This window comes from Salmonella sp. SAL00653, assembly GCF_046552515.1.
Lineage (GTDB): Bacteria > Pseudomonadota > Gammaproteobacteria > Enterobacterales > Enterobacteriaceae > Salmonella > Salmonella enterica.
The window spans coordinates 1-115343 of sequence record NZ_JBGDTY010000011.1 but is presented as its reverse complement, the minus strand read 5'-3'; the positions used below and the strand labels follow the sequence as shown (position 1 = coordinate 115343).

The window sequence follows — 115343 nt, the reverse complement described above, 5'->3', positions numbered from 1 at the left end:
TAGCGGAAGCGGTACGTAGCGGTGCGTTTGATTATCTGGTCAAACCTATTGCTTATGAACGTTTGGGACAGACGCTGACCCGCTATCAACAGCGCAGACGTATGCTGGCGAGCTCGGATAGCGCAAGCCAGAAGCAGATAGATGAAATGTTCAACGCCTATGCGCGCGGCGAACCGCAAGGGGATTTGCCGACCGGTATTGATGCCTTAACCCTTAATGCGGTGATGAAGCTGTTTGCCGATCCAACCGTACGCCATACGGCTGAAACGGTCGCGCAGGCCTTAACGATAAGCCGCACCACATCCCGACGCTACCTGGAATATTGCGCGAGTCGGCACCTGATTGTCGCAGAGATTATTCATGGCAAAGTGGGCAGGCCGCAGCGTATTTATCACGGCGGCTAAGCCCGGGTTAAGATGCCGGGGCGATGTTTTCCCTCGCCCCGGCTTACCGGCTATCAGCCGCCGGTAACGGCGGAAGAGGCGCCTGGCACCATAATTTCCGTGGCGATAATGACGATCAACAGACCGACGATGACCGGAACGGACGTGCGCCTCACCACTTCAAACGGTGATATTTTAGCCATCCCGGCGACAGCGACCACGACGCCGGAGACCGGCGAAATCGTGCGCCCCAGGTTTGAGGCTTGCAGCATTGGGATAGATAAATAGGCTGGGTTGATGCCGGAGGAGTGCGCCAGTTTAGGGATCATCTCAACAAAGGCGTAAAAAGGCGCATTGCCTGAACCGGTGGTCATCGCGGCCAGCATGGTTAAAATCACTAAGACCAGCATCAGAATAATGCTGGCGGAGCCAAAAGAAGTGGCAATCGAGATCAGACTTTGGATAAAGCCAATGGTGCTCAGCCCTTGGGCGAAAACGCCCGCCGCGACCAACAGCATCACAACGCCGGCAAACACATCCGCCATGCCGCGATAAGCCACTTCCAGGCCGGAAAACACATTTTGCGTGTTGAAACCGCGCACGAATTCCAGCACGGCGGCCAGCAGCATACAGATCACCAGAATGGTAATAATGTGCAACTGCGGCCCCCATTTACCGTCAAAAATCAGTACGCCGATAATGGGCGTGAACGGCAAAAGGGCATAAAACGCCGGGGCCGTGGTGGTAATCTCCGCCACGTCCAGCATCTCATGTGAAATGTTCTCTTTTTTATCCAGATAGCGTTGCCAGAAAAAGTGCGCAATCGCCATACCGATAATGGCGGCGATGGAAATCGGCAGCGTGGTTTTGAACGCGAAATCGATTAACGGCATCTCCGCCGCTTTTGCGGCTAAAACCACATCGCCAGACGTTGGCGAGAGGATGATGGCGGCCGGAGAGGCGCAAATAGCCGCCGCCGCGCCGCGGCTAATGCCGACGTTGACCATCACCGGGAAGAGAGTAGCCATGAGCAGTACGCCAAGCCCCGTCGCGGAAGAGACGGCCAGCGACATCAGGCAGGCGACAAAATAGGCAGCAATCATTAACAGGTAGGGCGAGTTTATGTACTGTAAAGGTTTCGACGCCAGCTTCACGACCATATCATTCGCGCCGATATGCGTCATATAGGCGGCAAAGCCGCACAGCATCATGATCATCATGCCAAGATCGCCGCCGCGACTCATAAGCAAAATTTTGATGTATTCAACAATATCTGTTGCGGTATAGCCGGTACTGGTTTCGCTGGCAGGTAATACCTTATGCCCCATCAGCGCGCTGATAATAAGCAGAACCAGACCGCCGACAAATAAAACGCCAGTGGCGGAATATCCCTTAATGATGTAGCGCGCTACACCCACAATAACGACGACTCCGATAAGGAGTTCTATAACTGTTAGCATTGTTTCCCCTGTCTTATCGACACCCAGAGTAAAAATAAGAGCCACAAAAGTGGTATAAAAATGTACCGAATAAAGGATGGCGCCTTACTGATTAAAATCACGGCGCGGTTATTTTTTCATGTCATCGCTAAAGATGAAATATGCTTATACGAATTTTCTGTAGCGCTATAAGTATTAATTTATTGTTATTTTATTGTTTTGTTTGTTGTGCTTTGTTTTGTGTTTTTTGTGAAAGTTTATTAAGGAGCGCGACGGTTCTGAGTGCTAAATCAAACGCCGTTAACCCGATACTCTCTCAGATTATTCTCTGTTTATAGTTTGTTAAGATTTTATTCAGGTTAATGTTGTTATTATCACAGTCGAATTTTTGAACGGTATGGCTGTTGTGATGATTATCAGAAAGTATTTTCTTATTATTGCTCTCCTTGTTATGCCATGGCTGGCTATTCCTTCAGTCTCTGCGGCGGATAAAGGGGGGTTTAACACGTTTACCGATAACGTCGCAGAAACGTGGCGACAGCCTGAGCATTATGATTTGTATGTCCCCGCCATTACCTGGCATGCGCGCTTTGCCTACGATAAAGAGAAAACGGATCGCTATAACGAGCGGCCGTAGGGCGTTGGTTTTGGTCAGTCGCGCTGGGACGACAAAGGCAACTGGCATGGCCTCTATATGATGGCCTTTAAAGATTCATTTAACAAATGGGAACCCATAGGCGGTTATGGCTGGGAAAAAACCTGGCGACCGCTGGAAGACGATAATTTTCGTCTGGGACTGGGCTTTACCGCAGGCGTTACCGCGCGCGACAACTGGAATTATATTCCCATCCCTGTGCTGTTGCCTTTAGCGTCGATAGGCTATGGGCCCGCTACCTTTCAGATGACCTACATTCCGGGCTCGTATAACAACGGAAACGTCTATTTCGCCTGGATGCGTTTCCAGTTTTGACGGGGAAGGGCATTGTTCAGTTGTGAATTAAAAAGCCTTAAAAAACAACAAGTAGACAGGGTTAGCTAAAAATTAACGCGATATTTATCACTTTTTCGCAAAGTTCGACTGGACAAAATGCATCACAATTGTTGTACTGGTATCCGACACAGCATTTGTGTCTATTTTTCATGTAAAGGTAATTTTGATGTCTAAGATTAAAGGTAACGTTAAGTGGTTTAATGAATCCAAAGGATTCGGTTTCATTACTCCGGAAGATGGCAGCAAAGACGTGTTCGTACACTTCTCTGCAATCCAGACCAATGGTTTTAAAACTCTGGCTGAAGGTCAGCGCGTAGAGTTCGAAATCACTAACGGTGCCAAAGGCCCTTCCGCTGCAAACGTAACTGCTCTGTAAGCATACGTCCGACAGCAAGATTTCAAAACCCGCCCTTTCGGCGGGTTTTTTTTGCGCTTAACGCGCCGCTGCGGCGGAAAATAGCCAGAATGCCAGCGCCGTCATGGCAAACGAACCTAACAGGTTAATCAGCACATTCAGCAGCGCCCAGCCAAAGCGCCCCTCTTGCAGCAAGAATACCACTTCGGCAGAAAAAGTAGAAAAGGTCGTCAGGCCGCCGCAAAAGCCGGTTGTGATGAGCACTTTCCACATCGGATCGATATGTGTCATGCGGTTAAACCAGGCGAACCCCATGCCGATAATAAACGCGCCAAGCAAATTTGCTGTTAGCGTACCGATGGGAATCGCCTGATGAAGCGGATTAAAACGCATACTTAGCATCCACCGGGCTACGCTCCCCGTTCCACCGCCGATAAAAACTGCTAAAAGAAGCTGTAACACTGCCGAATCCTTTATTTAGTTGCTATACAGGAGGAGTGTAACGCCGAACACGCATAATTGGCGAGTCCTGACAGAGGTGTGGGAGGGGATATGTTCGTTGCAGCCGGGCAGTTTGTGGTGAGTTCTGTATGGGAAAAGAATGCGCAAGTTTGCGTTTCGTTAATGGCTCAGGCGGCGGGCCGCGGCGTATCGCTTCTGGTGCTGCCTGAGGGGATATTAGCGCGAAATGACATCGACCTTGACCTGCCGATTCGCGCCGCGCAGCCGCTGGATGGCGCGTTTATGACGCGGCTTCTGGAAGAAAGCGCTCATAATAATATGACGACGATATTCACTATCCTTGTCCCGTCAACGCCTGGACGGGCGGTTAATATGCTGGTGGCGCTACGGGCGGGTCACATTGTCGCGCGTTACGCGAAGCTGCATCTCTATGATGCGTTTTCGATGCAAGAATCCCAAAGTATTGATGCCGGAACCGTTATCGCGCCTGTGCTGGACGTGGAGGGGGTTAAGGTGGGGCTTATGACCTGTTATGACCTGCGCTTTCCGGATATGGCGTTAGCGCTGGCTTTACAGGGGGCTGACGTATTGGCGCTGCCGACGGGCTGGGTTCGCGGCCCGTTGAAAGAGCAGCAGTGGTCGACGCTGCTGGCGGCGAGAGCGCTGGATACCACCTGCTATATGATTGCGGCCGGGGAGTGTGGTAATCGTAATATTGGTCAAAGTCGTATTATCGATCCGTTGGGGGTAACGATAGCCGCGGCAGCCGATCGTCCGGCGCTGATCGTCGCGGAAATATTCAGAGAACGAATAGACCAGGTGCGGGAGCAACTTCCTCTTTTGCAGCAACGACGATTTGCGCCACCGCAATTATTATGATGTTTTTTTACGCAAAGCTTGATTCACCTTGTTACAGATTGCTATTGTGTGCGCGCGTCGAAAGACCGTTAATATTCTCAGGTTAATCCGGCGCGTTACGCAGCCTGTTTTTAGTGAAGAAGGTATCTATGGGTGAGATTAGTATTACCAAACTGCTGGTGGTTGCCGCACTGGTTGTTCTGCTGTTTGGTACCAAGAAGTTACGTACGCTGGGCGGAGACCTGGGCACGGCGATTAAAGGATTCAAGAAAGCAATGAACGATGAAGACGCGGGCGTTAAGAAAGACGTCGACGGTAGCGTTCAGGCTGAAAAACTCTCGCACAAAGAGTAATAGCGCGATGCGCTTGCTCCGCAGAGTAAAAAAACCGGCAAGTTGCCGGTTTTTTTGCCTGAAATGTAAGCGTCTATTACACGATCATTTCACTTCCATGCCTTTGGCCTGGAGATCAGCATGGTACGAAGAACGTACAAAGGGGCCACAGGCGGCATGGGTAAAGCCCATCGCCAGAGCTTCCGCTTTCATCTCGTCAAACTCTTCCGGGCTGACATAACGCTGTACCGGCAGGTGATGGCGGCTTGGCTGTAGATACTGACCAAGCGTCAGCATGGTAACGCCGTGACGGCGTAAGTCGCGCATAACCTCAATGATTTCCGCATTGGTTTCGCCTAAGCCCACCATCAGACCCGATTTTGTCGGAATTTCCGGGTGCGCTTCTTTGAAGCGTTCCAGTAATTTCAGCGACCAGTTGTAATCGGCGCCCGGACGAACCTGGCGGTAAATACGCGGCACGTTTTCCAGGTTGTGGTTAAACACATCCGGCGGCGTCGCGTTAAGAATATCCAGCGCGCGATCCATACGTCCACGGAAGTCTGGCACCAGCGTCTCTATTTTTATCTCCGGGCTTTTGGCACGGATGGCGGTGATGCAGTCAGCAAAATGCTGGGCGCCGCCGTCACGCAGATCGTCACGGTCGACAGAGGTGATGACCACATAGCGTAGCGCCATGTCGGCGATCGTTTGCGCCAGTTTCTGCGGCTCTTCCGCATCCGGCGCAACGGGGCGGCCATGGGCGACATCACAGAACGGGCAGCGGCGAGTGCAAATGGCGCCAAGGATCATAAACGTAGCGGTACCGTGGTTGAAACATTCAGCCAGGTTTGGGCAAGACGCTTCCTCGCAGACAGAATGCAGGCCATTTTTGCGCATTGCGGCTTTGATGCCCTGGATACGGGTAGAATCCGCCGGAAGTTTTATTTTCATCCATTCCGGTTTACGTAGTAGAGCGTCGCGCTCTGTGACCACATTTTTAACCGGGATAAGAGCCATCTTATCGGCATCGCGGTATTTTACACCGCGTTCCATCACAATGGGTTTACTCATAGCGTGCGTGTTCCAGTTGCGAATAACGAAGGAAAGCGTTTCAATTCAAGGGAAAGTTGTATTTATCAACTATTTTTGAATTTGTGACACGCAGTATATCATTGATAAGGGCCATAAAGCAGCCTGACAGCCCGGCAAAATGTAAAATAGTTGTTGTTTTGTGCTGTTTGCCCATATCTTCCGTGACCTGAATGCAACATTTTTGTCAGAACGCCTCACGGATGATATCAATGACGTTCTCCAGCACCGGATCGCGCAGACTCAGTTTATTGTAATGCAGCGAGAACTCGACCTGTTCACTATTCACCGGCGCGTAGGGAAGGCGTTCAAGCGGCCAGCAACGGCTAAATAAGTCGTAGAAGCGGGTGGGCATCAGTCCCAGCAGATCGCTGCTGGCGATCAGCGAGGCAATGGTAAAAATATTGTAGCTGCTAAAACTGATTTGCTGATCGGGAAATGTCTCCTGCAGTCGCTGGCGCAGCAGGGAAAGATGTTGTCCCTCCAGCATCAGAAAGGTGTGATCCGCGCTGTTCAGTCTCTCTTCAGTAATGGCGTTCGCCAGACACGGGTGATGCTGGCGGCAGACAATCTCAAGCGTATCGCTAAACAGGACGTGATGCTGGATGCTCCGGTTGTTATAGCTATGGGTATTGATAATGAGATCGGTCTGAAACTGACTAAGCTGGCTTTCGGCATCGTCTACCGGAATGTTGCGCAGCAAAAGCTGAGGATAACGCGGCCTGATGGCCTGGTAAACAATCGGCATCACTAGCGCGCCGACCGAAGACGTCGTGCCAATTGTAATGGTACGTTGCTTATCATAGATGCCCGTAAGATCTAGGGCGCCAAGAATAGATTCCAGCCCCTGGCTGATGTATTCGTGCAGATGCGTAGCATACGTCGTGGGCGTTACGCCCTGGCCTTTGCGAATAAACAGCGGATCGGGAAATATAGTCCGTAATTTTTGAATGGACTGGCTGATGGCTGACGGCGTCAGGTTAAGAATTTTCGCTGCATTGACGATCCCTTTATGGACATATACGGCCTCAAAAATCGTCAACAGATTGAGATCAATATTTCTAAGTGTTCTGAAAATTTGCGGTTTGTCTTGTAGGTGTTGATCGGCCGGTTGTCTTTCTGCCTGATTATTATCACTCACGCTCTGGCTCCGAATTCATTCGTATTATGAATAATAGATGAAATAGTATATTTTGCATTTATGAGTTGGTTTTAAAATTACTCTTATGAATGTATTTTTAGTCATTTCAATAAGATAAGTAACAGCAAGGCCGGGATTTTGTTCACGGAAAATTCCTCATCATGAGGACTGAAGAGGCCATGCCGCCTGGCGGCTACAGCAGGGATATAACGAAAATATAGAAAGCGGGGGGAGAAGTAAAGCATTCAAATCATATATGATTAATGACCCATAAATTTCTTGGGCCATTATATTTTACGCATTAAGCAGCAATATATTCATACGGTGGATTATTTAGCAGAGCTAAAATATTCGCCAGCAAGCGGGGCGCAATATTATCCGTGGTAGCGTCTTCCTTCCACTGCGTTATTTTAGCCATTTCCATGCCGGCATAACCACACGGGTTGATACGCAGGAAAGGAGAAAGATCCATGTTAACGTTTAGCGCTAAACCGTGGAATGAGCAGCCGCGACGGATACGTAAACCCAGCGAGCAGATTTTCTTTTCACCCACGTAGACGCCCGGCGCATCGGCGCGCGGATGCGCCTCAATACCAATTTCAGCCAGCGTATTCACCACGGTCTGTTCAAGTAGGGTGACTAAATCACGCACGCCCAGTTTACGTCGTTTCAGGTTAAGTAAAACGTACATTACCTGTTGGCCCGGACCATGATAGGTCACCTGTCCTCCACGATCGCTCTGCACAACGGGAATATCGCCAGGCATCAATATATGTTCCGCTTTACCGGCCTGGCCCTGGGTAAACACCGGGTAATGCTCAACCAACCAGATTTCATCATGGCTGTTTTCATCGCGCATATCGGTAAAGTTATGCATGGCCTGAGAGATAGCTTCATAGGGCTGAAGGCCGAGCTGGCGGACAAGGATTTTATCCTGATACAAAACGGCATCTCCGTAGAGAATGAAAAAAGAGAGGAAAGTATATCACAGCGGGGGAGGCGGGGAGTTACCCGGATAAGACCGGGTAACCATCTGGATGTATTACAATACCATTCGCACGATATCAATATTGCCCAGTTCTTCGTACAGCGTTTCAACCTGTTCAATATGGGTGGCATTAATGGTGATAGAGACCGAGTGGTAGTTGCCTTTGCTGCTCGGTTTTACCGTCGGAGAGTAATCACCAGGCGCATGGCGCTGTACCACTTCAACCACCTGATCAACCAGCTCAGGTAACGCCTGCCCCATTACTTTGTAAGTAAATGGCGTAGGGAATTCAAGCAGTTCGTTAAGTTTGGTTTTCATGTCAGCTCCGGCATTACGTAAAAAAAATAACAACTCCCGCCACAGGGCGGGAGTTTTACTGATGCATAGTATATGGGGACGAAAATCACACTTTCAAGCGTTCAATTTTTATCCAAACCAGTGATGGAACATTAATTTAATGTAATCAATGATTTTACCGAAGAAGTTCCCTTCCGGGATCTCTTGCAGTACGACCAGCGGACGCTGCTCGATGGTTTTACCGTCCAGCTGGAAGTTGATGGTGCCGACTACCTGGTTTTTCTGCAGCGGCGCGTGCAGTTCTGCGGTATTCAGTACATAGCTCGCTTTCAAATCTTTCATGCGACCGCGAGGGATCGTCAGGTAAACGTCTTTATCGACGCCCAGCGAGGCGCGATCGGTATTACCAAACCAGGCGGGTTCAGAGGCGAACTCTTTACCAGCCTTCAGCGGATTAACGGTTTCAAAGAAACGGAAGCCCCACGTCAGCAGTTTTTTGCTTTCTGTTTCACGGCCTTTATAGGTTCGTCCGCCCATTACGGCGGAAATCAACCGCATCTGGCCTTCGGTTGCGGAAGCGACCAGATTATAGCCCGCTTTGCTGGTATGGCCGGTTTTGATGCCGTCCACATTCAGGCTGTTATCCCACAGCAGACCGTTACGGTTTAACTGGCGAATGCCGTTAAAGGTGAACTCTTTTTCTTTATAAACTGCATATTCGTTAGGCACATCGCGAATTAACGCCTGACCAATCAGCGCCATATCGCGAGCTGAACTGTATTGTCCGTCGGCGTCCAGGCCGTGTACGGTCTGGAAGTGGGTATTTTTCAGCCCCAACGCGTTCACATAGCTGTTCATCAGCCCGACGAAAGCATCCTGGCTACCGGCGGCGAAATCAGCCATCGCCACACAGGCGTCATTGCCGGATTGCAGATTGATGCCGCGTATCAACTGAGAGACCGGTACCTGCATTCCCGGCTTGAGGAACATCAGCGAGGAACCTTTAAATACCGGATTGCCGGTGGCCCAGGCGTCATTACCGACGGTAACCAGGTCGGTTTCTTTAAATTTACCCGCTTTCATTGCCTGTCCGATGACGTAACTGGTCATCATCTTTGTCAGACTGGCCGGGTCGCGACGTTCGTCGGCGTTTTGTTCCGCCAGAACTTTGCCGGAGTTGTAGTCGATCAGGATGTAGGATTCCGCATCGATCTGCGGAACGCCCGGGATCATAGTTTTGATATTCAGGTCATCGGCATGTGCGGTTGAGATAAACGCGGCACAAAGCGCCGTGGTGAGCGCCATGCGCTGCATAAAACGAGCGGAAAAAGTGGTCTTCATGGTCTGAACTACGACGTCCGTGATGAAATTAAAAAAAGAGCCCTACTATAGCAAAAGCATAACTGGCAGGCATCTGACTTTCCGCGTGACTTTGTTAATGTCATTTACAGAAATTGACAGTACAGATACCTGCGATCGGTTACTGCGCGCTGGCGATAAAGGACTGTAATTGTGCTTCTGTTTGCAAACGTTGCTGTAACGCGCTGGCTTCGGCTTTACTGGCAAAAGGCCCCAGTTGAATACGCCAGACCGCGCCGTTTTGTATTACGCGTCCTGGTACGCTGAACTGCTGGCTTAAACGCTGTTGGTACTGCTGCGCACGCGTTTGATCGCTGACGGCGCCGACCTGGACGACGAAACGACCGCTCGCCGCGGCGGCTGGCGCACTCACCGGGGCAGATACCGGGGCCGCGGCAGCAGGCGCGCTTACCGGCGTCGCAGTCGCTGGAGCCGTCGCTGGAGCCGCCACCGGCGCGGAAACCGGCGCTGGCTGTGGTGCCGGCGTCGGTTCATTACCCTCCAGCACGCCAGGCGCCAGCGTGGTCGGCGCGCCGAGGAAGCCGCTGCTGCTCACCGGCGCACCGGTGGTATCGTCACTTTTCAACGTGGAATTACTGACCGGAAGAACGTCGCCTTGCGGTTGCGCAGGCGCTGAAGAGGCGCTTCCCATGCCGCCGCTTAAATCAGGGCGCGGGGGCAGAGCGTAGGTCTGTTTCGCCACCGTCGTACAGGCCATCCCCGGGCCGGAGAGCGAACCATCCGGCGCCACGATAATAGGGTCAATCCGTACTTTAGTATTATTCGAGGTATTCAGACGATCCGCCGCCGCGCGGGACAGGGAGATGACCCGATCGGTGCCATAGGGGCCGCGATCGTTAATACGCACGACGATCATGCGACCGTTGGCCAGGTTGGTGATTCGCGCATAGCTGGGGATAGGCAGTGTCGGATGGGCGGCGGTAAGCTGCATCGGATCGAACATCTCCCCGGAGGCGGTTAAATTACTGCCGGGTTCCGCATCATAAATAGCGGCCAGGCCAGCCTGGCTAAAGCGGGACGGGTCCTGAACGATTTTATAACTTTTACCGTCACGCTGATAATCCTGGTTTGCGGTCGGATTCAGAGGTTCATAACGCGGTTCCGCTCCGCTGATTTCCACAGTCGGACCATTACATACCGCAGGTTGCGGCGCGACGGTGGTTTGCTGCTGACCGCCGTCATTAGTACATGCCGCGAGTAGTACTATCCCTGCCGCGACGCAGATTACAGGCAACTGCTTACGCATTGCGCACCCCTTATACGCTTTTCGACAACATTTTTCTGTGGGTGTGGATCGACATCACAATCCCGAACCCGGCCATCAGCACAATCAGTGCGGAGCCCCCGTAGCTGACCAGGGGTAAAGGTACTCCAACCACAGGCAGAATACCGCTCACCATACCAATATTTACGAAGACATAAACGAATAATATTAACATTAATCCGCCAGCCATCACGCGACCAAATGTAGTTTGCGCTCTGGCGGCAATCCACAGACCGCGCATTATTAGCAAAATATAGAGCGCGAGCAGAATCAGGATGCCCACCAGACCGAGCTCTTCCGCCAGTACCGCGAAGATAAAGTCGGTATGGCGTTCGGGTAAAAACTCCAGCTGCGACTGGGTGCCGTGGAGCCAGCCTTTACCGCGCAGGCCGCCTGAGCCAATGGCGATTTTAGACTGAATAATATGATAGCCCGCGCCCAGCGGATCGGTCTCCGGATCAAGGAGCATCATGACGCGCTGGCGTTGGTAATCGTGCATCAGGAAAAACCACAAAATAGGAATAAATGCAGCGATCAATACAATGGCGACCCCAATTAAGCGCCAGCTCAGGCCAGACAAAAATAGGACAAAGAGACCGGAAAGGGCGACCAGAATAGACGTCCCCAGGTCCGGCTGGGCGGCGACCAGCAGGGTAGGCATAAAGATTAATACCAGAGCGATGGCGGTATTTTTCAGCGAGGGCGGGCAGACGTCACGGTTAATAAAGCGGGCGACCATCAGCGGCACGGCGATTTTGGCTATTTCCGAAGGCTGAAAGCGAACGATTCCCAGATCGAGCCAGCGCTGCGCGCCTTTGGATATTGCGCCGAAGGCATCAACGGCGACCAGCAAAATGATACAAATGATATAGAGATAGGGCGCCCAGCCTTCATACACGCGCGGCGGGATCTGCGCCATCACCACCATAACCACCAGCCCCATCGCAATCTGACCGATTTTACGCTCCATCATGCCGATGTCCTGGCCGCTGGCGCTCCAGATGACCAACGCGCTATAAACCAGTAACGCCAGCAGAATGAGTAGCATCGTGGGATCGATATGAATTTTATCCCAGAAGGTTTTTTTGTTCGGATTATCCGTCATGATTATTGGTCCTCCGCCGCTGCAACCACCGGGTTTTCCGCAGGCAAATGGGTGTTGTTGTCGCCCAGCATGATGTGATCAAGGATTTGGCGCATAATCGTGCCTACTGCCGGGCCTGCACCGCCGTTTTCAAGGATGATCGCGACGGCGACCTGGGGATTGTTATACGGCGCAAAGGCGGTCATCAATTTATGGTCGCGCAGGCGCTCGGCGATTTTATGCGCATTGTACGTTTCGTTGGCCTTCAGGCCAAAGACCTGCGCGGTGCCTGACTTCGCCGCGATTTTATAGGGCGCGCTGGCAAAATATTTATGCGCCGTGCCGTTAGGGCGGTTGGCGACGCCATACATGCCATCTTTCGCAATTTCCCAGTAGCCGGAGTGAATATCGCCCACCGGCGGCTCATGCGGCTGTACCCACGGCACCTGTTTACCGTTTTCCGCGGTGCTCATTAACAGGTGCGGGACTTTAACTACGCCGTCGTTAATAAGGATCATCAGCGCCTTACTCATCTGAATCGGCGTTGCCGTCCAGTAGCCCTGGCCGATGCCCACCGGAATCGTATCGCCCTGATACCACGGTTTTTTAAAGCGTTTCTGTTTCCACTCGCGGGTCGGCATATTACCAGAGCGCTCTTCTGCGAGATCAATTCCGGTATAGTGACCATAGCCGAACTTACCCATCCATTCTGACAGGCGATCGATCCCCATGTCATAGGCCACCTGATAGAAGAAGGTATCTGCCGACTCTTCAAGGGATTTGGTGATATTCAGATGCCCGTGGCCCCATTTTTTCCAGTCGCGGTAGCGTTTCTCAGACCCCGGCAACTGCCACCAGCCAGGGTCGAAAAGACTGGTGTTACGGGTGATGACGCCAGCGCTTAACGCCGATACGGCGACGTAAGGCTTAACGGTAGAAGCGGGTGGGTAGACACCCTGAGTCGCGCGGTTCACTAATGGCGTGTTCGGGTCGTTAAGCAGCCCGGAGTAATCTTTGCTGGAGATGCCGTCCACGAAAAGGTTAGGGTCGTAACTTGGCATGGAGACCAGCGACAGCACGCCGCCGGTACGCGGATCGGTGACAATCACCGCCGCGCGACTGCCTGCCAGCAGCGTTTCAATATACTGCTGGAGCTTGAGATCCAGCGTCAGGTAGATATCGTGTCCGGCCTGCGGCGGCACCTCTTTAAGCTGGCGAATAACGCGGCCGCGGTTGTTGACTTCAACCTCTTCATAACCGGTTTGCCCATGCAGAATATCTTCATAGTAGCGCTCAATGCCCAGCTTGCCGATGTCATGGGTGGCGGCGTAGTTCGCCAGTTTGTTTTCTCTGTCGAGACGCTCGACGTCTTTATCATTGATTTTCGATACGTAGCCGATAACGTGGGTCAGCGCCGATCCGTATGGATAATAGCGGCGTTTATAGCCTTTGACTTCGACGCCCGGAAAACGGTACTGGTTGACAGCAAAGCGCGCGACCTGAACTTCCGTCAGGTTTGTTTTCACCGGAATAGAGGTAAAGCGATGGGATCGGGCGCGCTCTTTTTTAAAGGCGGCGATATCGTCGTCGTTTAAATCGACCACACTGCGTAGCGCATCCAGCGTTTGCTGAACGTTATCCACCTTTTCCGGCATCATTTCAATCTGATAGATAGTGCGGTTCAGCGCAAGGGGAATGCCGTTACGGTCGTAGATTATCCCGCGGCTTGGCGCAATTGGCACCAGCTTGATACGGTTTTCGTTCGAGCGGGTCTGGTAATCGGTAAAACGGAGAATTTGCAGATTATACAAATTGGCGATCAGTACGCCGGTCAGCAGCAAAATACCCAAAAAGGCGACCAGCGCCCGACGCACAAACAGTGCGGACTCAGCCGTATAGTCACGAAAAGAATTTTGTCGTTTCATCCGCTGCTTAATCTTCTCAAGACTTCACGATCACTCACGGTGATAAGGGTGGTTGGTTGTGATGCTCCACGCCCGGTACAAACTCTCCGCGACCAGAACCCGAACCAGCGGGTGAGGGAGCGTTAACGCCGAGAGCGACCAGCTTTGTTCCGCTGCCGCTTTGCAGGCGGGAGATAATCCTTCCGGGCCGCCAATCAGCAAACTGACGTCGCGCCCGTCCTGTTTCCAGCGCTCCAGCTCATTGGCTAACTGCGGCGTATCCCACGGCTTGCCTGGAATATCCAGGGTAACAATGCGATTCTTACCGGCGGCGGCCAGCATCTGCTCGCCCTCTTTGTCGAGAATGCGTTTGATATCCGCGTTCTTGCCGCGTTTGCCCGCAGGGATTTCGATCAGCTCAAAGGGCATATCTTTCGGAAAACGACGCAGATATTCCGTAAATCCCGTTTGAACCCAGTCGGGCATCTTCGTGCCGACAGCGACAAGTTGCAGCTTCACGCATTAACTCCAGAGTTTTTCCAGTTCATACAGGCGGCGACTTTCTTCCTGCATGACATGCACAATCACATCGCCCAGATCGACGACAATCCAGTCAGCCGCATTTTCGCCTTCGACGCCTAACGGCAGCATACCGGCCGCGCGCGACGACTGCACCACGTGGTCGGCAATAGACATAACGTGACGGCTGGAGGTGCCGGTACAAATAATCATACAGTCGGTGATACTGGATTTACCCTGAACATCTAAGGCGATGATGTCCTGACCTTTCAGGTCATCAATTTTGTCGATAACAAAATCCTGGAGTGCTTTACCCTGCAAGTTTTCCCCCTGGGTGAATAATTGCGTTATAACGATAGAAAAAAGCCCAACAGGCTGGACCGGTAAGGCGTTGCGAGTTAACGCTAACCTTCCGGCGGGACGCCGTGTAGTATACCTGAATTAGCAGCGATACCGGGACTTATGTCGCCGGATCGGCGTTTAAAACCAGATTATCATCCCATCCCACGTCACAGAAAGCATCGCTATTTTTGTAAAACAATTTCTGCAAAGCTCTGCAAGGTGAAAAAAGTCTGGCTGCGGAGAATAACAGCCTGTCGGGGGCTGTCAATGGGCGAAACCGCTGCGGCGAGAAAAAACGGAAAATTCATCACTCAGGCCGCCAGACGGCACGACTATTTAATACTTTCAGGGTGGCGAACCCTTCGCATATGTCGATTGCGCTCCAGCATCCCTGTTCTACCCGGAAATGCCATAGCGAGGTGGCGGGCATTGCGAGCAGACGGGCAATCAACAGGCTGAGTACGCCCTGATGGCTGACGATCAGCAGGTTCTGGCAATCGCTAAACGCGTCGAGTCGCGAGATAAAGCGCTCTACGCGCCGGGTAAAAGCCTGAAAACCCTCGCCATTGGTCGGAACCGCATTCTGCCAGTCCGTACACCAGGCGGCATAGCTTTCGGCATCTTCATGGGTGAGGTCGCGGTGATGGCGCATTTCCCAGTCGCCAAAGTACATCTCATTAAGCTCAGGTAAGATGTGTTGCGGCGTATCCCGGCCCTCCAGTACGAGCCGGGCGGTATGGCGCGCGCGCTCCAGCTCGCTGCATAACACCAGGTCAAATGGCGCGTGGCGCAATAAAGTATGTAGCGTTTTCGCCTGGCCAATCCCTTTTTCCGTTAACGGCGTGGGAGCATGTCCGCTGTATAACCCGGCGACATTGGCCTCGGTTTCGCCATGACGCACCAGCCACAATCGCATGGTATTCCTCATGAGGTTAAATGCGCAAAACATGATAATACCCCTGATTGCGCAACGTTTTTTTCACTAAAATAGCGTTTTTTGGCCGGAGGCATAATGGCGTTATTCAACAGCGCGCATGGCGGTAATATTCGGGAAGCCGCGACGGTGTTAGGCATCTCGCCTGACCAGTTACTGGATTTTAGCGCAAACATTAATCCGCTGGGTATGCCTGTCAGCGTGAAACGCGCGCTTATCGACAATCTGGACTGCATTGAGCGCTACCCGGACGCTGATTATTTTCATTTGCACCAGGCGCTGGCGCGTCATCATCAGGTGCCGGCATCGTGGATACTGGCGAGAAATGGCGAGATGGAGTCAATCTTTACCGTGGCGAGCGGTCTTAAACCGCGTCGTGCAATGATTGTCACGCCAGGTTTCGCGGAGTATGGCCGGGCGCTGGCGCAAAGTGGCTGTGAAATCCGTCGCTGGTCTCTACGCGAAGCGGATGGCTGGCAGCTTACCGATGCCATTCTTGAGGCGTTGACGCCCGATCTGGACTGCCTGTTTCTGTGTACGCCCAATAATCCTACCGGCCTGCTGCCGGAGCGGCCGTTATTACAGGCCATTGCCGATCGCTGCAAATCGCTGAACATTAACCTGATCCTGGATGAAGCGTTTATCGATTTTATTCCGCATGAGACGGGCTTTATTCCTGCTCTTAAAGATAATCCGCATATCTGGGTGCTGCGTTCGCTGACCAAATTTTATGCCATTCCCGGCCTGCGGTTGGGATATCTCGTCAATAGCGATGACGCGGCGATGGCGCGGATGCGTCGCCAACAAATGCCGTGGTCGGTTAACGCGCTGGCGGCGCTTGCCGGTGAGGTAGCGTTACAGGATAGCGCCTGGCAACAGGCGACCTGGCATTGGTTACGGGAGGAGGGCGCCCGGTTTTATCAGGCGCTTTGTCAGCTCCCCCTGCTGACGGTTTATCCCGGGCGGGCAAACTATCTGTTGTTACGCTGTGAGCGAGAGGATATTGATCTGCAGCGACGGTTGCTGACGCAGCGGATTTTAATCCGTAGCTGCGCTAACTACCCGGGGCTGGATAGCCGCTATTATCGTGTGGCGATACGCAGCGCTGCGCAAAACGAGCGTCTGCTGGCGGCGCTGCGCAATGTGCTTACCGGTATAGCCCCTGCTGATTGATGTAGTTCAGCACGTTTTCCGGCAACAGATCGTCGCAGGATTCGCCTTTTTCCAGCCGTTCGCGGATGAGGGTTGCGGAGATATTAAGCCAGGGCGTTTCCGCCAGGTAAATTTTACCGGCTGGCAACTGGTGCAGATCGTCCGGCGTATGGGTCAGATGCTGTTCCAGCCACTGCTGGTGTTGCGCCTGCGTCATTTCAAGGGGATAGCCCGGACGACGACAAACGATCAGGTGAGTGTTATCAAGGATGGTGTCGTAATCATGCCAGGTGGGGAAGTTAAGTAGCGAGTCCTGGCCGATAATAAACGCCAGCGGCGCTTCGGGCCCCTGTTCTTCGCGCCATGCTTTCAGCGTTTGCGCAGTGTAAGAGGGCGCGTTTCGCTGTAGCTCGCGTTCATCCAGCGTAAAAAGCGGCTTATCGGCGATAGCCAGCTCCAGCATATATTTACGCTGCGCGCTGGAGGCTTCCGGCTGGGGGCGATGCGGCGGCACATTGTTAGGCATAATAATCACCCGCGATAAGCCGATCAGATTCGCCAGCGTTTCAACAGGTTTAAGATGTCCATAATGCACCGGATCAAAGGTGCCGCCGAATAAAGCCTGTAACGATTTCATATCACCCATCAATAAATACGTCTGCCAGCGCCTTATGGCAGAGCAGGAGCGACAGCCCTTCAAGGTCTGCCCATACCGACTGACCATAATCCTGTTTGAGCGTAATTTCTGTACGCGTCAGTAACTGCACGGCCTGGCGAAGCTGTGCAGGATGGAGACGCTGCAACGCGTCGCCGATCATGGGGCGACGGTTTTGCCAGACCCGGTGTTTATCAAACAGCGCGCGTAACGGCGTATGCGCGGACTGACGTTTGAGATTTACCAGTAGCAGCAGCTCTCGCTGGAGGGTGCGCAGCAGAATAACCGGTTCGCTGCCTTCAAGGCGTAGCTGTTGCAGGATATGCAGCGCGCGTTTGCTTTTCCCCATCAGTAACGCATCCACCCAGTGGAAAGGGGTAAAGTGGGCGGCGTCATTGACGGCCTGCTCCACGCGAGGAAGCGTTAACTTACCGTCAGGCCAAAGCAGCGACAGCCGTTCCAGCGACTGCGCCAGCGCCAACAGATTGCCCTCATAGCAATAGCACAGCAGTTGGTTCGCGGCGTCATCCAGTTGCAAATTCTGTGCTTTCGCTCTGGCGGCCACCCAGCGGGGAAGCTGCGCCTGCTCCGGCGTCTGACAACTGACCTGAACGCTACGGTCTGCCAGCGCGGTATACCAGGCGGCGTTTTCCTGCGCTTTGGTGAGCTTGTTTCCGCGTACTATTAATAACAGGTCGTCATGCAGCAGCTCGCTCAGGGTGGCGAGTTGCTCATTCATTGCCGCGTTAGGCCCGTTTTCCGGCAGTTGCAGCACCAGCGTTTGACGGCTGGCGAACAGACTCATCGCTTGGCAGAGTGAGAAAAGCGATCCCCAGTCGGTACTGGGATCGAGAGTAAAAGCGTGGTGCTCTTCGAAGCCTTGCGACGCAGCCGCCAGACGAATAGCGTCCTGACTTTCCTGCAGCAGCAGCGGATCGTTGCCCAATAGCAGATATGCCGCACGCAGCCCTTCATTGAGCTGCGCGCGGAGTTGTTCAGGATACAACCTGATCATTAGTTACTCAGCGTAGTGGAGACGCGTGCTGGCGTAGAGGCGGGCGCCGCCGTCTCATTGTCGGCGGTAGCCTCCTCTTTCGTCGCCTGAATATCCGCCGCGCGGACGCTGGTCAGCTTGCGAATCAGCTGTTCAGCGGCTTTGTCGTACATCTCCTGAACGATCATGGCCTGCTCGTTATCCTTCGCCAACGCCATCTGCGGGTTATCGAAGAACGAACGGTACACTTTCGTGCTGATAGGATAGATGTCATGGCCCGGAATCAATACCGAGGCATTGACGGTCATCACCATCTGATATTCCGCCGTCTGGCCGTCCTGGAACACTGACGCCGTATCCTGCGAAATAGTCACCGTTCCAAGCCGCAGAGACGGAACGTCTTTGCGCGTTGTGTCTTTATCAAGCAGGTTTACGTTATTCAGCCGTAACTGATTACGTACCGCACGACTTAGCGGACCGTTCGGATCGCCGGAATCGAGGATCATCGTTTTCATTGAAGCCGGAACCTGCGTAGTGCTACGCAGATGCCAGCCGCATCCGGCGGTGACCAGCACCGCCAGAGATAACAACAGTGTTACCAGATATCGCACGCTTCCTCCCGCGCTTAGCCAACAACCAGATTGAGGAGTTTACCTGGAACGTAAATCACTTTACGCACGGTAACGCCATCAAGATATTTTGCCACCAGATGTTCCTGGCCTGCACGTTCACGCACCTGTTCTTCGGTGGCATCCACCGCAACGGTGATCTTACCGCGAACTTTACCGTTAACCTGCACGACAACCAGCGTGGTGTTTTCCACCATTGCCTGCTCGTCGGCAACCGGCCACGGCGCGTTGTCGATATCGCCTTCGCCACCCAGTTCCTGCCACAAGGTAAAGCAGACGTGCGGGGTGAACGGATTAAGCATACGCACGACGGCCTGCAGCGCTTCCTGAAGCAGTGCGCGGTCTTGTTCGCCTTCCTGCGGGGCTTTCGCCAGTTTGTTCATCAACTCCATGATCGCCGCAATGGCGGTGTTGAAGGTCTGACGGCGGCCGATATCATCGGTCACTTTGGCAATGGTTTTATGCACATCGCGACGCAGCGCTTTTTGATCTTCGCTCAGCGCATCGACGTTCAGCGCCGCGACAGGACCTTTAGCGGTGTGTTCGTAAACCAGCTTCCAGACGCGTTTAATAAAGCGGTTTGCGCCTTCTACGCCGGACTCCTGCCATTCCAGAGTCATATCCGCCGGAGAAGCGAACATCATAAACAGGCGTACCGTGTCCGCGCCATAACGTTCAACCATTACCTGCGGGTCGATACCGTTATTTTTCGACTTGGACATTTTACTCATGCCAGTGTAGACCAGCTCATGACCCGCTGCGTCTTTTGCTTTGACAATGCGGCCTTTTTCATCGCGCTCGACGATAGCGTCAACTGGCGAAACCCAGTTACGTTCGCCGTTCTCGCCGACATAATAGAACGCATCCGCCAGTACCATGCCCTGGCACAGCAACTGTTTAGCCGGCTCGTCAGAGGTGACCATGCCCGCATCGCGCATCAGCTTATGGAAGAAGCGGAAGTAGAGCAGGTGCATGATGGCATGTTCAATACCGCCGATGTAGATGTCGACCGGCAGCCAGTAGTTTGCCGCTTTCGAATCCAGCATTCCTTCCTGATACTGCGGGCAGGTGTAACGCGCGTAGTACCATGACGATTCCATAAAGGTGTCGAAGGTGTCGGTTTCACGCAGCGCCGGCATACCGTTAACGGTGGTTTTCGCCCACTCAGGATCGGCCTTGATCGGGCTGGTGATGCCGTCCATGACGACGTCTTCCGGCAAAATAACCGGCAGTTGATCTTCCGGCGTCGGCAGCACGGTGCCGTCTTCCAGGGTGACCATCGGGATCGGCGCGCCCCAGTAACGCTGACGGGAAACGCCCCAGTCACGCAGACGATAGTTCACTTTACGTTCGCCGACGCCTTTTTCCGCCAGTTTATCGGCAATGGCGTTAAACGCCGCTTCAAAGGCCAGACCGTCGAACTCGCCGGAGTTAAACAGCACGCCTTTTTCGGTCAGCGCCTGTTCGGAAAGATCCGGCTCGGAACTGTCAGCGGCCAGAATTACCGGCTTGATGGTCAAACCATATTTGGAGGCAAATTCGTAGTCGCGCTGATCGTGACCCGGAACGGCCATCACCGCGCCAGTGCCGTACTCCATCAGGACAAAGTTTGCCGCCCAGACCGGGATCTCTTCGCCAGTTAACGGATGAATCGCTTTATAGCCGGTGTCGACGCCTTTTTTCTCCATGGTCGCCATTTCGGCTTCGGCCACTTTGGTGTTACGGCATTCGTCGATGAACGCCGCCAGCTCGGCGTTGTTCGCCGCCGCTTTTTGCGCCAGCGGATGACCGGCGGCCACCGCCAGGTAAGTGGCGCCCATAAAGGTATCCGGACGGGTGGTATAGACGGTCAGGGTGTTATCGTAACCCTTCACATCGAAGGTGATTTCCACGCCTTCAGAGCGGCCAATCCAGTTGCGCTGCATCGTTTTTACGGTATCAGGCCAGTGGTCCAGCTTATCCAGATCGCGCAACAGCTCGTCTGCGTAAGCGGTGATTTTGATAAACCACTGTGGGATCTCTTTACGCTCAACTTTGGTGTCGCAGCGCCAGCAGCAGCCGTCGATCACCTGTTCGTTGGCGAGAACGGTCTGATCGTTCGGGCACCAGTTAACGGCAGAAGTCTTCTTGTACACCAGGCCTTTTTTATACAGCTCGGTGAAGAACTTCTGTTCCCAACGGTAGTATTCCGGGGTGCAGGTCGCGATTTCACGGCTCCAGTCATAGCCAAAACCCAGCGTTTTGAGCTGGTTTTTCATATACGCGATGTTGTCGTACGTCCACGGTGCCGGCGCGGTGTTGTTCTTCACCGCCGCGCCTTCCGCCGGCAGGCCGAAGGCGTCCCAGCCGATTGGCTGCAGCACGTTTTTGCCCAGCATACGCTGGTAGCGGGCAACCACGTCGCCGATGGTGTAGTTACGTACGTGGCCCATGTGTAGTCGGCCAGAAGGATAGGGAAGCATCGACAGGCAGTAATACTTCTCTTTGCTCTCGTCTTCGGTCACTTCAAATGTGCGCTTCTCATCCCAGTGAAGCTGTACTTTGGATTCTATCTCTTCCGGGCGGTATTGCTCTTGCATGGCAGCCAGTAGTCCTGTTTTCGATACAGCTACAAATGTAGCTTTAGAGGTGGTGTTTAGATCCGCATAGCATAGCCCAAACACGCACGTCAAAACAGGGGGTAGAACATTTGTCGCGCCAGGTGTTCATGAGGAGGTGACGCAAAATGCGACACGACTGAGGCAAATTACCGCAGTTCCTGTCACCGCCAGATTGGCCTGTAAAAATAAAGTCATATAAACCATGTAGTTAAAAAATGGCACGCCTTTTGATTAGGGAAGACAGGACTAAAGCAAAGGAGTTAATCGTGAAAAAAAATGCAGTGGTGATTCACCCTCAGGATTGCGTCGCGACGGCTATTACGGCGCTCAAGGCCGGCGAAACCGCCACAATGTTCATTGGCGAACGCGAGATAAGCGTTGTGTTACATCAGGATGTGCCATTTGGCCACAAATTCGCCATCTGCGATGTGCCTTTTCATGGCGAAGTTTATAAATATGGCGAATCCATTGGCCGCGCCACTCAGGAAATAAAAAGTGGCGACTATGTGCACGTCCACAATGTGGAAAGCGAACGCGGACGTGGTGACTGGAAATAATATAAAACAAGGGAAAATGATTATGAGCAATGAGACTTTTTTGGGTTTCCGCCGCCCTGACGGCCGTTTTGGCATCCGTAATTATGTACTGATTTTACCTACCAGCGTTTGTGCGAATAAAGTCGCCCAGGATATTGCCCGGCAGGTAAAAGGCGCGACATGGGTGAATAACGATTTTGGCTGCTGCCAGGTGGCAGGAGATGCGCGTCTGACGGAAAAGACATTGATTAATGTGGCGAATAATCCCAACGTCGGCGCTATTGTGGTTGTGGGCTTAGGCTGTGAAGGCGCGGAGCCGCTGCGCATCGCAGAAGAGATTACCGCATTTGGCAAACCGTACCATTCAGGAAGAGGGCGGCACGCTTAAATGTCAGGCTCGGGGGATTTCGCTGGCCCGCGATTATGCGCAACAACTCTCCATGCAAAAACCGCAGCAAGCGCCGGTTAGCGAGCTGCTGTTGGCGATGGAGTGCGGCGGGTCAGATACGACATCGGGGCTGGCGTCTAACCCTTCCTGCGGGGTCGCCTCGGATAAGCTGATACGCTGTGGCGGAAGCTCAATTCTTTCTGAAACGACGGAATTTATTGGCGCCGAGCATGTGATGGCGAAACGCGCGGTGACGCCGGAGGTTGGTCAACAGCTTATTGATTTAGTGGTCGGCTGCGAGGCGCGAGCAAAAGCGCTGGGCGAGGATATTCGCGGGGGACAGCCGACGCCGGGCAATATTAAAGGCGGGTTGACTACCATTGAAGAATTGAAGAAAAATCGTTAGGCTGTATGCATAAAGCGGGTCATGCGCCGCTACAGGGCGTACTGGAATATGCCGATAGACCAACGCATCCGGGCCTGTGGATTATGGATACCCCGGGGCAGGATATTGAATCTATTTCCGGCATGGTGGCGGGTGGAGCGCAGATCGTTATTTTTACTACCGGTCGCGGAACGCCTGCCGGTAACCCAATAGCGCCGGTAATAAAAATTACGGGTAATAAAGCAACGTGGGAAATGATGCAGGACAATATTGATATTGATGTGTCCGCCATTATGTCTGGCGAGGCTTCTATTACGCAAATGGGCGAGGAAATTTATCAGGAAATTTTACGCGTCGCGAATGGGAAAACGACTAAATCAGAAGATTTAGGTCATAACGAATTCTCTATTTATAAGATCGCGCCGACGTTCTGATACCAAATCGGGCAGCACAAGCTGTCCGGTTATCTCCTGGGAATAAGCTATGAAAATTAAAAAAACACTGGAACGTTTTCCTGGTGGTATGATGGTTGTACCGCTGATCATCGGCGCATTGTTTAAAACCTTTGCGCCGGAGGCGCTGGAAATAGGCGGTTTTGTCACCTCTATTTCGCATGGCGCAATGGCGATTTTAGGCATGTTTTTAGTCTGTATGGGCGCGGATATCCAGTTTAAAGCCGCGCCGAAAGCGCTGAAAAAAGGCGCTGCGATCACCTTTGCGAAATTTGCCAGCGGCGTGATTATTGGCATTCTGGTCGGAAAATTTTGCGGCCCGGATGGGTTATTAGGTCTGTCGGCTTTAGCGATTATTTCGGCGATGACCAACTCAAACAGTGGGTTATATGCCGCGTTGGTGGGGGAGTACGGCGATGAAACCGACGGCGGCGCGATTGCGGTAATATCGTTGAACGATGGTCCCTTTTTCACCATGCTGGCGTTAGGGTCGGCAGGCATGGTGTCGATACCCTTTATGAATCTGGTGGCGGTTATTATTCCCATTATCATTGGCATGATTTTGGGTAATCTGGATGAGGACATGCGCAAGTTTCTTAAACAGGGCAGCGTGGTAACGATTCCTTTTTTTGCCTTTGGGTTAGGATACGGTATTGATTTCGCAAGACTTATCACGGCAGGTTCTTCAGGCATTTTACTGGGACTCATGACGGTGGCGATTGGCGGATTTTTTAATATTTTCGCCGATCGTCTGACGGGAGGCAGCGGCGTGGCAGGCGCGGCGGTCTCCACCACCTCTGGCAACGCCGTCGCGACGCCAGCGGCAATCGCGCTGCTCGATCCGCATTTTACCGACCTGGCGTCGACGGCGGCGGCGCAGGTGGCGGCCTCGACGATTATTACCGCTCTGTGCGCCCCCTTCCTGACCGTATGGATAAAAAAACGCTACGATCGTAAACTGAACCCAGCCGCCGCAGGCGGTTAGCGTTTCGGCGGAAAATAAATCACGACGGGCGGTCTCGCCCGTTCATAAACCAACAGGATGGTGAGTGATGAATAAGACGAAAGATATAGCCGCATCTCCTCTCTGTTTTGTCTCTCCTTACCCTCAACTGGCAAAGGCTGCCGAGGCGCTGGTCGCGCAGTTGGATTACGCCGTCACTATTCATCAAACGACGCTTAATCGTATCCTGGATGAGCTACCTTTATTAGAGTCCCGTGGGCACCAGGTACTGATTAGTCGTGGCGGCTGTGCGGAAATATTAAAAAAGCACAGTAAATTACCGGTAGTCGAAATTAAAATGTCCGGCTACGACATTCTTGATGCGCTTATCCCTTTTAAAGGACAAAAAGGCACTGTCGGTATTGTCGGCTTTTCCAGTGTGATCAAAGGATGCGCGCGCGTAGCGGAACAGTTAAATATTAACTATAAAATTTTTACCTTACAGGGAAATGATAAAGAAACGATTTCTTGCCTGAAGCAACAATTAGCGTCCACGCCATTAGATTGTATTGTTGGCGATACCGTTTGTCAGGATTATTTTTCACCGCTGGGATCGCAATTCCGTTTACTTGATTCCAGCCCAGCCTCAATAACCGAAGCTCTGGAAGAAGCCCGCTCATTATATCTGGCTTTTCGCAGCCAATTACTCGAGCGTCATCATCTGCAGCTGATTCTCGATCAGTTTGATAAAGCTGTTATCACGCTTGATGATACCGGCGCGTTACTGCACTACAATAAATATGCGAGCCAACTTTTTAAGGTTAACGCCTCCGGTGAAATTTATGACGCGTCTTTTCTGAAACAGGTATTGCTCCAGGAGAGCGGCATACATTACGTGAGGGAAAAACCGTCAGCGCGAAAGTCGTCGATACGCCGCAAGGCGCGATGGTGGTTAATCTGTATCCGGTATTTGCGGCCAGACAGTTAAGCCGGGTAGTGTTGACGATGCAAACCGTCTCCAGTTTACAGGGGGCGGAACATCATGTTCGCCGCCAGGAACTGTCTCGCCGCGGCTTGAGCGCCCGCTATCATTTCGACGATCTGCTTACCGAAAACCCGGAAATGCTGCGTCGTCTGGCGATCATTAAAAATTATGCCGGTACGGACGCGACTATCTTAATTAATGGCGAAAGTGGAACGGGAAAAGAGGTGCTGGCGCAAAGTATTCATAATGCCAGCCAACGCGTCAACGGCCCGTTTGTCGCCATTAACTGCGGCGCGATGGCCCCTCAGATTCTGGAGAGCGAACTCTTTGGCTATGTCGCCGGCGCATTTACCGGCGCGTCGCCGAAAGGCAAAATAGGCCTGTTTGAATTAGCGCACCACGGTACCATTTTTCTGGATGAGATTAGCGAACTGGATAAACCGCTACAGACGCGCTTATTATGGGTATTGCAGGAGCGGCAGATTATGCGGCTGGGCTCAGACCAGATGATACCTGTTGATATTCGCGTGATTGCGGCGACCAATCAGACGTTAACGAAGCTCATTGCGGACGGGACATTTCGCGAAGATCTTTACTATCGGCTTAACGTATTAAAAGTGACCACCATCCCGCTACGCAAACGTCCGGAGGATATCAAAGCCATCGGCCTGTCGCTGCTTACTAGTTTCAGCCAGCATTATAAACGCCCGGCACTAACGTTAACCCCGGCGCTGTGGCAAGAGCTTCAGCGCTTCGCCTGGCCCGGAAACGTCAGGCAGTTAAGCAATATTATCGAACGGCTGGTGCTCTCTATTGATCACTCCCCGGCAACGCTGGATGAGGGACGCCTCTTGCTGGACGATCTGGAAGAGGGGAGCCGACGCGAGCCAAATACCTGCCACGACTGCCAGATGCTGGCTGGCGATTATAAAACGATTCGCCTGCGTATTCTGAGAAAATTATTAGAGGCGGAAAGGGATAATAAATCGTTAGTGGCGAAACGGTTAAATGTCGATCGTACCTCGCTGACGCGCTGGATACGCGAGTCGGCCTGACAAGAATTTACAGACTCTGTGGGCAGCCTTGCAAAGCGTAACGCAAATAACGTCTATTATTATAGGCAGTTAACGATCCAAGAGGTGAAGTGATGAACAAGGTTGCTCAATATTACCGTGAACTGGTGGCCTCATTAAGCGAGCGTTTACGCAATGGCGAGCGCGACATTGATGCGCTGGTGGAGCAGGCGCGCCAGCGCGTGATGCAAACAGGGGAGTTAACGCGAACCGAGGTGGACGAACTGACGCGCGCTGTCAGACGCGATCTGGAAGAGTTCGCCATGAGCTACGAAGAGAGCCAGGACGATAGCGTCTTCTTACGGGTGATTAAAGAGAGTCTCTGGCAGGAACTGGCGGACATTACCGACAAAACCCAGCTGGAATGGCGCGAGGTATTCCAGGATTTGAATCACCACGGCGTGTATCATAGTGGCGAAGTGGTGGGATTGGGGAATCTGGTGTGCGAGAAATGCCACTATCATCTGGCGGTTTACACGCCGGATGTGTTGCCGCTCTGCCCGAAGTGTGGCCACGATCAGTTCCAGCGCAGGCCGTTTGAGCCGTAAGGTTCATTATCGTGAGCGGACGGTTGCCGTCCGCCATGTTAAGCGTGCAGTTGGGCTTCCAGTTTGCGGATCTCTTCATCGACGTTCCATTTGCCCGTGGGCTGTGCTTTTTTGAACCAGTAGAGCGCTTGTTGTAGGTCTTGTGCGGTACCGTGTCCATCTCTGTACATGCATCCGAGGTTGTACCAGCCCGATGAATTGTTACATTCTGCTGATTTGTGGAACCATTCCAGTGCTAGCGAATAATTTTGCTCGACGCCATGACCGCATTTGTACATCCAGCCGATACTGTTATAGGCACCATCGTCACCCTGGTCTGCCGCTTTTCGAAACCAGTATATTGCCTGCTGGTAATCTTGTTTGATACCTTCTCCGATGTAATAACAATAGCCCATCTGATATTGCGAGTAGCTGCTCTCTTGTAGCGCGCTCTTCTTGTACCAAAGAGCGGCAAGGGATAAATTTTTCCGACATCCTTTCCCATTGCCATACATATACGCCAGTCTTTCCTGGCTGGCGCAATGGCCTTGTAATGCTGCCTGTTTAAACCAGTAGAGTGCCTGTGTATCATTTTGCTCTACGCCAGTTCCTGAACGATACATTCTCCCGAGATTATATTGCGCAAGGTTGTGGCTCTGTTCTGCTCCTTTGCGATACCAGGCAACGGCCTGGGCATAATCTGGCGCCATCCCGGTTTCTCCTTCCTGAACCCAGCCTAATGTGTTGAAAGCGTGGCGGTGTCCTTGCTGTGCGGCTTTTTCTGACCAGAATAAAGCCAGCGTATTATCTTTCATGTCGGTAGGCGTGTCTTTGTATCGTAAGCCGAGCCAATATTGTGCCTCGCAGTGTCCTTGTTCAGCTGCCTGCTGCAACCAATAAAAAGAGAGCTTATCCTCTTCGCTGCCATCTATACGTTCGTCATTATATAAACGGCCTAATATATATTGAGCTTCACTATTTCCTGACTGCGCCAGTTCGGTTAATTGTGCTAAAGATACGTTGTCGCAGGGATGACTGGTTATGGAATGATTCATTTTTTAATTTATCCCGCCATTGTTTTTTAGATTAATAATATATTGCGATTTGGCTTTGTTGTACTCTATTTTAGTTTTCAATTGCGTTTTTATTTGTGGTGTGAATATATTTTGGCGATTTATTATGGATAAAGAATCACAATATTTACTCTTTGCACTTTCCTCGCCGATGGAAGTATTGAACGAGGACTGTTTACCTTCACATTCGTCACCGAAAATGTATTTAGGTGTAAAACGTTTCGATCTTGAATCGTCGTGGGGTATTGAAAATCGCGATGAACTGCTTCAGACCATTTCCCGCATGACGGATGACGGTCATGCCACGCAACTGGAATGGCTATATCGCCGCTGGTTTAGGTATGCGCCGCAGGAGTGGCAGGAGTATACCGACGCGCTGGACGAGGGAGATCGCATTTATGCCCGATTCGTCGCCGATACCGCCGTGTGTTGCGGCGAAGGCGGTATTCGCAGCTGGGATTATGTGCGGATGGGATTTCTCTGCCGCATGGGCGTGCTCAATGAATGGCTGACGGAAGAGGAGAGCCTGTGGCTGCAGTCGCGGATACAGCTTCGCGCGCTCAGCTATTATTCCGGCTGGTTGCAATATTTCAGCGCTTATTACACCGGGCGTTTGTACTGGCAGTTACGGAATGGCGATAACCTACCGCTGCTACGCGAGACATTCGCCCGTAAGGAGTTTGACGACGAGGGGCGACGTATGATGAATAAGCTGATCGCCGGGAAAGACAGTTTTTACGCCACGCTGCCGTGGCGCTACCTGCCCCATTACCCTGAATGCCCGGACACGCTTCAGGAGGTGAGCGATCTATGAAAACCTGTTGGCAAGTCCTTGGCATTGAGGCCACCACGGATACCGACGCCATTCGTCAGGCTTATCTGGCGCTGCTGCCGTCATTTCATCCGGAAACCGATCCGCAGGGTTTTAAGCAATTGCGAGAAGCCTATGAGAATGCATTGCAGGGGACAACATCGCCCGCCATTACGGTGGTTGATGAGGATCCCGATACCCCGTGGGTGAATTATCTCAGGGAGATATTCGGTGATTTGCTGGCGGATGGCGAACGGCGCTTTCAGCCGCAGGCATGGCAGGAGTTTATCCAACAGATCAATAAATTATCGATTTCACAGGTCGAAAAATCGCGCTGGTGGCTGTGCGCTATCGCGATGAAGACCTTTCCTATTTCGTACTCGTGTCTGAAACTGCTGTCAGATCGCCTGGCCTGGGAACAGGGGAGTGATAATCGAGATGTCGATGCCGAGGAGGTGGAGGATCTTTTGTTTGAAATCCGCCGTGGCGACCTGTTTGATTATTCGCTATTGCTGCATTTGCCAGTGGCGGTACAAAACCAGACCATTGCTTTTTATGATGCCCTGGACAACACCTTTTTCGAGCATCCTCTCTATTTCGCCCAACTTATGGCGCAGCACGGCGCCTGGATTATCCCGGACAATCTACGCTTTCAACGACGTCTGTTACGCTGGTTCAGCACCTTGCACTGGGGTATTGCGGAGCTGCTGCCTGTCGCCCTGGCATGGCAGGAAGCCGAACCCGATAGCCAGACGCCGGGTTATTACTACTTAGCCCAGCGCGTATTCTGCGGTGAAGGCGATAGCCTGCTGCCAGAACTTTACGCGCAGTGGTGGGCGTATCCTTCTACCCAGTTTGACGATCTGTTGCTGCGCTGGTGTCGCCAGCATCGGCCGGACTTTTTCCCGCTGCTGGTGATGGCGGTTGAGACGTGCGAGCAGGTCGATATCGATGGCGAACCGCTGCTCTATATTCCCGGCTCCAGCGCCCGTACCTGCTTGCTGTGGGCCGAGGCGCTGCACAGCGGCGCATTATCGCCGCTAAGCGAAAGTTTTATTGCGCGGCGTTTGAATTATGGCGCGCCAGCGATGAGTGAGGCGCATAGCCAGCATCCATACTGGCTGTTGTATCAGGTGGCGGATAGCCTGGCGTGCGCCGAGGAGCCGTCAGCGGCATTGTTACAGAGTCTGGTAACGAAGCTTGATGCGCCGGATATCTGCCCGTTGGAAGCGCTGGTTATTCGCGGGTTGCTGGGGCGGGCTGCGGCTGTCGCCACACCGTGTGAAGCTGTAGTCGCAGATGAAGAATCGGTGACGACAGTGACTTCGCAGAGTGTGGAGGAATCTGGCGGCGGCTTTGGCCTCTGGCAGGTGATTAAAATCATTTTATTTATTGGCGTTGTCGGCCATGTATTACGTCAGTTTATGCATTAGGGATATCGAATATGGACAAGGAAGAACAATATTTACTTTTTGCGCTCTCCACACCGATGGAGGTGCTATATATCGGCAATGAGCCTTCGCATACCTCTCCAGCAATGTATACCGGAATTCCTGCTGTCGATCTCTCCGATTCATGGGGGATTGATAACCGTGAAGATCTTATTCAAACCATCTATCGGATGACGGACGATGGTCATGCGGCAGATTTGGCTCCCTTTTATATCCGCTGGTTTACGCTATCTCCTCGTCAATGGCGCGAATTTACCGCGCAGTTTGGCGAGCAGGGCCAAATTTATGCGCGATTTGTTGCCGAAACCGCACTATGCTGCGGGCGCGGAGGCATTAAAGCCTGGGACTATGTGCGTATGGGGTTTTTATGCCGGATGGGGGTGTTGAATCAATGGCTGACGGAAGAGGAAAGCCTGTGGCTGCAATCGCGTATCTATGCGCGGGCGTACTATTTTTACGACGGTTGGACGCAATATTTTGCCGCCTATTCGTTGGGTCGGCTGTACTGGCAGGCTAAAGGGGACACCATACAGGCATATTTCGCTCACCTAAAGTACGACGCTTCAGGCGCGCGGATGTTTAATGAACTGGCCTCTACGACAGAGAGTTATTATGCGCAGCTACCGTGGCGTCCGCTCAACGAACAACCGACATGCCCGGAAACGCTTAAAGGAGTGAGCGATTTATGAATATCTGTTGGGAAATCCTGGGCATTGAACCTACCACCGATCTGGAATGTATCCGTCAGGCTTATCTTGCCCTGTTGCCCTCATTCCACCCTGAGAGCGATCCGCAGGGTTTTAAGCGATTGCGCTAGGCCTATGAAGAAGCGCAGCACTGGGCCGCCTCGCCTGCGGAGGACGCAAAAACGGAAGAGGTGGGCGACGAACATGAAATACTGGTGGCGTTCAGGGAATTGCTGGCATCAGAGCGCGATCGCTTTCAGCCCTCGGCATGGCAGAAATTTATTCAGCAATTGAACCAGTGTTCAATGGATGAGATAGATAAGCTGCGCTGGCAGTTGTGCGACATCGCCATGAAAACGGAAACGATCTCGCTGTCTTGCCTGGCATTGTTGGCGCAGCGTCTGAACTGGCAGCCGCAGGAAGCAGACGATGATGCTGAGGGAGAAGAGCTGGAAGCATTTCTGGAGACCGTAAAGCGGGGCGATGCGTTTGATCTGCTAAGTCTGGCCAAATTGCCTCTTGTTGTTCAAGACCAAACTGACGCCTATTTTTTTAAGCTTGAGCGTATCTGGCGCTTTTATCCCGAACATTTTGCCGACGCTCTGCAGGTTCAGGGAGCCTGGATAATTCCCGATGATAAACAGCTGCATCGTAAACTATTACACTGGTTTAGCGCCGAGCAGTGGGGCATGGCCGAACTGGTCGATATTGCTCGTCGCTGGCAGGCTGCGGAGCCGGATAACGAAGATGCGCACTATTACCTGTGCAAACAGCGTTTGCTCTGCGGTGAAGGGGAAAGCTTGTTGGCCGATCTTTGCGATTTCTGGCAGCGTTACCCCTCCACGCAGGCGGACGACCTGTTGCTGGGCTGGTGCCGCCAGCACCGGCCTGATTTCTTCCCGCTGGCGGTGATGGCGGTCGAAGCGCGCTGTATGGCGGATGCCGAATATGTGCCCGGTGAAAGTGCGCGCACGCGTTTACTGTGGGCCAACATTTTGCACAGCGGTAGGTTATCACCGCTGGGGCGTTCATTTGTTGACTCCCTGTTTTATAAGCGAAAAGCGATGGCGTGGGCAAATTCGCGGCTGAGTACCCAGGGGGAACCCGAAACGCCGCTGTTGGATCTGTACCGGACGGCGGAGCAGGTGGTGCTGGAAGCGTTTCCCAAAGAAAAGCCCTTTTTTCGCCTGCTGATCCGGCTGGAGGAGGGGCAAGCCTGTCCGCTGGAGGCGCTGATAACGCAGGCATTGTCATCTAAAATTGCCATGAAGCCAGGCGATATTCGCAACAAAAAGGAGCTGGCGGAAGAGCTCAGGCTGGCGGCTGAGAAAAAATTGTCTTCTGAAGCGAAAACCGAAGCACCCCGTCAGGCGGAATCTGGCGGGGTGATGAAAATCATGAAGATTGTCGGTTTGATCGCGTTGATTGTCTGCGCGTTAAATCGATTCTTCCATTTTTTCTGAACAGGGGCAGTGAAAGCGCCGTTACGGCGCTTTCGGCTCGTCAATACCCAGATATTCACAGGCGCGACGGCGCACATCATCGACGCGCTGCATATCATTAGACAGCAGCGCCGCGTCGAAATCGGTAATAATCTCCCCCAGCATTTCGCGCTCATCGCCTAACGCGCGTGACCACTGCTCCTCTAACTGTGCTTTAAACGTCCGGTTAATCAGCATATCGCGGGGATAAATTTTCAGCGCCTGCAGGCGCTCGCGGCTGGCGTCGATTTGCTGCGTCGTCAGTGAGGTGGCATTGTGACTGATGATTCTGGATTCACTCTTGCCGTCTTCCAGCAGCACGTCAACTTCCAGCAGGCCATTAATATCGTAGCTAAAACGAATATCAATGGCCTGAATGTGCCCGTTCGGCTTCAGCATGACGTCAAAAGAATCGATCAGGATATTATTTTTCACCTTATGGCTTTCGCCCTGGTATACCCTGACGCAAATAGAGTCCTGCTCAGGGTGCATGGTGGAGTACGTTTCCACTTTTGACACCGGAACGGTGGTATTGCGTTCAATGATGGGCGAGAAAATACCAGGCACTCCCTGTCGGTTGACTTCCACGCCCAGCGAGTAGGGGCAGATATCCGTGAGGATCACCTCTTCAACGTCTTCATGGCGCAGGCGACAGGCGGCCTGAGTTGCGGCGCCAAGCGCCACGATGGTGCTGGGATCGTAACTTTGATAGGGCAATTTACCGAATAAGCGCACCGCGATGCGTTGCACCAGCGGCATCTGTGACGCACCGCCGACCAGCACCAGGCTGTCAATTTGCTCCGGTTTGAGTCGGGAGTCGCGCAGCGCCTGCTCAATGGGCGTGCGCAGCCGGTTGAGCAACGGTAGCCACAGGGCTTCAAGCTCATCGTCATAAAACGTGCTTTCCAGCGCGCGCTCCTGATAAAGCCAGCTCATGCGCAGCGGGGAGCCGCTGGCGCATTTTGCGGCTTCAACACAGGCATACAGCGCAGCCAGATCGCTATCCGTCAGCGCTGATTTATCGAGGTTCCAGCGTTTCAGCACTTCATCAAGCAACAAATGCGTGAAATCTTCGCCGCCGAGGTAGTTATCGCCAGCGGAGGCGTGAACTTCGATAATCGGCGTAGCGTATTCCAGAACGGTCACATCAAAGGTTCCGCCCCCCAGATCGAAAACCAGCGAACGGCTGTTTTGCTGCGTATGCAGGCCATAAGCCATTGCCGCCGCCGTGGGTTCATTGATCAAGCGCACGGCGTTTAACCCCGCAAGCTCAGCGGCAAGGCGTGTATGCTTACGCTGCTCATCGCTGAAATAAGCCGGAACCGAAATCACGACATCCTTGATGGGCTGCTGAAGATAGTCTTCCGCATCTTCTTTCAGCGAGCGTAAAACCAGCGAAGATAATTCTGGCGCATTAAATGACTCTTCACCTAAATGCCAGTGGGTATTACTACCCATTGCGCGTTTAAATAAGGCAGCGGTTTTATCCGGATGCGATGTTTTACGGGCTGCGGCAGGTTTTCCCACCAGAATTTTCTTATTTTCATCCATACTAATTATGGATGGTGTTAAATATTCACCAAATTTATTAGGTATTAATTGTGCGGCCCCGTCTTGCCAGACGGCAATTAAACTATTGGTGGTGCCGAGATCGATACCAATCGCTAACGTTGCATTATCCATTGCGTTTAATTTATCGGGAAAAAGAGTTCATAGAATAAAGAACACTACTCTCGGGCGTGGTGATCTTTATCAATGTCACGCCTGGCGAAAGTATTCATCCATAATTTTCGTCAACTCCGGGCGCTCGCCGTTATCATTGATCGCGAAATCGAGGAAAAAAGCATCGGCCTGTGGCGTGCGTTTCTGGGCCAGTAAACGAAACGCCAGCGGGTAGTGGCAGGCATAACCGGGTGCGCGAGTCAGAAAACGGACAAAATCAATCAACAAGGGAGAATGGGTATAAAACAGCGCGCGTAACAGTACGGCGGGAAATCCCTCTTCGGTGATCCCTTGCGCCATGATTTTGTTGAGGCCGGCCTCGCTCAGATCGCCTGCGGCAATAATATCTGCGCAGGCCGCAAGATCGGGATAATGCGTTGCGCAGTTAGCCAATGCGTTCGGCCAGTTGACGCGGGTATAACTTTCGTCATGGCGAGTAGAGTAATCCTCCCAAAGGGATGGCGGTAGTTTTTCGTACTGTATTTTCAGGGGGATGCGGCGCTGAAACTGGGCTTCTTCCAGGCGCGCGCCGTCATAAAATCGCAGATATTGCTGTCGCGTCTCGTAGCATGACATCGCCACCGGCTGGCTGATGACCCAGGTTTTCACGGGCCGGCCTTCCAGCGCGGCGGCGGTGGCTTTATGGTGACCATCAAGCAGGACGCAAAGCCAGCTGTCATTCATATACCAGGCCAGCGCGTGGCTCTCTGGCTTATCGCGATAATACCCGGCGCGTTGTGGGTTAAATCGCGATGGGGGCTGGCCTGGCAGTAAAAAACAGGGTTCGCCGGACTGGTAGTGATAGTCCACGTCAGCAATCCACTGCCCTGTGGTCGCGGGATTCGGTTGTTTTTCGTTACCCACCGCCCAGAAAAAATGTCCGTTGCCATCTGTGGGATAAAGTTCGCGTTCTTCCAGCCGGTAATAGCCATCGGCAAAGAGTGAAAACAGCGGCGTCAGGGCGGTAAATGCTTCGTTCAACCCGACTCCTGTCTGATTCCACTCGGCAAGTGAGGATAAAAACTGCGCGGCGCCTTCATCATCATTGCTAAAACCGGCATAAACAAATTCTGCGCAGGTTGGGCACCAGGCTTCAGAGAAAAAACGAATCAGCGGCGAGCCATGCCAGGAGAGCGTATGAATACCGGCGTCAGAGTCGGGATCGTGGATAACGCAGGGACGAAGCAATGCTTTTCCGTTACGTACTGAAAACGTAATATGGGCTACGTCGTGCTGTAGCAGGCTGATTTCAGGTCTATTGTTACGCCAAAACATCGCTGTTCATCCCTGGATTCTACTTTGCGCTTTATGCGTAGTATTGCAGCCGCTCCGCCAGCAAATCGACAAATCCCTAGCGGTCTACATCCACCATCACCGTCGCATTCGGCTTATTCCCCGTCAGGAAATAATAATCCACCACCGTCATCCCCTGGGTGTATTTCCCCTTGGTTTCCACGCCGACCCAACGCTCAACGGTGGTGAAAATCTCGGGTTTCAGCAGCCAGGCGATAGTGCAAGGGTCGTGCAGCGGCGCGCCGACAAATCCCCATTTTTCGTCTTTGTGATATTCAAAGAAGAAGTCGAGTAGTTCAGCCACGATCGTCGAAATTGGATTGCCGATGTCGCGGAAACGCTCGATATCGGCGGCGTGAATCTGCGCCTTATGGGTGACGTCCAGCCCGGCCATCACCACCGGAATGCCTGACTGGAAGACAATTTCTGCCGCTTCCGGGTCGACGTAAATATTAAATTCCGCAGCGGGCGTCCAGTTACCCAATCCCATTGCGCCGCCCATGATCACAATGCGGGCGATTTTCGTATGCAGTTCCGGATGGCTATTCAGCAGCAGCGCCACGTTGGTCTGTGGGCCAGTGGAGACGATGGTGACCGGTTGTGCGCTCTCGCGCAGCGTTTTTGCCATCAGCTCAACGGCAGTGCCGCTTTGCGGGGCGAATGACGGCTCGGGCAGCGCCGGGCCGTCGAGGCCGCTTTCGCCGTGAACGTTATCGGCGATAATCAGTTCGCGCATGAGAGGTTTCACCGCGCCGCCCGCCACCGGAATATCCGGGCGTTTGAGCAGTGTCAGCATCCGCAGCACGTTGCGCAGGGTCTTCTCCGGCGTCTGGTTACCGGCGGAAGAGGTGATCGCTTTCACTTCCAGTTCAGGGGAGGCGAGGGCGAGAACGAGGGCGATCGCGTCATCATGACCCGGATCGCAATCAATAATAATGGGCAGTGCCATTGTGGCTCCTTGTAAGCGGTACTTTGTGACAAGGTTAACGCCCGGCTGGATACGTTTCGAGAAGCGAAGAAGTAAAGCGTGAGATAGCGCGCACTCTGACGTGCGCGCCGGGAAGATTAGTGCAGGATTTTCGCAAGGAAGTCTTTTGCGCGATCGGAACTGGGGTTAGCGAAGAACTCCTCTTTTGGCGAATCTTCGACGATTTTACCTTCATCCATAAAGATCACCCGGTTAGCCACTTTACGGGCAAAGCCCATTTCGTGCGTCACCACCATCATAGTCATCCCTTCGTTCGCCAGTTCGACCATCACGTCCAGCACCTCGTTGATCATTTCCGGATCGAGCGCGGAAGTCGGTTCATCGAATAACATGGCAATGGGGTCCATACATAGCGCGCGGGCGATCGCCACGCGCTGCTGCTGGCCGCCGGAAAGCTGCGCCGGGAACTTGTTGGCATGTGCAGACAGGCCAACGCGCTCCAACAGCTTCAGGCCTTTATCGCGGGCGGCGGCCTTATCGCGTTTCAGCACTTTCACCTGCGCCAGCGTCAGGTTTTCGATGATCGACAGGTGGGGAAATAGTTCGAAGTGCTGGAATACCATGCCCACGCGGGAACGCAGTTTCGCCAGATCGGTTTTTTTGTCGTTCACAATAATGCCGTTAACGGTAATTTCGCCTTTTTGCACCGGTTCCAGACCATTGACGGTCTTAATCAGCGTGGATTTACCGGAACCCGATGGCCCGCAGACTACCACCACCTCACCTTTTTTCACTTCTGTTGAACAATCGGTCAGCACCTGAAAGTGACCATACCATTTTGAAACATTTTTCAGGGTAATCATTAAACTGTCCTTTTCTTCAAATAGCTGACCAGCAACGACGCGCTCAGGCTGATAACAAAATAAACGGCGCCGGCGAACAGAATCATTTCGACCTGAGTTCCGTCACGCTCGCCGATAGTCGACGCGGTGCGGAAGAAGTCCGCCAGGCTGAGTACATAAACTAAAGAGGTGTCCTGAAATAGCACGATGCCCTGCGTAAGCAACAGCGGCACCATCGCCCGAAACGCCTGCGGCAGAATAATGAGCTTCATCGACTGCCAGTGGGTCATCCCCAGCGCCAGCGCGGCGCTGGACTGCCCGCGGGAAATACTTTGAATACCGGCGCGAATAATCTCGGAATAGTAGGCCGCTTCAAACATAGAGAATGCCACCATCGCGGAGATCAGGCGGATATCGGTTTTCGGCGATAGTCCCAGCACGTTTTGCAGAAAGCCGGGTACAATCAGATAGAACCACAGCAAGACCATCACCAACGGGATGGAACGGAAAACGTTAACATACGCTTTAGCAAACCAGGCGATAGGGGCAAAGCTTGAGAGGCGCATGACGGCCAGAATGGTTCCCCAGACTATCCCCACGACAACGGCGGTGACGGTGATCTTCAGCGTGATGACCAACCCGGCCAGCAGGTAAGGCAGTGAGGGGATAATCGAACTCCAGTCAAATTCGTACATTATTTGCTCCCCACGTTGCCCGGCAGGCGGACTTTGCGTTCAACCAGGCTCATGACCAGCATGATAACGGCGTTAATCAGCACATAGGCCAGCGTAATGGCGGTGAAGGATTCCCAGGCGTGCGCCGAGTAATCCAACAGTTTGCCTGCCTGCGCCGCCATATCCACCAGGCCGATGGTTGAGGCAATAGCCGAGTTTTTCACCAGGTTCATCATCTCTGACGTCATTGGCGGCACGATAACGCGATAGGCATTCGGCAGCAGGACATAGCGATAAGCCTGCGGCAGCGTTAGCCCCATCGCCAACGCCGCGTTCTTCTGCCCGCGAGGCAGAGACTGAATCGCGGCGCGCACCTGTTCGCAAACGCGGGCGGCGGTAAACAGTCCCAGACAGATCATTGAGGAGAGGAAAAACTGAATATTGGGATCGAGTTCTGCCTTAAACCACATGCCAAGATCTTCCGGCAACAGTTCAGGCACCACCAGGTACCAGGTGAAGAATTGCACGATCAGCGGCACATTACGGAACAGTTCTACGTACAACGTGCCCAGTCCGGAGAGGAAACGGTTGGGAACGGTACGTAAAATGCCGAAAATAGATCCTACTAGGAAAGCGATAATCCAGGCGGTAATCGAAAGGGCTACGGTGACCTGAAAACCACTCCATAGCCAGCCGAGATAGGTGGTGTTGCCGAAGGGGGCTTCCTGTAAAAAAATACCCCAGTTCCAGTCTATTGACATACATCTACTCCGAAAAAAAAGGTAGCAGCGCTACCCTCGAAGATTGTTGCCCGGCGATTTGCGGCTTCAGGCCCGATGGGGAACGACCATCAGGCTTATAGTCTGTCCGTGCTGAGCGACAATCGAGAGGACAGGAGTCCCGTCCCATTTAGTTTTAGTTAGTTAAGCGCTTTATCATTCGGTGCTTTGAACAGGGCTTTCATCTCGTCAGACAACTCGAAATTCATGTTCAGGTTTTTCGGTGGGATCGGATTTTTAAACCACTTATCAAACCACTTTTCCGCTTCGCCGGAGGTTTGCGCCTGGGCGATGGTATCGTCCATCAGCTTTTTAAACTCAGGGTCGTTTTTACGCAGCATACAGCCGTAGGCTTCCTGGGACTGCGGTTTACCGACAATCTCCCAGTTATCCGGTTTCTTGGCTTTGGCGCGCTCGCCGGCCAGCAGCGCGTCATCCATCATAAAGGCGACGGCGCGACCGCTTTCCAGGGTGCGGAACGAGTCACCGTGGTCTTTCGCGCTAATAATACGCATCCCCATCTTTTGCTCTTCGTTAAGCTTATGCAGCAGAATTTCAGAGGTCGTCCCGGAGGTGACGACGACCGCTTTGCCTCTCAGATCCGGGAAATCTTTAATATCGCCGCCTTTTTTAGTCAGCAGTCGCGTCCCGACGACGAAAATCGTATCGGAGAAGGCGGCCTGTTTCTGGCGCTCAAGGTTGTTAGTCGTTGAACCACATTCAAAATCGAAGGTTCCGTTTTGCAACAGCGGAATACGGTTTTGCGAGGTGATCGGGATCAGCTTCACCTGCAGATCGGGCTTGTTAAGTTTCTTTTTTACCGCTTCCACAATGGCGTTGGAGTAGTCCTGGGAATAGCCGACCACTTTCTGCTGGTTGTCGTAATAAGAAAAGGGCACAGAAGATTCGCGATGCCCGACGACGATCACGCCATTTTTAGCGATCTTGTCCAGGGTGCTACCAGCGGCAGGCGCGCCATCTTCTGCGTGCGCAAGGCCCGCAGACAGTCCCATGACCAGCATTGCTGTGGTTAGCTTACGTAATTGCATATCCAACTCCTTTATCATCTGCGCCGTCGACGCATTGATAGCTATTGTGATGTTGTTATTGCCTGCAACTTGCGCGTGCAGTGTTATGTGTGTTTGTTAACATTTAGTGTGGCTTGTTGTAAATATTTTGCTGCGATATTGTTTATTTTTGCGAAGTGCGCCGCACCGTTCAGAGGCAAAAATCCTACATTGCACCGTTCAGGTGCTACCGATGATCGATTTTGGTGCGACCAGGTTGCACAAGCAGCCAGAACAGGTTTGCCATGTTTAACAAAGCAATAGACGTGCCAGAATGAGGGAAAAAGGAGGATTTTCAGGCCGGATAAATGAAGTGCTATCCGGCTTGGGGAGAGATTATTTCCGTCGTTGTCGCAGACTCATCACTACCGCGCCAAAAGCAAACAGCGCGGTCAGTACCCATAGCGGCCAGTTGCCGGTACGGGCATAGGGAGTTAACCCCGTGGTTGGCGTGACGTGGGTGGTCAGTACCTGGCGTGTGAACTGCGGGATCATCGCCTGGATTTCGCCCTGCGGGCCAATCACCGCCGTAATACCGTTATTGGTACTGCGCAGCAACGGACGCGCCAGCTCCAGCGAACGCATCCGCGCCATCTGGAAATGTTGCCACGGGCCAATGGACTTACCAAACCAGGCGTCGTTAGAAATCGTCAGCAGATAGTCGGTGTCCGGGCGGAAGTTATCCCGCACCTGTTCGCCAAGAATAATTTCATAACAGATTGCCGCCGTCAGCTTATAGTCGTGCGCATGTAACTGCGGCTGGATATAAGGGCCGCGGCTAAAGGAGGACATGGGCAGATCGAAGAACGGCGCCAGCGGACGCAAGATAGACTCCAGCGGAACGAACTCGCCAAAGGGTACAAGGTGATTTTTATTGTAGCGATTGGGCGAGTCATAACTGTATGGATTATCCTTGCCCAACGTAATAATCGTATTGTAGGTGTCGTATCGATTCTGTTTATTGAGACGCGCATCGACAATACCGGTGATCAGCGTGCTATTTTTTTCGCGTAACATCTCGTCCAGCGAACGAAGGAAAGGCTGCTGATTGATTTCGAGATCCGGAATCGCCGACTCAGGCCAGATAATAATCTGTGATTTGCCTAACTCTGGGCGAGTTTCGTTGAGATAAATTTTTAGCGTATTCAGTAGCTGGTTTTCGTCCCACTTCAGCGACTGCGGAATATCGCCCTGCACCAGCGATACCTGGGTCGCTTTGGCCGGTTCCAGCGTAAACCACTGGATATAACGTAGCGGAAAGGGCAAAGCAAACAGAATCACGGCGACAGCCAGCGGACGCCAGTTCCGCGTCGCCAGTGCCAGCGCTAACAGGCCGCTGACCATCATCAGCAGGAAGTTGATCGCTTCGACGCCCATTACCGGCGCCAGGCCTTTTAGCGGGCCGTCGACCTGACTATAGCCAAATTGCAGCCAGGGGAAGCCGGTCAGCACCCAGCCGCGTAAAAATTCGGTGATTTGCCATATTGCAGGCGCGGCGATAGCGACGCGCAGCCAGTTGGTTTTTGGCCACAGGCGCGACAAAATCCCGGCAAACAGTCCGGTATACAGCGAGAGATAAGCTGCAAGCAGCACCACCAGAAAAACGTTAACCGGGCCCGGCATGCCGCCAAACTGCGCGATACTGACATAAACCCAGTTAATCCCGCTACCGAAAAGTCCGAGTCCCCAGCAATAGCCGATGGCGGCAGACTGGAGCGGGCGGCGATTAAACGTTAAGGCCTGCAGCCCGATAAGCGACATTATCGCTGCGGGCCAGACGTCATACGGAGAGAAAGCCAGTGTTCCGCAGGCGCCGAATAATAACGCCAGCAGCAGGCGAATACGCTGGCGTTCAATTAACGAGGCAAATGCCATTTTTAGTCCACTATTGCTGTTATTCGTCCAGTTTTGGCTGGGGCGAGTCATCCGGGATCCTGACATGCACCTGAATAATACGACGACTATCGGCCATCGCCACTTTGAACTGGTAACCATCAATGTCAATGGTTTCGCCGCGGGCCGGTAAATGGCCGAACGCCTGCATCACCAGCCCGCCGATGGTATCGACTTCTTCATCGCTGAAGTGGGTGCCGAAAGCGTCATTGAAGTCTTCAATCGACGCCAGCGCGCGAATCGTCCAGGTATGGCGGCTAAGCTGACGGAAGTCGATATCGTCTTCTTCGTCATACTCATCTTCAATTTCACCGACAATCAGTTCGAGGATGTCTTCGATAGTCACAAGGCCGGAAACGCCGCCAAACTCATCGATAACGATGGCCATATGGTAGCGCTGGGAGCGGAATTCCTTGAGCATACGGTCAACCCGTTTGCTTTCCGGTACGACAACCGCGGTGCGTAACACTTTGTCCATGCTGAAGGCTTCGGCATCGCTGCGCATAAACGGCAGCAAATCTTTGGCCATCAGAATCCCTTCAATGTGATCTTTATCTTCGCTGATCACCGGAAAACGCGAGTGGGCGGACTCGATGATAACATCGAGACATTCGTCCAGCGTCTGGTTGCGTTTCAGGGTAATCATCTGGGAGCGCGGGATCATAATATCGCGAACGCGCTGGTCGGCGATGTCCATTACGCCTTCGAGCATATCGCGCGTATCTTCATCGATAAGCTCGTTCTGCCCGGAATCACGGATCAGCGCCAGCAACTCATCACGGTTTTTAGGTTCACCGTGGAAAAGCTGGCTGAGTAGCAGGGAAAAAAATCCCTTTTTACTGTTTACTGTGTCACTACTGTGTGAATTGTCGTCGCTCATGGCGTCGTATGGGTTCTCATGTTAGTTAATACAAAGCTCGTCATGCGTATACTCAGCTGTGACGGCATGTTTTGCCTGATGACGCTACGCTTATCAGGCCTACAAAAGGCATGAATGTAGGCCGGATAAGGCGCAAGCGCCGCCATCCGGCAAGCTACTATTCTGCAATCTTCTCGGCAATGTACGGATCCTCATAGCCCATAGCAAGCATAATCTCCGTTTCGAGAGACTCCATCTCTTCCGCTTCGTCATCGTCGATATGATCGTAACCCAGCAAATGCAGGCTACCGTGTACGACCATGTGCGCCCAGTGCGCCTCCAGTGGCTTGCTCTGTTCTTGCGCTTCCTGCTCCACGACCTGACGGCAAATAATCAGATCGCCCAGTAGCGGCATTTCAATGCCGGGGGGCGCTTCAAACGGGAAGGAGAGAACATTAGTGGGTTTATCTTTCCCGCGGTACGTCAAATTAAGGTCGTGGCTTTCGGCCTCATCCACCAGACGGATTGTGACTTCCGCCTCTTCCTGAAACTGCGGAATAACGCCGTCCAGCCAGCGTTGAAACTGAGCTTCATCCGGCAGGCCCGCGTGGTTTTCACAGGCCAACTGTAAATCGAGGATCACCTGGCTCATTTCTGTTCCTGCTCCTGGGCTTCACGTTTACGCTCTGCCGCCAACGCCGCTTTGCGTTTTTGTTCGGCCTCTTCCCAGGCTTCATAGGCGTTAACAATGCGGGCAACGACCGGATGGCGCACCACGTCTTCGCTGTGGAAGAAGTTGAAACTGATTTCATCGACTTCCGCCAGCACTTCAATGGCATGACGCAAGCCGGATTTGGTGTTGCGTGGCAGGTCAATCTGCGTCACGTCGCCGGTGATCACCGCTTTCGAGTTAAAGCCGATACGCGTCAGGAACATCTTCATCTGTTCGATAGTGGTGTTCTGGCTTTCATCCAGAATGATAAAGGCGTCGTTTAATGTGCGTCCGCGCATATAGGCCAGCGGCGCGACTTCAATCACATTGCGTTCAATCAGCTTCTCGACTTTTTCAAAGCCGAGCATTTCGAACAGCGCGTCATACAGCGGACGCAGGTACGGGTCCACCTTCTGACTTAAATCGCCTGGCAGAAAGCCGAGTTTTTCGCCCGCTTCCACCGCCGGACGGGTCAGTAGAATACGGCGAATCTCCTGGCGCTCCAGGGCGTCTACCGCAGCGGCGACCGCAAGATACGTTTTACCGGTACCCGCCGGGCCGACGCCAAAGGTAATATCATGATCGAGAATATTGGCGATGTACTGCGCCTGGTTCGGGGTACGCGGTTTAATCACGCCGCGCTTGGTTTTGATATTAATAGCTTTGCCATAGTCAGGCACGCTTTCCGCGCTCTGTTCCAGCACCCGCGCTTCTTTGATCGCCAGATGAATTTGTTCCGGTTCGATATCCTGAGTCTGGCCGCGCATCGGTGCGGTATCGACATACAGACTTCGCAAAATATCTGTCGCCGCGGTCACGCAAATCGGACGACCGGTCAGTTTAAAGTGATTGTCACGGCGGTTGATTTCAATACCGAGACGACGTTCGAGCTGTTTAATATTGTCATCAAACGGCCCGCAAAGGCTCAACAGACGGGCGTTGTCTGCGGGCTCAAGGGTAATTTCGCGAGTGTCTATATTCAAACTGTTCCTCTTGTGTCTGTATCGCCGGACGCTGAACATTTACCGGCATCTAAGGAAATTATTCACGCCATAGGGAAAAGGCGCAAGCATTGCAATGAAGATGGGGATGAAGAGAGAAAATTGCAAGGCCCGTCGGGCGACAGGCCATGACCAGGAAGCCCGACAGGCGTAGCGCCATCGGGCATTATTGCCTTTTCAGCAGGGTTAAGGCTGGTAGAATCCTACGCCCAGCTCATTTTCTTTACGGGTACGGGCAATGACGGACTCCGGCGTTTCGGCGACGCGCAGCCCCATTTCATCTTCGGTACGCACCACTTTTCCGCGCAGGGAGTTCGGATAGACGTCAGTAATTTCCACATCGACAAACTTACCAATCATCTCCGGCGTGCCTTCAAAGTTCACCACCCGATTGTTTTCGGTACGGCCAGACAGTTCCATAATGTTTTTACGTGACGTGCCTTCCACCAGAATGCGCTGTGTCGTGCCGAGCATACGGCGGCTCCATGCCATCGCCTGCTGATTGATACGCTCTTGCAGAATATACAGACGCTGCTTCTTCTCTTCTTCCGGTACGTCATCAACCATATCGGCAGCCGGCGTTCCCGGACGCGCAGAGAAGATAAAGCTGTAGCTCATATCAAAGTTGACGTCAGCGATAAGCTTCATGGTTTTTTCGAAATCATCGGTAGTTTCGCCAGGGAATCCGACGATAAAGTCAGAGCTTATCTGAATGTCCGGCCGCGCCGCGCGCAGTTTACGGATGATTGCTTTATATTCCAGCGCAGTGTGGGTGCGCCCCATCAGATTCAACACGCGATCGGAACCGCTCTGTACCGGCAGATGCAGGAAACTGACCAGCTCCGGCGTATCGCGGTACACCTCGATAATATCGTCGGTGAACTCAATCGGATGGCTGGTGGTAAAGCGAATACGGTCAATGCCGTCGATGGCGGCAACCAGACGCAGCAGATCGGCAAAGGTACCGGTGGTGCCGTCGTAGTTTTCTCCGCGCCAGGCGTTAACGTTCTGGCCCAGCAGGTTGACCTCACGCACGCCCTGCGCCGCTAACTGGGCGATTTCGAACAGGATATCGTCTGAGGGACGGCTGACTTCTTCACCGCGGGTATACGGTACCACACAGTAAGTACAATATTTATTGCAGCCTTCCATGATAGAAACGAAAGCGGTCGGGCCTTCTGCGCGCGGTTCCGGCAAACGGTCGAACTTCTCGATTTCCGGGAAGCTGATATCGACCACCGGGCTGCGGTCGCCACGCACGGAGTTAATCATCTCCGGCAGGCGGTGTAAGGTTTGCGGGCCAAAAATAATGTCCACGTAATGGGCGCGTTGACGAATGTGCTCGCCTTCCTGGGAAGCCACGCAGCCGCCGACGCCGATAATCAGATCGGGATTTTTCTCTTTTAACAGTCTCCAGCGACCTAATTGATGGAAGACTTTTTCCTGAGCCTTCTCGCGGATTGAGCAGGTATTCAACAGCAGCACATCCGCCTCTTCCGCCACGTCGGTCAGTTGATAGCCGTGGGTGGCGTCCAGCAGATCGGCCATCTTCGATGAATCGTACTCGTTCATCTGACAGCCCCAGGTTTTAATATGGAGTTTTTTAGTCATCGACTTGCTCTTGCGAAATAGTGGCTGAAAAGCAGGGCGCATAGTGTAATGCTTTGGCGCGGTTGTGACCAGTATGACTGACGTCAGCCCTAATGGGTAAAAAATCCTGTAAACTTGTCTAAAACGTAACAGGATGAATGACCATGACAAATCAACCAACGGAAATTGCCATTGTCGGCGGGGGAATGGTCGGCGGCGCGCTGGCGCTGGGTCTGGCGCAGCAAGGGTTTACGGTGATGGTAATAGAACATGCCGCGCCTGCGCCGTTTGTGGCTGACAGCCAGCCTGACGTGCGGATTTCGGCCATTAGCTCGGCATCCGTGGCGCTGCTCAAGGGGCTGGGTGTTTGGGAGGCGGTGCAGGGGATGCGTAGCCATCCTTATCGGCGACTGGAGACCTGGGAGTGGGAAAACGCCCATGTGGTGTTCGACGCCGCTGAACTCAAGCTGCCGCTGTTAGGCTATATGGTAGAGAACAACGTCCTGCAACAGGCGCTGTGGCAGGCGCTGGAAACGCACCCCGGCGTGACGCTGCGCGTTCCGGCTTCACTGGCGGCATTGCACCGCCGCCACGATGGTTATGCGCTGGAACTGGCCGACGGCGAATGGGTAACGCCGAAGTTAGTGATTGGCGCCGACGGCGCGAATTCGCAGGTTCGGCAAATGGCGGGAATTGGCATTCATGCCTGGCAATATGCGCAGTCGTGTATGCTTATCACCGTCAAGTGTGAAAATTCGCCAGGCGACAGCACCTGGCAGCAGTTTACGCCAACGGGGCCGCGCGCCTTTTTGCCGCTGTTCGATGATTGGGCGTCGCTGGTGTGGTATGACGCTCCGGCACGTATTCGCCAGTTGCAGGGTTTATCGATGACGCAATTGCAGGTGGAAATTAACCAGCACTTTCCGGCGCGTCTGGGGGCGGTGATGCCTGTCGCGGCGGGCGCGTTTCCGCTAACCCGTCGTCACGCGTTGCAGTATGCGCAACCGGGGCTGGCGCTGGTAGGCGACGCGGCGCATACCATTCATCCGCTGGCCGGGCAGGGCGTCAACCTGGGGTATCGGGATGTTGATGCGTTGATTGATGTGCTGGCGAGTGCCCGTAGCTATGGCGAGTCCTGGGCCAGCCATTCGGTGTTGAAACGCTATCAGACGCGGCGCATGGCAGATAATTTTATGATGCAAAGTGGAATGGATCTGTTCTATGCCGGGTTCAGCAATGAACTGCCGCCGCTGCGTATTTTACGCAATATGGGGCTGATGGCGGCGCAGCGCGCAGGCGTGCTAAAACGTCAGGCGCTGAAGTATGCGTTGGGGTTGTAGTTTGTGTTATGCCGGGTGGCGGATACCTTACCCGGCCTGTATTCGCCCGTAGGCCTGATAAGCGTAGCGCCATCAGGCTGTCCGAATTGCCAGAAAAGCAAAAAGCTCGCCGAAGCGAGCTTTTTAAAGGTGGCTGGGGTACGAGGATTCGAACCTCGGAATGCCGGAATCAGAATCCGGTGCCTTACCGCTTGGCGATACCCCAATTGTCGTACTTCTTGCGCTCGTCAGCAGAGCGTCTTTAAAACTGGCTGGGGTACGAGGATTCGAACCTCGGAATGCCGGAATCAGAATCCGGTGCCTTACCGCTTGGCGATACCCCAACAAATTATTTTCGAACCGGTCGAATACCTCGACGCGTTCTGAATATGGTGGCTACGACGGGATTCGAACCTGTGACCCCATCATTATGAGTGATGTGCTCTAACCAACTGAGCTACGTAGCCAGATGATTTCTTCGATGGCTGGGGTACCTGGATTCGAACCAGGGAATGCCGGTATCAAAAACCGGTGCCTTACCGCTTGGCGATACCCCAATACCGTCGCGGTGAACCGCAAACTCGAAGAAATATGGCTGGGGTACCTGGATTCGAACCAGGGAATGCCGGTATTAAAAACCGGTGCCTTACCGCTTGGCGATACCCCATCCGTACAACGCTTATCGGTGAATGGTGCGGGAGGCGAGACTTGAACTCGCACACCTTGCGGCGCCAGAACCTAAATCTGGTGCGTCTACCAATTTCGCCACTCCCGCAAAAAAGATGGTGGCTACGACGGGATTCGAACCTGTGACCCCATCATTATGAGTGATGTGCTCTAACCAACTGAGCTACGTAGCCATCTTTTTTCGCGTTACCTTATCGGCGTTGCGGGGCGCATTATGCGTATTGAGCCTTGAAGCGTCAACCTCTTTTTCATCGAAAAACGTCGGAAAGTGTCTGTTTGGTTAGGTTGCGAACAGCGTGGCGCAATATTCGGCAATTATTGGTTATTAATCGTTTTTCCGAAAGTGGTTTGCTATAAAAAAAGAGCCACTAAGGGCTCTTTCGTCATCGTTAATTTACTGGTACGCCGACTGATGCACGCCGACCGCGCGGCCTGACGGGTCATCCATCGTTTTGAATGCTTCATCCCACTCAATGGCTTTGGCGGAAGAACAGGCCACGGACGGGCCGCCGGGTACGCATTCCGCCGCGCTCGGCACCGGGAACAATTCTTCAAAAATTTCCCGGTACAAGTACGCCTCTTTAGACGACGGCGTGTTGTATGGAAAGCGGAAGCGGGCGGTTTCCAGTTGTTGATCGGAAATCTGTTTCGCCGCCACTTCTTTCAGCGTATCGATCCAGCTGTAGCCTACGCCGTCAGAGAACTGCTCTTTCTGACGCCACGCGACGCTTGCTGGCAGATAAGACTCGAAGCACTCGCGCAGCACGTGTTTTTCCATCTTGCCGTTGCCGCACATTTTATCCTGTGGGTTGATACGCATCGCCACGTCGAGGAATTTTTTATCCAGGAACGGTACGCGCGCTTCCACGCCCCAGGCGGACATCGCTTTGTTGGCGCGGGCGCAGTCATACATATGCAGCGCCTGTAGCTTACGGACCGTCTCTTCATGTAACTCTTTGGCGTTCGGCGCTTTATGGAAGTACAGGTAGCCGCCAAACACCTCATCGGAACCTTCGCCGGAGAGCACCATTTTGATGCCCATCGCTTTGATCTTACGCGACATCAGATACATCGGCGTTGAGGCGCGGATAGTGGTCACGTCATAGGTTTCAATGTGGTAGATAACATCACGAATGGCATCAAGGCCTTCCTGCACGGTGAAGTGAATTTCATGGTGCACGGTGCCGAGGTGGTTAGCCACTTCCTGGGCCGCCTTCAGGTCAGGCGAACCTTCCAGACCGACCGCAAAAGAGTGCAACTGTGGCCACCAGGCTTCGGAGCGCTCCTGATCTTCGACGCGACGGGCGGCGAATTTTTTGGTGATTGCCGAAATAACCGACGAGTCCAGACCGCCGGAGAGCAGCACGCCATAAGGGACGTCGGACATCAGGTGGCTTTTCACGGATTCTTCCAGCGCCTGGCGCAGCGCGTTTTTGTCGGTAACGTTGTCTTTTACCGCATCGAACTCAAACCAGTCGCGCTGATAGTACTGACGAATTTCGCCGTCTTTGCTCCACAGGTAGCTGCCCGCCGGGAACTCTTTAATGGTGCGGCAGACCGGGGTCAGCGCTTTCATTTCTGACGCTACGTAGAAGTTGCCGAATTCGTCATAGCCCATATAGAGCGGAATAATACCGATATGGTCACGACCAATCAGATAAGCGTCTTTTTCGCTGTCATACAGGGCGAAGGCGAACATCCCCTGTAAATCGTCAAGGAAATCCGGCCCTTTTTCCTGATACAGCGCGAGAATAACTTCGCAGTCGGAGCCTGTCTGGAACGCGTAACGATCGCCATACTCCGCGCGTAACGTCTGATGGTTATAAATTTCACCGTTCACCGCCAGTACGTGGGTTTTTCTGGCGTTATACAGGGGCTGGGCGCCAGCGTTAACATCAACAATCGACAAGCGTTCATGTGCGAGAATCGCGTTATCGCAAGCGTAGATGCCGGACCAGTCCGGGCCGCGATGGCGCATCAGGCGTGACAGTTCAAGGGCTTTTTTACGCAGTTCCGCTGCATCTGTTTTGATATCGAATACGCCGAAAATAGAACACATAGCCTTCTCCGTTAATCTGTTGCGTCGTACTTTTTGTATTTGCTTGACTAAAAAATGCCGCAAAGGCGTGGAAGGCGCAAGGGGATTACGGTCTGAAAAATGAAAAATGCAATCGTCATTGTTGATTAGTGAAAAATGATTACGTATTGCGCGGATTTATTGATGGATCTTCAGTTTTATCGTGGTTTAATTGAATTATGTTTTTCCTGATGGCGTTTCGCTTATCAGGCCTACAACGTTGTTCGAACCGTAGGCCTGAAAGCGGCGCGTCATCGGGCAGGGGACAGGTTTAGATAACGTCTATCTCCGCGACGGAAGGGTAAATCCAGCTTGGGCGGAATGGCATACTGTCAATATCATTGATCGTTGATACGCCTGAAAGCATCAGAATGGTCTCCAGACCGGCCTGGAACCCCGCCAGAATGTCGGTGCGCAGGTTGTCGCCGACGATAACGGTCTCTTCCGAGTGCGCCTGCATTTTGTTTAACGCCGCGCGGATGATCCACGGGCTGGGTTTGCCGACATAAAACGGCTTCCGGCCGGAAATTTTTTCAATGCCTGCGCACAGCGCGCCGCAGGCCGGATAAAAGCCGCGACCGTGGGTATCCGGGTTGGTGGCGATAAAGCGCGCGCCATTGGCGACGAAAAATGCCGCTTTATGCATCATGTCCCAGTTGTAGGAGCGGGTCTCTCCAACGATGACAAAATCAGGGTTCACATCGGTAATGGTAAAACCCGCTTTATAGAGCTCGTGAATAAGCGCGCCTTCGCCCACGACATACGCTTTCTTACCTTCCTGACGGCGCAGAAAATCGGCTGTCGCCATTGCTGACGTATAAAACACGCTGTCCGGCACGTTAACGCCAGCGGTAGCAAAACGGTTCGCCAGATCCTGGCCGGTTTGCGACGGGTAATTGGTCAGCAGCACCAGCGGCAGACCTTTTTCCAGAATCCCCGTCAGAAATTCCGCCGCACCGGGTACGGCTACGTTGTCGTGCATCAGCACGCCGTCGATATCGCAGATTACATTCTTGATGGTCATGAACTACCCAGGGAATTTGTGAATAATCCGATACTATAAGAGCGCATCAACTTTCCAGCAAACGTTGCAGCAATGTTCCGTTGAGCATGGCGCGTTTAACTAAGGCAAATGCGCCGATAGCAGAACGGTGATCCAGCGTGGAGCGTACCACCGGCAAATTTTTGCGAAATGCCTTTAACGCCTGAGTATTGATACAGCTTTCGATAGCGGGCAACAGGACTTTATCGGCTTCAATGATCTCGCCGGCAATGACGATTTTTTGCGGATTAAACAGGTTGATAGCAATGGCGATCGTTTTGCCCAAATGGCGACCAACATGCTCAATGACTTCCGAGGCCAGGCTGTCGCCCCGGTTTGCCGCCTTACAGATGGTTTTAATCGTGCAGTCGTCAAGCGGAACACGGCTTTGATACCCTTGTTTAAGCAAATTCAGCACCCGTTGTTCAATCGCCGCATTGGCGGCAATGGTTTCCAGACAGCCGAAATTACCGCAGTGGCAGCGCTCGCCCAACGGCTCCACCTGAATATGCCCAATTTCGCCGACGTTGCCGTTACGGCCAATGAAGATGCGTCCGTTGGAGATAATCCCGGCGCCTGTACCACGATGAACACGCACCAGAATCGAGTCCTCGCAATCCTGACTGGCGCCGAAGTAGTGTTCCGCCAGCGCCAGGCTACGGATATCGTGTCCCACGAAACAGGTAACGTGAAACCGTTTTTCCAGCGCTTCGACCAGTCCCCAGTTTTCAACCTGAATGTGCGGCATGTAACGAATCACGCCGCTTTCCGGATCGACAAGCCCTGGCAGGATCACCGAGATAGCGATCAATTCACGAATTTTACGCTGACAGCTATCAATAAAGACGGCGATGGTGTTGAGCAGCGCGTGTTCCAGCGTCTCTTGGGTGCGCTCCGGAAGCGGATAATGCTCCTCAGCGACCACTTTACTGCTCAGATCGTAGAGCGTTAAAGTGGTGTCATGACGCCCCAGGCGAACGCCAATGGCGTGGAAGTTACGGGTTTCCGTGACGATAGAGATAGCGCGGCGGCCTCCGGTAGAGGCCTGCTGATCGACTTCTTTGATCAGCCCGCGTTCAATGAGTTGACGCGTAATTTTCGTTACGCTGGCGGGGGCAAGCTGGCTTTGCTCGGCAATTTGTATGCGCGAGATAGGACCATGCTGGTCAATCAGGCGGTAAACGGCCGCGCTGTTAAGCTGTTTTACGAGATCAACGTTACCTATCTGAGCTTGTCCGCCTGGTGTCATATTCTCACTTACTCAAGTCAACGACCTCGTCACCATTAACGATGGTCTTGATAATTTTAAAATCGTGGGTGAACGCGGTCAGGTTGGCGACTTTACCCGGTGCAATGCTACCGAGATGTTTATCAACGCCGATAGCGCGTGCCGGATAGAGCGTTGCCATGCGCAGCACTTCATCCAGCGCGATGCCGCAATGCGCGACCAGGTTGCGTACGCCTTCAATCATGGTTAAGGACGAACCGCTCAACGTACCGTTTTCATCCACACACAGTCCATTGCGGTAGTATATTGTTTTACCTGCGAAAATGAACTGCTCAATATTGGCCCCCGCCGGTGCGGTGGCGTCTGTCACCAGACAAAGTTTGTCGCCTTTAAGGCGTTTGGCATTGCGAATGTTGGCGTAGTCGACATGCAGACCATCGGCGATAACGCCGCAATAAATATCCGCTTCGTCCAGAACAGCGCCAGCAAGGCCCGGCTCACGCCCTGTAATGTACGGCATCGCGTTAAACAGGTGAGTCGCAAAAGTAATCCCGGCGCGGAAGCCCGCTTTCGCCTCTTTTAACGTCGCGTTGGAGTGACCTGCGGAAACCACAATGCCCGCATTCGCCAGTTTAGCGATTACGTCAGCAGGCACCATTTCCGGCGCGAGAGTGACTTTGGTGATGACGTCGGCATTATCGCATAAGAAATCGACCAGCGCAGCGTCTGGTTTACGCACGAAATCAGGATTATGGGTGCCTTTTTTTACCAGATTAAGCCAGGGGCCTTCCAGGTGGAGACCCAGCGCCTGGTGCGGATGTTTTTCCAGGTATTCGCGCATGACGCGAATGCCCTGTTTCATCAATTCATCGCTGGTAGTGATAAGCGTTGGCAGAAAGTTAGTACAGCCCGATTTTTCATTGGCTTTCTGCATAATTTCCAGCGTTTCAACGCTGACGGCTTCTGCGGTATCGTTAAACTGCACGCCGCCGCAGCCGTTTAACTGCACATCAATAAAACCGGGGGAGAGAATGACCCCATTCAATGAGCGTTGTTCTATTCCCGGTGGCAGTTCGGCCATCGGACAAACGCGGTCAATCAGGCCATTAGCGACAACAAGCGCATGGTCATCAAGAATTTCGTGACCGGTAAAGATCCGGCCCTGGGTTAAAGCATACATTCTGACCCCCGATATCAAAAATTTACCGCCCCGCATTGACTGGCGGGGCGGAGACAACATTACAGACCTTTAATATTTTCTGCTTCTAATTCATTGAAATATTTCAATGTTTTAACTTTAAGTTCCATTGTGGACGGCTCATCGCATACCACAACCGCTTTCGGATGGAGTTGCAGGCAGCTAATGGTCCACATGTGGTTGACGTTGCCTTCAACCGCCGCCTGCAGCGCCTGGGCTTTCTGATGGCCCAGCACCAGAATCATCACTTCTTCCGCATCCAGCAGCGTGCCTACGCCTACCGTCAGCGCGTATTTCGGCACCTGGTTTACGTCACCGTCAAAGAAGCGGGAGTTCGCTACGCGAGTATCATGGGTTAACGTTTTGATACGGGTACGGGAAGCCAGGGAAGACGCCGGTTCGTTAAAGGCGATGTGACCGTCGTTGCCGACGCCGCCCATAAACAGATGGATTTTACCGTAAGAACGAATTTTTTCTTCATATTGACGGCATTCCGCATCGATATCCGGTGCGTTACCGTTGAGAAGATTGATGTTTTCTGCTGGAATATCAACGTGATCGAAAAAGTTACGATGCATAAAGCTGTGGTAGCTTTCCGGGTGCTCTTTCGGCAGGCCAACATATTCGTCCATATTAAAGGTGACCACATGCTTAAAGCTGACCTCGCCCGCTTTGTGCATCTCAACCAGCGCTTTGTACGCCGTTAGCGGCGTGCCGCCGGTAGGCAGCCCAAGGACAAACGGACGATCGGCGGTCGGTTTGAACGCATTAATACGGTTAACGATATGGCGAGCGGCCCATTTGCCAACCTGTTCTGCGGTACTCAGGGGGATCAGTCTCATTCTTCACCTCAATAATCAATGTCAAAATTTGGTGGATCGTATTAAGCGTAACCTGGATATCCAGGGTTCGTGTTCAATCCGTCCTGATTTTTTGAATCATAAAATAAGTTTTCCGTGTTAGCCAGTGGATGGTGGGGGTAATTACGATATTTAGTGATTATAATCACAAAAAACACCCATTTAATTTGCGAGGCGAATTAATTTTCCACACACTCTGCAGAAGATGATCTCACCGTTCGATTACAGAACATCACGTTTTTAACGTTTGCAGCACAATAAAAAACGGCTTCAAAGAAGCCATATCGGCGTCTCGTAGGGGGAATAAGATGAATATTTTAGGTTTTTTCCAGCGGCTGGGTAGGGCGTTGCAGCTCCCTATCGCCGTGTTGCCGGTGGCAGCGTTGTTGCTGCGATTCGGCCAACCAGATTTGCTGAATATGCCGTTTATCGCGCAAGCGGGCGGGTCTATTTTCGATAACCTGGCGTTGGTTTTCGCTATCGGCGTGGCCTCCAGTTGGTCTAAAGATAGCGCAGGCGCGGCAGCGCTGGCGGGAGCCGTGGGTTACTTCGTCATGACCAAAGCGATGGTGACGATTAACCCGGAAATCAACATGGGCGTGCTGGCGGGGATTATTACCGGTCTGGTCGGCGGCGCGGTTTATAATCGCTGGTCTGGTATCAAACTGCCTGATTTTCTCAGTTTCTTCGGTGGAAAACGTTTTGTACCGATCGCAACGGGCTTTTTCTGTCTGGTGCTGGCCGCTATTTTCGGTTACGTCTGGCCGCCGGTACAGCATGGCATCCATGCGGGCGGTGAATGGATCGTTTCCGCAGGCGCGTTGGGTTCCGGTATCTTTGGCTTCATCAACCGTCTGCTGATCCCCACCGGTCTGCATCAGGTACTGAACACCATCGCCTGGTTCCAGATTGGCGAATTCACCAATGCCGCAGGCACTGTATTCCACGGCGATATCAACCGCTTCTATGCTGGCGACGGCACGGCGGGGATGTTTATGTCCGGCTTCTTCCCGATCATGATGTTTGGTCTGCCGGGCGCCGCTCTGGCGATGTATTTCGCCGCGCCGAAAGAACGTCGTCCGATGGTGGGCGGTATGCTGCTGTCTGTCGCGATCACCGCGTTTCTGACCGGCGTAACCGAGCCGCTGGAATTCCTGTTTATGTTCCTGGCGCCGCTGCTGTACCTCCTGCACGCCATTTTGACCGGTATCAGCCTGTTCGTCGCGACGTTGCTGGGTATCCATGCGGGCTTCTCTTTCTCGGCAGGCGCGATCGACTATGTTCTGATGTATAACCTGCCAGCGGCCAGCAATAACGTCTGGATGTTGCTGGTGATGGGCGTTGTATTCTTTATCATCTACTTCCTGCTGTTCAGCGCGGTTATTCGTATGTTTAACCTGAAAACGCCGGGCCGCGAAGATAAAGTTGATGAGATGGTAACGGAAGAAGCCAACAGCAACACCGAAGAAGGGTTAACGCAACTGGCGACCAGCTATATTGCTGCGGTTGGCGGTACGGACAACCTGAAAGCGATCGATGCGTGTATTACCCGTCTGCGCCTGACCGTGAATGACTCTGCTCGCGTTAACGATGCGGCCTGCAAACGCCTCGGCGCTTCCGGCGTGGTGAAACTGAACAAACAGACCATTCAGGTTATTGTCGGCGCGAAAGCGGAATCGATTGGCGATGAAATGAAGAAAGTGGTGGCGCGGGGACCGGTCGCGGCAGCGTCTGCTGATGCGGCTCACGTTGCAACACCTGCTCCGGCGGCCAAACCCCAGGCGGTGCCGAATGCGGTAACTATCGCTGAACTGGTCTCTCCGATTACCGGTGAGGTAGTGGCGCTGGATCAGGTACCGGATGAAGCTTTCGCCAGCAAAGCGGTCGGCGATGGCGTGGCGGTGAAACCCACCGATAAAACCGTGGTTTCTCCGGCGGCGGGTACTATCGTGAAAATCTTCAACACTAACCACGCGTTCTGTCTGGAAACCGAAAAAGGCGCGGAGATCGTTGTCCATATGGGTATCGATACCGTCGCGCTGAACGGTCAGGGCTTTAAGCGTCTGGTAGAAGAGGGTGCGGAAGTCACGGCGGGTCAGCCGGTGCTGGAACTGGATCTGGACTTCCTGAATGCCAATGCGCGTTCCATGATAAGCCCGGTTGTTTGCAGCAACAGCGATGACTTCAGCGCTCTGGTCATCAAAGCGGATGGTCACGTGGTAGCGGGTAAAACGCCGCTGTACGAGATCAAGAGCAAATAATCGCTTCCTGGCCGGATAAGGCGTAAGACGCCATCCGGCGATATCACAGAAAACATAAGCGGCAGAGGGAAACCTTCGCCGCTTTTTTTTACCGCAATTAGCCCCAATATTTTCTGCAAAGCCACTTTTTAAGTAACTAAAGGTTGTCAGTCTGTCCGGCTTATAAGATCATATGCCGTTATACGTTGTTTACGCTTTGAGGAATCCACGATGAGTGAGGCTGAAGCCCGCCCGACTAACTTTATTCGTCAGATTATTGATGAAGATCTGGCGAGTGGTAAACATACCACTGTCCATACCCGTTTTCCGCCGGAGCCGAATGGCTATCTGCATATCGGCCACGCGAAATCTATCTGCCTGAACTTTGGCATCGCGCAAGATTATCAGGGCCAGTGCAACCTGCGTTTCGATGACACCAACCCGGTAAAAGAAGATATCGAGTACGTTGATTCGATCAAAAACGACGTCGAGTGGTTAGGCTTTCACTGGTCTGGCGATATTCGCTACTCCTCCGATTACTTTGACCAACTGCACGCCTATGCGGTCGAGCTAATCAATAAAGGCCTGGCCTACGTTGATGAGCTGACGCCGGAGCAGATCCGTGAATACCGCGGTACGCTGACCGCGCCGGGTAAAAACAGCCCGTTCCGCGATCGCAGCGTGGAAGAGAACCTCGCGCTATTTGAAAAAATGCGTACCGGCGGTTTTGAAGAGGGTAAAGCCTGTCTGCGCGCTAAAATCGACATGGCGTCGCCGTTTATCGTGATGCGCGATCCGGTGCTGTATCGCATTAAATTCGCCGAGCATCATCAGACTGGCAACAAGTGGTGCATCTATCCGATGTACGACTTTACTCATTGCATCAGCGATGCGCTGGAAGGCATTACTCATTCTCTGTGTACGCTGGAGTTCCAGGATAACCGTCGTCTGTACGACTGGGTGCTGGACAACATCACCATTCCGGTTCACCCGCGCCAGTACGAATTCTCGCGCCTGAATCTGGAATACACCGTGATGTCCAAGCGTAAGCTGAATCTGCTGGTGACCGACAAACACGTCGAAGGCTGGGACGATCCGCGTATGCCGACTATTTCCGGTCTGCGCCGTCGCGGCTATACCGCGGCCTCCATTCGGGAGTTCTGCAAACGCATCGGCGTCACCAAGCAGGACAACACCATTGAGATGGCGTCGCTGGAATCCTGCATTCGCGAAGATCTGAACGAAAACGCGCCGCGCGCAATGGCGGTAATCGATCCGGTAAAACTGGTTATCGAAAACTACCCGCAGGGTGAGAGCGAAATGGTTACCATGCCTAACCATCCGAATAAACCGGAGATGGGCAGCCGTGAAGTGCCGTTTAGCGGTGAGATCTGGATCGATCGCGCAGATTTCCGCGAAGAAGCGAACAAGCAGTACAAGCGTCTGGTGATGGGCAAAGAAGTGCGTCTGCGTAATGCCTACGTCATTAAAGCGGAGCGCGTAGAGAAGGATGCCGAAGGGAATATCACCACCATCTTCTGTACCTATGATGCCGATACGCTGAGTAAAGATCCGGCTGACGGGCGTAAAGTGAAAGGCGTAATCCATTGGGTTAGCGCAGCACATGCGCTGCCGATTGAAATTCGTCTCTACGACCGTCTGTTCAGCGTGCCGAATCCGGGCACCGCGGAGGACTTCCTGTCTGTTATCAACCCCGAATCATTAGTGATTAAGCAGGGGTATGGCGAGCCGTCGCTGAAAGCGGCGGTAGCAGGAAAAGCTTTCCAGTTTGAACGTGAAGGCTACTTCTGCCTCGACAGCTGCTATGCAACGGCCGATAAGCTGGTCTTTAACCGCACCGTGGGCCTGCGTGATACCTGGGCGAAAGCGGGCGAGTAAGCACTGCGCCTACAGGCGAATGCTGTAAAAATACCTTATCAACGCCGCGTTCTGCGGCGTTTTTTCTCTGCATTTCTAAGTCGATTCTCTTTTTTGCGAGGCGAATTAATTATTTTCTGAAAATTATTGATCTGATAAATGATTATTAATCTAAATGTTATAAGCGTCAGGTCAACAGGAGACAATTATTTTCATGCCTATGGAAAACAAGTCAATTTTCTTTCTGGTGGTCTGCTTCCCCCACCAGCAGTCGAATGTAACAGAAAGCAATTAAATATGTGCGGTTGCTCATATTATTACATACTGGTTACAGAAAGAGATTGATAATTCGCATCGCGAAAAATAGTCTATTTAACGTAGTAAATGAGGTTTCTCAGCGCTACTTTTTATTTTTATTTTTTCGCTGTTCGCTTTTGTCGGCAGCAATTTATACGTCAAAGAGGATTAACTTATGCGTACGTTTAGTGGCAAACGTAGTACGCTGGCTCTGGCTATCGCCGGTATCACAGCAATGTCGGGGTGGATCGTTGTTCCGCAGGCGCAAGCCTCCGGCTTTTTCGACGACTCCACGTTAACGGGCGGCATCTATTATTGGCAGCGTGAACGCGATCGCAAAGATGTGACCGACGGCGACAAATATAAAACTAACCTTTCTCATGCGACCTGGAACGCTAACCTGGATTTTCAGTCTGGTTACGCTGCGGATATGTTCGGTCTGGATATCGCGGCGTTTACCGCGATTGAAATGGCAGAAAACGGCGACAGCGGTCATCCAAACGAAATTGCCTTCTCGAAAAAGAATAAAGGCTACGACGAAGACTATTCCGGCGATAAGAGCGGTATCAGTCTTTATAAAGCCGCAGCGAAATTTAAATATGGCCCGGTCTGGGCACGCGCCGGTTATATTCAGCCTACCGGTCAGACGCTGTTAGCGCCGCACTGGAGTTTTATGCCGGGTACTTATCAGGGTGCGGAAGCCGGCGCCAGTTTTGACTATGGCGATGCGGGCGCGTTAAGTTTTTCCTACATGTGGACTAACGAATATAAAGCGCCGTGGCATACCGAAATGGATAAGTTTTATCAGGCGGATAAAAAAACCAATGTGGACTACCTCCACTCCATCGGCGCGAAGTACGACTTCAAAAATGATCTGGTGCTGGAAGCGGCGTTTGGTCAGTCCGAAGGCTATGTCGATCAATATTTCGCGAAGGCCAGCTATAAATTTGATTTAGGCGGCAATCCGTTCACCACCAGTTACCAGTTCTACGGCGCGCGCGACAAAGTAGACGATCGCAGCGTGAATGATATTTACGACGGTACGGCCTGGCTGCAGGCGTTGACCTTCGGCTACAAAGTCGCGGAAGTGGTTGACCTGCGTCTGGAAGGCACCTGGGTGAAAGCGGACGGTCAGCAGGGCTATTTTCTGCAACGTATGACGCCAACCTACGCCTCTTCAAACGGTCGTCTGGATATCTGGTGGGATAACCGCTCCGACTTTAACGCTAACGGTGAAAAGGCGGTTTTCTTCGGCGCGATGTATGACCTGAAAAACTGGAATCTGCCGGGCTGGGCTGTGGGCGCGTCTTACGTTTACGCCTGGGATGCTAAACCGGCAACCTGGCAAAGTAACCCAGATGCTTACTACGACAAAAACCGCACTATCGAAGAGTCCTCATACAGTCTGGATGCGGTCTATACCCTGCAGGAGGGGCGTGCCAAAGGCACCATGTTCAAACTGCACTTTACCGAATATGACAACCACTCCAATATTCCAAGCTGGGGCGGTGGTTACGGCAACATCTTCCAGTATGAGCGTGACGTGAAATTTATCGTTATTGCGCCATTCACTATTTTCTGATGTCAGATGCGGCAGGCTGCCGGCCTGCCGCGCTGTTGAGGAACGACCTATGAAAAAAATTTTACTCATCGCCAGCATGACCGCCGGTTTGACGGCCTGCGCGTCATCACCCGCGCCGGAAGAAGATAGCCGGCTGAAAGAGGCGTACAGCGCCTGTATCAATACCGCACAGGGCTCGCCTGAGAAGATAGAGGCCTGCCAAAGCGTACTGAATGTCCTTAAAAAAGAGCGCAAACATCAGCAATTTGCTAACGAAGAAAGCGTGCGGGTACTGGACTATCAGCAGTGCATTCAGGCGACGCGCACGGGTAACGATCAGGCGGTCAAGGCTGACTGCGACAAGGTCTGGCAGGAAATTCGCAGTCATAATAACGTGCAATAAAAACCTGCCTTGCCACCCACGGGCGAATGTTTTCCGCCCGTGGTTTTTTCAGGCTTTATTTTCTGCCGCGATATAGCCGCGACTCAGACGTACAAACAGCATCGCCGTCGCGGCAAGTCCACATAATGCCGCGCACATCAGCCACCAGCCGGGCGAGCTTTTGTCGCCGGTTAACTTTACCAGCGCGGTAGAGATGGCCGGCGTCAGGCCGCCAAAAATCGCCGTCGCTAGGCTAAAGGCCAGCGAGAAACCAACGGTACGCACATAGACTGGCATCACTTCGGTTAACGCCGCGACCATTGCGCCGTTATACATGCCAAAAAAGAAAGAGAACCACAGCAGTACCAGCGTCATGCGGGTAAAGTCGGGCGCGGCGGTCAGCCATTGCATGACGGGCCAGGTGGTGATCAGCGCCAGCAACGTAATGCCCATTAATACGGCGCGACGGCCAATCCGGTCGGAAATCGCGCCGCCAATGGGTAACCAGATAAAATTGGACACCCCCACCAACATGGTGACGATCAAACTGTCCCGCGCGCTGAGATTAAGCACGGTTCTGCCATAGGTCGGCGTATAAACGGTGATAAAATAAAACGTTGTGGTGGTCATCGCCACCAGCAGCGTTCCGGCCGTAATAATGCGCCAGTTTTTGGCGATAGTTGCAAAAATTTCCCTGGTGTCGGGGCGATGCTTGCGTTGTAAAAACGCCTCTGTTTCTTGTAATGAACGACGTAAAACAAAAATCAGCGGAATGATCATACAGCCGATAAAGAACGGAATTCGCCAGCCCCACTCCGATATCGCGTCGTGTCCCAGCGTGATATTCAGGCTATAACCAATCAACGCGGCAACAACGATCGCGACCTGCTGACTGGCGGATTGCCAGCTGGTATAAAACCCTTTATTGCCTGGCGTTGCGATTTCGGACAGATAGACCGAGACGCCGCCTAACTCAACGCCCGCAGAAAATCCTTGTAATAACCGGCCCAACAGCACCAACGCAGGCGCTGCCAGGCCGATCGTTTGGTAGCCGGGGACGAGGGCGATGAGCAACGTACCGCAGCCCATAATCGCCAGTGTCACCATCAGCCCTTTACGGCGTCCGATTCTGTCAATATAGGCGCCAAGCACAATCGCGCCGACGGGGCGCATTAAAAAACCGGAGCCAAAGACGGCAAAGGTCAACATTAATGAGGCAAATTCGCTTTCCGCCGGAAAAAACGTTCTGGCGATATAGGTGGCGTAAAATCCGAACAAGAAAAAATCAAACTGTTCAAGAAAATTGCCGCTTGTCACGCGCAGTATTGCGCCGAACGTGCCGGCGCGCGATGTTGCAGGTGTGTGTTGTGCCATAGGGTTTGCTCTCCACTGTCTTTATTGTTTTATGGGTAAGATGTTGCGGGTCAGTTGCCTGTATCCCCCGCATGTTTTCCGCGTCGCTTCTCAACTGCCCATTTGAGTAAGGCCGCGCAGCGGAAAAATCCGTGGGCGAATTTTCCGTAGGGAAGGGTGAGAAAGAGCGCCATCACCACGCCTAAATGGAGCGCCAGCAGTATGCCCATTCCGCTGGTGTCTCTGCCTGCCAGCAGCGCCAGCCCGGTCAGACTGGTTAAGAACAGCAGCAGAATAAAGCCGCGATCCATGGGTTTCTGGCGCGCATCGCCATGTAACGGCGACCGCCGCAGATTGAGCCACAGTAGCCCGGCCGGGCCGATAAGCAGACCGATACCGCCCAGCGTGCCGAGCATGACCGGCAGGCTAAAAAACGGGTAGGGCGCTTCCCAACCGGCGACGTAGTGATAGCCCGTCGCCACGACCGTGGCGGCAAAACAGAGCATAAAACCGTAAAAGGTAAAGTGATGAAAGCGACGGCGCAGCAGCGTGAACGCATCGTCCGCTTCGTTACAGCCTTTGCCGTGACCGCCGTCGAGATATTTCAGCGTTAACGCATTGTGCGACGCTTCCGCAATCTCTGCCGAACGCGGTACGCCCGGCGAGATCTCACGCCAGAAGCGGATTACGCCCGCCATAAGCAAACCGATTGCCAGCACAAAAACTGAGCCGAACATCCATGCCAGCAGGCTATGCGGAAAAATTTGATAGAAGTCACCGGCCAGCGGCGGATGAATCAGCTACCCTTTCAGCGCCATCGCCAGTAATAAAAAGAGCGTCAGACCGACTATCAGCGCCAGCGCGACGGTGATCCCCGCCCGACGGTATAACGCGCCAAAAGCGGCGGGCTGGGCATACTGTTGATACGTCTCCAGGCGGGCTTGCGCCATCGCTTTCGGCACGTTAATGGCAAATTCATGGGGCGGCGCGTACTGGCACGCGTGCAGGCAGGCGCCGCAGTTATGACATAAATTCGCCAGATAATGAATATCGGCTTTACCGAATTCGAGCCGCTGGGTCATCGCCGGAAATACCGCGCAAAAACCTTCGCAGTAGCGACACGCGTTACACACTTGCATAACGCGTTCGACCTCGGCTTCCGGTTCGGTAAGCACGGTGGCCTCAATGATTAATTTTTCAAGCTGTTTCATGCTGCGCCTCCTTGTGCGCCGCGCGGGCGGCTTCTATTCCCGCAATGCGGCCAAAGGTTGTGCCGATAGACATGCCTACGCCTGCGGTATACCCCTTGCCCAGAACATTTCCTGCCATCATCTCGCCGGCAACAAACAGGTTGCGGCTTGGATGACCGGCAAAATGCACCGCGGCACGTTCATTGACTTTCAGACCCAGGTAGGTAAACGTGATGCCGGGTCGCAGCGCATAACCGTAGTAGGGCGGCGCATCAAGCGGGCGCGCCCAGTGGGTTTTCGCCGGCGTCAGGTTTTTAGTAGCACAGTCATCAAGCAAGGTATGATCAAAATGACCGGGTTGGCAGGCCTGGTTATACTGCGTGACGGTATGGGTAAATTTTTCCGCGTCCAGCCCCAACTGGCAGGCCAGCTCAGCCAGCGTATTGGCCTGCGCGCCAGGAAAAACCGGCGGCATAAAGTGGCCGATAGCTTTGCTGTCAATAATCGAATAGCCAATTTGTCCTGGCTGTTGAGCCACCAGCCGCCCCCAAATGGCGTAACGTTTCGGCCAGAAATCTTCGCCTTCATCATAAAAACGTTCGGCGTCGCGATTCACGACAATACCCAGCGATACGCAATCCACGCGAGTACAAATACCGCCGTCGTACAGCGGCGCCCTGGCATCAATCGCTACGCAGTGCGACTGGGACGGATCGCCAATGATATCCGCGCCGGCATCCATCATAAATTTGAGTAATACGCCCTGGTTAAAACGCGTGCCGCGAATCAGGAAATTATCCGCGGGCCATTCGCCGCGGGCGTTTTCTCCCCAGGCCTCCCGCAGCCATTCACGGTTTGATTCGAAACCGCCAGCCGCTAATACGCAGGCTTTGGCGGTAATCCGTTCGCTACCCGCCAGCGCCGCCACGAATTCGCCGTCATGAAGTTCAAGCGCGTGAACCGGCGTGTTATAGCGAACCTGTACGCCCAGCCGTTCGGCGCTACGGTAATAGGCATTGACGAGCGCTTTCCCGCCGCCCATAAAAAACGCATTGGTGCGCGCAACGTGGAGCGCCCCAGATAGCGGCGGTTGAAAGTTAACGCCATGTTTGCGCATCCAGTCGCGGCATTGCGAAGAGGTGCGAATGACCAGCCGCGCCAGCGCCTCGTTGGTGTTGCCGTCGGTGACTCGCCACAGATCCTGCCAGAATTCCTCTTCAGGATAGCTTTCCACCAGCACATCCTGCGGCGCATCATGCATACAGCGCAGGTTTCGTGTGTGCTGAGAATTTCCGCCGCGCCATTCTCGCGGGGCAGCCTCCAGCAGCAGAACCGATGCGCCCGCTTCCCGTGCGGTCAGGGCGGCGCATAATGCGGCATTGCCTCCGCCTATCACCAGTACATCAACCATCTTATACTCCCGTACCATTTAACTATTTGTTAAATTTGTAATTGAAATGTATACGGATAAATAAGCGGCGCGCTATCAGGTAGCGCTAAACAGGGGTTTAGTAAGCGTAAAGAGTTGCGCCTGGCCATTCGCCGGCGTCGACTAACTGACGCATAACTTTGGTAAGGACTACTCTGGCGGCAAGGCCGGCGGGCGTCAGTTCATCATCCGACAGGCTGACTAAAAAATTGGGGCGGCTGAGTACCGGATTATGGACGCCGATCACGCGTAGCGCGTCGTTATCCAGATGAGAAATCGCCGCGCCGGGCTGCAACGTGGCGCCAAGACCGTCGCGCACGGCGCGCATCAACAACGCCAGGCCGTCAATTTCCGCGACGATTTCAACGTTAAGCGCATGTTCCTGGCAGACAGCGTCCAGCCTGCCGCGCAGCCCGTGTCCCTGGCTTGGCATAATGAGCGGAATGCCTGCCAGTTGTTTAGGTGTGATCGGGTTATCAGGAAGCGCCGTCAGCAGGGCATGGGAGCCAATCAGAAAAAGCTGTTCTTCAAGGATCGGTCTGGCGCTCCAGCGCAGGATTTTATCTTTTTGAAAGACAACGGCTAAATCAATCTGGCGGGTATTGATCATTCTTTCCAGATTACCGGACAAGCTTTCCACCACATGCAGTCGGACATCGGCATAGTTTTCCTGCATGGCATGGATAAACGGTATACCCAGTATGGAGGCGGTACTGGGGGCCATTCCTACGCTCACATGACCGGAAAGGCGCGCTTCTCTAGCGGCGAGAATCGCGTCGTCGGCATGACGCAGGGCGAGTTGCGCCTGTGAATAAAAGGCCAGCCCGGCGTTGGTTGGCGTTACGCCGCGCGAGGTGCTCTGCAGTAGACGGATGGCGAGCTCGTTTTCCAGACGGGACATCTGTTGACTTAAGGCTGAAACGCCAATATCAAGATCCTGTGCGGCGCTGCCCATACTGCCGGTTTCAATAATACGCACGAAATAGCGTAACTGGCGAAGCTCCATTCCTGCTCTCCTGAGATGCGATAGTGTTTTTTACATTAAATCAACATCAAGCGACAGGAAAGAGGAGGATATAAAAAAGCCAACCGGGCGGTTGGCTCTTCGAAAGATTTACACTTATTTAGTCGCGTCATCGTGCGCGTGCTCGTCTTCGCGGCAGTCGCCTTCAGCGCAGTGGCCGTAAAGATAGAGGCTGTGATTAGTTAAACGAATACCGTGTTTCGCCGCAATTTCACGCTGGCGCGCTTCAATAGAGTCATCACTAAATTCAATCACTTTTCCGCAGTCAAGGCAGATAAGATGGTCGTGATGATGCTGTTGCGTCAGTTCAAAAACGGATTTACCGCCTTCAAAATTATGGCGGGTCACGATACCGGCATCGTCAAACTGGTTCAGCACACGGTATACGGTTGCCAGACCGATTTCTTCACCCATGTCGATCAGGCGTTTGTATAAATCTTCCGCACTGACGTGATGGTTATCTGGTTCCTGAAGAACTTCCAGAATTTTTAAACGAGGAAGCGTTACTTTCAGGCCAGCCTTCTTTAATGCGGTATTGTTGTCAGTCATGCGGAATCTGTCCTGTTGCTAAACGATTCACTTCATTAGAGAAGTGACAGAAATTGCACTCAAGATAATGCGTATCATTATAGGACTGCCATGCCGAAATGAAAACCGCAAGTCTCTCGCAGATGTTAATAAAACTGTGGTTTTGCCTGCAAATTTTGGCGCCACCTGATTACACCCGGACATTGTACAGGGATGGGTGCGAAAGTTACAAATTTGTAGCAATTATTTTGATTGGTCTTGTCTATTGATGCGGCGCAGATATAACGCTGCGCCGCATAAGATTAGGCGTTGAGGATGTCGTCGAGGTGCAATTCAGCCGAAACTTGCTTAACCCATTTTTCAACACGCTCGGCGGTCAGTTCAGGCTGACGGTCTTCGTCAATCGCCAGACCGACAAAATGATCGTCGTCAGCCAGACCTTTAGAGGCTTCAAAATGATAGCCTGCAGTTGGCCAGTGACCCACAATCGTGGCGCCGCGCGGCTCAATAATGTCGCGAATCGTGCCCAGCGCATCACAGAAGTATTCCGCGTAGTCTTCCTGATCGCCACAGCCAAACAGCGCCACCAGCTTACCGTTAAAGTCAATCTCTTCGAGAGTCGGGAAGAAGTCATCCCAGTCACATTGCGCTTCGCCATAGTACCAGGTTGGGATGCCCAGCAGCAGAATGTCGTACCCTTCCAGGTCTTCTTTACTGCTTTTTGCAATGTCATGCACATCGGCAACGTCTTTACCAAGCTGTTTTTGAATCATTTTTGCGATATTTTCGGTATTACCGGTGTCGCTGCCGAAAAAGATGCCAGTGATTGCCATGAGTAAAATAACCTCTTGAAACTTATTGAAATGGTGGTGGCGAATTGCCCACGGATAAGGGCAATCATAGCAGAACAGGCAGATATGCGGAAACAGCAATCACGCGGGACTGCACGCTCTGCTACACGAAATATGAAACAAAACTTATTTTCAGACTAAACCCTGGCCGCGCAGCGCCATAAGCTGCTTCATTAATATTTCTTCAATGAGCTCGCTGCGGCTAATGTTGCGCGCTTCGGCCAGCTCATTCAGCGCGTCAACCACTTGTGCGTTGAGTTTTAATTCGACACGCTTGAGGCCACGAACTTTGTCGCGTTTTAACTGGTTGCGCTTGTTGATGCGTAACTGTTCATCGCGCGAAAGCGGATTCGTTTTAGGTCGTCCCGGGCGACGCTCGTGCGCGAACAGATCTAATGTCGTACGGTCCGTTTGTTCTTTGGCCATGATTTTGGTGACTTCGGGGGAAACAATCAGCCAGGCTTATGCCCGGATGGATAGCGCGCCATCATACATCAGCGAGGAAGCGACGCCAACGCCCGCGCGCGTAATCGCGCACAGGCGATGAGTTTTTAATCAGTTAGCGTTTATCGTGCAGATAACGGCGGATGGCGCGCAGAACCGCCTCTGGTTTTTCGGCATGTACCCAGTGGCCCGCGCCGGCGATCACATGCGCGCGCGCCAAAGGGAATTGTGCCAGTAGCGTGTCGCGGTACGCTTCGGTCACGTACGGCGAGTTACCGCCTGGAATAAACAGCGCCGGATGTTCCCAGGGAGGAATGGTTTCCCAGCCGACGATATGCGGATACTGCTCCCATAATACCGGAACATTAAAACGCCATTCGCCTTCAGCCCAGGATTTTAACAGAAACTGGATCACGCCTTCTTCGTTGAGGTGTTGGCGCATAATCCCTGCCGCCTGTTGGCGGGATGTCGCGTCGGATTCGCTGACGGCATTAATGGCCGCGAAAATGCGATCGTGGCGGCGAACGTGATAATCCACGGGGGCGATATCAATCGCGACCAGACGATCGATGCGATCGGGCGCCAGCGCCGTCAGCGCCATTACCGCTTTTCCGCCCATGGAATGACCAATAAACGTCGCTTTTTCAATCTGCTGCGCGTCAAGCGTATCCAGAAGATCCTGGGCCATTGCCGGATAATCCATGACCGGATCGCGCGGCGATAAACCATGATTGCGCATATCGACCTGAATAATGTCGTGATCGGTCACCAGATCGCGCGCCAGTACGCCGAGGTTGTCCAGGCTGCCAAACAGACCATGAACGAGAACGATGGGGGAATTATTGTGCAGGTTTTGTGCAGATTGCGCTCGGATGTTTAATTTCATGGCAAAGTTCTTTTTTTCGCTCTGTCGGGTTAGGGTATTATGTTGACCATTCTGCCACTGGGCTGCAACCTCTAAGGTTTACTCCGAGTTTTTTTGTCAGCCGGGCTTAACGCTATCCGCTGTTGGGATTTGTTCCTATAATCCCAATGACTTGTATTCAGCAAAGACATCGCACTGGATTAAGATGAAAACGATTGAAGTTGATGATGAACTCTATAGCTATATTGCCAGCCACACCAAGCATATCGGCGAGAGCGCATCCGACATTTTACGGCGTATGTTGAAGTTTTCCGCCACGACACAGCCAACGGCTTCAGCGGTGAAGGGGACGCCTGCGGCGCAACCCGTTGCCGAAGCGAAACCGGTTAACCCGGTAAAAGACAAAGTTCGCGCGATGCGTGAGCTGTTGTTGTCTGACGAATATGCCGAGCAGAAAAAAGCGGTCAACCGCTTTATGCTGATTCTGACTACACTCTATTCACTGGATCACCACGCGTTTGCGGAGGCGACGGAGTCGTTGCATGGCCGCACGCGCGTCTATTTTGCGGCGGATGAACAAACGCTGCTGAAAAATGGGAATCAAACTAAACCTAAGCACGTTCCCGGCACGCCGTACTGGGTGATCACCAACACCAACACCGGCCGTAAATGCAGCATGATCGAACACATCATGCAGTCAATGCAATTCCCGGCGGAATTGATTGAAAAGGTTTGCGGAACAATTTAATCCTTGCATTAGAAGGACCAGGCAATGGCAATCCACAACCGCGCAGGACAACCCGCGCAACAGAGTGATTTGATTAACGTCGCCCAACTGACGGCGCAGTATTATGTACTGAAACCGGAGGCAGGGAATGCAGAACATGCCGTGAAATTTGGCACTTCCGGCCATCGCGGTAGCGCAGGTCGTCACAGTTTCAACGAACCGCATATTCTGGCGATCGCCCAGGCGATTGCTGAAGAGCGGGCGAAAAATGGCATTACCGGCCCCTGCTATGTGGGGAAAGACACCCATGCGCTCTCGGAGCCGGCCTTCATTTCCGTACTGGAAGTGCTGGCGGCAAACGGCGTAGACGTTATCGTGCAGGAAAATAATGGCTTTACGCCAACGCCTGCCGTGTCAAATGCTATCCTGGTCCATAACAAAAAAGGCGGCCCGCTGGCTGATGGTATTGTCATTACGCCGTCGCACAACCCGCCGGAAGATGGCGGTATTAAATATAATCCGCCCAATGGCGGCCCGGCGGATACCAACGTCACTAAAGTGGTAGAAGATCGCGCCAATGCGCTGCTGGCGGGCGGCCTGCAAGGCGTTAAGCGCATCTCTCTGGATGCGGCAATGGCCTCGGGCCACGTTAAAGCGGTAGATCTGGTGCAGCCATTTGTCGAAGGGCTGGCGGATATCGTTGATATGGCGGCGATTCAGAAAGCGGGTCTGACGCTGGGTGTCGATCCGCTGGGCGGCTCCGGTATTGAATACTGGAAACGTATCGCTGAGCATTACAAGCTTAACCTGACGTTAGTTAACGATCAGGTTGATCAAACCTTCCGCTTTATGCACCTTGATAAAGACGGCGCGATCCGTATGGATTGCTCCTCCGAATGTGCGATGGCGGGTTTGCTGGCGCTGCGTGACAAGTTTGACCTGGCCTTCGCCAACGACCCGGACTACGACCGTCATGGCATCGTGACGCCTGCAGGGCTGATGAACCCGAACCATTATCTGGCGGTCGCCATTAACTATCTGTTCCAGCATCGTCCGCTGTGGGGCAAAGACGTGGCTGTCGGTAAAACGCTGGTCTCTTCCGCGATGATTGACCGCGTGGTGAATGATTTGGGACGCAAGCTGGTAGAAGTGCCGGTTGGCTTCAAATGGTTTGTTGACGGTTTGTTCGACGGCAGCTTTGGTTTCGGCGGGGAAGAGAGCGCGGGCGCTTCGTTCCTGCGTTTCGACGGTACGCCGTGGTCTACCGATAAAGACGGTATCATCATGTGCCTGCTGGCGGCGGAAATCACCGCCGTTACCGGGAAAAACCCGCAAGAGCATTACAATGAACTGGCAGCGCGTTTTGGCGCGCCGAGCTATAACCGTCTGCAGGCGAGCGCGACCTCCGCGCAGAAAGCGGCATTGTCTAAACTGTCTCCGGAAATGGTCAGCGCCAGCACGCTGGCAGGCGACCCGATCACCGCGCGTCTTACCGCAGCGCCGGGTAATGGCGCATCGATTGGCGGCCTGAAGGTAATGACCGATAACGGCTGGTTCTCCGCGCGTCCATCCGGTACGGAAGACGCTTACAAGATCTATTGCGAAAGCTTCCTGGGGGAAGAACATCGCAAGCAGATTGAGAAAGAAGCCGTTGAAATCGTTAGCGAAGTATTGAAAAACGCCTGATGGGCGATATGGAAGAAAAAGGAGCCTTACGGCTCCTTTTTTGTATTAACGGCGCTGCGCTTATTAGGCCTGTAAATCGCCTCCAGGCCGGATAAGGCGCTTGTGATATCTGACTTATTCGCTCTGAGTCGCCAGATGTCGGCGGCAGGTGAGGGCGTCGCATTCAATACGCACCACGCAAACCGCTTTCATCATATCTTCCCGATAACTGAAGGTTTTTCCCGGATCGGTCTGACGCATAATGACGTCTAGGCCGTAGCGCATCTCCTCGCGTGTTTGCAATATCGATGCCAGTCCGGTGGCGAAAACGCTGGTGTAGGCGTAGCTATAATCACAGGGGTCATCGGCACGTAGTAATGCATGGTCGCCGTCCATTTCAATGCATACTGCCGGGTTCTTACGTAACAGACGCATCTTTTTCCCAGTGCGTGCGCCGTGAAAATAAAATATCCAGCGTCCGTTCTGATACTCGTAGCCAAAATTTACGGGGACAACATACGGACAGAGATTGTCGTTAAACCCTATCCGACACACTTCGTGTTTACTGAGAATAGCCAGTATTTCTGCTATATCAGTGACTTCCCGTTCTGGATTACTCATTTCTATTATCTTATTCAAAGTGTGAAAATGCCCGGACTACCGTTACCGCAGCCCGGGCGCGCCATCAGCCGTGTTTATTTTTCAATTCAAAACGCGGTGAGACCAGGCCGTATAACGTCCAGCCGAGGAAGGTCACAATTGAGCCGTACAGCATGGCTTCTTCACCGGAGGAATAGAGCGCGTAGAAGCTATACATGGCGCCAACGAAGGCCACGAAGTTAGCGACTTTCGCTTTTGATGACGGCACATTCGCCATTTTCTGAATGATAACCAACGCGGCCATCGACAGAATATACGGAATAATGTTCGTCACCACCGCCAGGTTAACCAGGACGTTAAACTGACTATTCAGCGACGGGCTAATGGTCATCAGCGACAGGCCAGTCTGAATAATCACAATAATCAGCATCCCCTGTACCGGCGCGTCGACTTTCGTTACACGAGAGAAGACTTTCGGGAAATAGCCTTCGTCAGCGGAGGATTTAAAGACCTGAGCGATAGTGAACTGCCAGCCCAGCAGCGAGCCGCAGCAGGACATTACCATCAGCGCCATGATCACTTTACCTACCGCAGGCGTGAACATCTGTGCAAACGCCAGACCAAACGGCGCCGTGGAGTTCGCCAGATCCATGTTCGGCACAATCCCGGCAATCACGTTAGTCGAAACGATATAGATGACCGCCGCGCCCAGCGTACCGCCCAGTACCGCGATGGGGACGTTCTTTTCCGGATTCTCGACCACGTCTGCGTTGGCGCAGGCGGATTCCAGTCCAAGAAATGCCCATAACGTCATGGCGATGGAAGAACCGACCGCGCTAAAGAACGGAACATGGTGCGGGTTCCATGACGCTACGTACATGCTGGGGCTAAACCAGAACCAGCCAATGATGCACAGGCCGACAACCGGAATGATGACGCCCCAAACGGTAACGCTACTGATCTGTCCGGTAATACGCGCGCCGCCAAAGTTTGCGATGGTACAAACCCACAATACGGCGATAGTCGCCAGACCGATCTGGAGCGGCGTCAGCGCGGCGCCGAACAGTTCGGTACCATAGCCGACAGCGGAGATGGCGATAGCCACGTTGGCGATCAGCAGCGAGACGCCGTAGGTATAGTTCGCCATAAAGTTGCCGGATTTACCGAAGGCATATTCGGCGTAACCGCCCATGCCGCCGGATTTACGGCTAAACATACCGCATTTCGCAAACGCCCAGGCCAGTGCCATCGAGCCGACGGCGGTGACCAGCCAGGAGATAATGGATATCGTGCCGACTTCAGACAGTTTGGTCGGTAGCATGATGATCCCGGAGCCCATCATGTTGACCATAGTCAGAATTGTGAGCTGCACGACACCCATTTTATTGGATTTAGGTTTACTCATAATTTTTCCTCCTTCAGCAGGGAGCGCTGCGCGTCACGAGGTTTAATGACGTAGCACCAGACCTGCTTACGGCCGTCGTGTTCTTCGATATAAACGCCCTGCAGTTCAGGCGCAAAGCCCGGCAGCAGGTTGATCCCTTCTTCCAGGGCGCTGAAGTAACGCAGGACAGAACCGCCCCAGATTTCACCCGGAACTACACACAGCACTCCCGGCGGGTAAGGCAGAGCGCCTTCAGCCGCGATACGACCTTCCGCTTCCGGCAGGCGAACCAGTTCGACCTCACCGCGCAGATAGGCATAGTTGGCCTCTTGCGGATTCATACTGACTTTCGGGAAATGCGATTTACGGAACATCTCTTTTTGCAGCTGTTTCACGTTGTGCCGCGCATAGAGATCGTGCATCTCCTGGCAAAGCTGACGCAGGGTATAGTCGGCATAACGCGCTTCATGCTGTTTGTAGATGGACGGTAATACTTCCGCTAACGGCGCATCAGCCTCCAGCAGTTTTTCGAAACGAGCCAGCAGGGCGACAAGCTGTTGTAACTTCGCCATGTCTTCTGCCGGCGTCAGCAGGAACAGAATGGAGTTGAGGTCGCATTTTTCCGGCACAACGCCGTTCTCGCGCAGGAAGTTGGCGAGGATCGTGGCAGGAACGCCAAAGTCTTCATATTCGCCGCTTGCTGCATTAATGCCCGGTGTGGTGAGCAGCAGTTTGCAAGGGTCGACAAAGTACTGATGTTCGGCATAGCCTTCAAACGCATGCCAGTGTTCTCCCGGAACGAAGTGGAAGAAGCGTAGATCGCTGGCGATCTCTGACGTCGGGTATGACTGCCACGGCTTACCATCAATCAGTTCCGGTACGAACGGACGGATGTGATGACAGTTTTCGAGGATCAATTTACGGGCATCGATGCCGTTAACCACGCAATCCATCCACATATTGCGACCGCTGACGCCTTCGTGCATTTTGGCGTTAACGTCCAGCGCGGCGAACAGCGGATAGAACGGGCTGGTGGAGGCGTGCATCATAAAGGCGTTGTTCATGCGCTTATGCGGAACGTAGCGCGATTGCCCTTTGATATGGCTATCTTTTTTATGGATCTGTGAGGTCTGGGAGAAACCGGCTTGTTGTTTATGAACGGACTGCGTCACCAGAATACCCGGATCGTTTTCGTTCAGTTCCAGCAGCAGCGGCGAACAATCGGCCATCATCGGAATAAATTGTTCATAGCCGACCCAGGCGGAGTCAAACAGGATGTAGTCGCACAGATGACCAATTTTATCGACGACCTGACGGGCGTTATAAATGGTACCGTCGTAGGTGCCTAACTGGATGACGGCCAGACGGAATGGACGTGCTTCGCGGGCACGCTGCGGCGCGACTTCGCTAATCAGCTCGCGCAGGTAATCTTCTTCGAAGCAGTGAGCGTCGATCCCGCCGATAAAACCATACGGGTTACGCGCGGTTTCCAGATAAACTGGCGTTGCGCCCGCCTGCAATAATGCGCCGTGGTGGTTAGATTTGTGGTTGTTACGGTCAAACAGTACCAGATCGCCCGGCGTTAACAGCGCGTTGAGTACGACTTTGTTAGAGGAGGAGGTCCCGTTCAGCACAAAGTAGGTCTTATCGGCGTTAAAGACTTTCGCCGCATGTTGCTGCGCAATGCAAGGCGCGCCTTCGTGAATCAGCAGATCGCCCATCGCCACGTCCGCGTTGCATAGGTCGGAGCGGAAGAGCGTTTCGCCAAAGTATTCCACGAACTGATTACCGGCAGGATGACGGCGGAAGAATTCGCCGCCCTGATGCCCCGGGCAGTCAAATGCGCTGTTGCCCTGGTTGACATAATCCACCAGCGCGCGGAAAAACGGCGGACGTAACTGCGTTTCGTAGTGGCTTGCTGCGGTTTCCAACTGGCGACCATAGAAGGCAGTACGGGATTCATTATATTCGAATACACCAGAGATACGCGGCAAATACTCAGGCGGTACGCGCCCTTCGTCATGAGTCGCGACAAACACGGGAATACCGTAACCCGTTGCGTCGATTTCATCGAGTTTTCCGTGTTCAATGTCGTCGATGGATAACACGATGGCAGCCACGTCGATGAAACGACTCTCATCAACATTTACAATATTACGGTGTGTAGAAAAACAATCCGGGCAATGACGGCTAACGGCAATTTTTAATTCTGACATTTTTCATCTCTTTATTTCAGGTAATAGCAGGCCCTCAATTTCTCGCATGAGAAACTGATTCTTCCGGAAAAAATCAAAGCCATCCCGCTGATAAAAAAATCAGTAAATTAGCTTTATTTTAGATGTAATAAATCCCAACCCGTCCGGTTGCAGGAAATTCAGGATTTAAGGAGTTGAGTACTACGATATACAGGCAGAAACCGTGATAACTAAAATTGCGCTGAGTCAGAATTTCTTCTGTCAAACCACATAGTTAGCTGGCTGGACGTAAAGGAATTACCGTACTGTCGCTTTTAACAATTCGAGTTATTTAGGCAATAGACCTGAATGACATAAGGGTCGGAAAGACCTGTATGCTGAAGTACCCGTAGCAGAAAAACTACCGGGCATTAAAGAAATGAAAGTCGAAACTATTACGGTGGGCAAACATCATAATATGCGTTGTCCGCCTTATATGGGGCATAAAACGATTATTATTTTCCATTTTGAGGTCCTTTCATTGATTTATTGAAAGCATGGATATTTTATCCAGGAAGCGCCAGCAATCTGTGAACCAGATCAACAAAAAACGATCATTTGAAAAATAATTAGTCGGCGATTATGCATATCGTGCTGTGAAATAACGGATTGTTTCTTAAATGTTAATTATATGTTTTTTATATCCTCTATAAAATATAATATCGCCGTGAAAATAATTATTCGCGACGCCGAAAATAAATGACATAAAAATTAGAAGTTATTTAAAAATAATGAATAGCTATTCACGGCATAAAGCGATAGCCAATTCCGGTTTCGGTAATAAAATGGCGTGGGCGGGTGGGATCTTGTTCCAGTTTCTGGCGTAAATGTCCCATATAGATGCGCAAATAGTGGCTATGCTCCACGGCGTTAGGCCCCCAGACCTGGTTTAATAACTGCCGTTGGGTTAATACCTTGCCGGCATTATTGAGTAATACCGCCAGCAGGCGGAACTCAATCGGCGTCAGATGGATTTCTTCGTCGCCACGGTGGATCAACCGTGCGGCGAGATCGACCGTCACGCCGGAAAAGCGGACGATCGGATCGGCGCAAGGGCTGGCGGCGTGCCGTCGCAGCGCGACGCGCAAACGCGCCTGCAGCTCGCCAATGCCGAATGGCTTGCTCAGGTAATCATCAGCTCCGGCGTCAAGCGCGGCAATCTTATCGCTTTCTTCGCTGCGGGCGGAAAGGACAATCACCGGTATTGCGCTCCACTGACGCAGGTCGCGAATAAAATCGATTCCGTCGCCATCCGGCAGGCCGAGATCGAGAATAATCAGATCGGGCTTTCGCGTGGCGGCTTCCAGTAAACCACGTTGTAATGTTTCAGCTTCATACACGCGCAGGCCGTCGCCTTCCAGCGCGGCGCGCAGAAAGCGGCGGATGGCCTGTTCATCTTCAACAATCAGAACGTTTGTCACATATCCTCATGAAAATAGTCAAGTTCAGGTGGTTTTCCTTGCGGCAGCGTCACACGGAAACAGGCGCCGCCCTGCGGTCGATTATAGGCGGTAAGCGTGCCGCCGTGTACCTCTACGATAGCATGGCAAATCGCCAGCCCCAGCCCCACGCCGGGGACGGCGGACTCTTTGTTGCCGCGAGCGAATTTATCGAAAATCTTCTGTTCTTGCCCCGCAGGAATACCCGGCCCGTTATCCCAGACATCCAGTTGTAAACGATCGTCCTTAACCGCAGCATCAATGCCGATACTGGCCTGCGGCCCGGCGTACTTAACGGCGTTTTCCAGCAAGTTGATCAGGACGCGCTCAAATAAGGGGCCATCGACATGGATAAGCGTTAACTGTTGCGGCAGCGACAATGTAATCGGATGCAATAAACCCGGCTCTAACATCTGTAACGCGCTACCGACGACCTCTTCCAGCGTCAGCCACTCTTTTTTAAGATTAAACCCGCCGGACTGAATACGCGCCATATCCAGCAAATTATTCACCAGCCGGGTGGTGTTGAGAATATGCTGGCGGATTTCACTGGCCTGACGCGCGTGGGGCGATCCTGCGCTGGCTAAATCCAGCGTCAAAATTTCCGCCTGGCCGAACAATACCGTCAGCGGCGTGCGTAAATCATGCGATAGCGCCGCCAGCAGAGCGTTGCGAATACTTTCGCGCTCGCTGGCGAGACGCGCCTGTTCTTCGCTGGCGGTCAGCGTCAGTCGTTCCAGAGCGTTGGCGACAAGCAGAGTGAATGTTTCCAGCAGGCGTTGCTGCTCCGGCACCATTAACTGACGCAAATTACCCGGTTCGACGATAGCCAGACCGTACGTTTTATCGGCGCTTTTCAGCGGCAGGATTTGATAAGGCACGCCAGGGAGGGTATCGGTGCCTGCGCCGGCAGGCTGGCCTTTATCAAAACTCCAGCGCGCAATTGCGTCGTCCCACGGCGTCATGCCTTGCTGGTGGGTGAGAGGCAGCAACTTACCGTTAGTATCAGGTAATAAAATTTGGCTGCGCGCCTGAAACGTCGAGGCGATAAACCGCTCGCTGGTCGCGGCGATATCATGTTCGCTACGCCCGACGGCCAGCGCTTTAGACATTTCATATAAATGGCGGGTACGCTGTTCCCGATAACGGGCGACGCGCGCCTGATAGCGCACCCCGGCAGTAAGATTGCCAATCACCAGACCAACCGTCAGCATCACGGCAAAGGTCAGCAAATACTGCACGTCCGAAACGGCGAGCGTACCGCGTGGCGCGATAAAAAAGAGATCGAAACTCGCCACGTTAATCACCGTCGCCACCACCGACGGCCAGCGTCCGTAAAGCAGCGCAATCACCACTACGCCCAGCAAATAGAGCATCACCAGATTGGCGGCGTCGAAGGTGACAAGCCACTGCATAGCGATAAGCGTGGTGATGGCGCAAAGCGCCACGGCGACCAGACAGCCCTGAATCTGCCCACGCCATTTCTCTTTAAAAGGTCGGTTATCAGGCGTTTGCGCCAATGCGCGGGCTGGCGGCTCTTCCAGCGCGACGATCACCTGATCGAGATCCGGCGCGCGCCTGGCAAGACGGTCGGCGAAAGCGTCACGTCGCCACCAGCGTCGCGACGCCGGGCGGCCCATGACGATTTTCCCCAGATTATGCTCGCGGGCATAGCGCACGACCGCTTTCTCTTCGGCGGGATCGGACAGGGTGGCGGTTTCCGCGCCAAGCTCCTGCGCCAGGCGCAGCGCGCTTAAAATAGCCCGCCGTTGTTTTTCCGGTAAGCGGTGTAACGTTGGCGTTTCGACATAGACGGCGTGCCAGACGCTGCCGAGCCGGGAGGCCAGACGCGCCGCGGTACGCACCAGTTTTTCGCTGCCGGTGTTATGCCCGATACACAGTAAAATCGCATCGCGGGTGTGCCATACTTTTTCTTCGCCCGGATGCGCGCGCCAGGCGCGCATCTGATCGTCCACGCGATCGGCTGTCCGGCGTAGCGCCAGCTCGCGGAGGGCGATCAGATTGCCTTTGCGGAAAAAATGTTCAATAGCGCGTTCCGCTTGGCCGGCGATATACACTTTACCTTCGTTGAGCCGTTGGCGCAGATCGTCGGGCGGCAGATCGACCAGTACGACTTCATCGGCGGCATCAAAAAAGGGATCGGGGACGGTTTCGCGCACCTGAATCCCCGTGACGCCGCTCACCACATCGTTCAGACTTTCCAGATGTTGTACGTTCACGGTGGTGAAAACGTCGATTCCCGCTTCCAGCAGCTCTTCAATATCCTGCCAGCGCTTAGGATGGCGTGAGCCAGGCGCGTTACTGTGCGCCAGCTCATCCATTAAAATCAGCGCCGGACGCCGGGCGAGGGCGGCATCCAGGTCAAATTCGCGAATTTGCCGCCCCCGGTGCGAGTGACGTTTTGGCGGCAGAATGGTCAGCCCGTCAAGTAGTGCGGCGGTCTCTTCACGGCCGTGCGTCTCTACAACGCCGATCACCACATCCAGCCCCTGCGCTCGCAGCCGCTGCGCTTGCGCCAGCATCGCCCAGGTTTTTCCGACGCCTGCGCAGGCGCCGAAGAAAATTTTCAACTTCCCCCGGTGGGGCGGGGGCGTTTGTTCCAACAAGCGATCCGGATCAGGACGCAAGGGTTCGTCGTTCATTTCGCTCTGTGTCCCTGTAGCGCATCCAGCGCCAGATTAAGCTCAACAATATTCACCACTGGTTGCCCAAGAAAGCGCGCCAGCGGCCTGTGCGTATATTCTGCAACCAGTTGCGCGACCTGTTCAACGGGAAGCTGGCGAGCCGCCGCCACGCGGGGGATTTGCCATGCCGCGGCGCCGGGCGTCAGATTATTATCCAGTCCGCTTGCCGACGCCGTCGTCAGCTCAACCGGAACCGCGGAACTCGCCTGGGGGTTAGCGGCGCGTAGCGCGGCGACGCGGGCCTGAATTTGCGCATCCAGTTCGGGATTGCTGGCGGCCAGGTTGCTTCCGCCCGACGCCAGTGGATTATAAGGCGTATCGGCGGTGGCGGAGGGCCGGCCATGAAAATAGCCCGCGGCGGTAAACGATTGTCCGATAAGCGCTGAGCCGCGTATCACATTGTCTTTATGAATCAGCGAGCCATTAGCCTGCCAGGGAAACCACCACTGCCCCAGCGCCGTGGTCAGAAGCGGATACACGCCACCGGTCAATAACAGCAGAAATAACATTGTCGAAAAAGCAGGACGTAAACCGATCATCATACACCTCACGTCAGACCCAGCAGGGTCAGCAGCACATCAATCACTTTGATGCCAATAAACGGCACCACCAGACCACCCAGACCATAGATCCATAAATTACGGCGCAGCATGGCCGATGCGGAAAGCGGCTTATAACTCACGCCTTTTAATGCCAGCGGGATCAGAAAAATAATAATCAGGGCGTTAAAGATCACCGCGCTCAGAATGGCGGAGTTCGGCGAATGCAGCCCCATCACGTTGAGCGCGTTTAGCTGCGGATAGGTAGCGGCAAACGCGGCGGGAATAATGGCGAAATATTTCGCTACATCATTCGCGATACTGAAGGTGGTGAGCGAGCCGCGCGTCATCAGCATCTGCTTACCGATATGCACCACTTCAATCAACTTGGTCGGGTTAGAGTCCAGATCCACCATATTACCGGCTTCTTTTGCCGCCTGGGTGCCGGAGTTCATCGCCACCGCGACGTCAGCCTGCGCCAGCGCCGGGGCATCGTTAGTGCCGTCGCCGGTCATGGCGACCAGCCGTCCTTCCGCCTGATATTGACGGATCAGCGCCAGCTTGGCTTCCGGCGTGGCTTCGGCAAGAAAATCGTCCACACCGGCTTCGGCGGCAATCGCTGCCGCCGTCAGGCGGTTATCGCCAGTGATCATCACCGTTTTAATGCCCATCTTTCGTAGCTGGGCGAAACGTTCTTTAATGCCGCCTTTAACGATATCCTTGAGGGCGATAACACCCAGTACGCGCGCGCCTTCCACGACTACCAGCGGCGTCGCGCCCAGACGCGCCACGTTCTCGACGTTTTGCTCGACATCGGCGGGAAAATGGCCGCCATTGCTCTCGACATGACGCCGAATCGCGTCCACCGAGCCTTTACGGATCATCCGGTTATCGATATTAATCCCGCTCATGCGGCTTTGCGCGGTAAACGGAACAAAGGTGGCATGAAGCGACTGCACATCGCGTTCACGCAGGTTAAAGCGCTGTTTGGCGAGGATCACAATGCTGCGGCCCTCCGGCGTTTCGTCGGCCAGCGAAGCGAGCTGCGCGGCGTCAGCCAACGTGCGTTCGTCCACCCCTCGGGCGGGAATAAAATCGGACGCCTGGCGGTTGCCGAGCGTGATAGTGCCGGTTTTATCCAGCAGCAGCACGTCGACATCGCCCGCGGCTTCTACGGCGCGGCCGCTGGTGGCGATGACGTTCGCGCCCAACATTCGGCTCATTCCGGCTACGCCAATGGCGGAGAGTAGCCCGCCGATGGTGGTGGGGATCAGGCACACCAGCAACGCCACCAACACGGTGACGCTGACCGCATTACCGCCCCAGGCGGAGAAGGGCCACAGGGTGGCGGTCGCCAGTAAAAAGACAATGGTCAGGGCGATGAGCAAAATCGTCAGGGCAATCTCGTTAGGCGTTTTCCGCCGCTGCGCGCCTTCCACCATCGCGATCATCCGGTCAAGAAAGGTTTCGCCAGGATTGACGCTACAGGCAATCACCAGCCAGTCGGAAAGAATTCGCGTGCCGCCGGTGACAGAGGCGAAATCACCGCCGGACTCGCGGATCACGGGCGCGGATTCGCCGGTAATCGCACTTTCATCCACCGAGGCGCCGCCTTCGATGACCTCGCCGTCGCAGGGAATAATATCGCCCGCTTTGACCAGGACAATGTCGCCTTTCCGCAGTTCAGCGGCGGGCACGTTATCGGCCTGCGCATCATGGCGCGGGGCGCGCAGGCGGCGAGCGAACGCGGTCTTTTTCACCCCTTTCAGACTGTTTGCCTGGGCTTTGCTGCGGCCTTCCGCCAGCGCTTCGGCAAAATTGGCGAACAGTACGGTGAACCATAACCACAGGCTGATCACCCCTGTAAACAAGGCGCTTCCCGCTATTTGTCCTGTTACCATAGCGAGCGTTAACAGAGTGGTTAGCACGCTGCTGGCCCAGACCACAAACATCACCGGGTTACGCCACTGGGCGCGTGGGCTTAATTTTTTTACGGCATCCGTTAGCGCCTGTACGAGTAAAACAGGTTCAAACAGCGCCAGTTGCTTGCGACTCATATCAATGTACTCCGCATCGCTCAAGGTAAAGAGAAATGTTCCGCTACCGGGCCAAGCGCCAGGGCAGGAATAAACGTCAGCGCGCCGACCAGCAGTACCGTGCCGATGAGCAGCCCAATAAATAGCGCGCCGTGGGTCGCCAGCGTTCCCTGACTGGCCGGCTGTACTTTTTTACTGACCAGCGATCCGGCGATGGCCATGACAGGAATAATCACGCCGAAACGTCCGACGAACATGCAGAACGCCAGCAAACAGTTCCAGAAAGGCGAGTTAGCGCTCAGACCCGCAAAGGCGCTACCGTTGTTGTTGGCGGCAGAGGAGACGGCATATAGCACTTCGCTAAAACCGTGCGGGCCAGGGTTCAGCATTGCGCTGCGTCCGGCATCCGTCATCATCGCCAGCGCCGAACCCAACAAGACCAACATCGGCGTGACCAGAATCGCCAGCGCGGTCATTTTCATTTCGCGCACGTCGATTTTTTTCCCCAGATATTCCGGCGTGCGACCGATCATCAGCCCCGCGATAAACACCGCCAGCAGGACAAACAGCAACATGCCATACAGGCCTGAACCGACGCCGCCAAAGACCACTTCGCCAATTTGCATCAGCCACATCGGCACCATACCGCCCAGAGCGGTAAACGAGTCGTGCATGGCATTTACCGCCCCGCAGGACGCCGCGGTCGTGACGACGGCAAACAGGCTGCTGGCCAGCACGCCAAAGCGTGTTTCTTTACCCTCCATGTTGACGCTACTGTCCGCGCCCGCCGCCAACAGATGTGGATTTCCCTGAACTTCCGCCCACATCACTACCGCTACGCAGACCACAAAAATGAATGACATTGCCCACAGTAGCGCGCGTCCCTGACGGCGATCGCCCGCCGCTTCGCCAAAGGCGAAACAGAGCGCGGCTGGAATCAAAAATATCGCCAGCATCTGCGCCAGATTAGTGAGCGCGGTGGGGTTTTCGAACGGATGCGAAGAGTTGGCGTTAAAGAAACCGCCGCCGTTGGTGCCAAGCATTTTGATCGCCTCCTGCGAAGCAACCGGCCCCATCGGCAAGAGTTGTTTAGCGCCTTCAAGGGTGGTGATGGGCTGATAAGCCGACAGGTTTTGCGGTACGCCTTGTTGGATAAAAAACAGCGCGATAATTAACGCGACAGGAAATAATATCCATAGCGTAATGCGTACCAGATCCTGCCAGGCATTACCCAGCGTGTGCACATTCTGGCGCGTAAAGGCGCGGATAAGCGCAAAAACCACCGCAATCCCGGTCGCCGCCGACAGGAAATTTTGCACCGTCAGCCCGGCCATCTGGCTAAAGTGGCTCAGCGTGCTTTCGCCGCTGTAGGCTTGCCAGTTGGTATTGGTGACAAAGCTGACGGCGGTATTCAGCGCCAGATCCCAGGACAGCCCCGGTAGCCGCTGCGGATTTAAGGGCAGCCACTCCTGCCAGAATAGCAGGCAAAACAGGATGCCCAGTCCCAGCAGATTGAGCGTCAGTAGCGCCAGTAAATACTGACGCCAGTTCATTTCGTGGTCGGTAATGCCAAGAGTCCGCCAGAGGATACGCTCAACGCCAGCCACGCCCGGCAACGGAACGGCGGCGATGAGCCTTGCCAGGCCCGAACCCAACGGTTTCGCCAGTACCAATAAAATCAGTAAAAAACTGGCGATCAGTAAAAATCCTTGCGCGGCCATCAGAACGCCTCCGCATTAATCAGGGCATAGACCAGATAACCTAAAAGTAAGAAAACCAGCACGATGCCGGTTATCACGCCTGCACTCACAGAGCACCTCCAGTGGCATTGTTTTACTCCTGAGAAAGGTAATTTTTTGGCTGCAAAGATTTCGCAAAAATTGGCGGGCGGAGTGTAAAAAAAGTATAAAAATGGCAAAGACCATTATTTAACTAATGATTAGTATTAATTTAACCTTTTTGTAACTAATTTACGCTTTGAATGTAAATCTGCTGGAAAAGCGTGAAAATAAGTGGTCGGATGAGTAGTAAAATTACACCGAAAGCGGTACTATTTTAATCAGGTAACGAGGTTCAATTTTTCGGTGCTATTCACCGATTCAATCTATACCGGGGCGGATAGCGTCGGTATAAAGGGGGGAAACGTATGGAACACTATAAAGACTATCCAGCGCATGTCATTTTTGCACGTCGTGCTTTCGCGGTGACCGCAGGCGTGCTGGCGTTGCCGGTAATGCTCTTCTGGAAAGACCGCGCGCGTTTTTATAGTTATCTGCACCGTGTCTGGTCGAAAACCAGTGATAAACCGGTATGGATGGCGCAGGCTGAAAAAGCCACCTGCGACTTTTATTAATCGCGACCAGCCTGAAAAACCGTCAGCCGCCACGCTGGCGGTTTTTTTATGCGCCAGGGTCTACACTGTTTAACGCTATTCGCCGTGACGTTTCATCTTTCAGGAGTTGTATGCCCACCCATTTAGTCTGGTTCAGGCGCGATCTGCGTTTACAGGATAACCTTGCGCTGGCCGCCGCCTGCCGCGATGCATCCGCGCGGGTGCTGGCGCTTTATATTTCCACCCCCGCGCAGTGGCAGGCCCATGATATGGCGCCGCGGCAGGCGGCATTCATCAGCGCGCAGCTCAATGCGCTACAGGCGGCCCTTGCAGAGAAAGGCATTCCGCTGCTGTTTCATGAAGTGGCGGATTTTAACGCCAGTATTGAAACGGTCAAAAACTTTTGCCGACAGCATGACGTCAGCCATCTGTTTTATAACTATCAGTATCAGTTTAACGAGCGTCAGCGTGATGCGGCGGTGGAAAAAACGCTGCCCTCTGTCATCTGCGAAGGCTTTGACGATAGCGTGATTCTGGCGCCCGGCGCGGTGATGACCGGCAATCATGAAATGTATAAAGTTTTTACGCCGTTTAAAAACGCCTGGTTGAAACGGCTAAAAGAGGATATTCCGCCATGCGTTCCGGCCCCGAAGATCCGGGTGAGCGGCGCGCTTTCTACACCCTTAACGCCAGTCTCGCTTAACTACCCGCAACAGGCGTTTGACGCCGCGCTTTTCCCGGTGGAAGAAAACGCGGTCATCGCGCAGCTACGTCAGTTTTGCGCGCAGGGCGCAGACGAGTATGCGTTACGGCGCGATTTCCCTGCGGTTGACGGCACCAGTCGGCTTTCCGCCAGCCTGGCGACGGGCGGCCTGTCGCCGCGACAGTGCCTGCACCGATTACTGGCGGAGCAGCCGCAGGCGCTGGACGGCGGGCCGGGAAGCGTCTGGTTGAATGAGCTCATCTGGCGGGAATTTTACCGTCATTTAATGACCTGGTATCCGGCATTATGCAAACACCAGCCGTTTATCCGCTGGACAAAACGCGTCGCGTGGCAGGAGAACTCACACTATTTTCAGGCATGGCAGAAAGGCGAAACCGGTTATCCCATTGTCGATGCGGCGATGCGCCAGCTTAACGCGACGGGCTGGATGCATAACCGTTTACGCATGATTACCGCTAGCTTTCTGGTAAAAGATCTGCTGATTGACTGGCGGTTGGGGGAGCGCTATTTCATGTCGCAGCTTATTGACGGCGATCTTGCCGCCAATAATGGCGGCTGGCAGTGGGCCGCCTCAACCGGTACTGACGCCGCGCCTTATTTTCGTATTTTTAATCCCACGACTCAGGGAGAGAGGTTCGATCGCGACGGCGAATTTATCCGCCAGTGGCTACCGGCATTACGCGATATCCCTGGAAAAGCGATTCACGAGCCGTGGCGGTGGGCGGAAAAAGCGGGAGTCGTGCTTGATTATCCTCGGCCTATTGTGGAGCACAAACAGGCGAGAATCGCAACGCTTTCCGCCTATGAGGCGGCGAGAAAAGGGGCGTGATACAGGCCCGGTAGCGCAAACTACCGGGCATTCTGCTATCAGGATTCGACGGCCAGCGCGCGGCTTTTGAATTTGAAGGACTGATACAGCCAAATCAGCAGGACAACCCCTACGCAGGCTAACGCGCCCCAGGTGATCTGTTCAAAAACATCCACATAGGCGTTGATGGCGTAATTAACCGCGCCGCTGGCGTCGAAGGCGCTTTGCGAGGTCTGGTCAGCGATGACGCCTGCCAGATAGTTAGCTATCGCGCCGGACAGCAGCATATAAATTCCGGTTAATACGCCGGTGACGCCGGGGATATCAATGCGCGTAATTTGCGACATGGCGACCGGGTCGATAAACAGCTCGGCAAAGCCCATCACCGCCAGTCCCAGCACCATTAGCGGCATTGAAGAGTGTCCGTAAGCGGCGGACCAGCGTGCGCTCAGGGTCAGAATACAGAATCCGGCGCTCATCAGACCGAGACCCAGCGCGAATTTGCCCCAGATACGCACGGTGCGATTACCGCTTACGCTCTCTTTAACCAGCCAGGCCAGGACGACCCCACACAGCATCACGGCAAAGGCGTTCACCGACTGGAACATGGCGGTAGGAACGGAATAGCCCAGAATATCGCGGTTCACAAAGCGGTCGATATACAGGCTGATAGAACTGCCGCCCTGCTGGGCAAACGCCCAGAACAGCATACTGAACAGGGTCAGGGTGACAATCAGCCCCAGTTCTTTGCGCTGTTTGGCCGTTTGCGCCTGACGATAAATTTTTGCCAGCACGACCAGGCTGATCGCGGTCGCCACGATTAAGGCATAGACAGACCATTCTTTCCAGAACAGAACGGTAATCAGCAACGGCGCCGCTACCAGCAAAATTAACAGCCAGCCCCAGTTCGGCAGCAGGTAGCTTCTGGCGCACAACACGGCTTTATTCACGCCGGTGGTGTGGGTGAAATGACGATTTCCACACAGGAAGATCACTAACCCCGCCAGCATACCAATGGCGGCGAGCGCAAAGCCCATCGCCCAACTGTACTCCTCTTGCACATAGCCGCAGGCGATAGGCGCCACGATCGAACCAATATTGCCCGCTGCGTAAAGCAGCGAGAACCCGCCGTCGCGGCGCGGATCTTCCGGCTGGTACAGTTCGCCCAGCAGGCAGCTAATATTCGATTTAAACAGGCCGTAGCCGCAGACAATGATCGCCAGCGACAGATAAAGGAATGTCGGCGCGATCTCACTGGCGCCCAGCACTAAATGACCTATAGCCATTAAAAATGCGCCCAGCATGACTGCCATTCGGTTGCCAAGCACCTTATCCGCCAGATAGCCGCCAAGAATCGGCGTTACGTAGACCAGCGAACAATAAGCGCTGAATAACTCATAGGCGTGGTTATCGTCGTATTTTAGCTGATTGGTGAGATAAAGAATCAGTAGGGCGCGCATACCATAAAAGCTGAAGTACTCCCAAATTTGCAGGGCGACAACGTAGTAAATAGCGCGGGGTTGAGATGCTTGTTTATTCATCGTATTTCCGGGATAGAGACGCTGCGGCAAGAAAGCGGCATTCTCAGATAATGCCTTTCTTTGTGGGCTTATTAAGCCTGCCGTATCGCCGTGTTTCCTTAAAGTTACCAACATGATACAGAACTGATTTTTTCTGCAATACGCGCTCTGATTGCATAAATATACATGAAACCGATCGTGTTTTGCTAAGTAATTTGCGCCAAACCCGGGGGTGATTGTTTCTTGATGTGTCAAACAAATGTTTATCGACGAACGGCTAACGGGAGGCTATGTTAACGGAGGCTGAACCCGTAACGGGAAAGTAGAACGTGGGTTAAAGGGAGCGATGATGAAAAACACCGAGCTGGAACAACTGATTAACGACAAGCTGAACAGTGCGGCAATAAGCGATTATGCGCCGAATGGTTTACAGGTCGAAGGAAAAGAGACGGTACAGAAAATCGTTACCGGCGTGACCGCAAGTCAGGCGCTGCTCGATGAGGCGGTGCGTTTGCAGGCCGATGCGGTCATTGTTCATCATGGTTACTTCTGGAAAGGCGAGTCTCCGGTTATTCGCGGCATGAAACGCCGTCGCTTAAAAACGTTACTGGCAAATGATATTAACCTTTACGGTTGGCATCTGCCGCTGGATGCGCACCCTGAGCTGGGCAACAATGCGCAGTTGGCGGCGCTATTGGGCATTACCGTGAAAGGAGAAATTGAGCCGCTGGTGCCGTGGGGAGAGCTCTCAATGCCGGTGCCGGGGCTGGAACTGGCCTCATGGATTGAAGCGCGTCTGGGGCGTAAACCGCTATGGTGCGGCGATACCGGGCCAGAGAATGTTCAGCGTGTCGCCTGGTGTACCGGCGGCGGGCAAAGTTTTATTGATAGCGCCGCCCGCTTCGGCGTGGATGCTTTTATTACCGGCGAGGTTTCCGAACAGACCATTCATTCCGCGCGCGAACAGGGGCTGCATTTTTATGCCGCCGGGCACCATGCCACTGAACGCGGCGGTATTCGCGCCCTGAGCGAATGGTTGAACGAAAACACGGCGTTGGATGTGACGTTTATTGATATCCCTAACCCGGCATAACTGAGAGGTAATAAAGTGCAGCGAGCGCGTTGTTATCTGTTAGGCGAAACGGCGGTCGTCCTGGAACTTGAACCGCCGATTACGCTGGCGAGCCAGAAACGCATCTGGCGTCTGACGCAGCGTCTGGTCGATATGCCGAACGTGGTGGAAGCCATTCCCGGGATGAACAATATCACCGTGATCTTGCGGGAACCGCAAACCCTGGCGCTGGATGCGATTGAGCGTCTGCAGCGCTGGTGGGAAGAGAGCGAGGCGCTGGAGCCGGACTCGCGTTCGGTTGAGATCCCGGTGATCTATGGCGGCGCAGGCGGGCCGGATCTGGCGGCGGTGGCACGGCACAGCGGTTTGAGTGAAAAGCAGGTCGTGGAGCTACATGCCTCCGTTGAGTATGTCGTCTGGTTTTTAGGCTTTCAGCCTGGCTTTCCCTATCTTGGGAATTTACCAGAATCGCTCCATATGCCCAGACGCGCGGAGCCGCGCCTGCAGGTTCCGGCCGGTTCTGTCGGCATCGGTGGCGCGCAGACGGGTATTTATCCATTATCCACGCCGGGCGGCTGGCAGCTGATCGGCCTCACGCCGTTGAAGTTATTCGATCCGATGCGGGAGCCCCCGGTTCTGCTACGCCCTGGCGACAGCGTACGCTTTGTGCCGCAAAAGGAGGGAATATGCTGAATATTATTCGCGCGGGGATTTACACCTCCGTGCAGGATAGCGGGCGTCACGGCTTTCGTCAGTCGGGGCTGAGTCACTGTGGCGCGCTGGATAAACCCGCCTTTCAGACCGCTAATCTCCTGGTCGGGAACGATGCGAATGCCCCGGCGCTGGAAATCACTCTCGGCCAACTGGTTGTCGAATTTGAAAATGAGACCTGGTTCGCTCTTACCGGCGCAGGCTGCGAGGCGCAGTTGGATGATCAACCGGTCTGGACCGGCTGGCGATTGCCGGTAAAAGCGGGTCAGCGTCTTACGCTGCATCGACCGCTTCACGGGATGCGTAGCTATCTGGCGGTGGCGGGCGGTATTGCTGTGCCGGAGGTGATGGGATCGTGTAGTACCGATCTGAAGTCCGGCATCGGTGGGCTGGAAGGACGGCTGCTAAAAGATGGCGATCGGCTGGCAACGGGTAAACCATCGCGACAGTTTAGCGGGCCGCAGGGCGTGAAGCAGTTACTGTGGGGGAATCGCATCCGTGCGCTACCGGGGCCGGAATACCGTGAGTTCGATCGCGCCTCGCAAGAAGCGTTCTGGCGTTCGCCATGGCAGCTCAGTCCGCAAAGTAATCGCATGGGCTATCGTTTGCAGGGACAATCGTTAACGCGGACAACGGATCGCGAACTGCTGTCGCACGGTTTGCTGCCCGGTGTCGTGCAGGTGCCTTACAACGGCCAACCTATTGTGCTAATGAATGATGCCCAGACAACTGGCGGCTATCCGCGCATTGCCTGCATCATCGAGGCAGATATGTACCATCTGGCGCAGATCCCGCTAGGACAACCGATCCATTTTGTGCAATGTTCGCTGGAAGAGGCGCTCAACGCGCGCCATGAGCGCCAGCGTTATCTGGAACAGCTTACCTGGCGGCTTCAGCATGAACATTGATTTAAATGCGGATGTGGGCGAAGGTTGCGCCAGCGACAGCGAATTATTAACGCTGGTCTCCTCCGCCAATATCGCCTGTGGTTTTCACGCCGGTGATGCGCAAACCATGCTGACCTGTGTGCGCGAGGCGCTGAAAAACGGCGTGGCGATCGGCGCGCATCCCAGCTTTCCGGATCGGGATAATTTTGGGCGGACGGCGATGGTTTTGCCGCCGGAAACGGTATACGCCCAGACGCTGTACCAAATCGGCGCGCTGGGGGCGATTGTCCAGGCGCAAGGCGGCGTGATGCGCCATGTCAAACCGCACGGTATGCTCTATAACCAGGCGGCGAAAGATCCTCATCTGGCACAGGCGATTGCGAAAGCGGTACACGACTATGATCCGTCACTGATACTGGTTGGACTGGCGGGAAGTGAGCTGATCCGGGCCGGTGAGCGCCATCGCCTGGTGACGCGGCAGGAGGTGTTTGCCGATCGCGGCTATCAGGCCGACGGTAGCCTGGTGCCGCGTATGCAACCTGGCGCGCTGATTCACGACGAAGAGCAGGCGCTGGCGCAAACGCTGGATATGGTACAAGCCGGGAGAGTGAAAAGCGTTACTGGCGTGTGGACGACTGTCACGGCGCAAACGGTGTGCATTCATGGCGACGGCGAGTATGCGCTTGCATTCGCTCGCAGGTTACGCGCCGCGTTCAATGCGCGTAATATACACGTTATTGCCTGAGAGCCAGACGATTGAAGCTATTATATTACGGCTGTGGATGTTCATTATGGCGTTCGATGTGCATTCCAGATAGTCAGAGGCGGTGTAGTCCATTAATCAACTGTTAACAAAGGATATTATCATGCCTGAAGGCCCGGAAATTCGTCGTGCGGCGGATAATCTGGAGGCGGCAATCAAAGGCAAACCCTTAACCGATGTCTGGTTTGCCTTTGCACAGTTAAAACCGTATGAATCGCAGCTTACCGGTCAACTTGTTACCCGGATAGAGACGCGGGGAAAAGCGTTATTGACCCACTTTTCAAATGGCCTGACGCTCTACAGCCACAACCAACTCTATGGCGTATGGCGGGTGATCGATACTGGTGAAATACCGCAGACCACGCGTATATTGCGCGTCAGGCTACAAACGGCGGATAAAACTATTCTGCTTTATAGCGCGTCTGATATCGAAATGCTGACAGCAGAGCAGCTCACGACGCACCCCTTTTTACAGCGAGTCGGTCCGGATGTGCTGAACGCGCGTCTCACTCCGGAAGAGGTTAAAGCTCGATTGCTGTCGCCGCGTTTTCGCAACCGACAATTTTCCGGACTGTTGCTGGATCAGGCCTTTCTGGCGGGATTGGGGAATTATCTGCGCGTTGAAATCCTCTGGCAGGTAGGGTTAACCGGACAGCATAAAGCGAAAGATCTCAACGAGGCGCAACTGAATGCGCTTTCTCACGTGCTGTTGGATATTCCGCGCCTGTCCTACACGACTCGCGGTCAGGCGGATGAAAACAAGCATCATGGCGCACTGTTTCGCTTTAAGGTTTTCCAGCGTGACGGCGAAGCGTGCGAGCGGTGCGGCGGCATTATTGAAAAGACAACACTGTCCTCACGCCCGTTTTACTGGTGCCCGCATTGCCAGAAATAGCCGGAACCGCCATCGGCGAGCGGCTATTGCCTGATGGCGCGACGCTTATCAGCCCTACAAAGGTTGTCTGGGCGCATAGGTTGATATAAAACGGGCCACTGCTGGCCCAGTTAACAGAATGCTGAACAGCCGTAGGGTTTGCATTGCCATGATGAGCGCCATATCGGCACTGCTTCCTGCCGCGATCGCGGCAACCGTATCCAGACCACCGGGACTGGTGGCGAGATAAGCCGTCATAAAATCAATCTGCATGTAGTAAGCCATTCCCCACGCCATCGCGGCGCAAATCGCCATCAGCGCGAAAATTGACAATAAGATTTGCGGCAATGGCCGCAGCGCCATAAAAAACACCTGTCTGTCAAAACCCAGCCCAATACGCCAGCCTATCGCCATATACGCCACGGCCAGCAGCCATTCGGGTAATTCAATCTCAATGATGCCTTGCGAATGGAGAAGCGCGCCTGCCAACATGGGGAGCAGCATCGTGCCGGAAGGGATACGCATCAGGCGACCGGCAATGCCCGCCACGATCGCTAATAGCAGCGTCGTCAATAAATTACCGCTAAGCGGTGGAAACCAGATCACCTGTTGGCTGACCGCTGCCGCGCTGTCGCCGAGTATCAGGCGTGTCACCAGCACCGCCGCGCCAGCCACAAACAGTACCCGTAGATACTGCATAAACGCCACCAGGCGGATATCCGCCCCGTAATCTTGCGCCATCGCTACCATTGCCGCCGCGCCGCCCGGCGAAGACCCCCATGCGCCGGTGTTGCCGGGCAGCGAGCTGTAGCGTACCAGCAGCCAGCCGACTATCGCGCTGGAAAGCAGCGTCACCAGCAACACTAAAAGCACGACCGGCCAGTAGAGGGCGAGGGTGGTCAATATCGAACCGGTTAGATTTTGGGCGATCATACAGCCGAGAATCGCCTGCGCGGCGAGAAAAATACCGTGCGGAAGTTGTAGCGTACTACCTCGCAAACTCAACACGATACCCGCAATCATTGGACCGAGCAGCATCGCCGCCGGAAGGTGCAGATAGAGAAAAATAAGGGAAATGAGCAGCGATAACAGGAACAACAAAAACCACTGCAGAATCGGCATTCCATGCTCCCTGAATGATATTTAGCGAAACCTTAATTAATCATAGAGAGTAACGGGGTAAGAATAAAATAATGAGGATAAGAAAAAAGGGAAAATGTACCGGATGGCGAGGGTTGTGTCGCCATCCGGTTGTCAATTAACGCTTCAGCGCCGATTTAAAATCGCGTTTATCGTAACCGGTATACAGCTGACGAGGACGGGCGATTTTCATGCCGTCAGTGTGCATTTCATTCCAGTGTGCAATCCAGCCAACGGTACGCGCCATGGCGAAGATCACGGTGAACATGGAGGACGGAATGCCCATCGCTTTCAGAATGATGCCGGAGTAGAAGTCTACGTTCGGGTACAGTTTCTTCTCGATGAAGTACGGGTCGTTCAGCGCAATGTGCTCAAGCTCCATCGCCACTTCCAGCAGATCGTCTTTGGTGCCCAGCTCTTTCAGCACTTCGTGGCAGGTTTCACGCATCACGGTGGCGCGCGGATCGTAGTTTTTGTAAACACGGTGACCGAAGCCCATCAGGCGGAAAGAATCATTCTTGTCTTTCGCACGACGAACAAATTCCGGAATGTGTTTAACAGAGCTGATTTCTTCCAGCATTTTCAGCGCGGCTTCGTTTGCGCCGCCGTGCGCGGGTCCCCACAGGGAGGCGATCCCGGCGGCAATGCAGGCGAACGGGTTGGCGCCGCTTGAACCTGCGGTACGTACCGTTGACGTAGAGGCGTTCTGCTCATGGTCAGCGTGCAGGATCAGAATACGATCCATCGCGCGCTCCAGTACCGGATTCACTTCATAGGTTTCACACGGCGTGGAGAACATCATGTTCAGGAAGTTACCGGCGTAGGAAAGGTCGTTGCGCGGATAAACAAACGGCTGACCGATTGAGTATTTGTAACACATCGCCGCCATGGTCGGCATTTTGGACAGCAGGCGGAACGCCGCGATTTCACGGTGGCGCGGATTGTTCACATCCAGCGAGTCGTGGTAGAACGCTGCCAGCGCGCCAGTGATCCCGCACATTACCGCCATCGGATGTGAGTCGCGACGGAAAGCATGGAACAGGCGAGTGATTTGCTCATGGATCATCGTATGGCGGGTGACTGTCGTTCTGAACTCGTCATACTCTTCCTGCGTCGGTTTTTCGCCGTACAGCAGGATGTAACAGACTTCCAGATAGTTGGAATCGGTAGCAAGCTGGTCAATCGGGAAACCGCGATGCAACAAAATGCCTTCGTCGCCGTCGATGAAGGTGATTTTAGATTCGCAGGATGCGGTAGAGGTGAAACCAGGGTCAAAAGTAAAAACTCCTTTTGAACCGAGACTACGAATATCAATAACATCTTGACCGAGTGTACCTTTTAGCACATCCAGTTCAATAGCAGTGTCACCAGTAAGGGTGATTTTTGCCTTTGTATCAGCCATTTACGGTCTCCTTAGCGCCTTATTGCTTAAGACTGCCGGAACTCAGACTTGCCTTCTCCACGTCATCTTCCTTGTCGTTAGTGCAGGGAAGATTCTGTGTATGCATCAATCAACCGTTACCAGTTTGTTATTTGGCTCGCCGCTCTGTGAAAGAGGGGATGACCTGGGTACAGAGCAATGGGCGCTTGCAGGTAACGGCTTGATTAATTTCGAATTAGTAGCAAATCAGGAACGTAGCAATCCGAGTAATGTAACCTGTCTATCACTAATAACTGTCCTGAAAGAATGGGTCAATATCATTGTACTGTTGCATAACTTATTAACAGGTGAAAGAGTGACCCCATAACTTTTACGCATTATATGCTTTTTCTGGTGTCGTTTGTAACAATTTTGTTTAATGTTTGTCAAATAAGATGATTGAAAATTAAAAAATGTTGTTATCGTGACCTGTGTCACTGTTCAGGATAAAACCTGACAAACTATATGTAGGTTAATTGTAATGATTTTGTGAACGTCCTATACTGCCGCCAGGTCTCCGGAATACCCTGCAATCCCGAGCCACCCAGCGTTGTAACGTGTCGTTTTAGCTACTGGAAGCAGTGTTTTACATGACGCGCAGTTATAGAAAGGACGCTGTCTGACCCGCACGCAGACCGGAGGAAGGAAATCCCGTCGTCTTTCTGGCTACAGGTAGATTCACCTCTGTAACCGAAGTCTTAAGGGAATAATAAGAACAGCATGTGGGCGTTATTCATGATAAGAAATGTGAAAAAACAAAGACCTGTCAATCTGGATCTACAAACGATTCGGTTCCCCATCACAGCGATAGCGTCCATTCTCCATCGCGTATCCGGTGTGATTACTTTCATCGCCGTCGGCATACTACTGTGGCTACTGGGCACCAGCCTCTCTTCTCCGGAAGGATTCCAGCAGGCCGCCGATATCATGGACGGCTTCATCGTTAAATTTATCATGTGGGGCATCCTTACCGCGCTGGCGTATCACGTCATCGTGGGAATTCGTCACATGTTAATGGATTTTGGCTATCTGGAAGAAACATTCGAAGCGGGTCAACGCTCTGCCAAAATCTCTTTTGTTATCACTGTCGTGCTTTCACTTCTCGCAGGAGTCCTCGTATGGTAAGCAACGCCTCCGCATTAGGACGCAATGGCGTACATGACTTCATCCTGGTCCGTGCTACCGCTATCGTTCTGACGTTATACATCATCTACATGGTGGGTTTTTTCGCCACGAGCGGCGAACTGACCTTTGAAGCCTGGACCGGTTTCTTCTCATCGGCCTTCACCAAAGTCTTCACCCTGCTGGCGCTTTTTTCCATCTTGATTCATGCCTGGATCGGCATGTGGCAGGTGTTAACCGACTACGTTAAACCACTGGCAGTGCGTCTGATACTGCAACTCGTTATTGTTGTTGCGCTGGTGGTTTACGTCATCTATGGATTTGTTGTGGTGTGGGGTGTGTAATGAAACTGCCAGTCAGAGAATTTGATGCTGTTGTGATTGGTGCCGGTGGCGCAGGTATGCGCGCGGCGCTGCAAATTTCCCAGAGCGGCCAAACCTGTGCGCTGCTCTCGAAAGTCTTCCCGACCCGTTCCCATACCGTTTCCGCGCAGGGCGGTATCACCGTGGCGCTCGGCAATACCCATGAAGATAACTGGGAATGGCACATGTACGATACCGTAAAAGGGTCGGACTACATTGGTGACCAGGATGCCATCGAATATATGTGTAAGACCGGACCGGAAGCGATTCTGGAGCTGGAGCACATGGGGCTACCGTTCTCCCGTCTTGATGATGGACGTATCTATCAGCGCCCGTTCGGCGGCCAGTCGAAAAACTTTGGCGGCGAGCAGGCGGCACGTACCGCGGCGGCGGCTGACCGTACCGGTCACGCCTTGCTACACACGCTGTATCAACAGAATTTGAAAAACCACACCACGATTTTCTCCGAATGGTATGCGTTGGATCTGGTGAAAAACCAGGATGGCGCGGTGGTGGGGTGTACCGCACTGTGCATCGAAACCGGTGAAGTGGTGTACTTCAAAGCCCGCGCGACGGTGCTGGCGACCGGCGGCGCAGGCCGTATCTACCAGTCCACCACCAACGCTCACATCAACACCGGTGACGGTGTCGGTATGGCGCTGCGTGCCGGTGTCCCGGTGCAGGACATGGAAATGTGGCAGTTCCACCCGACCGGCATCGCCGGGGCGGGCGTGCTGGTGACAGAAGGCTGCCGCGGCGAAGGCGGTTACCTGCTGAACAAACACGGCGAGCGCTTTATGGAGCGTTATGCGCCGAACGCCAAAGACCTGGCGGGTCGTGACGTGGTGGCGCGTTCCATCATGATCGAAATCCGTGAAGGCCGCGGCTGTGATGGTCCGTGGGGGCCGCACGCTAAACTGAAACTGGATCACCTGGGTAAAGAGGTGCTGGAATCTCGCCTGCCGGGTATCCTGGAGCTGTCCCGTACTTTCGCCCACGTTGACCCGGTGAAAGAGCCGATTCCGGTTATCCCGACCTGCCACTACATGATGGGCGGTATTCCGACTAAAGTGACCGGTCAGGCGCTGACCGTGAACGAGCAGGGCGAAGACGTGGTCATTCCGGGGCTGTTTGCGGTAGGCGAAATCGCCTGTGTATCGGTTCACGGCGCCAACCGTCTGGGCGGTAACTCACTGCTGGATCTGGTGGTCTTTGGCCGCGCGGCGGGGCTGCATTTACAGGAATCCATCGCCGAGCAGGGCGTGCTGCGCGACGCCAGCGAGTCTGACGTTGAAGGTTCTCTGGATCGCCTGAATCGCTGGAACAATAACCGCAATGGCGAAGATCCGGTGGCTATCCGCAAAGCGTTGCAGGAGTGTATGCAGCATAACTTCTCCGTATTCCGTGAAGGCGACGCGATGGCGAAAGGGCTTGAGCAGTTGAAAGTGATCCGCGAGCGTCTGAAAAACGCCCGTCTGGATGACACGTCCAGCGAGTTTAATACCCAGCGTGTTGAGTGTCTGGAGCTGGATAACCTGATGGAAACTGCCTACGCCACTGCCGTATCAGCCAACTTCCGGACGGAAAGCCGCGGCGCGCATAGCCGCTTCGATTTCCCGGAGCGTGATGATGCCAACTGGTTGTGTCATACCCTGTATCAGCCGCAAACGGAATCCATGACGCGCCGAAGCGTCAATATGGAACCGAAACTGCGTCCGGCGTTCCCGCCGAAGATTCGTACTTATTAATTGCGGAGACAGGATGATGAAACTCGAATTTTCGATTTATCGTTATAACCCGGATGTCGATAACGCTCCGCGTATGCAGGATTACACCCTGGAAGGCGAAGAAGGGCGCGACATGATGCTGCTGGATGCGTTAATCCAGCTTAAAGAAAAAGATCCCAGCCTTTCTTTCCGCCGTTCCTGCCGCGAAGGTGTGTGCGGTTCTGATGGTTTGAATATGAACGGTAAGAATGGTCTGGCCTGTATTACCCCTATTTCGGCGCTGACTCAGCCGGGTAAGAAGATTGTGATTCGCCCGCTGCCCGGTTTGCCGGTGATCCGCGATTTGGTGGTAGACATGGGGCAATTCTACGCACAATATGAGAAGATTAAGCCTTACTTATTGAATAATGGGCAAAATCCACCGGCTCGTGAGCATTTACAGATGCCGGAGCAGCGTGAAAAACTCGATGGGCTGTATGAATGTATTCTTTGCGCCTGTTGCTCAACATCCTGCCCGTCATTCTGGTGGAACCCGGATAAGTTTATCGGTCCGGCGGGGCTGCTCGCGGCGTATCGATTCCTGATCGATAGTCGTGATACCGAGACTGACAGTCGTCTGGAAGGGATGAGCGATGCATTCAGCGTATTCCGCTGTCACAGCATTATGAACTGCGTCAGTGTATGTCCTAAGGGACTGAACCCGACGCGCGCTATCGGCCATATTAAGTCGATGCTGTTGCAGCGTAGCGCGTAAGTAGTTGTAGTGGTTGCCGGATGGCGACGTACCGTCTTATCCGGCCTACGGGTTACGTATTCTGTAGGCCTGATAAGCCAGGCGCCATCGGGCAATAGAAGTGCAGGAAACCTCTAAAAACTGCCATATGATTAGTAATAATCGAGATGTTCAGAGCGAGACAAGGCGCGGTCTGAACGAATCTTCGGGAGCATAGTTAACTATGTGACCGGAGTAAGCGAAGGTCGCAACGCAGTCGTAGCCTGAACAGCGAAGATTATTAGACAGTTTTTAAAGGTTCCTTAGCGGACGCAGATGACACGACAGTCCGCAACAAGTGAACCCCGGCACGCATACAGCGTATGCGTGGTTAGTATCCACGGCGAAATACTCGTCATAGTTCACGTTGCATGTGCGTTGGCTGCACTTGCTCACCCCGGTCACTTACTGGATGTAAGCTCCCTGGGATTCGCAAGCTTGCCGCCTTCCTGAAACGTGACCTATTTAGAGTATTAAATAAGCAGAAAAGATGCTTAAGGGATCACGATGCAGAACAGCGCTTTGAAAGCCTGGTTGGACTCTTCTTACCTCTCTGGTTCGAATCAGAGCTGGATAGAACAGCTCTATGAAGACTTCTTAACCGATCCTGACTCGGTAGACGCTAACTGGCGTTTGACGTTCCAGCAGTTACCTGGTACCGGAGTCAAACCGGATCAACTCCATTCAAAAACACGTGAATATTTCCGGCGGCAGGCGTTGGCTGGCTCACGTCACTCTTCTACGATTTCCGACCCTGACACCAATGTGAAGCAGGTTAAAGTCCTGCAGCTTATCAACGCTTATCGTTTCCGTGGCCATCAGCATGCAAACCTCGATCCGCTGGGACTGTGGAAACAAGAACGCGTGGCGGATCTGGATCCTTCTTTCCATGATTTGACCGAGGCCGATTTCCAGGAAACCTTCAATGTCGGCTCCTTTGCCAGCGGCAAAGAGACGATGAAGCTGGGCGAGCTGCTCGACGCGCTCAAACAGACCTACTGTGGCCCGATTGGCGCTGAGTATATGCACATCACCAGCACCGAAGAGAAACGCTGGATCCAACAGCGCATCGAATCCGGTCGTGCGGCCTTTAGCGCTGACGAGAAAAAACGCTTCCTGAACGAACTGACCGCCGCTGAAGGGCTGGAACGTTATCTGGGTGCCAAATTCCCGGGTGCGAAACGTTTCTCGCTCGAGGGGGGAGATGCGCTGATACCCATGCTGAAAGAGATGGTTCGCCATGCGGGTAACAGCGGCACTCGCGAAGTGGTGCTGGGGATGGCGCACCGCGGTCGCCTGAACGTGCTGATCAACGTACTGGGTAAAAAACCGCAGGATCTGTTCGACGAATTTGCCGGTAAGCATAAAGAACATCTGGGTACCGGCGACGTGAAGTATCACATGGGCTTCTCGTCAGATATCGAAACCGAAGGCGGTCTGGTTCACTTGGCGCTGGCGTTTAACCCATCGCATCTGGAAATTGTGAGCCCGGTGGTGATGGGCTCCGTGCGCGCCCGTCTGGACAGACTGGACGAACCGAGCAGCAACAAAGTGTTGCCGATCACTATTCACGGCGACGCCGCGGTGACCGGCCAGGGCGTGGTTCAGGAAACCCTGAACATGTCGAAAGCGCGCGGTTACGAAGTGGGCGGTACGGTACGTATCGTTATCAACAACCAGGTGGGCTTCACCACCTCTAACCCACTGGATGCGCGTTCAACGCCTTACTGCACCGATATCGGTAAAATGGTCCAGGCGCCGATTTTCCACGTCAATGCGGATGATCCGGAAGCCGTCGCTTTTGTGACCCGTCTGGCGCTGGACTTCCGTAACACCTTTAAACGCGATGTGTTCATCGATCTGGTGTGCTACCGCCGTCACGGCCACAACGAAGCCGACGAGCCAAGCGCAACCCAGCCGCTGATGTACCAGAAAATCAAAAAGCATCCGACGCCGCGTAAAATCTACGCCGACAAACTGGAAGCTGATAAGGTCGCAACTCTGGAAGATGCCACCGAAATGGTCAACCTCTATCGCGATGCGCTGGATGCTGGCGAGTGCGTAGTGAAAGAGTGGCGTCCGATGAACATGCACTCCTTCACCTGGTCGCCATATCTCAACCACGAATGGGACGAAAGCTACCCGAACAAAGTTGAGATGAAGCGTCTGCAGGAGCTGGCAAAACGTATCAGCACCGTGCCGGAAGCCATTGAAATGCAGTCTCGCGTGGCGAAAATTTATGGCGACCGTCAGGCAATGGCGGCAGGCGAGAAATTGTTTGACTGGGGCGGTGCGGAAAATCTGGCTTACGCCACGCTGGTCGATGAAGGCATTCCGGTGCGCCTGTCCGGGGAAGACTCCGGTCGCGGCACCTTCTTCCATCGTCATGCGGTGATCCACAACCAGACGAACGGCTCAACGTATACGCCGTTGCAGCATATTCACAGCGGTCAGGGACAGTTTAAAGTCTGGGACTCCGTGCTGTCTGAAGAAGCGGTACTGGCTTTTGAATACGGTTATGCCACGGCGGAACCACGTACCCTGACTATCTGGGAAGCGCAGTTTGGCGATTTTGCCAACGGCGCGCAGGTAGTGATTGACCAGTTCATCTCCTCCGGCGAGCAGAAATGGGGCCGGATGTGCGGTCTGGTGATGCTGTTGCCGCATGGCTATGAAGGGCAGGGCCCGGAGCACTCTTCCGCGCGTCTGGAACGTTATCTGCAACTTTGCGCCGAGCAGAATATGCAGGTTTGCGTGCCGTCCACCCCGGCGCAGGTCTACCATATGCTGCGCCGTCAGGCGCTGCGCGGGATGCGTCGTCCGCTGGTGGTGATGTCGCCGAAATCGCTGCTGCGTCACCCGCTGGCGGTTTCCACGCTTGATGAACTGGCGAACGGTTCCTTCCAGCCGGCCATTGGCGAAATTGACGAGCTGGACCCTAAAGCCGTAAAACGCGTGGTAATGTGTTCTGGTAAGGTTTATTACGACCTGCTGGAACAACGTCGCAAAAACGACCAGAAAGATGTCGCTATCGTGCGCATCGAACAGCTCTATCCGTTCCCGCATAAAGCGGTGCAGGAAGCGCTGCAACCATACGCTCACGTCCATGATTTTGTCTGGTGCCAGGAAGAGCCGCTCAACCAGGGCGCATGGTACTGCAGCCAGCATCATTTCCGTGAAGTGATTCCGTTTGGGGCCGCTCTGCGTTATGCAGGTCGCCCGGCCTCCGCCTCTCCGGCGGTAGGGTATATGTCCGTTCACCAGAAACAGCAACAAGATCTGGTTAATGACGCGCTGAACGTCGATTAAATAAAGGATAAATAATGAGTAGCGTAGATATTCTTGTTCCCGACCTGCCTGAGTCCGTAGCGGACGCGACCGTCGCCACCTGGCATAAAAAACCGGGCGATGCGGTTGTTCGTGACGAAGTGCTGGTAGAAATCGAAACTGACAAAGTGGTACTGGAAGTACCGGCATCAGCGGACGGCATTCTGGATGCGGTTCTGGAAGAGGAGGGGACGACTGTCACCTCTCGCCAGATCCTGGGTCGCCTGCGTGAAGGAAACAGCGCGGGTAAAGAGACCAGCGCGAAATCTGAAGAGAAAGCGTCTACGCCGGCACAGCGCCAGCAGGCGTCGCTGGAAGAACAAAACAACGATGCGCTCAGCCCGGCGATCCGTCGCCTGCTGGCTGAACACAATCTGGAAGCCAGCGCCATTAAAGGCACTGGTGTGGGTGGGCGTCTGACCCGTGAAGATGTGGAAAAACATCTGGCGAAAGGCGAGTCTAAAGCACCCGCTGTTGAACCTGCAGCACAACCCGCTCTGGGCGCGCGCGGCGAAAAACGCGTGCCAATGACCCGCCTGCGCAAGCGCGTGGCCGAGCGTCTACTGGAAGCGAAAAATTCCACCGCCATGCTGACGACCTTCAATGAAGTCAACATGAAGCCGATTATGGATTTGCGTAAGCAGTATGGCGAAGTGTTTGAAAAACGTCATGGTATCCGCCTGGGCTTTATGTCCTTCTACGTGAAAGCGGTAGTGGAAGCGCTGAAGCGTTATCCGGAAGTGAACGCCTCTATCGACGGCGATGACGTGGTGTATCACAACTACTTTGATGTGAGCATGGCGGTGTCTACGCCGCGCGGCCTGGTCACGCCGGTCCTGCGTGACGTGGATACGCTGGGCATGGCTGACATCGAGAAAAAAATTAAAGAACTGGCTGTCAAAGGCCGCGACGGCAAGCTGACCGTAGAAGACCTGACCGGTGGTAACTTTACCATTACCAACGGCGGCGTATTCGGTTCGCTGATGTCTACCCCGATCATCAACCCGCCGCAGAGCGCGATTCTGGGAATGCATGCTATTAAAGACAGGCCGATGGCGGTGGATGGCAAGGTGGAAATCCTGCCGATGATGTACCTGGCGCTCTCTTACGATCATCGCCTGATCGATGGTCGCGAATCCGTGGGCTTCCTGGTCACCATCAAAGAGTTGCTGGAAGATCCGACCCGTCTGCTGTTGGACGTGTAGTCAGCAAGAGCATCACCTGCTACCTGTAGGCCGGATAAGGCGTTCACGCCGCCATCCGGCGATGGTGTAATGCCTGATGGCGCGCAGCTTTCAGGCCTACAGGTCTAAAGATAACGATTACCTGAAGGATGGACAGAACACATGAACTTACATGAATATCAGGCAAAACAACTTTTTGCCCGCTATGGCTTACCGGCGCCGGTGGGTTATGCCTGTACTACTCCGCGTGAAGCCGAAGAAGCCGCGTCTAAAATCGGTGCCGGCCCGTGGGTAGTGAAATGTCAGGTTCACGCTGGCGGCCGCGGCAAAGCGGGCGGTGTGAAGGTAGTAAAAAGCAAGGAAGAGATTCGCGCCTTTGCGGAAAACTGGCTGGGCAAACGTCTGGTGACCTATCAAACAGACGCTAATGGCCAACCGGTAAACCAGATTCTGGTTGAAGCGGCGACCGACATCGGCAAAGAACTGTACCTCGGCGCGGTAGTTGACCGTAGTTCTCGTCGCGTGGTCTTTATGGCGTCTACCGAAGGTGGCGTAGAGATCGAAAAAGTCGCGGAGGAAACCCCGCATCTGATCCATAAAGTCGCGCTCGATCCGCTGACCGGCCCGATGCCGTATCAGGGACGGGAACTGGCGTTCAAATTGGGTCTGGAAGGTAAACTGGTGCAGCAGTTCACCAAAATCTTTATGGGCCTGGCAACCATTTTCCTTGAGCGCGACCTGGCGCTAATCGAAATTAATCCGCTGGTGATTACTAAGCAGGGCGATCTGATTTGCCTCGACGGCAAGCTGGGCGCTGACGGCAACGCGCTGTTCCGCCAGCCGGATCTGCGTGAAATGCGTGACCAGTCTCAGGAAGACCCGCGTGAAGCGCAGGCAGCGCAGTGGGAACTGAACTACGTCGCGCTGGACGGCAACATCGGTTGCATGGTGAACGGCGCGGGTCTGGCGATGGGCACCATGGACATCGTTAAGCTGCATGGCGGCGAACCGGCTAACTTCCTTGACGTGGGCGGCGGCGCAACCAAAGAGCGCGTCACCGAAGCGTTTAAAATTATCCTCTCGGATGACAACGTGAAAGCGGTTCTGGTTAACATCTTCGGCGGTATCGTCCGTTGTGACCTGATTGCCGACGGTATCATCGGCGCGGTGGAAGAAGTGGGCGTGAACGTTCCGGTGGTGGTGCGTCTGGAAGGCAACAACGCCGAACTCGGCGCGAAGAAACTGGCTGACAGTGGCCTGAATATTATTGCAGCGAAAAGTCTGACGGATGCAGCTCAGCAGGTTGTTGCCGCAGTGGAGGGGAAATAATGTCCGTTTTAATTAATAAAGATACCAAGGTTATCTGCCAGGGCTTCACCGGTAGCCAGGGGACTTTCCACTCCGAACAGGCGATTGCTTACGGTACGCAGATGGTGGGCGGCGTAACGCCGGGCAAAGGCGGCACCACGCATCTGGGGCTGCCGGTGTTCAACACCGTGCGCGAAGCGGTAGAAGCTACCGGTGCGACCGCATCCGTTATCTACGTCCCGGCGCCGTTCTGCAAAGACTCCATTCTGGAAGCGATCGACGCAGGCATCAAACTGATTATCACCATCACCGAAGGTATTCCGACGCTGGATATGCTGACCGTGAAAGTGAAGCTGGACGAAGCAGGCGTGCGCATGATCGGCCCGAACTGCCCAGGTGTGATCACCCCGGGCGAATGCAAAATCGGCATCATGCCGGGTCACATTCATAAGCCGGGTAAAGTGGGTATCGTTTCCCGTTCCGGCACGCTGACCTACGAAGCGGTTAAGCAGACCACCGACTACGGTTTCGGCCAGTCCACCTGCGTGGGTATCGGCGGCGACCCGATTCCGGGCTCTAACTTTATCGATATCCTGAAACTGTTCCAGGAAGATCCGCAGACTGAAGCGATTGTGATGATCGGTGAGATCGGCGGTAGTGCAGAAGAAGAAGCGGCGGCTTACATTAAAGACCACGTGACCAAGCCGGTTGTTGGCTATATCGCGGGTGTGACCGCGCCGAAAGGCAAGCGTATGGGCCACGCTGGCGCCATCATTGCCGGTGGTAAAGGCACCGCGGATGAAAAATTCGCCGCGCTGGAAGCTGCTGGCGTGAAGACGGTTCGCAGTCTGGCCGATATCGGCGAAGCGCTGAAAGCAATTATAAAATAAAACTCGCTGTTCCTGCGGGAACAGATAAATGTCCGTTTTCGACATGGTTGGCCACCTTTACGGTGGCCTTTTTTATGGCTTTATTGTTTGTGGCAAAGTACGGGTGAAGCATCCGGGATATAAAATTATTGGCTTTGTAAATATTGAACTATAGGAAAATAATGCCTCATTAAAAAAACATGGTGGAGTCTAAAAATAATTGATAATAACCGTCTGGCTGCGGCAGTAAATTTACTCAGTTTGCTGGTTAACTCTTTTGCAGCAAATACAGATGCTGTCTTAGTGAAAGACCTGCCGACCTCACTGGAGACGGATTATGCGCTTTCCGCCATGAAAAAAACGCATTGCAGCATTACACTATGTTGACGCTAACCTCTATAGTAAATTGACGCTTGACTCTGTGGCCGCGCATGTTTGCCTGAGCGCGAACTACACGTCTCCTCAGATGTATCGCGCTTACACAGACTGCTTGTTTAATGGCAGAATAAAACAGCTATTTTAATCATAAGAGTACCAGCATTATTTCCCTGAAGTATTAAAGATATCGTTTAATAAATCATATGAACTTTTTCTGGTTAAAAGAGGTTAACTTTAAAAATTATTAAGAACTTATTGACACTATTCGTTCGTGATTAATCATGTCTAAAGGGTATTTATGGCTGCGAATAAACAGAATTATCACTATGAGTGACGTAGAAATTGAGGGTAAATCTGTGAAGGTGATAACAGAATCTTCACTATAATAATTATAGAGAGGCAAATACGGTGTTATTGAAATAAAGAAAAAGTAGCGAATAAAATGTTTGTTTCTGGCTATCTGGAAAGCTTATTAGCGATAATTAAGACGATAACCTGGCAAGATGATCCTGGCCATTAGTCGTCGGGAAAGGGAAGTTGGGACAGGGTAATCCCGGTGGGATGATGGCGCGTGTGCAATGAGATAGTTTCTTTGCGGTGTTAATTATAAGTAAAATAAAAATAGACTAAATGTATAAAATAATAAGTGTTGATAACCTGCAGAAAAAATCTGTGAGCTATTTAGCAATAATTGAACATCAATGTGGAATGTTTTTTACTGGATGCGGGGCAGTAAAAAACGCACAAAATGTTTAGCCTTATCGAATAAGCCTCTTTTTACAGGGAGTTTGAAATTACTCTTTGCAAAAACAAAAAGTTAACAAAAAATTCACCATGCATTCAATGAATAAACATTATTAACATTAACTTCAAAAATTGATTTTAATCAATATTTAAATGTTGGAAAAGAGCATCAAAACTGGTTAAATTGTCCGTGATCAAATTCCCTGAAAAGCGATAGATTAGCCATAAATTGATCGCTGTCGAAAAAAGCAAATCTGACCCACTAAAAACCTGTTTATTGTAAGGGTTTTACGGCGTAATATATTTGCGGGATCAATTTGGGTTTTTTATTAACATGTTTGTAACTTTTCATCATTACTGTTTCCTTCCCGAGGGGATAGTACGATGGAAGGCCGCAAATAAATTTGTATTGGGGCATGCGTGTGACCCTTTCTAACGGGGTTCACTCTCGGAGTCTTCATGCGATGAGCAAGGAGTCATGATGTTAGATATAGTCGAACTGTCGCGCTTACAGTTTGCCTTGACCGCGATGTACCACTTCCTGTTTGTGCCGCTAACGCTCGGTATGGCGTTCCTGCTGGCCATTATGGAAACGGTATACGTCCTTTCCGGCAAACAGATTTATAAAGATATGACCAAGTTCTGGGGCAAGTTGTTTGGTATCAACTTTGCTCTGGGTGTGGCTACCGGTTTGACCATGGAGTTCCAGTTCGGGACAAACTGGTCGTACTACTCCCACTATGTTGGGGACATCTTCGGTGCGCCGCTGGCCATCGAAGGTTTGATGGCCTTCTTCCTCGAATCCACCTTTGTAGGTCTGTTCTTCTTCGGCTGGGATCGTCTGAGTAAAGTTCAGCATATGTGCGTCACCTGGCTGGTGGCTCTGGGGTCCAACCTCTCCGCGTTGTGGATTCTGGTAGCGAACGGCTGGATGCAAAACCCAATCGCTGCGGATTTCAATTTCGAAACCATGCGTATGGAAATGGTGAGCTTCTCTGAACTGGTGCTGAACCCGGTAGCACAGGTGAAATTTGTTCACACTGTGGCGTCCGGTTATGTCACCGGCGCGATGTTCATCCTCGGTATCAGCGCTTACTACATGCTGAAAGGTCGTGACTTCGCCTTTGCTAAACGCTCCTTTGCTATTGCTGCCAGCTTCGGTATGGCTGCCGTACTGTCCGTTATCGTACTCGGTGACGAATCCGGTTACGAAATGGGCGACGTGCAGAAAACCAAGCTCGCTGCGATTGAAGCAGAATGGGAAACGCAACCTGCTCCGGCCTCCTTTACCCTGTTCGGCATTCCTGACCAGGACAAACAGGAAAACCATCTGGCGATTCAGATTCCTTATGCGCTCGGCATTATCGCTACGCGTTCCGTGGACACGCCGGTTATTGGCCTGAAAGATCTCATGGTTCAGCATGAAGAGCGTATCCGTAACGGGATGAAAGCTTATGAACTGCTGGAGCAGCTGCGCGCCGGTTCTACCGACCAGGCCGTTCGCGACCAGTTTAACAGCATGAAGAAAGATCTCGGTTACGGCCTGCTGCTGAAACGCTATACGCCTAATGTGACTGACGCGACCGAAGCGCAGATCCAGCAAGCGACGAAAGATTCTATTCCTCGCGTTGCGCCGCTGTACTTCGCTTTCCGTATCATGGTGGCGTGCGGCTTCCTGCTGCTGGCGATCATCGCACTTTCCTTCTGGAGCGTGATTAGTAACCGCATCGGTGAGAAAAAATGGCTGTTGCGCGCGGCGCTGTACGGTATTCCACTGCCGTGGATTGCGGTTGAAGCAGGTTGGTTCGTCGCCGAGTATGGTCGTCAGCCGTGGGCGATCGGCGAAGTGTTGCCGACAGCCGTGGCGAACTCATCGCTGACCGTGGGCGATCTGCTGTTCTCCATGTTCCTGATTTGCGGCCTGTATACCCTGTTCCTGGTGGCAGAATTGTTCCTGATGTTCAAATTTGCACGCCTTGGCCCAAGCAGCCTGAAAACCGATCGCTATCACTTTGAGCAGTCCACCGTGACTTCTCAGCCGGCACGCTAAGACAGGAGTCGTCAAATGATCGATTATGAAGTACTACGTTTTATCTGGTGGCTGCTGGTTGGCATTTTGCTAATTGGTTTCGCTGTCACCGATGGGTTCGATATGGGGGTGGGGATGCTCACCCGTTTCCTCGGTCGTAACGACACCGAACGTCGAATTATGATTAACTCTATCGCCCCGCACTGGGACGGTAACCAGGTGTGGTTGATCACCGCGGGCGGTGCGTTGTTTGCTGCCTGGCCGATGGTTTACGCCGCGGCGTTCTCCGGTTTCTATGTGGCGATGATCCTGGTGCTGGCGTCTTTGTTCTTCCGTCCGGTCGGTTTTGATTACCGTTCCAAGATTGAAGACCCGCGCTGGCGCAACATGTGGGACTGGGGCGTGTTCATCGGTAGCTTTGTGCCGCCGCTGGTGATTGGCGTGGCCTTTGGCAACCTGTTGCAGGGCGTACCGTTCCACGTGGATGAGTATCTGCGTCTGTACTACACCGGTAACTTCTTCCAGTTGCTGAACCCGTTTGGTCTGCTGGCGGGTATCGTAAGCGTAGGGATGATCATCACGCAGGGGGCGACTTACCTGCAAATGCGCACCGTTGGCGAACTGCACCTGCGCGCGCGCGCCACCTCGCAGATTGCGGCGCTGGTGACATTAGTGTGCTTTGCGCTGGCGGGCGTTTGGGTAATGTATGGTATTGATGGTTATGTCGTGACATCCGCGATTGACCATCATGCCGCCTCTAACCCGCTGACTAAAGAAGTGGCGCGTGAAGCTGGCGCCTGGCTGGTGAACTTTAATAATGCTCCGATCCTGTGGTTGGTTCCGGCTCTGGGCGTGGTTCTGCCGCTGCTGACTATCCTGACTTCCCGTATGGAGAAAGGCGCGTGGGCATTCCTGTTCTCTTCGCTGACCCTGGCCTGCATTATTCTGACGGCGGGTATCGCTATATTCCCGTTTGTGATGCCGTCCAGCACGATGATGAATGCCAGCCTGACCATGTGGGATGCGACATCCAGCCAGATGACGCTGAACCTGATGACCTGGGTTGCGGCGGTGTTCGTACCGATCATTCTGATCTACACCAGCTGGTGTTACTGGAAAATGTTCGGTCGTATCACTAAAGAACATATTGAAAGCAACACCCACTCTCTGTACTAAGTAAGGAGCTTAAAATGTGGTATTTCGCATGGATTCTGGGAACGCTTCTTGCCTGTGCATTCGGGATCATTACCGCCCTGGTGCTTGAGCACGTTGAAGCGGGTAGAACCGGTCAAGAAGAAAGCTAATGACCCATATTATCGCAAAACTGTATGCGGTAATGGACAAGCGCCCGTTAAGGGCGCTTTCCTTCGTGATGGCGATAGTGCTGGCAGGATGTATGTTCTGGGACCCGTCACGGTTTGCCGCCAGGACCAGCACGCTTGAAATCTGGCACGGATTATTGCTGATGTGGGCGGTTTGCGCAGGCATAATCCACGGCGTGGGTTTTCGCCCTGAATCCGTACACTGGCAAGGGATTTTCTGTCCGCTCCTTGCGGATATCGTCCTTATCGTCGGCCTGATTTTCTTCTTCTTGTGAATAAGAAACCTCCTTAAAAATATAGGGGCTTGCATAAGCCCATATATTTTTACTCTCCCTTAACTTCCCCCCATTCCCAAGCCTCATTCCCACGCGTATAGTAGCAACGTTTAAAAGCTCTACTTTTGTTGCATTACCGGGATGTAAAGTGAATACAAGGCGATATACAACGGCATTCTTGAGGCATTACGGCGGCAAGCGGATGACGCCAACAAAGAGGCTGCAGGGATGAATAAGTATATGTTTCGATGGCCAATTCGAGTTTATTACGAAGACACGGACGCCGGCGGTGTGGTTTATCACGCCAGCTATGTCGCTTTTTATGAAAGAGCGCGCACGGAGATGCTGCGTCACCATCACTTCAGCCAACAGGTGCTGCTGGCGGAGCGGGTCGCCTTTGTAGTGCGCAAGATGACGCTGGAATACTATGCGCCTGCGCGGCTCGACGATATGCTTGAAGTTCAAACAGAAATTACGTCAATGCGTGGCACCGCTTTGGTTTTCACGCAACGCATTGTCAACGCAGAGAACACGCTGCTAAATGAAGCAGAGGTTCTGATTGTTTGCGTTGATCCACTCAAAATGAAGCCTCGTGCGCTTCCTAAGTCTATTGTCGCGGAGTTTAAGCAGTGACTGACATGAATATCCTTGATTTGTTCCTGAAGGCAAGCCTTCTGGTTAAACTTATCATGTTGATTTTGATTGGTTTTTCAATAGCATCCTGGGCCATCATTATCCAGCGAACGCGTATTCTGAACGCCGCTGCGCGTGAGGCGGAAGCGTTTGAAGATAAATTCTGGTCCGGAATCGAACTATCGCGTCTGTACCAGGAAAGCCAGGGGAGGCGCGATAGTCTGTCGGGCTCGGAACAAATCTTTTATAGCGGGTTCAAAGAGTTTGTCCGGCTCCATCGCGCCAACAGCCATGCGCCGGAGGCAGTGGTAGAGGGGGCGTCGCGTGCGATGCGCATCTCCATGAACCGAGAGCTGGAAACGCTGGAAACGCATATCCCGTTTCTTGGCACGGTAGGCTCAATCAGTCCTTATATCGGTCTGTTTGGCACCGTATGGGGGATTATGCATGCGTTTATCGCCCTGGGCGCGGTGAAACAGGCGACTCTGCAAATGGTTGCGCCGGGTATTGCCGAAGCATTGATTGCCACGGCGATTGGTCTGTTTGCCGCCATCCCTGCGGTTATGGCTTACAACCGACTGAATCAGCGCGTGAACAAGCTGGAACTGAATTACGACAACTTTATGGAAGAGTTCACCGCGATTCTGCACCGCCAGGCGTTTACCGTAAGCGAAAGCAACAAGGGGTAAGCCATGGCCAGAACGCGTGGACGAGGTCGTCGCGAACTTAAGTCCGAAATCAATATTGTACCGCTGCTCGACGTACTGTTGGTGCTGCTGCTGATCTTTATGGCAACCGCGCCGATCATTACCCAGAGCGTGGAAGTTGACTTGCCCGAGGCGAATCAGTCGCAGGCGGTCAGTAGTAACGACGATCCACCGGTCATTATTGAGGTTTCCGGAGTAGGGCAATACAGCGTAGTGGTTGATAAAGATCGAATGGATCAACTGCCGTCTGAACAGGTGATCGCAGAAGTAAAGCGTCATCTGCAGGCTAATCCGAAAACAGTCTTTTTAATCGGCGGCGCGAAAGAGGTGCCGTACGATGAAATAATTAAAGCGCTGAACTTGTTACACAGCGCGGGCGTAAAATCGGTTGGCTTAATGACGCAGCCAATCTGAAGTCTGCGTCCCGTTGGCTTGAAAGACGGCGAGTAACAGGCGAACAGTTTTTTGGGAACCGAGAGTGTCAAAGGCAACCGAACAAAACGACAAGCTCAAACGGGCGATAATTATTTCAGCCGTGCTGCATATCATCTTATTTGCAGTGCTGATCTGGAGTTCGTTTGATGAGCATATAGAGGCTTCTGCCGGCGGCGGCGGTGGTTCCGCTATCGACGCGGTGATGGTCGATCCTGGCGCCGTTGTGCAGCAGTACAACCGTCAGCAGGATCAACAGGCCAGCGCCAGACGCGCGGAAGAAGAGCGTAAAAAGCTGCAACAGCAGCAAGCAGAGGAGCTGCAGCAGAAGCAGGCTGCTGAACAGGAGCGGTTGAAACAACTTGAGAAAGAACGTTTAGCGGCTCAGGAGCAGCAAAAGCAGGCTGAAGAAGCGGCAAAACTGGCGCAACAGCAGCAACAGGCCGAAGAAGCGGCGAAAGCGGCGGCGGACGCGAAGAAGAAAGCGGAAGCCGAAGCGGTAAAAGCGGCAGCGGACGCGAAGAAGAAAGCGGAAGCCGAAGCGGCGAAAGCGGCGGCGGACGCGAAGAAGAAAGCAGAGGCCGAAGCGGCGAAAGCGGCGGCGGAGGCGAAGAAGAAAGCGGAAGCCGAAGCGGCGAAAGCGGCGGCGGAGGCGAAGAAGAAAGCGGATGCCGAGGCGGCGAAAGCGGCGGCGGAGGCGAAGAAGAAAGCGGATGCCGCGGCGGCGAAAGCAGCGGCGGACGCTAAGAAAAAAGCGGCCGCCGCAGAAGGCGTCGACGATCTGCTTGGCGATCTCAGCTCGGGTAAGAATGCGCCGAAAACCGGCGGCGGCGCGAAAGGGAATGGTCAGCCATCGAAAGATAGCGGTACATCGGGCGCTAACGGTGGGGCGACAGGCGCTGATATCAGCGCCTACGCGAAACAGATTCAGGTCGCCATTCAGAGCCGTCTGTATGATGCGAGCCTGTATCAGGGCAAACAATGTGTCTTGCATATTAGCCTGGCGCCGGATGGCTCATTAAAAAGCATTACGTCTGAGGGCGGCGATCCGGCGCTTTGTCAGGCGGCGTTAATGGCGGCAAAAACCGCGAAAATTCCTAAACCGCCAAGCCAGGCTGTTTATGAGAAAATAAAGGATGCCAAACTAGACTTTAAACTGTAGATACTTTTCTTTATGGAAGTTGGAGCGGTTGAGTTGTTACTGGTCCTGGTGGTTTTGTGTATTTGAGTTTGTTAACATTCTGCTAAATTATCGTGGGTCGCAGGCCCAGGTATGGGAGATATGATGAAGCAGGCATTACGAGTAGCATTTGGTTTTCTGATGCTGTGGGCGGCGGTGCTGCACGCAGAAGTCCGTATCGAGATCACCCAGGGGGTGGACTCGGCGCGACCGATTGGCGTTGTGCCTTTTAAATGGGCCGGGCCGGGCGCTGCGCCTGAAGATATCGGCGGCATCGTGGCGGCAGATTTACGCAATAGCGGTAAATTTAATCCGTTAGACCGGTCACGACTGCCGCAGCAGCCAGCCACCGCTCAGGAAGTTCAGCCTACCGCATGGTCTGCGCTGGGTATTGATGCTGTCGTTGTTGGACAGGTCACGCCGAATCCGGACGGTTCCTACAATATTGCTTATCAGCTGGTTGACACTGGCGGCGCGCCGGGGACTGTACTGGCGCAAAACTCTTATAAAGTGAACAAGCAGTGGCTGCGTTATGCAGGCCACACTGCCAGTGACGAAGTCTTTGAAAAACTGACGGGCATTAAGGGCGCGTTCCGTACTCGTATCGCCTATGTGGTACAGACTAATGGCGGTCAGTTCCCGTATGAACTGCGTGTGTCGGATTACGATGGTTACAATCAGTTTGTGGTGCACCGTTCTCCGCAGCCGTTGATGTCTCCGGCGTGGTCTCCGGACGGCTCAAAACTGGCTTACGTGACATTTGAAAGCGGTCGCTCCGCGCTGGTTATCCAGACGCTGGCAAACGGCTCAGTGCGTCAGGTTGCGTCCTTCCCGCGTCACAACGGCGCGCCGGCCTTCTCGCCGGATGGGACGAAACTGGCGTTCGCGTTATCGAAAACAGGAAGTCTGAACCTGTACGTCATGGATCTCGCCTCCGGCCAGATTCGTCAGATAACGGACGGGCGTAGCAACAATACGGAGCCGACCTGGTTCCCGGACAGCCAGACTCTGGCCTTTACTTCTGACCAGGCTGGACGTCCGCAAGTGTATAAAATGAACATTAACGGCGGTGCGGCGCAGCGTATTACCTGGGAAGGTTCGCAAAACCAGGATGCGGATGTCAGCAGCGACGGTAAATTTATGGTAATGGTAAGCTCAAATAACGGGCAGCAGCACATTGCCAAACAAGATCTGGTGACGGGTGGCGTACAGGTTCTGTCGTCAACGTTCCTGGATGAAACGCCAAGTCTGGCACCTAACGGCACGATGGTAATCTACAGCTCTTCTCAGGGGATGGGATCTGTGCTGAATTTGGTTTCTACAGATGGGCGTTTCAAAGCGCGTCTTCCGGCAACTGATGGTCAGGTGAAATCGCCTGCCTGGTCGCCGTATCTGTGATAATAATTAATTGATTACTAAAGGAATTAAAGAAATGCAACTGAACAAAGTGCTGAAGGGCCTGATGATTGCCCTGCCTGTTATGGCAATCGCGGCATGTTCTTCCAACAAGAACGCCAGCAATGACGGTAGCGAAGGCGGTATGCTGAACGGCGCCGGCACTGGTATGGACGCTAACGGCAACGGCAACATGTCATCTGAAGAGCAAGCGCGTCTGCAGATGCAGCAGCTGCAGCAGAACAACATCGTTTACTTCGATCTCGACAAGTACGATATCCGTTCTGACTTCGCGGCAATGCTGGATGCGCACGCTAACTTCCTGCGTAGCAACCCGTCTTACAAAGTCACCGTAGAAGGTCACGCGGACGAACGCGGTACTCCGGAGTACAACATCTCCCTGGGTGAGCGTCGTGCTAACGCCGTTAAAATGTACCTGCAGGGTAAAGGCGTTTCCGCTGACCAGATCTCCATCGTTTCTTACGGTAAAGAAAAACCTGCCGTACTGGGCCACGACGAAGCGGCTTACGCTAAGAACCGTCGCGCTGTACTGGTTTACTAAGAGAATTGCATGAGCAGTAACTTCAGACGTCACCTGTTGAGTCTGTCGTTACTGGTTGGCATAGCGGCCCCTTGGGCCGCTTTTGCTCAGGCGCCAATCAGTAGTGTCGGCTCAGGCTCGGTCGAAGACCGCGTCACTCAACTTGAGCGTATCTCTAACGCTCACAGCCAGCTTTTAACCCAACTTCAGCAGCAGCTCTCCGATAATCAGTCCGATATCGATTCTTTGCGCGGCCAAATCCAGGAAAATCAGTATCAACTGAATCAGGTGATGGAGCGCCAGAAGCAAATTATGCTGCAGCTGGGGAGCTTAAATAATGGCGGCGCAGCGCAGCCAGCAGCTGGTGACCAGAGCGGGGCGGCAACCACTGCGACCCCCGCCCCGGATGCCGGTACGGCAACCTCAGGGGCGCCGGTACAAAGTGGCGATGCGAATACCGATTACAATGCGGCAATTGCGCTGGTGCAGGATAAGTCTCGCCAGGATGATGCGATTGTGGCGTTTCAGAACTTCATCAAGAAATACCCTGATTCTACTTATCAGCCGAACGCCAATTATTGGCTGGGCCAGTTGAATTACAACAAGGGTAAAAAAGATGACGCCGCCTATTATTTCGCCTCGGTAGTAAAAAACTATCCTAAGTCGCCGAAGGCTGCGGACGCGATGTACAAAGTTGGCGTTATCATGCAGGACAAAGGTGATACGGCAAAAGCGAAAGCGGTTTATCAGCAGGTGATTAACAAATATCCTGGCACTGATGGCGCGAAACAGGCGCAAAAGCGTCTTAACGCGATGTAATGCGTACCATGCGACCAGAAAACGCCTTTTTTCTGGTCGCGTCGTGCGATTCCTAAGCAGTTGAGCCCTCTGCGTCGAAATTTTTGTTGCGCTCAAATCTGAAATCAGTAATATATGCCGCCGTTGCCACGGGATATTAAACAACTCGAAAGCAACGTAAAAGTGGGTCGTTAGCTCAGTTGGTAGAGCAGTTGACTTTTAATCAATTGGTCGCAGGTTCGAATCCTGCACGACCCACCAA

100 protein-coding genes, 7 tRNA genes and 6 pseudogenes (1 of these 113 running past the window's edge) are annotated in these 115343 nt (G+C 53.3%); 50 read left to right on the top strand and 63 right to left on the bottom strand.

Translation table 11 applies throughout. From position 1 onward, the window contains the following. Positions 1-404, top strand: the 3' portion of a protein-coding gene (gene dpiA / locus ACLJRU_RS14210; protein WP_001539431.1) for a two-component response regulator DpiA. Its footprint begins 277 nt before the window's first position; only the last 404 of its 681 coding nucleotides appear in the window; its start codon lies beyond the left edge, outside the window; the stop codon is at positions 402-404. Positions 405-457: 53 nt separating this feature from the next. Here the strand turns inward: dpiA and dcuC are convergent, their stop codons facing one another. Further along, the gene (gene dcuC / locus ACLJRU_RS14205) at positions 458-1843 is read right to left on the bottom strand and encodes an anaerobic C4-dicarboxylate transporter DcuC (protein WP_023234727.1); all 1386 of its coding nucleotides are present in this window, start codon (positions 1841-1843) and stop codon (positions 458-460) included. Positions 1844-2219: 376 nt separating this feature from the next. Here dcuC and pagP point away from each other — a divergent pair. Continuing rightward, positions 2220-2792: pseudogene (gene pagP / locus ACLJRU_RS14200) on the top strand (lipid IV(A) palmitoyltransferase PagP). A 187-nt stretch (positions 2793-2979) separates the two neighbouring features. Then, positions 2980-3189, top strand: a complete 210-nt coding sequence (gene cspE, locus ACLJRU_RS14195; protein WP_000034826.1) for a transcription antiterminator/RNA stability regulator CspE — start codon at positions 2980-2982, stop codon at positions 3187-3189. A 57-nt stretch (positions 3190-3246) separates the two neighbouring features. Here cspE and crcB read toward each other — a convergent pair whose 3' ends face one another. Continuing rightward, entirely contained in the window at positions 3247-3630 is a 384-nt protein-coding gene (gene crcB, locus ACLJRU_RS14190; RefSeq protein WP_000939753.1) for a fluoride efflux transporter CrcB, read from the bottom strand. Positions 3631-3720: 90 nt separating this feature from the next. Between crcB and ACLJRU_RS14185 the strand changes: the two genes are divergently transcribed. Next, entirely contained in the window at positions 3721-4509 is a 789-nt protein-coding gene (locus ACLJRU_RS14185) for a deaminated glutathione amidase (protein WP_001539435.1), read from the top strand. A 128-nt stretch (positions 4510-4637) separates the two neighbouring features. Next, positions 4638-4841, top strand: a complete 204-nt coding sequence (gene tatE / locus ACLJRU_RS14180; RefSeq protein WP_000503938.1) for a twin-arginine translocase subunit TatE — start codon at positions 4638-4640, stop codon at positions 4839-4841. An 84-nt stretch (positions 4842-4925) separates the two neighbouring features. On the opposite strand, the gene lipA is transcribed toward tatE, so the two are convergent. From lipA to ACLJRU_RS14125, 11 genes are all read right to left on the bottom strand, one after another. After that, complete coding sequence (gene lipA / locus ACLJRU_RS14175; protein ID WP_000042640.1) at positions 4926-5891, bottom strand: lipoyl synthase; 966 nt, start codon at positions 5889-5891, stop codon at positions 4926-4928. A gap of 205 nt (positions 5892-6096) precedes the next feature. After that, positions 6097-7050 (bottom strand): YbeF family transcriptional regulator, encoded by a 954-nt coding sequence (locus ACLJRU_RS14170; RefSeq protein WP_001539437.1) that lies wholly within the window; start codon positions 7048-7050, stop codon positions 6097-6099. Positions 7051-7351: 301 nt separating this feature from the next. Then, positions 7352-7993: a lipoyl(octanoyl) transferase LipB gene (lipB, locus tag ACLJRU_RS14165; RefSeq protein ID WP_000284009.1), complete on the bottom strand. Its 642-nt coding sequence runs from the start codon at positions 7991-7993 to the stop codon at positions 7352-7354. A gap of 99 nt (positions 7994-8092) precedes the next feature. After that, positions 8093-8356 carry a DUF493 family protein YbeD gene (gene ybeD / locus ACLJRU_RS14160; protein ID WP_000850547.1) on the bottom strand — a complete coding sequence of 88 codons (264 nt, stop codon included), beginning with the start codon at positions 8354-8356 and terminating at the stop codon, positions 8093-8095. Positions 8357-8464: 108 nt separating this feature from the next. Beyond that, a complete protein-coding gene (gene dacA / locus ACLJRU_RS14155; RefSeq protein ID WP_000858711.1) occupies positions 8465-9676 on the bottom strand; it encodes a D-alanyl-D-alanine carboxypeptidase DacA in 1212 nt (403 codons plus the stop codon). 139 nt (positions 9677-9815) lie between these two features. Beyond that, a complete protein-coding gene (gene rlpA, locus ACLJRU_RS14150; protein ID WP_001231295.1) occupies positions 9816-10961 on the bottom strand; it encodes an endolytic peptidoglycan transglycosylase RlpA in 1146 nt (381 codons plus the stop codon). A 10-nt stretch (positions 10962-10971) separates the two neighbouring features. Then, positions 10972-12084: a peptidoglycan glycosyltransferase MrdB gene (gene mrdB, locus ACLJRU_RS14145; protein WP_000131713.1), complete on the bottom strand. Its 1113-nt coding sequence runs from the start codon at positions 12082-12084 to the stop codon at positions 10972-10974. Between the two features lie 2 nt (positions 12085-12086). Continuing rightward, a complete protein-coding gene (gene mrdA / locus ACLJRU_RS14140) occupies positions 12087-13988 on the bottom strand; it encodes a peptidoglycan DD-transpeptidase MrdA (RefSeq protein ID WP_000828700.1) in 1902 nt (633 codons plus the stop codon). A gap of 30 nt (positions 13989-14018) precedes the next feature. Beyond that, entirely contained in the window at positions 14019-14486 is a 468-nt protein-coding gene (gene rlmH / locus ACLJRU_RS14135) for a 23S rRNA (pseudouridine(1915)-N(3))-methyltransferase RlmH (RefSeq protein WP_000776107.1), read from the bottom strand. 3 nt (positions 14487-14489) lie between these two features. Next, positions 14490-14807, bottom strand: a complete 318-nt coding sequence (rsfS, locus tag ACLJRU_RS14130) for a ribosome silencing factor (protein WP_001161670.1) — start codon at positions 14805-14807, stop codon at positions 14490-14492. Between the two features lie 328 nt (positions 14808-15135). Beyond that, entirely contained in the window at positions 15136-15744 is a 609-nt protein-coding gene (locus ACLJRU_RS14125; protein ID WP_001241912.1) for an adenosylcobalamin/alpha-ribazole phosphatase, read from the bottom strand. A 96-nt stretch (positions 15745-15840) separates the two neighbouring features. On the opposite strand from ACLJRU_RS14125, the gene cobD reads away from it, so the two are divergent. After that, on the top strand, positions 15841-16935 hold the full coding sequence (gene cobD / locus ACLJRU_RS14120) for a threonine-phosphate decarboxylase CobD (RefSeq protein WP_023234729.1): 1095 nt from the start codon (positions 15841-15843) through the stop codon (positions 16933-16935). On the opposite strand, the gene nadD is transcribed toward cobD, so the two are convergent. The 4 genes from nadD to leuS are packed head-to-tail and all read right to left on the bottom strand — an operon-like array spanning position 16910 to position 21771. Further along, complete coding sequence (nadD, locus tag ACLJRU_RS14115) at positions 16910-17551, bottom strand: nicotinate-nucleotide adenylyltransferase (RefSeq protein WP_001518902.1); 642 nt, start codon at positions 17549-17551, stop codon at positions 16910-16912. The two genes, cobD and nadD, sit on opposite strands and share 26 nt — an antisense overlap. Before the next feature lies 1 nt (position 17552). After that, a complete protein-coding gene (gene holA, locus ACLJRU_RS14110) occupies positions 17553-18584 on the bottom strand; it encodes a DNA polymerase III subunit delta (protein WP_001539443.1) in 1032 nt (343 codons plus the stop codon). Continuing rightward, on the bottom strand, positions 18584-19174 hold the full coding sequence (lptE, locus tag ACLJRU_RS14105) for an LPS assembly lipoprotein LptE (RefSeq protein ID WP_001269950.1): 591 nt from the start codon (positions 19172-19174) through the stop codon (positions 18584-18586). The genes holA and lptE overlap by 1 nt, the downstream gene beginning before the upstream one ends. Before the next feature lie 14 nt (positions 19175-19188). Continuing rightward, positions 19189-21771 (bottom strand): leucine--tRNA ligase, encoded by a 2583-nt coding sequence (gene leuS / locus ACLJRU_RS14100; RefSeq protein ID WP_023234730.1) that lies wholly within the window; start codon positions 21769-21771, stop codon positions 19189-19191. A 236-nt stretch (positions 21772-22007) separates the two neighbouring features. Between leuS and ACLJRU_RS14095 the strand changes: the two genes are divergently transcribed. The 5 genes and pseudogenes from ACLJRU_RS14095 to ACLJRU_RS14075 all read left to right on the top strand — a co-directional run bounded on the left by ACLJRU_RS14095 (position 22008) and on the right by ACLJRU_RS14075 (position 27102). Next, positions 22008-22349: a UxaA family hydrolase gene (locus ACLJRU_RS14095; RefSeq protein WP_001574029.1), complete on the top strand. Its 342-nt coding sequence runs from the start codon at positions 22008-22010 to the stop codon at positions 22347-22349. A gap of 16 nt (positions 22350-22365) precedes the next feature. Further along, positions 22366-23535, top strand: a pseudogene (locus ACLJRU_RS14090) (UxaA family hydrolase). Positions 23536-23584: 49 nt separating this feature from the next. Continuing rightward, positions 23585-24538, top strand: coding sequence for a 2-keto-3-deoxygluconate permease (locus ACLJRU_RS14085; protein WP_000694477.1), 954 nt, complete (start codon positions 23585-23587; stop codon positions 24536-24538). Between the two features lie 67 nt (positions 24539-24605). Continuing rightward, positions 24606-26536 (top strand): annotated as a pseudogene (locus ACLJRU_RS14080) (sigma 54-interacting transcriptional regulator). A 92-nt stretch (positions 26537-26628) separates the two neighbouring features. Continuing rightward, the gene (locus ACLJRU_RS14075) at positions 26629-27102 is read left to right on the top strand and encodes a zinc ribbon-containing protein (protein WP_001044884.1); all 474 of its coding nucleotides are present in this window, start codon (positions 26629-26631) and stop codon (positions 27100-27102) included. A 38-nt stretch (positions 27103-27140) separates the two neighbouring features. Here ACLJRU_RS14075 and ACLJRU_RS14070 read toward each other — a convergent pair whose 3' ends face one another. Next, positions 27141-28136: a tetratricopeptide repeat protein gene (locus ACLJRU_RS14070; protein ID WP_001016630.1), complete on the bottom strand. Its 996-nt coding sequence runs from the start codon at positions 28134-28136 to the stop codon at positions 27141-27143. A gap of 124 nt (positions 28137-28260) precedes the next feature. Here ACLJRU_RS14070 and ACLJRU_RS14065 point away from each other — a divergent pair, with 124 nt between their 5' ends. From ACLJRU_RS14065 to ACLJRU_RS14050, 4 genes and pseudogenes are all read left to right on the top strand, one after another. Next, positions 28261-28968 (top strand): DUF1266 domain-containing protein, encoded by a 708-nt coding sequence (locus ACLJRU_RS14065; RefSeq protein ID WP_001539450.1) that lies wholly within the window; start codon positions 28261-28263, stop codon positions 28966-28968. Further along, complete coding sequence (locus ACLJRU_RS14060; RefSeq protein WP_023234731.1) at positions 28965-30398, top strand: J domain-containing protein; 1434 nt, start codon at positions 28965-28967, stop codon at positions 30396-30398. The genes ACLJRU_RS14065 and ACLJRU_RS14060 overlap by 4 nt, the downstream gene beginning before the upstream one ends. Before the next feature lie 11 nt (positions 30399-30409). Then, positions 30410-31105 (top strand): DUF1266 domain-containing protein, encoded by a 696-nt coding sequence (locus ACLJRU_RS14055; RefSeq protein WP_000356624.1) that lies wholly within the window; start codon positions 30410-30412, stop codon positions 31103-31105. Beyond that, positions 31102-32565: pseudogene (locus ACLJRU_RS14050) on the top strand (J domain-containing protein). Before ACLJRU_RS14055 ends, ACLJRU_RS14050 begins: the two are co-directional and overlap by 4 nt. Before the next feature lie 21 nt (positions 32566-32586). Here ACLJRU_RS14050 and hscC read toward each other — a convergent pair. From hscC to miaB, 12 genes are all read right to left on the bottom strand, one after another. Beyond that, positions 32587-34266 (bottom strand): molecular chaperone HscC, encoded by a 1680-nt coding sequence (hscC, locus tag ACLJRU_RS14045; RefSeq protein ID WP_023234732.1) that lies wholly within the window; start codon positions 34264-34266, stop codon positions 32587-32589. 75 nt (positions 34267-34341) lie between these two features. Then, complete coding sequence (locus tag ACLJRU_RS14040) at positions 34342-35580, bottom strand: hypothetical protein (RefSeq protein ID WP_001539455.1); 1239 nt, start codon at positions 35578-35580, stop codon at positions 34342-34344. Between the two features lie 76 nt (positions 35581-35656). Further along, the gene (gene rihA, locus ACLJRU_RS14035) at positions 35657-36547 is read right to left on the bottom strand and encodes a pyrimidine-specific ribonucleoside hydrolase RihA (protein WP_023234733.1); all 891 of its coding nucleotides are present in this window, start codon (positions 36545-36547) and stop codon (positions 35657-35659) included. A gap of 116 nt (positions 36548-36663) precedes the next feature. Continuing rightward, on the bottom strand, positions 36664-37389 hold the full coding sequence (gltL, locus tag ACLJRU_RS14030; protein ID WP_000631369.1) for a glutamate/aspartate ABC transporter ATP-binding protein GltL: 726 nt from the start codon (positions 37387-37389) through the stop codon (positions 36664-36666). Further along, positions 37389-38063 carry a glutamate/aspartate ABC transporter permease GltK gene (gene gltK / locus ACLJRU_RS14025; protein WP_000272799.1) on the bottom strand — a complete coding sequence of 225 codons (675 nt, stop codon included), beginning with the start codon at positions 38061-38063 and terminating at the stop codon, positions 37389-37391. Before gltK ends, gltL begins: the two co-directional genes overlap by 1 nt. Further along, a complete protein-coding gene (gene gltJ / locus ACLJRU_RS14020) occupies positions 38063-38803 on the bottom strand; it encodes a glutamate/aspartate ABC transporter permease GltJ (protein WP_000020930.1) in 741 nt (246 codons plus the stop codon). The genes gltK and gltJ overlap by 1 nt, the downstream gene beginning before the upstream one ends. A 158-nt stretch (positions 38804-38961) precedes the next feature. After that, positions 38962-39870: an amino acid ABC transporter substrate-binding protein gene (locus tag ACLJRU_RS14015; RefSeq protein WP_023234734.1), complete on the bottom strand. Its 909-nt coding sequence runs from the start codon at positions 39868-39870 to the stop codon at positions 38962-38964. 354 nt (positions 39871-40224) lie between these two features. Further along, complete coding sequence (gene lnt / locus ACLJRU_RS14010) at positions 40225-41763, bottom strand: apolipoprotein N-acyltransferase (RefSeq protein WP_023236316.1); 1539 nt, start codon at positions 41761-41763, stop codon at positions 40225-40227. Between the two features lie 19 nt (positions 41764-41782). Next, positions 41783-42661 carry a CNNM family magnesium/cobalt transport protein CorC gene (corC, locus tag ACLJRU_RS14005; RefSeq protein WP_001278615.1) on the bottom strand — a complete coding sequence of 293 codons (879 nt, stop codon included), beginning with the start codon at positions 42659-42661 and terminating at the stop codon, positions 41783-41785. Between the two features lie 157 nt (positions 42662-42818). Then, a complete protein-coding gene (ybeY, locus tag ACLJRU_RS14000) occupies positions 42819-43292 on the bottom strand; it encodes an rRNA maturation RNase YbeY (protein ID WP_000084477.1) in 474 nt (157 codons plus the stop codon). After that, complete coding sequence (locus ACLJRU_RS13995; protein ID WP_001018045.1) at positions 43289-44335, bottom strand: PhoH family protein; 1047 nt, start codon at positions 44333-44335, stop codon at positions 43289-43291. The genes ybeY and ACLJRU_RS13995 overlap by 4 nt, the downstream gene beginning before the upstream one ends. A gap of 204 nt (positions 44336-44539) precedes the next feature. Next, positions 44540-45964 carry a tRNA (N6-isopentenyl adenosine(37)-C2)-methylthiotransferase MiaB gene (gene miaB, locus ACLJRU_RS13990; RefSeq protein WP_001519200.1) on the bottom strand — a complete coding sequence of 475 codons (1425 nt, stop codon included), beginning with the start codon at positions 45962-45964 and terminating at the stop codon, positions 44540-44542. A 143-nt stretch (positions 45965-46107) separates the two neighbouring features. On the opposite strand from miaB, the gene ubiF reads away from it, so the two are divergent. Then, positions 46108-47283 (top strand): 3-demethoxyubiquinol 3-hydroxylase, encoded by a 1176-nt coding sequence (ubiF, locus tag ACLJRU_RS13985; RefSeq protein WP_001539461.1) that lies wholly within the window; start codon positions 46108-46110, stop codon positions 47281-47283. Positions 47284-47413: 130 nt separating this feature from the next. On the opposite strand, the gene ACLJRU_RS13980 is transcribed toward ubiF, so the two are convergent. The 11 genes from ACLJRU_RS13980 to nagB all read right to left on the bottom strand — a co-directional run bounded on the left by ACLJRU_RS13980 (position 47414) and on the right by nagB (position 54336). After that, a tRNA-Gln gene (locus tag ACLJRU_RS13980) sits at positions 47414-47488 on the bottom strand. Between the two features lie 43 nt (positions 47489-47531). Continuing rightward, positions 47532-47606, bottom strand: a tRNA-Gln gene (locus ACLJRU_RS13975). Between the two features lie 46 nt (positions 47607-47652). After that, a tRNA-Met gene (locus ACLJRU_RS13970) sits at positions 47653-47729 on the bottom strand. A gap of 15 nt (positions 47730-47744) precedes the next feature. Next, positions 47745-47819 (bottom strand) — tRNA-Gln (locus tag ACLJRU_RS13965). 133 nt (positions 47820-47952) lie between these two features. Continuing rightward, positions 47953-48037: transfer RNA gene (locus ACLJRU_RS13960), tRNA-Leu, on the bottom strand. An 8-nt stretch (positions 48038-48045) separates the two neighbouring features. Beyond that, positions 48046-48122: transfer RNA gene (locus tag ACLJRU_RS13955), tRNA-Met, on the bottom strand. A gap of 221 nt (positions 48123-48343) precedes the next feature. Further along, positions 48344-50008: an asparagine synthase B gene (asnB, locus tag ACLJRU_RS13950; RefSeq protein ID WP_000337041.1), complete on the bottom strand. Its 1665-nt coding sequence runs from the start codon at positions 50006-50008 to the stop codon at positions 48344-48346. A 289-nt stretch (positions 50009-50297) separates the two neighbouring features. Further along, positions 50298-51050 carry a ribonucleotide monophosphatase NagD gene (gene nagD, locus ACLJRU_RS13945; protein ID WP_023234735.1) on the bottom strand — a complete coding sequence of 251 codons (753 nt, stop codon included), beginning with the start codon at positions 51048-51050 and terminating at the stop codon, positions 50298-50300. Between the two features lie 46 nt (positions 51051-51096). Then, positions 51097-52317 (bottom strand): DNA-binding transcriptional regulator NagC, encoded by a 1221-nt coding sequence (nagC, locus tag ACLJRU_RS13940; protein WP_000187578.1) that lies wholly within the window; start codon positions 52315-52317, stop codon positions 51097-51099. 4 nt (positions 52318-52321) lie between these two features. After that, positions 52322-53476 carry an N-acetylglucosamine-6-phosphate deacetylase gene (gene nagA, locus ACLJRU_RS13935; protein WP_001539466.1) on the bottom strand — a complete coding sequence of 385 codons (1155 nt, stop codon included), beginning with the start codon at positions 53474-53476 and terminating at the stop codon, positions 52322-52324. Positions 53477-53535: 59 nt separating this feature from the next. Further along, the gene (gene nagB, locus ACLJRU_RS13930; protein WP_001237059.1) at positions 53536-54336 is read right to left on the bottom strand and encodes a glucosamine-6-phosphate deaminase; all 801 of its coding nucleotides are present in this window, start codon (positions 54334-54336) and stop codon (positions 53536-53538) included. Between the two features lie 326 nt (positions 54337-54662). Between nagB and nagE the strand changes: the two genes are divergently transcribed. From nagE to chiQ, 4 genes are all read left to right on the top strand, one after another. Further along, a complete protein-coding gene (gene nagE / locus ACLJRU_RS13925; RefSeq protein WP_001023068.1) occupies positions 54663-56615 on the top strand; it encodes a PTS N-acetyl glucosamine transporter subunit IIABC in 1953 nt (650 codons plus the stop codon). A gap of 210 nt (positions 56616-56825) precedes the next feature. Beyond that, complete coding sequence (glnS, locus tag ACLJRU_RS13920; protein WP_001539468.1) at positions 56826-58493, top strand: glutamine--tRNA ligase; 1668 nt, start codon at positions 56826-56828, stop codon at positions 58491-58493. Between the two features lie 451 nt (positions 58494-58944). Beyond that, positions 58945-60351: a chitoporin ChiP gene (gene chiP, locus ACLJRU_RS13915; protein WP_001539469.1), complete on the top strand. Its 1407-nt coding sequence runs from the start codon at positions 58945-58947 to the stop codon at positions 60349-60351. Positions 60352-60400: 49 nt separating this feature from the next. Beyond that, complete coding sequence (gene chiQ, locus ACLJRU_RS13910) at positions 60401-60733, top strand: ChiQ/YbfN family lipoprotein (protein ID WP_000722260.1); 333 nt, start codon at positions 60401-60403, stop codon at positions 60731-60733. 48 nt (positions 60734-60781) lie between these two features. On the opposite strand, the gene tcuC is transcribed toward chiQ, so the two are convergent. The 9 genes and pseudogenes from tcuC to ybfF all read right to left on the bottom strand — a co-directional run bounded on the left by tcuC (position 60782) and on the right by ybfF (position 68417). Continuing rightward, the gene (tcuC, locus tag ACLJRU_RS13905; protein WP_000057014.1) at positions 60782-62086 is read right to left on the bottom strand and encodes a tricarballylate/proton symporter TcuC; all 1305 of its coding nucleotides are present in this window, start codon (positions 62084-62086) and stop codon (positions 60782-60784) included. A 50-nt stretch (positions 62087-62136) separates the two neighbouring features. Next, a pseudogene (gene tcuB, locus ACLJRU_RS13900) lies at positions 62137-63276 on the bottom strand (tricarballylate utilization protein TcuB). Beyond that, a complete protein-coding gene (tcuA, locus tag ACLJRU_RS13895; RefSeq protein WP_000228709.1) occupies positions 63263-64666 on the bottom strand; it encodes an FAD-dependent tricarballylate dehydrogenase TcuA in 1404 nt (467 codons plus the stop codon). The pseudogene tcuB and the gene tcuA overlap by 14 nt, the downstream one beginning before the upstream one ends. Before the next feature lie 97 nt (positions 64667-64763). Then, positions 64764-65690 (bottom strand): tricarballylate utilization LysR family transcriptional regulator TcuR, encoded by a 927-nt coding sequence (gene tcuR, locus ACLJRU_RS13890; RefSeq protein WP_001539472.1) that lies wholly within the window; start codon positions 65688-65690, stop codon positions 64764-64766. Positions 65691-65804: 114 nt separating this feature from the next. Then, on the bottom strand, positions 65805-66257 hold the full coding sequence (gene fur / locus ACLJRU_RS13885; RefSeq protein ID WP_000131699.1) for a ferric iron uptake transcriptional regulator: 453 nt from the start codon (positions 66255-66257) through the stop codon (positions 65805-65807). Then, positions 66250-66335, bottom strand: a pseudogene (locus tag ACLJRU_RS13880) (ryhB-regulated fur leader peptide). Before ACLJRU_RS13880 ends, fur begins: the two are co-directional and overlap by 8 nt. Positions 66336-66538: 203 nt before the next feature. Further along, positions 66539-67069: a flavodoxin FldA gene (gene fldA / locus ACLJRU_RS13875; protein ID WP_001018621.1), complete on the bottom strand. Its 531-nt coding sequence runs from the start codon at positions 67067-67069 to the stop codon at positions 66539-66541. A 150-nt stretch (positions 67070-67219) separates the two neighbouring features. Continuing rightward, entirely contained in the window at positions 67220-67513 is a 294-nt protein-coding gene (ybfE, locus tag ACLJRU_RS13870) for a LexA regulated protein (RefSeq protein ID WP_001539473.1), read from the bottom strand. A 133-nt stretch (positions 67514-67646) separates the two neighbouring features. Next, a complete protein-coding gene (gene ybfF / locus ACLJRU_RS13865; protein ID WP_000773246.1) occupies positions 67647-68417 on the bottom strand; it encodes an esterase in 771 nt (256 codons plus the stop codon). 184 nt (positions 68418-68601) lie between these two features. Here ybfF and seqA point away from each other — a divergent pair, with 184 nt between their 5' ends. Continuing rightward, positions 68602-69144, top strand: coding sequence for a replication initiation negative regulator SeqA (gene seqA / locus ACLJRU_RS13860; RefSeq protein WP_000848395.1), 543 nt, complete (start codon positions 68602-68604; stop codon positions 69142-69144). Between the two features lie 24 nt (positions 69145-69168). Continuing rightward, positions 69169-70809, top strand: a complete 1641-nt coding sequence (gene pgm / locus ACLJRU_RS13855; RefSeq protein ID WP_000974388.1) for a phosphoglucomutase (alpha-D-glucose-1,6-bisphosphate-dependent) — start codon at positions 69169-69171, stop codon at positions 70807-70809. A gap of 114 nt (positions 70810-70923) precedes the next feature. Here the strand turns inward: pgm and ACLJRU_RS13850 are convergent, their stop codons facing one another. The 10 genes from ACLJRU_RS13850 to kdpF form a co-directional block, all read right to left on the bottom strand. Next, positions 70924-71409, bottom strand: coding sequence for a pyridoxamine 5'-phosphate oxidase family protein (locus ACLJRU_RS13850; RefSeq protein WP_000070056.1), 486 nt, complete (start codon positions 71407-71409; stop codon positions 70924-70926). Between the two features lie 64 nt (positions 71410-71473). After that, positions 71474-72793 (bottom strand): putrescine-ornithine antiporter, encoded by a 1320-nt coding sequence (potE, locus tag ACLJRU_RS13845; protein ID WP_000042658.1) that lies wholly within the window; start codon positions 72791-72793, stop codon positions 71474-71476. After that, on the bottom strand, positions 72790-74988 hold the full coding sequence (speF, locus tag ACLJRU_RS13840; protein WP_001539477.1) for an ornithine decarboxylase SpeF: 2199 nt from the start codon (positions 74986-74988) through the stop codon (positions 72790-72792). Before speF ends, potE begins: the two co-directional genes overlap by 4 nt. Positions 74989-75367: 379 nt before the next feature. After that, positions 75368-75472 carry a leader peptide SpeFL gene (gene speFL / locus ACLJRU_RS13835; protein ID WP_015632840.1) on the bottom strand — a complete coding sequence of 35 codons (105 nt, stop codon included), beginning with the start codon at positions 75470-75472 and terminating at the stop codon, positions 75368-75370. A 277-nt stretch (positions 75473-75749) separates the two neighbouring features. Next, on the bottom strand, positions 75750-76427 hold the full coding sequence (kdpE, locus tag ACLJRU_RS13830; RefSeq protein ID WP_000186053.1) for a two-component system response regulator KdpE: 678 nt from the start codon (positions 76425-76427) through the stop codon (positions 75750-75752). Next, positions 76424-79108 (bottom strand): two-component system sensor histidine kinase KdpD, encoded by a 2685-nt coding sequence (gene kdpD, locus ACLJRU_RS13825; protein WP_011264223.1) that lies wholly within the window; start codon positions 79106-79108, stop codon positions 76424-76426. The genes kdpE and kdpD overlap by 4 nt, the downstream gene beginning before the upstream one ends. After that, the gene (gene kdpC / locus ACLJRU_RS13820; RefSeq protein ID WP_001539480.1) at positions 79105-79689 is read right to left on the bottom strand and encodes a potassium-transporting ATPase subunit KdpC; all 585 of its coding nucleotides are present in this window, start codon (positions 79687-79689) and stop codon (positions 79105-79107) included. The genes kdpD and kdpC overlap by 4 nt, the downstream gene beginning before the upstream one ends. Before the next feature lie 8 nt (positions 79690-79697). Next, positions 79698-81746: a potassium-transporting ATPase subunit KdpB gene (gene kdpB / locus ACLJRU_RS13815; RefSeq protein ID WP_023234739.1), complete on the bottom strand. Its 2049-nt coding sequence runs from the start codon at positions 81744-81746 to the stop codon at positions 79698-79700. Positions 81747-81766: 20 nt separating this feature from the next. Next, positions 81767-83446, bottom strand: a complete 1680-nt coding sequence (gene kdpA, locus ACLJRU_RS13810) for a potassium-transporting ATPase subunit KdpA (RefSeq protein WP_001539481.1) — start codon at positions 83444-83446, stop codon at positions 81767-81769. Beyond that, positions 83446-83535 carry a K(+)-transporting ATPase subunit F gene (gene kdpF / locus ACLJRU_RS13805; RefSeq protein WP_001670793.1) on the bottom strand — a complete coding sequence of 30 codons (90 nt, stop codon included), beginning with the start codon at positions 83533-83535 and terminating at the stop codon, positions 83446-83448. The genes kdpA and kdpF overlap by 1 nt, the downstream gene beginning before the upstream one ends. A 336-nt stretch (positions 83536-83871) precedes the next feature. On the opposite strand from kdpF, the gene ACLJRU_RS13800 reads away from it, so the two are divergent. Then, positions 83872-84078, top strand: coding sequence for a YbfA family protein (locus ACLJRU_RS13800; RefSeq protein ID WP_000401435.1), 207 nt, complete (start codon positions 83872-83874; stop codon positions 84076-84078). A gap of 110 nt (positions 84079-84188) precedes the next feature. Further along, positions 84189-85610, top strand: a complete 1422-nt coding sequence (gene phrB / locus ACLJRU_RS13795; protein ID WP_001142005.1) for a deoxyribodipyrimidine photo-lyase — start codon at positions 84189-84191, stop codon at positions 85608-85610. Between the two features lie 38 nt (positions 85611-85648). Here the strand turns inward: phrB and ACLJRU_RS13790 are convergent, their stop codons facing one another. Then, the gene (locus ACLJRU_RS13790) at positions 85649-87130 is read right to left on the bottom strand and encodes an MFS transporter (protein ID WP_023234741.1); all 1482 of its coding nucleotides are present in this window, start codon (positions 87128-87130) and stop codon (positions 85649-85651) included. A gap of 328 nt (positions 87131-87458) precedes the next feature. Between ACLJRU_RS13790 and ybgI the strand changes: the two genes are divergently transcribed. The 5 genes from ybgI to nei all read left to right on the top strand — a co-directional run bounded on the left by ybgI (position 87459) and on the right by nei (position 91437). Then, entirely contained in the window at positions 87459-88202 is a 744-nt protein-coding gene (gene ybgI / locus ACLJRU_RS13785; RefSeq protein ID WP_000798844.1) for a radiation resistance protein YbgI, read from the top strand. Positions 88203-88217: 15 nt separating this feature from the next. Beyond that, positions 88218-88874, top strand: coding sequence for a 5-oxoprolinase subunit PxpB (pxpB, locus tag ACLJRU_RS13780; protein ID WP_001188376.1), 657 nt, complete (start codon positions 88218-88220; stop codon positions 88872-88874). Then, on the top strand, positions 88868-89800 hold the full coding sequence (pxpC, locus tag ACLJRU_RS13775; protein WP_000932043.1) for a 5-oxoprolinase subunit PxpC: 933 nt from the start codon (positions 88868-88870) through the stop codon (positions 89798-89800). Before pxpB ends, pxpC begins: the two co-directional genes overlap by 7 nt. After that, positions 89790-90524, top strand: a complete 735-nt coding sequence (gene pxpA, locus ACLJRU_RS13770; protein WP_001017922.1) for a 5-oxoprolinase subunit PxpA — start codon at positions 89790-89792, stop codon at positions 90522-90524. The genes pxpC and pxpA overlap by 11 nt, the downstream gene beginning before the upstream one ends. A 121-nt stretch (positions 90525-90645) precedes the next feature. Further along, complete coding sequence (gene nei, locus ACLJRU_RS13765; protein WP_023234742.1) at positions 90646-91437, top strand: endonuclease VIII; 792 nt, start codon at positions 90646-90648, stop codon at positions 91435-91437. Positions 91438-91491: 54 nt separating this feature from the next. Here the strand turns inward: nei and ACLJRU_RS13760 are convergent, their stop codons facing one another. After that, positions 91492-92538, bottom strand: a complete 1047-nt coding sequence (locus ACLJRU_RS13760) for an AbrB family transcriptional regulator (protein WP_001539486.1) — start codon at positions 92536-92538, stop codon at positions 91492-91494. Positions 92539-92674: 136 nt separating this feature from the next. Further along, positions 92675-93958 (bottom strand): citrate synthase, encoded by a 1284-nt coding sequence (locus ACLJRU_RS13755; RefSeq protein ID WP_000785811.1) that lies wholly within the window; start codon positions 93956-93958, stop codon positions 92675-92677. A gap of 100 nt (positions 93959-94058) precedes the next feature. Between ACLJRU_RS13755 and ACLJRU_RS13750 the strand changes: the two genes are divergently transcribed. From ACLJRU_RS13750 to ACLJRU_RS13650, 21 genes are all read left to right on the top strand, one after another. Beyond that, positions 94059-94304, top strand: coding sequence for a hypothetical protein (locus ACLJRU_RS13750; protein WP_153810773.1), 246 nt, complete (start codon positions 94059-94061; stop codon positions 94302-94304). A gap of 392 nt (positions 94305-94696) precedes the next feature. After that, the gene (sdhC, locus tag ACLJRU_RS13745; RefSeq protein WP_000263340.1) at positions 94697-95101 is read left to right on the top strand and encodes a succinate dehydrogenase cytochrome b556 subunit; all 405 of its coding nucleotides are present in this window, start codon (positions 94697-94699) and stop codon (positions 95099-95101) included. Beyond that, positions 95095-95442, top strand: a complete 348-nt coding sequence (sdhD, locus tag ACLJRU_RS13740) for a succinate dehydrogenase membrane anchor subunit (RefSeq protein ID WP_000254356.1) — start codon at positions 95095-95097, stop codon at positions 95440-95442. Before sdhC ends, sdhD begins: the two co-directional genes overlap by 7 nt. Beyond that, positions 95442-97208: a succinate dehydrogenase flavoprotein subunit gene (gene sdhA, locus ACLJRU_RS13735; protein ID WP_000775559.1), complete on the top strand. Its 1767-nt coding sequence runs from the start codon at positions 95442-95444 to the stop codon at positions 97206-97208. The genes sdhD and sdhA overlap by 1 nt, the downstream gene beginning before the upstream one ends. 16 nt (positions 97209-97224) lie before the next feature. Further along, positions 97225-97941, top strand: coding sequence for a succinate dehydrogenase iron-sulfur subunit SdhB (gene sdhB / locus ACLJRU_RS13730; RefSeq protein ID WP_001537859.1), 717 nt, complete (start codon positions 97225-97227; stop codon positions 97939-97941). Positions 97942-98466: 525 nt separating this feature from the next. Then, entirely contained in the window at positions 98467-101268 is a 2802-nt protein-coding gene (sucA, locus tag ACLJRU_RS13725) for a 2-oxoglutarate dehydrogenase E1 component (RefSeq protein WP_001181504.1), read from the top strand. A gap of 14 nt (positions 101269-101282) precedes the next feature. After that, positions 101283-102491 (top strand): 2-oxoglutarate dehydrogenase complex dihydrolipoyllysine-residue succinyltransferase, encoded by a 1209-nt coding sequence (gene odhB, locus ACLJRU_RS13720; RefSeq protein ID WP_000099858.1) that lies wholly within the window; start codon positions 101283-101285, stop codon positions 102489-102491. Between the two features lie 141 nt (positions 102492-102632). After that, positions 102633-103799 (top strand): ADP-forming succinate--CoA ligase subunit beta, encoded by a 1167-nt coding sequence (gene sucC, locus ACLJRU_RS13715; protein ID WP_001048590.1) that lies wholly within the window; start codon positions 102633-102635, stop codon positions 103797-103799. Beyond that, a complete protein-coding gene (gene sucD / locus ACLJRU_RS13710; RefSeq protein WP_000114631.1) occupies positions 103799-104668 on the top strand; it encodes a succinate--CoA ligase subunit alpha in 870 nt (289 codons plus the stop codon). The genes sucC and sucD overlap by 1 nt, the downstream gene beginning before the upstream one ends. 1582 nt (positions 104669-106250) lie before the next feature. Next, the gene (gene cydA / locus ACLJRU_RS13705) at positions 106251-107819 is read left to right on the top strand and encodes a cytochrome ubiquinol oxidase subunit I (protein ID WP_000884374.1); all 1569 of its coding nucleotides are present in this window, start codon (positions 106251-106253) and stop codon (positions 107817-107819) included. 15 nt (positions 107820-107834) lie between these two features. Beyond that, entirely contained in the window at positions 107835-108974 is a 1140-nt protein-coding gene (cydB, locus tag ACLJRU_RS13700) for a cytochrome d ubiquinol oxidase subunit II (protein WP_001539496.1), read from the top strand. 14 nt (positions 108975-108988) lie between these two features. Further along, on the top strand, positions 108989-109102 hold the full coding sequence (cydX, locus tag ACLJRU_RS13695) for a cytochrome bd-I oxidase subunit CydX (protein WP_001539498.1): 114 nt from the start codon (positions 108989-108991) through the stop codon (positions 109100-109102). Beyond that, positions 109102-109395 (top strand): cyd operon protein YbgE, encoded by a 294-nt coding sequence (gene ybgE, locus ACLJRU_RS13690; RefSeq protein ID WP_000148790.1) that lies wholly within the window; start codon positions 109102-109104, stop codon positions 109393-109395. The genes cydX and ybgE overlap by 1 nt, the downstream gene beginning before the upstream one ends. Before the next feature lie 228 nt (positions 109396-109623). Beyond that, a complete protein-coding gene (gene ybgC, locus ACLJRU_RS13685; protein ID WP_001046240.1) occupies positions 109624-110028 on the top strand; it encodes a tol-pal system-associated acyl-CoA thioesterase in 405 nt (134 codons plus the stop codon). Further along, a complete protein-coding gene (gene tolQ / locus ACLJRU_RS13680) occupies positions 110025-110717 on the top strand; it encodes a Tol-Pal system protein TolQ (protein ID WP_000131318.1) in 693 nt (230 codons plus the stop codon). The genes ybgC and tolQ overlap by 4 nt, the downstream gene beginning before the upstream one ends. Positions 110718-110720: 3 nt before the next feature. Then, entirely contained in the window at positions 110721-111149 is a 429-nt protein-coding gene (tolR, locus tag ACLJRU_RS13675; protein ID WP_000124676.1) for a colicin uptake protein TolR, read from the top strand. Between the two features lie 64 nt (positions 111150-111213). Then, complete coding sequence (tolA, locus tag ACLJRU_RS13670; RefSeq protein WP_079961189.1) at positions 111214-112329, top strand: cell envelope integrity protein TolA; 1116 nt, start codon at positions 111214-111216, stop codon at positions 112327-112329. Positions 112330-112452: 123 nt separating this feature from the next. Further along, positions 112453-113745: a Tol-Pal system beta propeller repeat protein TolB gene (gene tolB, locus ACLJRU_RS13665; RefSeq protein ID WP_001539503.1), complete on the top strand. Its 1293-nt coding sequence runs from the start codon at positions 112453-112455 to the stop codon at positions 113743-113745. Between the two features lie 34 nt (positions 113746-113779). Then, positions 113780-114304, top strand: coding sequence for a peptidoglycan-associated lipoprotein Pal (gene pal, locus ACLJRU_RS13660; protein ID WP_001176621.1), 525 nt, complete (start codon positions 113780-113782; stop codon positions 114302-114304). 9 nt (positions 114305-114313) lie between these two features. Further along, complete coding sequence (cpoB, locus tag ACLJRU_RS13655; RefSeq protein ID WP_000097588.1) at positions 114314-115102, top strand: cell division protein CpoB; 789 nt, start codon at positions 114314-114316, stop codon at positions 115100-115102. A gap of 164 nt (positions 115103-115266) precedes the next feature. Continuing rightward, positions 115267-115342, top strand: a tRNA-Lys gene (locus ACLJRU_RS13650). The last annotated feature ends 1 nt before the right edge of the window (position 115343 follow it).

What these genes read in the sequence shown, in the direction of transcription:
- ACLJRU_RS13760 (WP_001539486.1), bottom strand. Translation starts at nt 92,538, where the DNA reads ATGCCGATTCTGCAGTGGTTTTTGTTGTTCCTGTTATCGCTGCTCATT.
- pxpA (WP_001017922.1), top strand. Translation starts at nt 89,790, where the DNA reads ATGAACATTGATTTAAATGCGGATGTGGGCGAAGGTTGCGCCAGCGAC.
- tcuA (WP_000228709.1), bottom strand. Translation starts at nt 64,666, where the DNA reads ATGGTTGATGTACTGGTGATAGGCGGAGGCAATGCCGCATTATGCGCC.
- chiQ (WP_000722260.1), top strand. Translation starts at nt 60,401, where the DNA reads ATGAAAAAAATTTTACTCATCGCCAGCATGACCGCCGGTTTGACGGCC.
- miaB (WP_001519200.1), bottom strand. Translation starts at nt 45,964, where the DNA reads ATGACTAAAAAACTCCATATTAAAACCTGGGGCTGTCAGATGAACGAG.
- tolR (WP_000124676.1), top strand. Translation starts at nt 110,721, where the DNA reads ATGGCCAGAACGCGTGGACGAGGTCGTCGCGAACTTAAGTCCGAAATC.
- asnB (WP_000337041.1), bottom strand. Translation starts at nt 50,008, where the DNA reads ATGTGTTCTATTTTCGGCGTATTCGATATCAAAACAGATGCAGCGGAA.
- sdhA (WP_000775559.1), top strand. Translation starts at nt 95,442, where the DNA reads ATGAAACTGCCAGTCAGAGAATTTGATGCTGTTGTGATTGGTGCCGGT.
- fur (WP_000131699.1), bottom strand. Translation starts at nt 66,257, where the DNA reads ATGACTGACAACAATACCGCATTAAAGAAGGCTGGCCTGAAAGTAACG.
- ybeY (WP_000084477.1), bottom strand. Translation starts at nt 43,292, where the DNA reads ATGAGCCAGGTGATCCTCGATTTACAGTTGGCCTGTGAAAACCACGCG.
- speFL (WP_015632840.1), bottom strand. Translation starts at nt 75,472, where the DNA reads ATGGAAAATAATAATCGTTTTATGCCCCATATAAGGCGGACAACGCAT.
- pxpC (WP_000932043.1), top strand. Translation starts at nt 88,868, where the DNA reads ATGCTGAATATTATTCGCGCGGGGATTTACACCTCCGTGCAGGATAGC.
- ACLJRU_RS14085 (WP_000694477.1), top strand. Translation starts at nt 23,585, where the DNA reads ATGAAAATTAAAAAAACACTGGAACGTTTTCCTGGTGGTATGATGGTT.
- glnS (WP_001539468.1), top strand. Translation starts at nt 56,826, where the DNA reads ATGAGTGAGGCTGAAGCCCGCCCGACTAACTTTATTCGTCAGATTATT.
- cydB (WP_001539496.1), top strand. Translation starts at nt 107,835, where the DNA reads ATGATCGATTATGAAGTACTACGTTTTATCTGGTGGCTGCTGGTTGGC.
- kdpA (WP_001539481.1), bottom strand. Translation starts at nt 83,446, where the DNA reads ATGGCCGCGCAAGGATTTTTACTGATCGCCAGTTTTTTACTGATTTTA.
- dcuC (WP_023234727.1), bottom strand. Translation starts at nt 1,843, where the DNA reads ATGCTAACAGTTATAGAACTCCTTATCGGAGTCGTCGTTATTGTGGGT.
- cpoB (WP_000097588.1), top strand. Translation starts at nt 114,314, where the DNA reads ATGAGCAGTAACTTCAGACGTCACCTGTTGAGTCTGTCGTTACTGGTT.
- ybfE (WP_001539473.1), bottom strand. Translation starts at nt 67,513, where the DNA reads ATGGCCAAAGAACAAACGGACCGTACGACATTAGATCTGTTCGCGCAC.
- ACLJRU_RS13750 (WP_153810773.1), top strand. Translation starts at nt 94,059, where the DNA reads ATGCATCAATCAACCGTTACCAGTTTGTTATTTGGCTCGCCGCTCTGT.
- cobD (WP_023234729.1), top strand. Translation starts at nt 15,841, where the DNA reads ATGGCGTTATTCAACAGCGCGCATGGCGGTAATATTCGGGAAGCCGCG.
- lnt (WP_023236316.1), bottom strand. Translation starts at nt 41,763, where the DNA reads ATGGCATTTGCCTCGTTAATTGAACGCCAGCGTATTCGCCTGCTGCTG.
- sucC (WP_001048590.1), top strand. Translation starts at nt 102,633, where the DNA reads ATGAACTTACATGAATATCAGGCAAAACAACTTTTTGCCCGCTATGGC.
- nagE (WP_001023068.1), top strand. Translation starts at nt 54,663, where the DNA reads ATGAATATTTTAGGTTTTTTCCAGCGGCTGGGTAGGGCGTTGCAGCTC.
- ACLJRU_RS13790 (WP_023234741.1), bottom strand. Translation starts at nt 87,130, where the DNA reads ATGAATAAACAAGCATCTCAACCCCGCGCTATTTACTACGTTGTCGCC.
- lipA (WP_000042640.1), bottom strand. Translation starts at nt 5,891, where the DNA reads ATGAGTAAACCCATTGTGATGGAACGCGGTGTAAAATACCGCGATGCC.
- corC (WP_001278615.1), bottom strand. Translation starts at nt 42,661, where the DNA reads ATGAGCGACGACAATTCACACAGTAGTGACACAGTAAACAGTAAAAAG.
- holA (WP_001539443.1), bottom strand. Translation starts at nt 18,584, where the DNA reads ATGATCAGGTTGTATCCTGAACAACTCCGCGCGCAGCTCAATGAAGGG.
- tcuC (WP_000057014.1), bottom strand. Translation starts at nt 62,086, where the DNA reads ATGGCACAACACACACCTGCAACATCGCGCGCCGGCACGTTCGGCGCA.
- sdhC (WP_000263340.1), top strand. Translation starts at nt 94,697, where the DNA reads ATGTGGGCGTTATTCATGATAAGAAATGTGAAAAAACAAAGACCTGTC.
- ACLJRU_RS14095 (WP_001574029.1), top strand. Translation starts at nt 22,008, where the DNA reads ATGGCACGCCTTTTGATTAGGGAAGACAGGACTAAAGCAAAGGAGTTA.
- nagB (WP_001237059.1), bottom strand. Translation starts at nt 54,336, where the DNA reads ATGAGACTGATCCCCCTGAGTACCGCAGAACAGGTTGGCAAATGGGCC.
- nagA (WP_001539466.1), bottom strand. Translation starts at nt 53,476, where the DNA reads ATGTATGCTTTAACCCAGGGCCGGATCTTTACCGGTCACGAAATTCTT.
- ACLJRU_RS14015 (WP_023234734.1), bottom strand. Translation starts at nt 39,870, where the DNA reads ATGCAATTACGTAAGCTAACCACAGCAATGCTGGTCATGGGACTGTCT.
- ACLJRU_RS13850 (WP_000070056.1), bottom strand. Translation starts at nt 71,409, where the DNA reads ATGAGTAATCCAGAACGGGAAGTCACTGATATAGCAGAAATACTGGCT.
- fldA (WP_001018621.1), bottom strand. Translation starts at nt 67,069, where the DNA reads ATGGCAATCACTGGCATCTTTTTCGGCAGCGACACCGGTAATACCGAA.
- nagD (WP_023234735.1), bottom strand. Translation starts at nt 51,050, where the DNA reads ATGACCATCAAGAATGTAATCTGCGATATCGACGGCGTGCTGATGCAC.
- ACLJRU_RS14060 (WP_023234731.1), top strand. Translation starts at nt 28,965, where the DNA reads ATGAAAACCTGTTGGCAAGTCCTTGGCATTGAGGCCACCACGGATACC.
- ybfF (WP_000773246.1), bottom strand. Translation starts at nt 68,417, where the DNA reads ATGAAATTAAACATCCGAGCGCAATCTGCACAAAACCTGCACAATAAT.
- nagC (WP_000187578.1), bottom strand. Translation starts at nt 52,317, where the DNA reads ATGACACCAGGCGGACAAGCTCAGATAGGTAACGTTGATCTCGTAAAA.
- hscC (WP_023234732.1), bottom strand. Translation starts at nt 34,266, where the DNA reads ATGGATAATGCAACGTTAGCGATTGGTATCGATCTCGGCACCACCAAT.
- pal (WP_001176621.1), top strand. Translation starts at nt 113,780, where the DNA reads ATGCAACTGAACAAAGTGCTGAAGGGCCTGATGATTGCCCTGCCTGTT.
- rlpA (WP_001231295.1), bottom strand. Translation starts at nt 10,961, where the DNA reads ATGCGTAAGCAGTTGCCTGTAATCTGCGTCGCGGCAGGGATAGTACTA.
- gltK (WP_000272799.1), bottom strand. Translation starts at nt 38,063, where the DNA reads ATGTACGAATTTGACTGGAGTTCGATTATCCCCTCACTGCCTTACCTG.
- leuS (WP_023234730.1), bottom strand. Translation starts at nt 21,771, where the DNA reads ATGCAAGAGCAATACCGCCCGGAAGAGATAGAATCCAAAGTACAGCTT.
- rihA (WP_023234733.1), bottom strand. Translation starts at nt 36,547, where the DNA reads ATGGCACTGCCCATTATTATTGATTGCGATCCGGGTCATGATGACGCG.
- gltL (WP_000631369.1), bottom strand. Translation starts at nt 37,389, where the DNA reads ATGATTACCCTGAAAAATGTTTCAAAATGGTATGGTCACTTTCAGGTG.
- kdpC (WP_001539480.1), bottom strand. Translation starts at nt 79,689, where the DNA reads ATGATCGGTTTACGTCCTGCTTTTTCGACAATGTTATTTCTGCTGTTA.
- ybgI (WP_000798844.1), top strand. Translation starts at nt 87,459, where the DNA reads ATGAAAAACACCGAGCTGGAACAACTGATTAACGACAAGCTGAACAGT.
- kdpB (WP_023234739.1), bottom strand. Translation starts at nt 81,746, where the DNA reads ATGAGTCGCAAGCAACTGGCGCTGTTTGAACCTGTTTTACTCGTACAG.
- ybgE (WP_000148790.1), top strand. Translation starts at nt 109,102, where the DNA reads ATGACCCATATTATCGCAAAACTGTATGCGGTAATGGACAAGCGCCCG.
- ubiF (WP_001539461.1), top strand. Translation starts at nt 46,108, where the DNA reads ATGACAAATCAACCAACGGAAATTGCCATTGTCGGCGGGGGAATGGTC.
- seqA (WP_000848395.1), top strand. Translation starts at nt 68,602, where the DNA reads ATGAAAACGATTGAAGTTGATGATGAACTCTATAGCTATATTGCCAGC.
- ACLJRU_RS13800 (WP_000401435.1), top strand. Translation starts at nt 83,872, where the DNA reads ATGGAACACTATAAAGACTATCCAGCGCATGTCATTTTTGCACGTCGT.
- tatE (WP_000503938.1), top strand. Translation starts at nt 4,638, where the DNA reads ATGGGTGAGATTAGTATTACCAAACTGCTGGTGGTTGCCGCACTGGTT.
- mrdB (WP_000131713.1), bottom strand. Translation starts at nt 12,084, where the DNA reads ATGACGGATAATCCGAACAAAAAAACCTTCTGGGATAAAATTCATATC.
- ACLJRU_RS14065 (WP_001539450.1), top strand. Translation starts at nt 28,261, where the DNA reads ATGGATAAAGAATCACAATATTTACTCTTTGCACTTTCCTCGCCGATG.
- sucD (WP_000114631.1), top strand. Translation starts at nt 103,799, where the DNA reads ATGTCCGTTTTAATTAATAAAGATACCAAGGTTATCTGCCAGGGCTTC.
- sdhB (WP_001537859.1), top strand. Translation starts at nt 97,225, where the DNA reads ATGAAACTCGAATTTTCGATTTATCGTTATAACCCGGATGTCGATAAC.
- ybeD (WP_000850547.1), bottom strand. Translation starts at nt 8,356, where the DNA reads ATGAAAACCAAACTTAACGAACTGCTTGAATTCCCTACGCCATTTACT.
- chiP (WP_001539469.1), top strand. Translation starts at nt 58,945, where the DNA reads ATGCGTACGTTTAGTGGCAAACGTAGTACGCTGGCTCTGGCTATCGCC.
- ACLJRU_RS13755 (WP_000785811.1), bottom strand. Translation starts at nt 93,958, where the DNA reads ATGGCTGATACAAAGGCAAAAATCACCCTTACTGGTGACACTGCTATT.
- dacA (WP_000858711.1), bottom strand. Translation starts at nt 9,676, where the DNA reads ATGAAGACCACTTTTTCCGCTCGTTTTATGCAGCGCATGGCGCTCACC.
- cydX (WP_001539498.1), top strand. Translation starts at nt 108,989, where the DNA reads ATGTGGTATTTCGCATGGATTCTGGGAACGCTTCTTGCCTGTGCATTC.
- mrdA (WP_000828700.1), bottom strand. Translation starts at nt 13,988, where the DNA reads ATGAAACGACAAAATTCTTTTCGTGACTATACGGCTGAGTCCGCACTG.
- ACLJRU_RS14070 (WP_001016630.1), bottom strand. Translation starts at nt 28,136, where the DNA reads ATGAATCATTCCATAACCAGTCATCCCTGCGACAACGTATCTTTAGCA.
- sdhD (WP_000254356.1), top strand. Translation starts at nt 95,095, where the DNA reads ATGGTAAGCAACGCCTCCGCATTAGGACGCAATGGCGTACATGACTTC.
- nei (WP_023234742.1), top strand. Translation starts at nt 90,646, where the DNA reads ATGCCTGAAGGCCCGGAAATTCGTCGTGCGGCGGATAATCTGGAGGCG.
- tolB (WP_001539503.1), top strand. Translation starts at nt 112,453, where the DNA reads ATGAAGCAGGCATTACGAGTAGCATTTGGTTTTCTGATGCTGTGGGCG.
- ACLJRU_RS14055 (WP_000356624.1), top strand. Translation starts at nt 30,410, where the DNA reads ATGGACAAGGAAGAACAATATTTACTTTTTGCGCTCTCCACACCGATG.
- kdpD (WP_011264223.1), bottom strand. Translation starts at nt 79,108, where the DNA reads ATGAACGACGAACCCTTGCGTCCTGATCCGGATCGCTTGTTGGAACAA.
- phrB (WP_001142005.1), top strand. Translation starts at nt 84,189, where the DNA reads ATGCCCACCCATTTAGTCTGGTTCAGGCGCGATCTGCGTTTACAGGAT.
- potE (WP_000042658.1), bottom strand. Translation starts at nt 72,793, where the DNA reads ATGAGTAAACCTAAATCCAATAAAATGGGTGTCGTGCAGCTCACAATT.
- sucA (WP_001181504.1), top strand. Translation starts at nt 98,467, where the DNA reads ATGCAGAACAGCGCTTTGAAAGCCTGGTTGGACTCTTCTTACCTCTCT.
- cydA (WP_000884374.1), top strand. Translation starts at nt 106,251, where the DNA reads ATGTTAGATATAGTCGAACTGTCGCGCTTACAGTTTGCCTTGACCGCG.
- ACLJRU_RS14040 (WP_001539455.1), bottom strand. Translation starts at nt 35,580, where the DNA reads ATGTTTTGGCGTAACAATAGACCTGAAATCAGCCTGCTACAGCACGAC.
- pgm (WP_000974388.1), top strand. Translation starts at nt 69,169, where the DNA reads ATGGCAATCCACAACCGCGCAGGACAACCCGCGCAACAGAGTGATTTG.
- odhB (WP_000099858.1), top strand. Translation starts at nt 101,283, where the DNA reads ATGAGTAGCGTAGATATTCTTGTTCCCGACCTGCCTGAGTCCGTAGCG.
- ACLJRU_RS14185 (WP_001539435.1), top strand. Translation starts at nt 3,721, where the DNA reads ATGTTCGTTGCAGCCGGGCAGTTTGTGGTGAGTTCTGTATGGGAAAAG.
- gltJ (WP_000020930.1), bottom strand. Translation starts at nt 38,803, where the DNA reads ATGTCAATAGACTGGAACTGGGGTATTTTTTTACAGGAAGCCCCCTTC.
- ACLJRU_RS14075 (WP_001044884.1), top strand. Translation starts at nt 26,629, where the DNA reads ATGAACAAGGTTGCTCAATATTACCGTGAACTGGTGGCCTCATTAAGC.
- nadD (WP_001518902.1), bottom strand. Translation starts at nt 17,551, where the DNA reads ATGAAATCGTTACAGGCTTTATTCGGCGGCACCTTTGATCCGGTGCAT.
- cspE (WP_000034826.1), top strand. Translation starts at nt 2,980, where the DNA reads ATGTCTAAGATTAAAGGTAACGTTAAGTGGTTTAATGAATCCAAAGGA.
- speF (WP_001539477.1), bottom strand. Translation starts at nt 74,988, where the DNA reads ATGTCAGAATTAAAAATTGCCGTTAGCCGTCATTGCCCGGATTGTTTT.
- ybgC (WP_001046240.1), top strand. Translation starts at nt 109,624, where the DNA reads ATGAATAAGTATATGTTTCGATGGCCAATTCGAGTTTATTACGAAGAC.
- ACLJRU_RS14125 (WP_001241912.1), bottom strand. Translation starts at nt 15,744, where the DNA reads ATGCGATTGTGGCTGGTGCGTCATGGCGAAACCGAGGCCAATGTCGCC.
- tcuR (WP_001539472.1), bottom strand. Translation starts at nt 65,690, where the DNA reads ATGGAGCTTCGCCAGTTACGCTATTTCGTGCGTATTATTGAAACCGGC.